Below are 112,276 nucleotides of genomic sequence, written 5' to 3' on the forward strand. Positions count from 1 at the left end.
GGACGATCCCGTCCCGTGTGCCCAGGACAAGGCTCTCCTCCCGCACACGGGTCATCAGGAAGATGTTGTAGTCCACGCCCAGCGCCACCAGGAAGATGAACCCGTACAGCGGCACCGCCGGATCCGCCCCCGGGAAGTCCAGCACGTAGTTGAACAGCAGCGCGGAGATGCCCAGCGTCGCACCGAAGGACAGCATGACGGTCAGGATCAGCAGGAACGGCGCCAGCACCGCCCGCTGCAGGAGCATCAGCAGGATGAAGATCACCACCAGCACCACCGGGATGATCAGGTTGCGGTCGTGCTCCGCGGCGTCGTTGGTGTCTACCGTCGTGGCCGTTGTGCCGCCCACCAGGACCTCCGGCTTATCCGCCAGTTTCTCCCGCAGTTCGCGGACCGTGTCCTCCGCTGCCGACGAGTCTGCGTTCTCCGTCAGGGTGGCCTGCAGCAGCACCTGAGCGTCCACGGTCTTGGGGGAAGCGTTCTCCGAACCGGGGATCGGGGGAACCTGCACTCCGGCGTCGGTGACGGGCAGGGAACCTGCCGGGGTGCCCTGCGCCACCACGGTGACGTCGGAGAACCCGCTGGTACCCAGCACCGTGTCCGCGACGGACTGCAGCTCCGCTTCAGGGGCCACGATCAGCACCGGGCTGCCGGACCCGGAGGGGAAATGCTCGCCCAGGGCCGCCTGGCCTTCCTTGGCTTCGGTCTGGCCCAGCACAAAATCACTCTGCGGCACGCCGGAAGCACGGAAGTCCACCACGGCCACCGCGGCGGCGGCCAGCACGACGGCGCAGATCAGCCAGGTGCGCCGGGAGTGGTTCCGCACGGTGCGGGCCACCGCGGGCCAAAAACCCCGCGCCTGGTGGTCGCGGTCCGGGTGCGGGGAGCCGAACGCCGGGCGGCGGGGCCAGAACGCGGAACGGCCAAAGACGAAGAGCAGCGACGGCAGCAGCGTCATGGCGGCCAGGTAGGAACAGACAATCCCCAGGGAGGCCACCGGTGCGAGGGCCTTGTTTGAGTTCAGGTCACTGAGCAGCAGGCACAGCAGCCCCGCCACCACGGTGCCGGCGGAGGCCGTCACGGGTTCCAGCGTCCCCCTCAGCGCAGCCCGCGTTGCCCCCCAGCGGTCCGCATGGTCCCGCAGCGCTTCGCGGTAACGGGAGACATAGAGCAGGGAGTAGTCCGTGGCTGCGCCGATGCCGAGGATGAACAGGATCCCCTGCACCTGCCCGTTCAGCGTTACTGCACCGGCTTTGGCCAGCCAGTACACGGCCAGGATCGCGGCGGAGAGAGCCAGTATGGAAGTCAGCAGCACCAGGATGGGCAGCAGCGGAGAACGGTAGACAATCACCAGGATCACCAGCACGGCGATCACGGCAACGATCAGCAGGGCCCCGTCAATGCCGCCGAACGCCTGGGAGATATCTGCCAGCTGTCCGGCCGGTCCGGTTACATACGCGCTGAGCCCGTCCGGCAGTCCGTCCTTCGCCACGGTGCTGAGGTTCTCCACGTTGTCGGCAGCGGCGTCGTCATCCGTCACCGGCACAAAGATCTCCGCAGCCTTTCCGTCTTCTGAGAACTGGGCCGGGGACACGCCGCCGCTGACCCCCGGGGCGTCCGCGAAGGCCTTCTCCCGGTCCTGGATGAAGGTGCGGTCCGCGTCCGTCAGCCCGGCATCGTTGACGTAAAGCACGACCGCGGGAATCGACTCGCTGTCCGTGAACTCGGACTGGAGTTCACTGACCTTCGTGGACGCGGAGCTGGCCGGGAGGTAGGAGGCCTGGTCATTCTGCTGGACTTCGCTGATCTTGCCGAAGTACGGTCCGCCGACCCCGCCCAGGCCGAACCAAACGACGATCAGCAGCACCGGGATCACGATCCGCAGCCAGGCCGGCGGCCCTGCATTGCGCCCGGTTTCCCGCGGCGGTCCGCTTCCGTCCGGAGGAGCAGGGGTTGCGCTGGCCGCGGAGGGCCTCGAAGGACCGGAGTCCGGGGGGATTGCTGTGCTCATGGGCCTCGTCGCATTCTCGCGAGAGCGCGGGCTGACCCTGACCGGCCTTCACCCCGCCCGTGGACGTGCACTGCCGCCTTCCATGAGAGCCCTCCGCGGCAGGCCGCGTCAACGGCGTCCGGGAAAGACCGGTCCGGCACGGCGCGAAATCCTGTAGGTTCACGTTCTGGGTTTGCCGGGGTGTTCGGTGGCAAGATTCATTTATGCAGCCCCAGTTGAGCGTCGTCACCCTAGGCGTGCGCGATGTCGAAGTGTCCCATGCCTTCTACCGCCGGCTGGGCTGGGAGCCGCTGCAGTATGTGCCCGGCGAAGTCGTGTTTTTCCAGGTAGGCCACGGCCTGCTGCTCTCGTTCTTCCGCAATGACCACCTCGCTGCCGAGTCCGGCGCCACCGGTGCAGCCAGTCTGGCCCCGTTTACCCTCGCCCACAACGTCGCCACCCCGCCGGAGGTCGATGCGATCCTCCACGACGCAGCTGCCGCCGGCGGTTCCATCGCCGCGCCGGGGATGCAGATGAGCTGGGGCGGATACTCCGGCTACTTCACCGATCCCGACGGGTTCCGCTGGGAGGTCTGCCATAATCCGGGCCTGCACGTGGCGGAAGACGGGACCGTGACCCTGGAGGTGCTGGATCCGGGAAACCCCGGCGGCGCTGCACCGGCCCCCGCCGCAGAAGAATCCCCGGCTCCGCTTGAGCAGCAGCCTGCAGGTTCCTAGGCAAATATTCCCTTTAGGCGAAACCGCACGGGTCAGAACAGCGCCGGCACTACCCCCGGCGCGGCTGTGCCGCCCGGCCCGGTTTCCGGGTCCAGCAGCCAGGGACCGTCGCAGCGGACATTGCCGACGGCTGGATTCGCCGGTTCAACCCTGAGTCCTTCAGCGGTTTTCCAGGCATTCCCGAGCACCCTGCCCAAAAGCGCCAGTGCCTCTGTGGCCCCCAGGTTCCCCGGTGCTAGCCACTGCTCCAGATCCGGTCCCGCCAGGGGAAGCGGCATCCGGTGGTGCAGCTCCGCCAGCGGGCGCAGTGCCGGCTCACTGGTCTCCGGATCCGGGGCGGCAAGCGTAATGACGGAGGCGGAGAGCAGCCAGCGGCCCGGCTCACCCGCCTGCACAGCCGGGTCCGCCCACCACTCGTAAAGTCCGGCAAACCAGCTGAGCTTTTTATCTGAGCGACTCACGAAGTACGGTTCGCGGGTATTTCCGGGACCGGTTTTCCATTCGTAGTACCCGTCCATGGGAACGGCGCAGCGACGGGCCAGGACGGCCTCACGGAACGTGGGCTTCTCCAGGAGTGTCTCGCTGCGGGCATTAAAGGCACGCACGCCGGACGCAATGTCCCTGGCCCAGGAAGGGACCAGTCCCCACCTGGCCACATGCACCTGCCGGACCGGTTTGCCGTCAATCAGCCGTTCCAGGGCCACCGGTACATCCGCGGCGGGAGCTATGTTCCAGGACTGCCTGAGATCCAGGTTCGCGTCCGCCTCCGCCTCCGCTTCGGCCACCAGGTCTCCTACTGCCCGCGCCATAACGTATCTGCCGCACATGCCATCAGTCTGCCTGACCAGTTGCCGGAGCGGTGAATCTCCGGACGGGCCCGGGGAATGAAACCGGCCCGGGACGGTGTTCTCCTGACAGCAGAAGCCCAAGCAACCCATGTGAAGGAACTCCCATGACCGCCACTGCCGAATCGTTTACTCCCGATGCCGGGACCATCACCATGTTCTCCACAAGCTGGTGCGGCTACTGCCGCCGGCTGAAGTCCCAGCTGGATTCTGCCGGAATCGGCTACACCGAGGTGAACATAGAGAACACTGAGGGCACCGCCGAGCTGGTGGAGTCCCTCAACGGCGGCAACCAGACCGTGCCCACCGTGATCTTCCCGGACGGTTCCACCGCCACCAATCCCTCGGCAGCCGAGGTGAAGGCCCGTCTGGGCCTCTGACCGGGAGTCCTGCGGGGCAGCGGCCGGCAGCGCAAAAGTGACTCCCGGCCTGCTGCTTCATAGGATGGAGGGGTGCCTCCGGTTTGCGGAGGTGCCCCTGAGAAATCTCCCGAGAGGCAGCCCTCCCCCATGGTTCACAAGGTCCAAGCTGTAGTAGTCAAGGAAAAGAATGCACCGGTGTCCCTGGAAACGATCCTGGTTCCGGATCCCGGGCCGGGCGAAGCCCTGGTAGACATCCTCACCTGCGGCGTCTGCCACACCGACCTGCACTACAAGCAGGGCGGGATCAGCGACGACTACCCGTTCCTGCTCGGCCACGAAGCAACCGGCGTGGTTTCCTCCGTCGGACCGGACGTCACTGAAGTAGCGCCCGGAGACCGCGTGATCCTGAACTGGCGTGCCGTGTGCGGCGAGTGCCGTGCCTGCCGCAAGGGCCAGCCGCAGTACTGCTTCAACACCCACAACGCCACCCAGAAGATGACGCTGGAAGACGGCACGGAGCTCTCCCCCGCACTGGGCATCGGCGCGTTCGCCGAGAAGACGCTCGTTGCCGCCGGGCAGTGCACCAAGGTAGACGACGACGTCGATCCCGCCGCGGTGGGCCTGCTCGGCTGCGGCGTAATGGCCGGCATCGGCGCCGCAATCAACACCGGCGAAGTCAAGCGCGGGGAATCCGTGGCCGTGATCGGCTGCGGCGGCGTGGGCATCGCTGCCATCGCCGGTGCCAAGCTGGCCGGTGCCACCACGATCATCGCGGTGGACATCGACCAGGCGAAGGTTGACCTGGCCCTGGCCAACGGCGCTACGCACGGCATCAACTCCCGCGAAGAGGATCCGGTGGAAGCCATCCGCGCGCTCACCGGGGGCAATGGCGCCGACGTCGTCATTGAAGCCGTGGGACGCCCGGAAACCTACAAGCAGGCCTTCTACGCCCGCGACCTCGCCGGCCGTGTGGTGCTGGTGGGCGTTCCGACGCCGGAGATGCAGATTGAGCTGCCGCTGGCTGATGTCTTTGGCCGCGGCGGGTCGCTGAAGTCCTCCTGGTACGGCGACTGCCTGCCCTCCCGCGACTTCCCGATGCTGGTGGAGCAGTACAAGCTCGGCCGGCTGGACCTGGATGCCTTCGTCTCCGAGCGGATCGGCCTGGGCGACATAGAGGAAGCCTTCACCAAGATGCATGACGGCAAGGTCCTGCGCTCGGTGGTGGAACTCTGATGGCAGCACGCATCGACAAGGTAGTCACCTCGGGAACGTTCAGCCTGGACGGCGGCACCTGGGACGTGGACAACAACGTGTGGATCGTCGGCGACGACGCGCAGGTCATCATCATTGACCCTGCCCACGACGTGGATGCCATTGAGGAAGCCGTAGGCGACCGCGAGGTCATGGGCATCCTTCTGACGCACGGCCACGACGACCATATCCGGGCCGTAACCGCTGCACAGGACCGTTTCAGTGCACCGGTATTCCTGCACGCTGCGGACCGGATGCTCTGGGACGCCGTCTTCCCCGATGAGGAACCGGATGACGTCATCGAGGACGGGGATACCTTCGAAATCGCAGGCGTGACGCTGGAAACCCTGCACACCCCGGGCCACTCCCCCGGATCGGTGTGCTTCTACGCTCCTGAGCTGGGAACGCTCTTCTCCGGGGACACCCTCTTCAGCGGCGGCCCCGGCGCCACGGGACGTTCCTACAGCGACTTCGGCACCATCATCGACTCCATCCGCGAACGGCTGCTCACGCTGCCGGCGGAGACGGTGGTGAACACCGGCCACGGGGATTCGACGTCGATCGGCGCTGAAGCTCCGCACCTCCAGGAGTGGATCGACCGGGGCCACTAAACCCGGCCCCCGCTGCACCACCCTCCTTCACCACCCACCTCATCGAGACAACAGAAACTGCCCGTTTCACGCCTGATTCGGGCAGTTTCTGCTATCTCGATGAGCTACGGAACAGCCGTTGCCTGGACCTGCCAGCCGTGGCGGCCGGGAACGGCTGTCCACGTGGCGGGTTCACCTGCCGGTGCCAGGACATCATTCAGCCACCAGGTCTCGGCCGGAGCCCAGCCGGCAAGCATCGTTTTCATCCCGGCAGCGTCCAGCACGCTGCCGGCTGTCAGCAGGTACCCGGCCACACTGAGGTGCACGCCGTCATAATCCCTTGCCACCGCCTGCCAGTCCGGGATTGCCCAGAGCCAGGTGTCGGCCTGCGGATCCCCGGAGCTAACCGCCCAGCTGCGTCCGCGTGAGCGCGTGACTTCCAGCGGATAGGCCGTGACCAGGTCCTGCCAGCTGCGCGGATCCCGAATCTCATAGATCCGGGCGCCTTTGGCCGCCTGCAGCGGGTAGGTCCGGGCCGTGGTCCATTCCAGCGGGTTCTCTACCATGACCAGTCCGGCCGGTCCGTTGCCGGGGATCGCCGGCGTAGTCGCCGGCACATCCGAGAGCGCCGGGATGGACCACCACCGGCCGGTCCAGTTGGCGACCAGGGGTGTATGGCCCTCCTCGGCAGCAATCGATTCACGCCAGCGCCGCAGTCCGGCAGCGCTGCCGGTCAGGATGGGAGGCCCGGTGCCGGGAACAGTGGTACTGGCAATCCACTGGACGTAGTACTGGGTAACTGCACCGGGGTCCCGCCACCATCCCGGGCCGGAACGTACAACGGCGACGGCCACCGGCAGGAGCAGGTCCCGGGGCACGGGCTCAGCCAGCAGGCGGGCGGTGTCCGACGGCGGCTGCCAGTAGGCGGCACCTTTCACGACGCGGTCCAGGCTTTGGAGCACCTGGGCCACCGTTACCTCGGGCCGGTGCGGCAGGGCTTCAAGCAGCTGCAGGACCCTGCTGGATTCCTGCGACATCCCCGGGGGCAGCATTGCGCTGCTCCCACAGGAGAACACCTGTCCTTCGGCAACCAGGGACCGGGCAAGGTCAAGGCAGAGTTCCCGTCCACGGGGCCCGGCCAGCAGCTGCTGGGCGGCCGGAAGATCTTCCATCCATCCAACGTACCAGCGGACCCGCTGCCCAGGGCCCGGGTCCTGCAGAGATAGCCCTAGCGCTTCCCCAGACGGGTGGCTGAGCGGATGACTGCCCGGTCACGGACGGCCACCATGGCCCGCCGCACCGATGCCAGGTCAACGGCGTCGAGCGGCACGGCAGCGAGGGCGCCGGGATGGCGCAGCCCGTACTGAAACCGTGCCCGTACCACCAGACGGGTCTGGTTGTGGCGCACCGGCTGCAGCAGCCACAGCCACGTGGAGCGTCCGTCGCCGCCGGCCCAGAGCATCCACTCACTGGGCTGGACCTCCTTGATCCGCAGCCGGTGTCCGGTCGCGGTGGTCAGCAGGTCGCCGATGTCCAGTTCGCGCAGCTGCGGCGCTGCCCGGTCGGCCTGTTGCTGGTCCGGCAGGCCAACCCGGTCAAAGACGTACCAGCCGGCGCGTCCGTGCCCGATCCGGTTCAGGAAGGACCACACATCTGCGGCCGGCGCAGGGATGAGGACGCTGCGTGTGACCTGCAGCGCCGGTCCGGTAAGGACGGCGTCACCGGGGAGCCGGTGCACCGGTCCGTTATCAAGCTGGCGGAGCAGGCGCACAAGCCGGAGATATACACCGGCTGCCGACCCGGCAGCGGCAGCAGCGGCAAGCGCACGGAGATAGGGCCTGCCCGCCGGACCAAAGGAACCGCGCCGTCCTGCCACGAAACGCGCTAGTCCTGTTCCAGGATCGAGAGAATGTTCCCGGACGGGTCCCGGAACCAGGCCATGGCCGTATCCCCGCGCCGGAAGATCCCGTCACCGCCGGCGTCATCCAGGGGCTCGAAGACCACTCCCCTGCCGCTGAGTTCGTGTACTGCTGCCTGGACGTCCCGGACCGGGAAATTCAGCACGGTGTACGCAGCGGGCGCGTGGTCTGCCTTCTCATAGACCAGCACATGGGTGTGCGGCGCGAGTTCGAGCCGCAGCTGTCCCGGGGCCTGTGTGCAGGGAAGCTGGAGGGTGGTGCCGTAGAACCGGCGGGCGGAAGCCACGTCATCCACCGCAAATCCGCTGAACGCATTGCCGTACTCAAACATGGGCACTCCTTCGCGTTGCCGTGCCCTCGATAATAGTCCCAGGGAAGGGCCTGCGGCACCGGTAGCGGGGTGCCGGAGGGCCCGGAAACCGAGCCTGGCGGTTCCGGTGCCGTGGCCTCAGAAACCGTCGGGCTTGGTAATCACTGTGTGCGTTGCATGGTCGTAGAGGAAAGTCACGGACCCGCCGGAGTGCTCCAGCCGGTAGTTCGCGCCGTCAAAGTGGGCGTTCTGTCCGTAGTTCTCAGCCCAGGTGCGGTTCAGCGCCGCCTTGTACTCGTAGTTCCCCGCCGGCAGGTCGACGGTGAGTTTCCAAAGTTCGTCGCTGCGGTCGAATCCCAGCTGAACGGTGTCCGCTGCAGGATCCCAGTCCGCACCGCCAAGCGCTGCGGCAAATGTACCGGCAACCGCGACGGCGTCGGGCTGGGGGAAGGACGGCCCGGCGTAGCGCTCCTCCGCGTGGGAGCCGTGGACCTGGGCTTCCGGTTCGGCCGCGGCACCGGATTCCACCAGCGCTGCTTCGAGCACGGCTTCACTCTGTGTTTCCGCACTGGTCAGCGCGGTGACCGAGTGCTTGCTCCCGCTCAGCGCTTCATTCAGGTGATGCACGTCAGGGAACTCGGTCAGTGCCGAGCGCCCCTCGGGGGTGATGCTCCAGCCTGCCCGCCCTTCCTTCAGGATCCAGCCGGCCTTGACAAGCTTGGTGCTGGCAGTGATCAGTGCCCGCTCTCCGCGGGCGACGCCGCTGGCCAGCAGTTCGGCCTCGGTGCCTTCCAGCGGCACCTGTTCCAGTGCCTGCCGCAGCACCTCGGCCCTGCCGGTCCCTGCACCGGCTGAGGGGTCCTGGGCTGCCAGGACTTCAAGGATGGCTTTGAGCCGGAGGGCAGTGTTTTCGAGGGTCTTCCTGGGCAATGTGCGGATCCTTTGCTTGAGGGTTCCAAGGCGAAGCCAAACGCCTGCTTCCGCTGCCCGAGCCTAACGGGATTGGGCTGTGGTTGGAAGGACCGTGCCCGGACCGTCGGCAACTATCTGCAGCAGCCGGGAGGGATCGCCGTGCTCCAGGGGCGCATACCTGCCGTAGGCCGCAAGCAGGGCATCTTCCGCCTCAGACACCCGAAGCCCGGGGCGCAGGTCCTCTGCCGCTCCGGCCGTGGAAGGGTCCCAGTCCAGCCACAGCGCCTTGTAGACCGCGGAGAGCACTTCCCGCAGCGGTGCGGAATCCTCGATGACCACAACTGACGAGAAGAGCCAGGCGCCGGAGACTACCCGCTGCGCTGTTCCCACGAGCTTGATCCGGGCACCGGTGCCGCCGTGCACGCTGTATTCACCCGGGCAGTACTCCCCCGGGATCTCCCCGACGCCTGCCGGAACTCCGGCGTCCTGCAGTGCGCCGGCCAGCAGCTCCGCGAAGCCGGCAAAGCGTGCCAGGGAATGGGCGACGGCGTTGGGCTCGGGTTCAATATGGTCCAGGATCAAACAGCCCCCGTGATAGGCAGCTGCCCGCCCTCCGGCTTTGCGGACCAGGGGTTCGAACCCTAAATCACGGCAGGCGGCTGCCGCGTCCGGGAAACCGGGAAGGCGCGCGTCGCGCTGTCCGAAGGCAACCGTGGGCTGCGGGCGGTAAACCCGCAGGCTGGGACCCAGCGTTCCGCGGCGCGCAGCGTCCAGCAGATCCAGGGCATGCTGCAGGTCCTCGGCGGCGCCGAAGGACTCCTGCTGGCGGTAGACCTGAAGGGCACGTGCAGCATCCACTGGATCAGTTCCTGCCCAGCGGGCGGACGGTGAGAATCTGCTCGCTGCGGCCAAACGGACCGGACTCGTCGTGGAGCACAGAAGAGGTGAGCCCGATTCCGTCCGTGCCAAAGCTCACCCGTGTGTCCAGGCCCAGCCAGCGTCCCTCGGGGCGGCGGTGGAGATGGATCTGCAGGTCCACGTTGGGGAACATCCAGCTGTCCCCGCCCGGGGGTACCCGGGCGGCAATTCCGTTGGCGGCGTCGACCAGGCCCAGCAGGCCCACTGTCGGGGACGTCGCGGCGCCGTCGAGCATTTCAAACGGCGAGCGCACCCACACCTGGCCGCGGCCGGGACGCAGGCCGGGAACCGCCCGGAATTCCAGGGTGTTGATGAAGTCACCGGGCCAGGCAGTCATACCGTCAAATCCCTCTGCGTCCTCCGGGCCCGGCATGCGCTCGTCCTCCACTGCAGCGACTTCACTGGTGTCCCCGGTGGCCAGCCGCCAGGCGGTGGCACGCACCGCCGTGCGGCCGGCTGCGGTGAGCTCGGCTTCGAGGAGTTCGATGGTGCGTCCGGCGCGGATGACCTTCGTGGTGACATCAAAGACTCCCTGCGGGATGACGCCCAGGATTTCATAGCTGACCCGGGCCAGCCGCATTCCGGGACGGGGTTCTGCCTCTTCCAGGCAGTGGACCAGCAGGCCGGCGACGGGCGCCATGTGCTGTTCGTCCTCGTTCCAGGCTCCCTGCGTATGGCGGGTTGATTCAAAAGTCCCCTCACCCAGTGAGCGGTAGTACGACTCGGCCACTTATCCTCCTGGCACGTCCCAACAATGCGGTCTCAGGCTATCCTGCTTTGCCGGCTCCGCGGGGTCCGTTTCCCCTTCCCCGGGCTGCTGCTGCGGTGTTGAATGGCCGGGGCAGCCGTGTGGCTGCAGCGGCTGCGTGCACCGGCCGCCTGGATTCACCCGCCCCACAGCGGACTCTCACAGAAGAAACCGAGGACAGCATGAAGTACACCCATCTGGGCCGCGCCGGCCTGCAGGTCTCCCGGCTTTGCCTGGGCACCATGAATTTCGGCCCCAAGACACCTGAAGGCGACGCCCACGCGATCATGGACTCTGCCCGGGAATCAGGCATCAACTTCTTCGACACGGCAAACGTGTACGGGTGGGAGAACAAAGGCCTGACCGAGGAGATCATTGGCCGGTGGTTCGCCCAGGGCGGCGGACGGCGCGAATCCACCGTGATTGCCACGAAGCTCTACGGTTCCATGGGGCCCGGACCCAACCAGACCTATCTCTCGGCGCTCAACATCCGCCAGGCACTCGATGCCAGCCTCAAACGGCTGCAGACGGATTATGTGGACCTTTACCAGTTCCACCACATTGACCGGAACACGCCGTGGGACGAGATCTGGCAGGCCATGGAAACTGCCGTAGCCCAGGGAAAAGTTATCTATAACGGGTCCAGCAACTTTGCCGGCTGGCACATTGCTGAAGCCCAGGAGAGCGCGCGGAGGCGGCAGTACGCCGGTCTCATCTCCGAACAGAGCATTTACAATCTGGTCAACCGCTCCGTGGAACTGGAAGTAATCCCTGCTGCACAAAAATACGGGCTGGGACTCATTCCGTGGTCCCCGCTCCAGGGCGGACTGCTGGGCGGCATCCTGAAAGCACAGGACGACGGCGGGCGCCGGGCGGAGGGACGGGTCCAGGATCTGCTCTCCAGGCACCGTGACCAGATCCAGGCGTATGAGGACCTGGCGGCGGAAATCGAGGTTGAACCGGGAATCCTTGCGCTGGCCTGGCTGCTGCACCAGCCAGCGGTGAGCGCACCGATAGTTGGCCCGAGGGTTCAGGGGCAGCTGGATGACGCGCTCGCGGCGCTCGAGGTTGAGCTCGACAAAGCCACGCTGGAGAAACTGGACGGCATATTCCCGGGCCACCGCCCGGCGCCGGAAGACTACGCCTGGTAACGGACTACCTGTCCTGGGCCGGTTCGATCAGCTGCGGGCCGTTGTTGCGCACGGAGTTGACCTCGCTGGAAACCACGCGGGGGCTCAGGACCGGCTCCGGGATGGAGTCCAGGAGGGAAGCAATGGCCTCGGCATCGGTCAGGCCCGGGTCCAGCCACTCTGAGTAAAGGTCCGGCGGAACCACCAGCGGCGTGCGGTCATGGATGTGCCCCAGTTCATCGGTGGCCTCGGTGGTGATGATGGTGACGCTCAGCAGCCACTTGTGCTCGTGGTCCTCCGGGAGGTTCGGGTCCGGCCAGAACTCATACAGCCCGGCGAAGGCGATGGGGTCCGGGACGGTTGGATGCAGGTAGGTGGGAATCTTTCCCTCCTCGGTTTTCTCCCACTCGTAGTAACCGTCTGCCGGAACCAGGGCCCGCCGCTTCACAGCTGCTTTCCGGAAGGCGGGCTTCTCCAGGATGGTCTCCCGGCGGGCATTGATCAGCCGCGCGCCGATCTTCGTGTCCTTGGCCCACACCGGCACGAGTCCCCACTTCGCTGTGGCCAGGCGCCGCACGCTCCCGTCGGGGCCTTTCCGTTCCGTGATGATGCGCACGTCATCGGTGGGAGCAACATTCCACGACGGTTCAACGTCCTCGCCCACCACCTGGTCCGCCGAGAAAGCAGAAACCAGGTCTGACGTCGCCCTGGCCATGACATATCGTCCGCACATGGACAGCATTGTGCCCTAAGCACGTCCGGGATCACAGTGTCGAAGGAGCCGGAACCCTTCCGATGGTCATTCGAACATATGTTCTACTTAAGTCATGGATCCTCAGGCGGCGGCGCGGCTGGCGGCCAGGTATGCCAGGCGCGCGGAACCCATCGGGTTAACCCCCGAAGAACTTGATTTTGACCACTTTCCGGCAACGACCTCCATGCCTGCCATTCCCATCTGGGCCTGGATCCGTTTCCCAGGCAGCGCCGAACACGTGGCGGCCGAGACCTGCACCTGGTCAGCGAAAGCAGTGCAGGTTCTATGGGAAGACGCAGGTATTCGCCGCTCAACCTGGGTCTGGGCATCCGCCGTTTCCCGGCGTTCGTCCGGCCGGACCCGCACCACCCTCGGCGAGAGGACACCCGCGCAGCGGAGTAAAAATGGAAGAACCAGCTAAGTCCGGTTTTCCAGCAGAAAGGTCCCGCGCACGTGAACGCACCGTGCACCTGCATCCGCTGTACCGATCCCGCAACCGGCCGGATCGGCGTCGCCGTCTATGACCCCTTTTGCCGCCAGCGCATGCACCGCATCAGCGGCTCCACCCTGCGCGAACCCAGTTACGGTTCCCAGCGTTAGCCCCGGCATCCGGGACCCGGCACAAGCAGCTCGAGCGCGTTCAGCCCTGGTTCATCGCCGCGATCTGCAGGAGGTTTCCGCAGGTGTCGGAGAAGACTGCGGTTGTCACCGGCCCCATCGACGCGGGCGGCTGGGAGAATTCGACGCCGAGCGCCAGCATCCGCTCATACTCCTTCTGGACATCGTCAACACCGAATGAGTTGTACGGAATCCCGTCACGCACCAGTGCTTCCTTGAAGGGCGCCACGGCAGGGTGAGAGCTGGGTTCCAGCAGCAGTTCGACGCCGCCTTCCTCGCCCGGATTTCCCACCGTCAGCCAGCGCGCGCCGCCCGCCGGCTGGTCCTGCCGTTTCTCGAACCCTAGAACCCGGGTATAAAAATCCAGGGCTTTCTCCTGGTCATCGACGAAGATACTCGCTGTCACAATCTTCATGGCTCTTGTCCTTCCGCTTCATTCTGTCCGGGTGGTTGCGGCGGCAGCCCATCGGCCAGTCCGGCAATCCAGCCGGCTACGCCTGACGTCAGTGGTTCCAGGCAAAGGTGGTGGCGACGGAAGCGCCCGTCTGCCTCCACCCTGATCAGCCCGGCTTCTTCCAGAACCGACAGATGCTTTGAAACTCCCTGCCGCGAAATGCCAACTGCGTGGTTCGTGATCAGGCGGACACACAACTCGTACAGTGTCTGGCCGCCCTGGGACGCGAGTTCATCGAGCAGGATTCGGCGGACCGGATCTGCCATTGCCCGAAAGACTGCGTCCATGCGGCCACAATAGGCAACCGACGGGTTGCATGGAAGGGTGCGGAGGAAAAACCCCGGCGATGCCTCAGCTAGGACTGGACATGGTTGCGGCGGTTGCGGTGCTCAAGCAGCAGCCGGGCTCCGTTGAGGATCAAAGTCTCCACCGGAACTTCCTGTTCCGCGGCCAGCTCTTCCAGCTCCCGGCCCAGCTTGGGCGGGATGTGCACCTCAACGTTCATGGTATCGCCGCAGCACGCTCCGTCCGAACTGCCCCGCTCCCCTGACCCCGTCCGGTCATTGCGCGCAGGCCCGGAAGCCGAACGGAAACCGGGCCATTAACCGGCCGGAGGCATTTCATCCGCGCTGCCCCAGAGGACCCGCGGGGCCTGGTAATCATTGTTGTCCACCACTATTTCCGCGGCAGAGCGCGGATCACAGGTCGAGAGGTAGATCTTCTGGCCCAGGACATACCGGCGGTTTGACCGCGCCTGCGGATCAGGATCGGAGCCGTCGCGCAGCGCCATCCGCCCGCAGGATGTCTCCAACGACACATCCAGGAAAACTGAGCAGTCCCACACTCCGGCCAGCTCCGGACGATGCAGGAAGAGCCCGTCCACCAGCACCGTAGCCAGTTCGGGGGCCGTAAACTTCGGACCTGCCAGCGGAAGGTCTGAGTCCAGGTCATGGCTGGAGCAGCTGTAGGCGCCCGTGCCGCCCGGATGCAGCGGTTCCACCACCAGCCGGAGGAAAGCTCCGTAGTCATAGGAGTCTTCCCAGAAACCGCGCGGCGAATCCCGCCCCTGCCGGTAGCGCTCGCGGCGAGGCAGGTGGAATCCGTCGATCGAAACGCGGACTACGGGGCCCTGGAGGCTGGCCGCGAGCGCATCGGCAAACGTGGTTTTGCCCGAGCCGTCAACGCCGTCGATCCCGACGAACACGCGCCTTCCGGCCGCCGCCGGACTGGGCAGCATGGCGGCCACCCTGCGCAATGTGTCGCCCGCCCCGGGCGCCGGTCCATTTTCGGCTTCCACAGCAGCGCACTCTACCCTCCCCGCGGACGCGGAGTGCTAGTCTTAGTCAATCGAAAGTATGTTCTAAAACCCGTGCGGAGGAGGCAGGCCAGTGCCCGTATTTTCGGGGAATGTTCCCGGCACTTCTTCCCGGTCCCAGGCCCAGTCGGACGCGGATGCCGCCTCCGGCTTTCCCAGCCCGTCCCGCGATTATTTCGACGGGCGGATCGACCTCAACCGGCACCTCATTAGGGACGTCACTTCCACCTACGTTGTTCGGGTCTCCGGGGACTCCATGTCCGGCACCGGAATCAGCGACGGAGACGAACTGATTGTGGACCGCTCCCTCACTCCACGTGACGGGTCAGTGGTTGTCGCCGTCCTCGACGGAGAGTTAACCGTGCGCCGGCTCCGGCTCACCGGCCGCGGAATCGTCCTGTCCGCTGAGAACCCCGGCTATGCGGACGTGAACGTTCCGGACCCGGCGGCGCTGACCATCTGGGGCGTCGTAACCCGCTGCCTCCACCATGTCTGAAGGTCCGGTGCCCCCGTCTGGTACCACCGCCGGGGCCCGCTCCCCCGCAGGAGGACTGCACCGGATCGCGCTGGTGGACGTCAACAGTTTCTATGTCTCCTGCGAGCGCGCTTTCGACCCGCGGCTGGAAGGCGTGCCCGTCGTCGTGCTTTCCAACAATGACGGTTGTGTGGTGGCGCGCTCTGATGAGGCGAAAGCCCTCGGCATCAAGACCGGGGAACCCTGGTTCAAGCTGGCTGAAGCCGCGCCGCACCTCGGCCTGATCCAGCGTTCAAGCAACTACGAACTCTATGGCGACCTGAGTTCCCGGGTCATGGAGCTGCTGGGCCGGTACGCCCTGTGGCAGGAGGTCTACTCCATTGACGAGTCGTTCCTGGGCCTGACCGGTACGGCACAGGAACTGGATACGCAGGGCACACGGATCCGCGCCGCAGTGGCCCGCCATACCGGGCTGCCGGTATGCGTGGGGATCGGCACCACCAAGACGCTGGCCAAGTTCGCCAACCGGATCGCCAAGCAGAACGGGCACCTGGGCGGGGTCTGCAACCTGGACACCATGGACCCCGGTGCCGTGGCGACGATTATGTCCCGGGTACCGGTCACCGGGCTCTGGGGCGTAGGAGCCAAACTGGGCAAGCGGCTCGAGGCCTTGGGTATCCGGACCGTCGCCGACCTCAAGGCAGCCGATCCTGCAGTAATTCGCAGCCGCTTCTCCGTGACCCTGCAGCGGACTGTCCTGGAACTCAACGGCACACCGTGCCTGCCGCTGGAAGAAGAACGTGCTGACCGGCAGCAGCTGATCTTCTCCCGCAGTTTCTCGGTGCCGGTAACGACGGCGGCCGAGATGAGGCAGGTGATGAGCATCTACGCCCAGCAGGCGGCTTCCCGCCTGCAGCGGGAACACCAGCAGGCACGCGTGCTCACCGCGTATGCCGGGACTTCGCACTTCAGCCACAAAGCGGCGTCGTTTCCTTCCATCACGGTCAAGCTCCAGAGCCCCACGTCCGATCCGGTGGTGCTGACCCGCGCTGCGGTGGGGGCGCTCGAAGACCAGATTGTGGAAGGCATCCCCTACACCAAGGCGGGGGTAATGCTCAGCGGCCTCTCCGACGCGGGGGCCCAGCCGGTCTTTGACGCCTTCGTCCCGGACCAGGAACACCGCAACCTCGGGGAGCTGCTGGGCAAAGTGGCTGACAAATACGGATCGGCCAGCATTGGGCTGGGCGTGGCCGGGATGCCCAGCGCCCGCCCTGAATGGACCATGTCCCGCAAGTTCTCCTCGCCGCGTTACACCACCGTTTGGGACGAGCTTCCGGTGGTAAAAGCGCGCTGAGTCCAGGAGCCGCCGGTTTGTCCACATGGGCAGTTCTCCCCATGGACACTCCTTGACCGCTGCCCTAGGTTTTCGCTTATGGGGGCAAACCAGTGGGACATCCAAGTGCAGGGAGTACTTTCCCTGCTGCACGACGCCGAAAACCTGATCCTGGAATGCGAACCGGCCAAAGACTCTGCGCTGGAAGCACTCAACGCCCTGGAAACGGCGCTGGCGGACTGCCCTGAACTCGCCGACGCCGTCGACCGGCTGCGCTTCGAGGTAATCGCCAATGACATGACGGACATCATGGTTCGCTGCAACAACGCCGTTGAAGGCACCCGGGAGAGTGTGCAGGCCTACGTAGACGGCGACCGGGAAATGGCAGACACGGCAGGCAAGGCCGCCTCACTGTCCTACCCGGGAGCATCCTGCTTCAGCGGCGGGACCCGGCGCTGGATGGTGCAGTAGATGGGATACCTCAACGTTGACCTCTCGGCTCTCGAGAAGCTGCCCCCGCCGGGAACCCTGCGGGTCCAAGCCTCGCTGCTGGCTGCGGCCGGAATGGGCTTCGCTGAATCCGTCAAGGATACGGCCGGGAAATGGCAGGCCCTCGAGGGACTCTACGAAACTCCCCACAAGCACCTAGTCCTCAATGCCCTCGCGGCACCGGCGCACCAGGCCACCGGGCTGGCCGAGAGCACGGACTCCGTCGCCGCGGCCATCCGGAGCTTCGGGGATGCAGTGGACACCATACGGGCCGCAACGAATTCGCTGCGCAGCGACATAGCGGCCGCGGACCGTCAGCTGGGCGCCATCTTGGAGGAGCCGGTGCCGGGGATCGGCGATGATTTCTCGAATTCCCTGATCCGCTACCAGTGGGATTTCGAGGACCGTGCAAGCAAGCTGGCCTCCGATTACCAAGAGGCACGGGACGTATGCCTGAAGGCCCTGTCTGCGGTGGGAAGAGCCAGCACGGACGTGAATTCCTACTATGGCTCGAACCGGCTCGACCTGCTCAGCCACGAAGCCGAGCGCCTGCACCGGCTGGCGCTGTCCCCGGATGCGGCGCCGGAGGACGTCCAGGCGTACTACAACCAGCTGGCCGGCATGGACGCCGGCCGGTACCGGGAGTTCGCCGCGGATTATCCGGAAGCGGCGGTTCTTCCGCCCCGGGTGGGTCTGGCCGCAGAGCACCAGGCCGCCTTCTGGCATTCCCTGAGTCCTGAGCAGCAGGCTGCGCTCGCAGAATCGCTGCCCGCCGTCGCAGGCAATACAGAGGGAGTGCCGTACGCCGTGCGGGCTGCAGCCAACGCTGCCGTCCTGGCACTGGTGATGAAACCCGCCTGGCGGGCGACCGAAGAGCAGCGGCGGTCATATGCGGCGATCGAAGAGTCCCTTGAGAAGACAGGCTCCAAGGCTGCGGACCGCAGCCTGATTTCCTTCGACCCGGCCGAGCCTCCCCTGGCCGCCGTCGCCATCGGAAATATGGATACGGCCACCAGCATCACCGCCAACATCTCCGGCATGGGCAGCTCCACCCAGGACATGGGGGGCGCCGTACGGGTAGCTGAAAACCTCTACAACGAACAGCGGCGGCTGGGAGCCGATCCCGCGGTCCTAGCCTGGATTGGCTATGACGCTCCGGACATGCCCCCGTCCACCGAAGTGCTGTTCTCCGACAAGGCGCGGACCGGCGGCGCGAAACTGGCCACCGTCATTGACGGCTTCTACTACACCCGGGGCGCGGAGAACCCTCCGTTCATCAGCGTGACCGCCCATTCCTACGGCACCACCACCGCTGCCTACGCTCTCAGCCAGACCGAAAACACCATCGATTCGCTGGTTTTCTATGGTTCGGCCGGTATTGATCCTGAGGCAGCAGAAAGCGCCGCTGACCTGAAGGTGCGCAGCGGCGAGGTCTACGCCACCCTGGGCCGCGCAGACAAGGTGGCTCCGGCCGGGCAACTCGGGTCCAACTTCGGCGACCCGCGGGTCACCCCCACATCAGAGACCTGGGGCGCAAAGGTGTTCAGTTCGGAGCCGGCCGTTGTTGACGGTAGGGAACTCCTCGGCAACGGAGGCCACGGCGGGGAAGGATCCACGGTCGGAGCAGGTATTACGGAGACCGAGAAAGGCCGGGGATACCTGGATCCGGACACGGCGAGCCTTCGCCACATTGCGGCGGCTTCTTCCGGCAGCGGGGAGCGCATCGGCCTGATCCCGGAAGCAGAAACCGATGCAGCCCTTGGCCGGCTCGCCGACCGGGGCAGCGCCGTCTATTACGCTCCGGGACGGGCCGTGGACTCCGTGCAGGACGGAGCAGCGGCGTTCGCCGACGCCGCCCAGGCGTCAGTGAACAGGGCCGCAGACACTGTCCAGGGGGGTCTGATGTTCGCCACGGACACGCTGCAGGAACAGCACCTGAGGGACGTCGGTCCCTTCCGGAACCCGCTGAACCCGCTGGTCGACGGTTTGCAGGGAATAGCCCTCGAGAAAACGGATGCGCTGCAGGAACAGTTCAATAACGCAATGGACGGGGCCCAGAGTACCGTTGACACAATTATCGATGCCCACCAGAAAGCAGCAGATGAATACTTCAAGAGGAAGTGGCGCGCGTTTGAGTTCGTGGCGGGGAAGCTCGTTGCGCTTCAGGGCTCTGACTAGTGCCGGGCTGCTTGCTGTCCTAACCCTGACTTCGTGCGCCCAAGGAGCTTCTGTGCCGGATAACTCTGCCGCCTCGCCCACCCAAAGTACCGGGAACCCTTCCTCAGCGTCCGGCCGTCCCGCTCCGGAGGTTTTCGCCGGGTTTATGGCCATGGCCAGCGGGGCCGTGGATGCCACGAAGACCGGCGGCTGGATTCATGAAGACGGATCCCCCTGGGATCCTGAGGCGCCTGACCTGGTTTTCTATCCGCATCGCTGCCCGGAATCCAAGGGAGGGCCGAACGCCCGCGACCTTCAGCTTGCGCTTGAGGGACCGGCACCTGCCGATCCCCGTGCAGCACGGGACCAGATGCGCGACTATCTTGAGGCCAGCGGATTCACCCTCACGTCAATGATTGATCCTTCGGAAGGTGCTGAATCCGATATGCCGTACAGTGTGGGAGCCAAGGGGCAGGAAGGCGAGCTAATCGTGTACTCGGCCAGCCCGGTGCTGGCATTCCTGACCCTCGAGAGCGAGTGTTCAGACCATCCCTCGCTCGAGCATGAGGTCAGCGCCGCGACGCGTTAGCAGCAGGGCATCGTTCCGCACTGAAGGCCGTGGAGTGCGCCGGCGCCCCGGGGTTCCTCACTCATCGCGGTCCGGCTGCGTGAGGCGCAGTTCCTCCACATCAAGCCGGGTTTCGAGCAGCCGGAGCACACGGTCATCAATGGTGCGTTCGTCGCGCAGCGCCAGGATCACCGTGCGCTTGCGGTCCAGGAGCGCCAGCCGCAGCTCGATCTCCTGCTGCCAGCGCTCCAGCGCCGGTGCCGGCTCGCCCGCTGACTGGACTTCGCCGTCGGCCCGCAGCACCTCCAGGTGATGCCGGTACTCATGGACCAGCCGTTCCACCACCCTGCCATCCGTTCCAAGTCGCGCTCCGAGTTCCGGCAGGGAAGACAGTCCGTCCTCGGCGGAGCGTATCTCCGCCAGGCGGCGCTCCTCCTCCAGCCGGTTGTCCTCCGGCAGCTTCGCCCAGCGGACGATTACCGGAAGCAGCGGCCCCTGGACGGTCAGCGTCACCAGTATCACCCCCGCCGTGACGAAGATGATCTGACCCCGGTCCGGGAAGGGCGTACCGGCCGCTGTCAGGGCCGGGACACCCAGCGCTGCTGCGAGGGACACCGCACCGCGGAAGCCTGCCATGCCGCTGAGGATGCGGGAGCGGTTGCTGACCCGGCGCAGCTTCTGTGACGGCCGCCGGTCGATCAGCCGGATCAGGTAGGTCGTGGAGAACAGGAAGGCGATGCGCACCAGCACCAGGACCACGGACACTGCGGCCACCGCCACCAGCCCGACGGTGATCTGCGGTCCGTCGAGCAACCGCACTGCAACGTGCAGTTCAACCCCAATCAGCACGAACAGGGCGGCATTGAGCATATACGTGGAGAAGGACCAGAAAGCCTGCGACTGGCGGCGGGCCAGTGCCGCCGTCACGCGCGGACCGGCCTGGCTCATGATCAGGCCCACGACGACGGCGAGCACACCCGATCCGCCGGTTTCTTCCGCGAGCAGGAAAGCCGCGAATGGCGTGATGAAGGTAAGGCTTTCAGCACGCAGCACGGTGACGTTCCGGTGGGGCAGGCTGCGGGCCAGCGCACCGCAGTGGCATCTGTTGGTGCCAGTGCGGCGCCGAGGACCCAGGCCGGGCCCCAGGGCATCCCCAGCGCGTGGGCCGTGAACGCAACAGCGGCAGCGGTGACAACAACCAGCCCCGTCCCAGTCAGGACGATTCCGCGCAGGTTGCTGCGGATTTCACGGAGGGACGTAGTGAGGCTTTCCCAGTAAAGCAGGGCCGGCAGGAAGAGCAGAAGGACCACCTCAGAGGGCAGTTCAACTTTTCGGAAGGCCGGTACGAATCCCAGAAGCACACCGCTGACCAGCAGCAGCAGCGGAGCAGCAATCCGCAGCCGCTCCGCACCCAGCGAGGCCGCCAGTATCGCCACGCCCAGGGCCACCACCAGTTCCAAACCAAGCACGGGCAACCTTCCGTCGGGCACCCTCCGGTCGGGCGGCCTACTTAAGTGTGCCGAGCCTGGCCAGCGCCGTCGAGGGTCGGGACGGGATGTCCGGCCTGCCGTTCCCTGCGCTGCAGCGGGCTCTCCGACGCTGCCTGTCTACCCGCCTGGCCCACGCAGCATGGACCACACCAGCGGACCGCCGTCGGGCATTTCAGACACCGCCCAGACACCGAACCCAAACCGGCGGTAGAACGCCACGTTGGATTCTGCGGACGTTTCCAGGGCAATGGCCCGGCCCGGGCCGGCTGACAGGATGGCCTCGATGAGCTGTGTGCCCAGCCCGCTTCCCTGTGCCGCCGGTGCGACGCCGATGGTCGCCAGTGTCCAGGCTCCTGCCGGCGCCTGGGGAAGCGGGTAGTGCAGGTTCCGGGCGGAATCTCCGTGCAGGGACGCCAGTTTGTCCTGCAGCCCTGCGGTCAGCGGCGCCGGATCCAGTGCGCTCAGGTGCGGCGGAAGCAGGACCGCGACGGCGGTCCTCACCTCGTCGGCCCATACCTCCCCGTGCGGCAGGCCGAGGTGTTCCAGGTAAAGGCGCTGGATGGCGCTGATCCGTGCTTCCCGGCGCTCGCTGTCCACTGTCCAGCGGGTCCAGGCGTAGTCCGCGAAGGCTTCCCCCAGGACTGCCGACAGGCGTGCAATGTCGGCGGGCGAAGCGTGTTCCAGCCGTGTGATCCCCATGTTGCGGTGCCCTTTCTGCCGGTCTGTTCCCGTGGCGGAACCAGTCTGCCGGAATCCCGGGCACGGCTCCCCCCCTCGTACGCGGCTCACCTACTGGGGGCGTTTCCAGAGCCGCCTCCACCAGGGGCGCGGCGGCTGTGGAGCGGGTTCCTCCGGCGTCTGGTCTGACCTGCGGTTCCGCCAGCGCTGGATCTCCGCGTCGACGTCGCGCAGTTTGGTGATCACCGGTGGCCCGCCCAGCAGCTGCCGTCGGGCTTCAATAATGCGCCGGTTGAAGTCCTCCACGGTCTCGCGGACCAGCGCTTCGGACGGTTTGCTGTCCAGGAGGGCGTCGAGCTGCTCATCCTCTACTCTCAGCAGCAGTGCCGGAGGCCCCAGGCCGCTGATGTTCTCCCGCTGCAGCAGCCCCTTCACCCACCAGTCGGGATCGTTGGCCTCGCCCAGATTGGGAATGGGCTTGCCGGCATACTTCAGGTTGTCGAACTCCCCGCGCATCATTGCATCCCGGATCAGATATTCAGCTTTATCTGCCGGATCAACCTGTTCCTTCCGCCGGCGCAGTTCGGCTTCCTCAGCAGACTCCTCCGGCTCGGCGTTCTCGAGAGTTCCGGCCGCGCGGAGCCTCGCCGCGCGTTCCATCCGACGCCGGTAAGCATCGGCACCGCGGTTCCCCATTGCTGCATTTCCTCCCGGCCCCGCCGGCTAGCGGTCGATCGTCTTCTCCAGTTCTTCAGGGTAACGGGCGCCTTCAATCGGAATGCGGGCGACGGCGTCGTCCAGGTTCGCGAGGTCCTCAGGTGTCAGGGTTACACCGGCAGCGCCGAGATTCTCCTCCAGCCGCTCCAGTTTCCGAGTTCCCGGGATGGGCACAATCCACGGCTTCTGTGCCAGCAGCCAGGCCAGGGCGATCTGGGCCGGCGTCGCGTCCTTGGTCCGGCCCAGCGTATCCAGGAGCTCGACCACTGCCTGGTTGGCTTTTCGTGCTTCCGGGGTGAAGCGTGGCAGCCGCCCGCGCATGTCTCCCGGGGCGAACTCTGTCCCGGCGGAGATTTTTCCGGTCAGGAAGCCCCGCCCCAGCGGGCTGAAGGGAACAAAACCGATACCCAGTTCTCCGCAGGCAGGCAGCACCTTCTTTTCGGGTTCGCGCCACCAGAGGGAGTATTCACTCTGCACAGCGGTTACCGGCTGGACGGCGTTGGCGGCGCGGATGGTTCCGGCCGAGGCCTCCGACAGGCCAAAATGCTTCACCTTGCCCTCGGTAATCAGGTCCCGAACCGTGCCTGCCACATCTTCAATGGGTACTTCGGGATCCACACGGTGCTGGTACAGCAGGTCTATATGTCCCGTTCCAAGCCGCCGCAGTGACCCGTCTACCGCTTCCCGGATGTGCTCCGGACGGCTGTCCAGTCCAATCTGGCGGCCGTCACGGTTGATTTTGAAGCCAAATTTGGTGGCGACAACCACCCTGTCCCGAAATGGCGCCACCGCTTCACCAACCAGCTCCTCATTGGTGAACGGTCCGTAGACTTCCGCAGTGTCAAAGAGCCGGATGCCCCGGTCAAAGGCGGTCCGGATCAGGCTGATGGCGTCTTCCCTGGTTCCCGCCGGCCCGTAACCCTGGCTGAACCCCATACAGCCAAGCCCCAGCTCGGACACCTTCAGGCCCGCCGTCCCCAACTCACGCGTCTTCATCCGTCTACTCCCCTCTTCAGTGCCGGCCCACAGGCACGACGCCGGGTGGCGGGCTGAGCTGCCGCCGCTTCAGTTTGCCTTCCACCCTGCGCCCGGTCGCCGGCGCCGTCAACAGGTGCCCGGGCGCTGCCGGAGGCTCAGTCCACCTGTTCCACCGTGCCGCCGGTGATTCGGACCAGCTCCGCCAAATCGGTGCGAAAGACCGTGTACGGGGTTCCGGCTGCGACCCACACATCCGAATAGGCACCAAGATCCCGGTCTACAACGGTTTCCACGGGTGCCGGGTGGCCGACGGGAGCCACTCCTCCAATCACCTGTCCGGTTGCCTGCCGGACCTCTTCCGGCGAAGCCCGCTTGATTTTCTGCTTGCCGAGCCGTCCGGCGAGCGCTGCCGTATCAACGCGGTGCGCGCCGCTGGTAATGACCAGCAGCGCCGCGCCGTCGGCCATAAACACCAGGCTGTTCCCAATCGCACCGACCTCGCAGCCAAGGGTCTGCGCTGCTTCGACGGCCGTACGCGCCGAGCCATCCGTCACGATGACCTGCGCCGCTGACCCCCGCTCTGCCAGTTCCTGCTGGACGCGGGCTGCCGCCGGTGCCAACTGTGTGTTCTCCATGCCCGCGACACTAACAAAGCCGCGCCCCGCGGTGTCGTCATATTGCGGCACGGACGCGGGGTTCAGCTCAGCCCAGCTCAGCTGCGCGCGATCGTGTCCGGATCCGGTCCGGAACGGATTCCTGTATCCAGGGCACTAATGTCCGAAAGCTCGGCGGCACTGAGGGAGAAGTCGAACAGGTCAATGTTTTCCGCGATCCGTTTGGGCGTCACCGATTTGGGAATCACGCAGATACCCAGCTGGATCTCCCACCGCAGAATCACCTGGGCAGGGGTCTTGTGATGCGCGGCAGCAATCGCGACGATTGCCGGGTCGTGAAGCGGATCCTTCGGTCCTGCTCCGGGACCATGGTCCCAGTACCGGGTGACGCCGCCAATGGGAGACCAGGCCTCGGTCAGGATGCCGTTCTGGAGGTTGAAGGCGCGCAGGGCGGGTTCGCTGAAATAGGGGTGCACCTGGATCTGGTTCACGGCAGGGACGACGTCGGTGCCCGCCATCAGTTCGCTTAACTCCCGGACGCTGAAGTTGCTGACGCCGATGGCCCTGACCCGCCCCTGCTCGTACAGGGTCTGCAGCGCCTGGTAGGAAGCAATCGTCGCCTCGAAGTCCGACGGCAGGGGCTGGTGCAGCAGGTACAGGTCCAGCACGTCCAGTCCCAGCCGGGCCATGCTGGCGTCGAAGGCCCGCAGTGCCGAGTCGTAGCCGTAGTCGTCAACCCAGAGTTTGGTGGTGATGAAGAGTTCTGCGCGGTCGACGCCGGACTGGGCCAGGGCCGCCCCCACTTCGGTTTCATTGCGGTAGGCCGCGGCCGTATCGATGAGCCGGTAGCCGTTGGCCAGCGCGGTCTCCACTGCAACGGTGGTTTGGGCAGGCGGGTTCCGGTACACCCCGAAGCCCACGGCATCCAGGACTACACCGTTGTTCAAGGTCAGCTTCGGCATAATGGCATTCATCGCAGCTCCTAGCGTGCAACAGCTCGTAGCTTCCAGAATCCCGCACTCTGCCTTCCGAGCACAGACTGCAGTGCCGCAGCGGGGACCTGCTGCCCCATGCAGGGCTAGCTGTGTGCTGCCCGGTGGCGGCGGACCGCTGCCCGGTTGCCGCACCGGACGGAGCAGAAACGCTGGCGGCCGTTGCGGGTGATGTCCACAACCACGTTCCGGCACGGATCACCCGGGGCAACACCTGCTTCACAGCGCCGCAGCCGGGTCATGCCGCGTGTGGTCAGGTGCAGCGCCGTCCCGACGCTGAAGACCGCCAGCAGGACTTCGGCCAGCGACTGTCCGCCGTCGCGGTAGTGCAGATGCCAGCCTTCCTGGTCATGGTCGGTCAGCCGCGGGTACGCCGCGGCGTCCTTCATCATCTCGTTCAGCAGTTCGGCCCGCCGGGCCGGGTCCGTCGCGTCGACTACCGCCAGCCACCGGTCAACCACCGTCCGCACCTCGGTATGGTCACCGGGCGCCTGGGGAAAGGCCATCGTCATGCCGTGCTCGCGGGCCCTGGCGACTATGCCGCCGCGTGAGTCCGGCCAGTCATTGGCCAGCGAGGCGGCAAACAGGACGGCGTACTCGCCGTAAGGGTTGAGATGCATAACGGCATTACAGCATGCTCGTGACATGAACACATATCCGAACCGGCAACTGATACAGGCACCGGCGCACTTCGGCTGCGAGCACGGGTGGGCAGTCACCTCCAGGCACCGGACCTCCCAAGGCCACGTGGTGTACGTGGAGTGTGTCCGTTGTCCGGCCAGGCGCGTGGAACTCGAGGAGGCCGGCACGCTGATGCCGGCACGTCCACTCAGCAGGGTTTATCCGGGCCCACCTTTATCTCCAGAACCTTCCCCATATCCCGCGTAGCGGCCGGACGCGCCTCCGAGCCGTTGCCGCCCGTCCCCGGCCGGAGAACACTGGGAAGGAACCCAACGGGAATGGAGCAGGCCATGTCAACGGATGTACTCGTAATAATCGGAACCGGGGGTATGGGGCTGGCAGTCCTGCGCCGGAGCGGGGCCGGACGAAAGGTCCTGCTCGCCGACTTCAACGAAACCCTGTTGGAACACGCGGTGGATACCGCGGTGTCGGAGGGATACGACGTCGCTTCGCAGGGAGTGGACGTCTCGTCACGGAATTCGGTTGCGGCGCTCGCGGCCACTGCCCGGGAGCTGGGCCGGGTCACCGGCGTCGTCCACACCGCAGGCCTCTCCCCTGCCCAGGCACCGGCAGAGGCGATCTGGAAGGTGGACCTCTACGGCGTTGCACTGGTGCTGGAAGAGTTCGAGAAGGTGATTGCTCCCGGAGGCTCCGGAGTGGTGGTCTCTTCCATGTCCGCCTACATGGCAGGGGGCAACATCCCGGCTGATGCGCTCGCCGAGCTGGCTGCCAAACCGGCGGACGATCTGCTGGGGCTGCCGTTTGTCACAGGAATCGACCATCCGGGTTTCGCCTACAGCGCTGCCAAGCGCGCGAACCAGGTCCGGGTCCAGGCGGCCAGCCTGCGCTGGGGTGCCCGGGGCGCCCGGGTGAACAGCATCAGCCCGGGGGTGATTTCGACGCCGATGGGCCAGCAGGAGCTCTCAAGCGAGTCGGGCGCGCAAATGCGGGCAATGATCGAGGGATCGGGAACCGGGCGGGTAGGCACTCCCGGGGATATCGCCAACGCGGCGGCGTTCCTGCTCAGCGCCGATGCATCCTTTGTGACCGGAGTGGATCTGCTGGTCGACGGAGGCGTGGTGGCGGCACTGGATACAGGGCAGCGGGCCAAGTCTGCCGGTTAAACCCCGGTTAAACCCCGGTTAAACACTGCATCGCCGAACCGGTGCCGTCGCTCTGGGCCGGCGGGCACTGTTGCGGGGTGGAACGCCGGAACGGCGGCAGTGAAAATCCGGCACTCGCAGGGCTCGCTTGGATCTTTTCGGGGCGTTTTGCCGGTTCCGTGTGTCCATGGCGTAGCAGGAATGGATCCCTCGTTCTATTCTCGAACTTTCCGCAAAGGCCAACGGTTGAGAGGAAGTTCAATGATGAATTCCGGCACTAATACCATGGTTGACCGTGCCGTTGCGGACCCATATCAAACCCGACGTATCGCGTGTGGTGACAGCCCTGACAGGGCAGTTCAACGTGATCAAGGATGAGGACAAATCAGAGGTACATCTCCGTGAAGGAACCATCGGCTACGCCGCCCACCACCTCATCCTCGAGGTAGGTGATGATTACCCTGCCGGGTGCGGCCAGCACATTGGACAGCGATTCGAGGTTCAGGTGAAAACCGTCCTGCAGCATGCCTGGGCGGAATTCGAGCACGACATCAGGTACAAATCCTCAGGCGACGTGAATCCTGCAATTAATCGTGCCTTTACGCTGGCGTCCGGGCTGATTGAATTGGCAGACGATCAGTTTGTGACGATTCATACCGAAATGAGCCGGGAGAGCCAGTCGACGGCCCCGGTGAACACCCTGGTGCATGGAACCGAAGAACTCACGGCGAAGGAACTCACCAGTATGCTCGTCGCCGAACTTCCTGAAAATCCCCGAAGCCGCCGTGAGCACTACCAGTGGCTGGTGGAGTTGATGGCCGCAGTGGGGATCACAACAGTGGATGAGGCAAACAGGCTGCTCACCGAAGCCGATTGGGACGCCCTCACAGAGCGAATGGGATACCGGTTCATTGCTGGTCACGTCCGTATCCTGGACGATCTGCTGCTCAGCAAATTCGGCCAGGACTATATAGACAAGACAGCTTCCCTCAGCGATGCGAGCCGCGAAGGAAAGCTGAAGTACCGGCTCAACAAGCTCTGTCCCGCAGACGGGTAGTTTCCAGGGCAAGGGAAAGACCAGTCCCGTGGGCTTGAGGCCCGGCACTGCCCGTGAGGCTCAGTAGGAGGGAGCCGGAGGAAACCCGGCGAATTCTTCCAGGGTTTGGCCGGTCTCGTGAAGCTCGGCAGCAAGTTCCGTACCAACGAAACGCAGGTGCCACGGCTCGTAGGCGAATCCGGTGATCGTAGTGGCACCGGCCGGATACCTGATCACAAAGCCGTACCTGTGGGCGTTGGCGGCAGCCCAGGCACCGGCCGGCGTAGTTTCAAAGCAGGGCTCCAGCGCACAGGATCCGTCCGCGTTGCCAATGTCTACGGCCAACCCGGTCTGGTGTTCACTGTGTCCGGACCGGGCCGAGATGCCGTCCGCAGTTGGGGCACCGTAGCTGGCGGAGTACGACTCATGGATGTGCGCCTGGTCCGCAGCGGTTCGGTAACCGCTGACAGCCGTTATCCCAACACCGGCAGCAGCGGCCTCAGCGCTAAGCTGACCGAAGGCGCCAGCTGCCTCGGGGCGCAAAAGCACACCGCCGGCGTCGTGCAGTTCCGCTGGAATATACGCAGGATCCGCCAGCGGCCGGGTTTTGTTGACGACGACGGCGAGGCTGTCCGGGGAATCAAAGTCCAGCCGCGCCGTTTGTGCGGATGCCTGCTGCGCCTGGGACTCGAACCAGGAGAGATATCCCAGCAGGCAAAGGCAGACACAGCCTATGAGGGCAATGTGTGTCTTGACGAGCTGGCGCGGCATTTGTTCCTCCCCTGCAACTTTCCCACAGTCCCGCAGCGCACAGCAGTACCGACGCGAAACGTGCAGTATGCAGGAGAGGCCGCCTACGAGTCCGTTCCGCCGATCTGCACCCAGACTCCGCCAAGCTCCTCGGCCAGGGACTGGACGTCGGCCGGGTCAGCCGCTTCTGGACGGGGCAGCTCGAAAGCGTGCCAGTTCTCTCCTTCAGCGAATCCGTCGGGGGAATTCTCCCCACCCTGCACTATTCGTTCGTGGACTTTCTCGCGGTCGGTCCAGCTTTGGTACAGCACTAGCTGAAGCGAGTCGGTGCACATCGCGTACTCAGGGGTATAGATGTCGAACGTGAACTCGACCGGTTCGGCGGTCGTCCCCTCCCCGCAGCCGAAGGCGGCGTCTGCGGCGTCGTACAGGTCCCCGATTGAGCTGAACTCCGACAGTTCAATGATGGCGGCAAAGTTCGTGACGCCTTCACTTTCGTCCGCCGGATCCCCGGAGTAACCGCAGGCCGCAGTCAGAGCGGCGGCTGCCGCAACTCCGGCGGCCAGCATTCGTCTTTGCCACTGCGTTCGCATGTGTCCCCCGTCGGAGGGCACTCATGTGCCCGTCCGCCCCATCCTTACATACCGCAGCGGTGCCGGCCCGGAGCGGTCGTCGGCAGTCCCTAAAGGACACCCGCCGTCGAGAGCGATGAGTACGGAATCTCCGCACCGAGAATCCGTTCTGCGGCACGGTGCCCCGAGCAGAGGGCAGCGTTCACGGTGGCAGGATCATCCTCCCAGGTCACTTCCCCGGCGAGATGCAGCACCCCGTCGATGGGCGTAGCAATCCGGCTGTGGTCCTCACCGGTGCATCCCTTCATCATGTACGCGTAGGCCCCGCCCGCCCAAACATCACCCTGCCAGTCGGTGATCCTCGCATGAACCGGATCGAGCGTCCGGGAACCGTAGATGTCCCGGAGCGATGCCATGACCGAGTCCACCACCCGTTCATCAGACCACTCCCGTATTTCCTGCGCGCACTCCCCTGCCGCGAAAGTCAGCAGCGTCGGCTCCCCGTGAAGGTCCGTGAGGTCATACCAGGAATGCCACCACTTCGCGGCTTCTCCCTGGCGGCGGATCGCATACACGTCTGCGTCCCAGAAGCGCTCGGGAAAGCGCAGGAAGACCTTTTCGAAGGCGTTCATCCGAAAACGGGAAATCGCGCCGGTGACCAGCTCTGGCAGCGGCGGATCAAACGTGATCAGGTCCGACTGCAGGACACCGATCGGGACCGTGACTACTGCCTGGGCCGCGGTGAATACGCCCTGATCCGTCTCCACGACGACGCCGCGCTCCACTCCGGCGGCCCCGATCCGGCGGACGCGGGTCACCGCGTGTTCAAGCCTCACATCGATCCCGGCTGCCAGTTTGGATGCCAGCTCGTCATAGCCCCGGGGAAAGACCACCTCATCCCCGCTGATCACTTCATCCTCGAGTCCGTGTGCGTCGAGCAGGCGGGAATCGGCACCGTACTGCTCCTCGCTGCGGTGGTCGAGGTACTCCACAACGCGTTCGGTGCGTTCGGCGTCCCAGCCTTCCGCTGCCGCCACCTCTCCGACCGCGGTCCGCGCCGCTTCCGCATAGCTGGCGCCTGGTGCCATGGCCTCGATGACCTTGACCAGCCGCACCTCTACCAGTGCGGCGTCGGCGACAAAGCGCTCCACAGCGCCGTCGGGCAGGCGTGTTCCATCCGGACAGTAGTAGGCGATGGGCCGCCCGCCGGCCTGGTAGCTTCCCACGGTGAACTCAACATCCGGCATGTCAAAGGAACGGGTAAGCGAGTGCAGCGGTCCGCCGTCGACGCCGTGGATCCAGGAGGCACCGAGGTCCGTGACCCGGCCGTCGAGGCGCTCGGTATGAAGGCGCCCGCCGATGCGGTCGCGTGCTTCCAGCACCACGACCCGCTGACCGTTGGCTGCCAGCGCCCGGGCGGCACTGAGGCCCGACACTCCTGCGCCCACCACAATGGTGTCGAAATCCTCCGTGAAGATATCCACTGTCCTAGCTCCCCTTTTCAGATCGCGGAAAACCTTTTCGATTCACAGTAATGGGACGCCCTTGAACCCCTTGTCTTACCGAGTAATCTCGGGAACATTCGTCTTCACACAGCACTTCCACCATGTCCATAAGGGCCTGGAAGCCAACGGAGGGAGCACATAGTCATGACCGACCTGCAGCACATTCGTGCGACGCTGGATCCATGGACTTACTGGTATCGCCTGCACTGACGATCCCCGCTGCCGAACTCGAGTGGCGGTTCTCCCGTTCGTCCGGCCCGGGCGGCCAGCACGTCAACACCACGGACAGCCGTGTAGCCCTGACCTGGAACGTTGCCGACTCGGCGGCTCTGTCCGAAGAGCAGCGGGCGAGACTCATGCACCGGTTGAAACACCGCCTGATTGCCGGAGCACTTGTTGTTACGGCTTCCGAACAGCGTTCCCAGCTGCGCAACCGGGAGACAGCCCTGGCCAAGCTCGCCGAGATGGTGGCCGACGGACTCGCACCCGGCCCTGCGACACGCCGCCGGACCAAACCCACCCGCGGTTCGAACTATCGGCGCCTTGATGCAAAAAAGCAGCGATCAGCAACAAAACAGCAGCGGCAGAAGCCCCCGAGGGACTAATGTCCTCTGGCCCACCGCAGGTTAAACAAGAGACGCCGCAGCAGGCTCCCAAGCCTGCTGCGGCGTCTCTTGAAAGAACGAGTCCGGGTACTAGAAGTCCCAGTCCTCGTCTTCGGTGTTCACGGCCTTGCCGATCACGTAGCTCGAGCCCGAGCCGGAGAAGAAGTCGTGGTTCTCATCCGCATTCGGGGACAGCGCCGAAAGGATAGCCGGGTTCACGTCCGTCAGGGTGGACGGGAACATGGCCTCGTAGCCCAGGTTCATCAGGGCCTTGTTGGCGTTGTAGTGCAGGAACTTCTTGACGTCCTCAGCCAGCCCGACGCCGTCGTACAGGTCGTGCGTGTACTGGACTTCGTTTTCGTACAGCTCGTACATGAGCTCGTACGTGTAGTCCTTCAGCTCCTGGCGGCGCTCCTCGGAAACAGTTTCCAGCCCGCGCTGGAACTTGTAGCCGATGTAGTAGCCGTGCACAGCCTCATCACGGATGATCAGGCGGATCAGGTCGGCCGTGTTTGTGAGCTTGGCCCGGGAAGACCAGTACATCGGCAGGTAGAAACCGGAGTAGAACAGGAAGGACTCCAGCAGGGTCGAGGCTACCTTGCGCTTCAGGGGATCATCGCCGCGGTAGTAGTCCGTGACGATGTGGGCTTTGCGCTGGAGGTTCTCGTTCTCCGTGGACCAGCGGAACGCCTCGTCAATCTCCTTGGTGGAAGCCAGGGTGGAGAAGATCGATGAGTAGCTCTTGGCGTGCACGGACTCCATGAACGCAATGTTCGTGTAGACCGCTTCCTCGTGCGGGGTGAGCGCATCGGGGATCAGGGAGACGGCACCAACGGTAGCCTGCACGGTGTCCAGCAGGGTCAGGCCCGTGAACACGCGCATGGTCAGCTGCTGCTCTTCGGGAGTCAGCGTGTTCCACGACTGGACGTCGTTGGACAGGGGCACCTTCTCAGGCAGCCAGAAGTTGTTCACCAGGCGGTTCCAGACTTCTACGTCCTTGTCGTCCTGGATGCGGTTCCAGTTGATCGCCTGCACTTGGTCGATCAGCTTAAGCTTCTCGGTCATTGTTTTCCTTGTCTTGAAGAAGTTGAAGATGGACGGCGGCTACAGCATGCAGCTGACGCAGCCCTCAACTTCGGTGCCTTCCAGGGCGAGCTGGCGCAGGCGGATGTAGTAGATGGTCTTGATGCCCTTGCGCCATGCGTAGATCTGCGCCTTGTTGATGTCACGCGTGGTGGCGGTGTCCTTGAAGAACAGCGTCAGGGACAGGCCCTGATCCACGTGCTGCGTGGCAGCGGCATAGGTGTCGATGATCTTCTCGTAGCCGATTTCGTACGCATCCTGGTAGTACTCCAGGTTGTCGTTGGTCAGGTACGGAGCCGGGTAGTAGACGCGCCCCAGCTTGCCTTCCTTGCGGATCTCAATCTTCGACGCCACCGGGTGAATGGAGGAGGTGGAGTTGTTGATGTAGGAGATCGAGCCGGTCGGCGGCACGGCCTGCAGGTTCTGGTTGTAGATGCCGTGTTCCATGACGGAGGCGCGCAGCGCAGCCCAGTCTGCCTGGGTGGGGATGTGCACGTTCTCGAACAGTTCCCGCACACGCTCGGTCTGCGGAACCCATTCGCCGTTCACGTACTTCTCGAAGAACTCGCCCGAGGCGTACTTGGACTTCTCGAAGCCGGCGAACGTACGGCCGGTTTCAATAGCCAGCAGGTTCGAGGCACGCACGGCGTGGTAAACGACCGTGTAGAAGTAGATGTTCGTGAAGTCGATGCCCTCAACGGATCCGTAGTGGACCCGCTCACGGGCCAGGTAACCGTGCAGGTTCATCTGGCCCAGGCCAATGGCGTGCGACTGGTCGTTGCCCTTGGCGATGGACGGAACCGAGCCGATGTGGCTCATGTCCGAGACAGCGGTCAGGGCGCGGATTGCGGTTTCGATGGTGCGGCCGAAGTCCGGGGAATCCATGGTCTTCGCAATGTTCAGCGAACCCAGGTTGCAGGAGATGTCCTTGCCGGTCTGGTCGTAGGAAAGGTCATCGTTGTACGTGGTGGGCTGGGAAACCTGGAGGATCTCCGAGCACAGGTTGGACATGATGATCTTGCCGTCGATCGGGTTTTCCCGGTTCACCGTGTCTTCGAACATGATGTACGGGTAGCCGGATTCGAACTGGATCTCGGCGAGGGTCTGGAAGAACTCGCGGGCCTTGATCTTGGTCTTCTTGATCCGGGAATCATCGACCATCTCGTAGTACTTCTCGGTGACCGAGACATCGGAGAACGGCATGCCGTAGACCTTTTCGACGTCGTACGGGGAGAAAAGGTACATGTCCTCATCCCGCTTGGCCAGCTCGAACGTGATGTCCGGGATGACGACGCCGAGGGAGAGGGTCTTGATACGGATCTTTTCGTCCGCGTTCTCGCGCTTGGTGTCCAGGAACCGGTTGATGTCCGGGTGGTGGGCGTGCAGGTACACGGCACCTGCGCCCTGGCGGGCACCGAGCTGGTTGGCGTAGGAGAAGGAATCTTCAAGAAGCTTCATCACGGGGATGACGCCGGAGGACTGGTTCTCGATCTGCTTGATCGGGGCACCGACCTCGCGGATGTTGGTCAGCGCGAAGGCGACGCCGCCGCCGCGCTTGGAGAGCTGCAGTGCGGAGTTGATGGAACGGCCGATCGACTCCATGTTGTCTTCGATGCGCAGCAGGAAGCAGGAGACCAGCTCGCCGCGCTGCTTCTTGCCGGCGTTCAGGAAGGTGGGGGTCGCCGGCTGGAAGCGGCCCTCGATGATTTCGTCCACCATCTGCTCTGCCAGCTGCTCGTTGCCGCGGGCCAGGTGCAGGGCAACCATGCACACACGGTCCTCGTAGCGCTCCAGGTAACGCTTGCCGTCGAAGGTCTTCAGCGTGTAGGAGGTGTAGAACTTGAAGGCGCCAAGGAAGGTCTCGAAGCGGAACTTCTTCTTGTACGCACGCTGGTACAGCTCACGGATGAAGTTCATGGAGTACTGGTCGAGGGTTTCCCGCTCGTAGTACTCGTTCTTGACCAGGTATTCCAGCTTCTCTTCCAGGTCGTGGAAGAACACGGTGTTGTTGTTAACGTGCTGAAGGAAGTACTGGCGTGCAGCCGCACGGTCGGCGTCGAACTGGATCTCACCGTTCTTGCCGTAGAGGTTCAGCATGGCGTTGAGCTCGTGATAGCCCAGGCCCTTGTAGGCTTCCGGCAGCTCCTTGGAGTCCGTCATGCCGGCTTCTGCGACTGATGTGTCCAAAACTCTTCCAATCCTTGGTTTACCTTGGCAACGTCCTCCGACGTGCCCATGAGTTCAAATCTGTAGAGAACGGGGACCTTGCATTTGACGGCAATAATGTCTGCCGCCAGGCAGTAGTTCTCCCCGAAGTTTGTATTGCCCGCTCCGATGACGCCGCGGATCAATGCCCGGTTGGCCTCAACGTTCAGGAACTTGATGACCTGCTTGGGTACTGCACCCTTCGCTGCCGCACCGGGCTGGGCCGCTGTCCCTCCGTAAGTCGGGAGCAGCAGCACGTAAGGCCGCTGCGCCAGGAGGGTGGGAGCGGAGGTCAGCAGGGGAATCCGGCTGGCCGGCCGTTCAAGTTTGTCAGCGAATTTTCCGGTGTATCCGGATGCGGAGGTGAAGTACACCAGGTCGTCATTCGTGACAGGGTTGCCGGGAGTCTGCAGTGCGCCGGTGCCTGTAGCGGCTCCGACTTCTGTAATCACGGATCCCAATGTCATGGCGTCCTGCTTCTTTGACAGCGGTTCTGGCTGTGTCTTCGTTTTACTGCGTCTTCTTTGCTGCGTTTGGTTCCGGTGGACGCACCTGCGTTTGGTGCGCCGTTCTGCTATGGGTCCCGGGTCCCGTTAAGAGAAGCGGCGGAACCGGATCTGTGGGTCCAGCAGGGAAGCCCGGCCGGCCCTTCCAGCTTTATTCAGGCTAGGCGACGGAGGTGACGCTGGCCTGTGCGAGTTCCTCGATCTTGTCCGGGCGGAAGCCGGACCAGGAGTCCTGCTCGGTGATGACTACGGGAGCCTGCATGTAGCCCAGCGCGCGGACCCGCTCAAGGGCCTCAGGGTCCTGGGACATGTCCACGCTCTGGTAGGCGATGCCCTTCTTGTCGAGCGCGCGGTAGGTGGCGTTGCACTGAACGCACGAAGGCTTGGTGTAAACCGTAACGGTCATGGTGGTCTCCCCTAGGTAATGCTGAAGTCTGTCCATTGATACTACATCCAGCCACTACATCTAGTGCGACACCGGATGCCCTACCCCAAGATGATGTATTACAAGTATGTCATTCGACACGTGCGTCGTCCACAGTTTCTGCACAGGCAGAGCCGTGAATTTTCGTGGATTTCCGCAGGGAAGAGCCCGGTTCTCCACAGCCTGTGGAGGCGGGATGCACAGCCTGTGGGGCTGGCTGAATGATCGCGTGTCGCACCCATTGGGCGTGTCGCGCGTAGTACCTGGCACCACTAGATATTGTGGTCGACGTCGATTCAGGGCACCAAGGATGGGAAAGGGGCGCCGCGATGGTCAATCCGATCCACCTCAAAACCCTGCTGGAAGTAATCCGCTGCGGCTCCTTTGCGGCGGCCGCCGTGCACCTGGGGTACACGGCCTCCGCCGTCTCACAGCAGATGTCCGCCCTTGAACGGGAAACCGGCACAACCCTCTTCGAGCGGTCGGCGCGTGCCGCCGTACCCACGGAAGCCGCCGTCGTGATGTCCCGCCATGCCGCCAAGGTACTAACGGACATGGATGCCCTGCTGGCAGCAGCGGCCCGCGCCGAGGCGGGCACCGGCCACGAGCTGCGGCTCGGCATCTTCCCCAGCCTTGCAACGTTCGCGCTGCCCCGGCTGGTGAACTCGCCGGACTGGAAAGACCTGGGCATCGACCTGAAGATTTTCGTGGCCGAACCCGGACAGACCATTCAGGGCCTGCGCGCCGGCGGGGAGCTCGACGTCGCGCTGGTGTTCCAGGTGGGGCAGGGAGGTCTGGCGTGGCCGGCCACGGTCAGCAGGCAGTGGCTCGGCGATGACAACTTCCGCGTCGTCCTGCCCGAGCGCTGGGGAATCCGCCCCGGCGCCAAAGTAAGCGCCGAACAGCTCTCGGACATGCCCTGGATCATGCACCACCCCGGCACACCGGACGCACTGGTGATTGAGCGGCTCTTCGCCAGCTGCAGCCTGCATCCGCGGGTCGCGGCCTACTGCGACGACTTCAACGCCAGCCTGGAGATGGCCTCGGCAGGCATTGGCGCCGCACTGGTCCCGGAACTGGCGATGCTGAACCACAGCCAGGGCGTCGTTGTACTGGACGTCCCTGAAATCCGGCTCGCCCGCAGTATCTTCGCCCTGCTGATCAACGAGCGGCAGGGCCCGCGGACGCGGGTCTTCCTGGACAGGCTGGCCGAGGTGCTGGAGGGCATCAGCATCTCCCCTGGTTCCTCCCGCCGCTGATCCACCGACGGGGCCATGTCTCTCCTTTGGGCAGCCTTGTCACTGTTGAGACCCGCAAGACCCTTCAGAGTGGCCCAGCCCGCAGAAATCGACGCCCCCGCCGGCCAGCAGGCATACTTGCGAGCATGGCTCTCCGAGGCAAGTCCCTGCCCAAACCGTCCATGGCGGCGGTCTCCAACCGGCTCACCGGCATGCTGCGCTACACCCGGTTCCAGCTGGCGGTGAAAGCGGCTGTAGCTGTCGGTATCGCCTGGACTCTCGCCCCGCTGGTGCCCGGGGTTGCCGCGGAGTACCCCTACTACGCTCCGCTGGGTGCCCTGGTCTGCATGTATCCCACGGTGGCTGGAACTGCGCGCGCCGGAATCCAGACCCTGATCGGTCTGGCCATCGGAATCGGGCTGGCGCTGATTGCGCTGCTCTTCGGCGGGCCAACCGTGTGGACGATTGCCCTGATCGTGGGGTTGGGCGTCCTGCTGGCAGGTATCCCCAATCTTGGTGCCGGCCGTGACTACCTCCCGGTGGCTGCACTGTTCGTGCTGGTCCTGGGCGGGGATGACGCTGACGGCTACTCCTACGGCTATGCCGTGCAGATGCTCGTCGGTGTGGTGGTGGGCCTGACGGTGAACGCTGTGCTCTATCCCCCGCTGCACCTGAACGGCGCCGTGGACGGGCTCGCCTCGCTGCGACTGTCCCTTGCCCGCCAGCTGAGAGAAATGGGAATGGCGGTTGGCGAATCCTGGCCGCCGGAGCACGAGGACTGGTCCAACCGGCGAACAGAGCTGATTTCCTTCAGCCGAGAGGTCCGGGAGGCAGTACAGCTGGCAGACTCCAGCCGGCACGGGAACCTGCGCCGCAGGCGGCACCAGCGTGATCTCAACGCAGATTTCCGGGCGCTCCGCGCCATGGAACGCGTCACCCTTTATGTGGAGGACATGACCGAGGTGCTGGCCACTGCCATCTGGACTTCTCCAGAGGAGACCCCCGTGCCCGGGACCGTGTCCGAGGCCCTGGAACGGGCCATGCTTGCTTCGGCCGAGGCAGTGGAAACCTGGGATGCGGACACTGAGGAATACGCCGAAGCGGTCCAGGCAGTGCAGGAACTGGTGACCACCATGAACGGGAACGCTTCCCCGGACACTCCGATGGATGCCACGGCTTCGCTCGCCATGAGCCTGCGGCGGATCATGCGCACCATCCGCACGGAAGAAGACCAGCCCTAGCGGACACCGCTATCCGGCGTCGGGCAGCAGACCCCTGTCCGTCAGCTGCCGTGCCATACCGGCGCCGTCGGGAGCATAGATCCAGGGAATATCCTGCGGTGTGGTTCCGCGCCCCGCGGACCGGCCGCCGGCCAGCACCGCCTCACTTGGGGAGAGTTCACGGATGGCCACAGCCCTGACATTCTGCGGGTGTTTGCGGCTGAAATCGGAGTAAATCGCTTCATCGTGCTGCCCGTTGTCCCCGATCAGCAGCCAGCTGATGTCCGGAAACTCCTTCGCCAGGCGTTCCAGCTGGGTGCGCTTGTGCTCGGGGCCGCTGCGGAACCAGCGGTCGCGGGTAGGGCCCCAGTCCGTGAGCAGCAGCGGACCAGCCGGATACAGGTTCCGGGTGATGAACCGGGTGAGCGTCGCGGCGACGTTCCACGCCCCCGTGGACAGGTAGAAGACCGGAGAGCCTTCGTTCTCCCGCACCAGGCGGTCCATCAGCACAGCCATGCCCGGGGTAGGTGTACGGGCATGCTCGTCGAGCACAAACGTATTCCAGGCGGCCAGCAGCGGACGCGGCAGGGCGGTAACCATGATGGTGTCGTCAATATCCGAAATGACGCCGGTTCGTGCTGCCGGATCCACGATGTAGACAGGTGACAGCACCGGCTCAGCGTCGGGTTCAGCTTCCGGAAGCAGGCTCACCGTCTGCCACCCCGGTGCCAGCGAAGCAGGAAGTACGACGTCGACGACTCCCCCGCGGTCCGCGGTCACCAGGTGTTTCTCGTCGCCGATCCGGACGCACACCACGGCATCATTGACCGGCGGGCTGATGAAGTTGCGCCATCCGCGCACACCGTCGCGCAGTGCCTGGACGGATCCGCTTGCGGGTGCTGACAGTTTTCCCGGCTTGGCCAGAACCACGCGGCCCAGGACACGGACCCAGGAATCGGATCCGTAGCCGGTAAACGGGAGAACTGTCTGCACTCCCCCGCGCTTGCTCGCAGCATTCATGCGGTACGTGTGGAACCGGTCCTCCAGCCGGGCGCCAATATGAATCGCCTGGTCCTTGGTCCGTTTCATTGCGGGCAGTCCGGGTACGGGTGTCGAAGGCATGCCCCCAGTCTCGCAGACACGGAGGAACTTGTGATCCACCCCTCTTTCCCGGCTGCCGGACGCAGCAGCAGACACGGCCGGCCCGGGCGGCAAAGGCGAAGGACGGCTCCCTGTCCAGGGAGCCGTCCTTCGATCGTGCTGCAGTCTTAGCTGTACTGGTCTACCTGTACTGAGCGCGGACGGGGCAATCGAACGGATCGCGGGCCGAGAGACCAACGCGGTTGAGGTAACGCACCACAATCGCGTAGGACTCGGTCAGGGAAGCCTCGGTGTACGGAATCTTGTGCTTGGCACAGTGTTCCTTGACGATTTCGCTGGCACGGGCCAGGTGGGGACGCGGCATGCTGGGGAACAGGTGGTGTTCAACCTGGTAGTTCAGGCCACCCATAAAGGTGTTCATGCCCCGGCCGCGGATGTTGCGCGAGGTCAGGACCTGGCGGCTGAGGAAATCAATCTTCGAGTCCCGTGGAATCAGCGGCATGCCCTTGTGGTTGGGTGCGAAGGAGGCACCCATGTACACACCAAAGACGCCGAGCTGGACGCCAAGGAACGCGAAAGCCATGCCAACTGGCAGGAAGAAGAACACCGCGGCCACGTAGAGACCCAGCCGGAGGAAGACCATGGTGATCTCCGTGTAGCGGCCCTTGACCTTGTTCTTGGAGAACAGGTGCTTGATGGACGTGGCATGCAGGTTGATGCCTTCGAGGAGCAGCAGGGGGAAGAACAGCCAGCCCTGGCGGCGGGTCAGCCATGCCATGAGGCCCTTGCGGGTCTCGGCCTGTTCAACCTGGAAAGAGATGGTATCCATCTCGATGTCCGGGTCTTTGCCCACAGTATTGGGGTTGGCGTGGTGCCTGCTGTGCTTGTTCATCCACCACTGGTAGCTAATGCCAACAACGGCGTTGGCGAGGAAACGGCCGGCCCGGTCATTCGCGGGACCGGATTCGAAAACCTGGCGGTGGGAAGCTTCGTGGGAAATAAAGGCAAGCTGCGTGAACAGGATGCCCAGTGCGGCGGCGATCAGGAGCTGGAACCAGCTCTCACCGATCAGGAAGAAGCCGGTGCCGGCAGCGATAAGGCCGGCACAGAGGAACACAAAGGTAGTGATGTAGAAAGCACGGCGCCGCTTGAGCAGCCCTTCGTCGCGGATGATCTTCAGCAGCGTTGAATAACTGCTGGTAACGGCATTCTCGCGGTTCCTGGTGGTACGTGGTTGTGCAGCAATGCTCATAAGCGCCTCTGGCTGGTCTATTCGACTTCCCAGCCGCGAAGGTAGAGCAAATGCTCAGTAGATGTGACAATCCTAACCCGATTTTCTGGCAATTCGCCGTGACCTTGCCGTAACAATGGGTTCTGCCCATCTCCGGACCGGTTCATCCGCCCCTGGTTGACCCGCTCTGCACCGCCAACGAGCATTGCACCAGGTACCGGTCCAATCCGCCGAGCAAACGGGAGCCGCAGTGATCAAAGTCCTGTCAATTGACGGCGGGGGCATCCGCGGGATCCTTCCCGCTACCTGGCTCATGAAGCTTGAGGAACTCACCGGCCGGCCCGCTGCCGAACTCTTCGATGTGGTGGTCGGGACTTCCACCGGCGGCATCCTGGCGCTCGGTCTGACGTGCCCTGCCGCCGGCGGAAAGGGCTACAGCGCAGAGGAGCTCCGAAACCTCTATGTGGACCACGGAGCGGAAATATTCTCCGGCTCGCCCTCAGCAGACGCCGGGTCCAGGGCAAGGTACTCCTCGGAGCCGCTGCGTGGATACCTTCAGCAGTACTTCGGCGAGCGGGCGCTCTCCGCGGCACTGAAACCGGTGGCGGTGGTTACCGTGGACCTGGCGCATTTCACCGGTCTGCTCTTCAGCGGCGGCGGCCTGGACCAGGATCCCCTTGGCGACGCCCCGATGGCACTTGCTGCCCTGGCGACGTCGTCCGCTCCCACGTATTTCGAGCCGGTTCCCTACACGGAACCGGACGGGACCCGGCGGACACTGGTGGACGGCGGACTGGCAGCCAACGATCCCGCTTTCGTCGGGTTGACCATTGCCCTGGTGCAGCAGCGGACCGTCAGGCCAGGGGAAGAGATCCTGCTGGTCTCATTGGGTACTGGTGAACAGTCCGGCGGAGGCTCGCTGGAGCCAAGCGCCGTGTCCCAGCTCGCCCATCCCGACCAGCTTGCCATTCTTGAACCGGTGATCGAATCGCTCTACGGCGCGCCGGGCAGGCTCGCCCGCCGGCTGCTCAGCCTTAGTCTGGGCGAGCGGTACCAGCGCCTGCAAACGGAACTGCTTCCCGGAGTGGACCACGCCCTGGACAACGCCACGCCGGCGAACATCGCCGGCCTGCTCCGGACTGCTGAAGCGTTCCTTGCAGCTGAGAGCGGCCGGCTGGAGGATCTGGCAGCCAAACTCACCAGTTGACATTGACGCAGCGTCAACCCGTAGCGTGAAAGACATGAGAAGCACTGAGTCCGGGGAACAGCACCGGGAATTCTCTGTCCAGGACGTTGCCCGGCTCGCCGGCGTCTCCAGCAGGACCCTGCGCCACTATGACGCAATCGGCCTGCTGAAGCCATCCCGCACCGGCGCCAACGGCTACCGCTATTACGGAAGCCGTTCCCTGGTTCGTCTGCAGCGCATCCTGCTCCTGCGGCAGCTGGGCCTGGGACTGCCGGAGATCGCGGAGGTCCTGGAACGCGGGGACAACCCGGCCGAAGCGCTGCGGACCCATTTGGTCTGGCTGGAAAAGGAACAGGACCGCCTGGGCCGGCAGCTCGCCTCGGTGCGGCGCACAATCACTGCTTTGGAGAAAGGGCAGGACATCATGGCTGAGAACACCTTCGACGGATTCGACCACACCCAATACCGGGAAGAGGTTGAGCAGAAGTGGGGCAAAGAGGCATACGCACGTTCAGATGAATGGTGGAAGGGCATGGACGACGGCGAGCGCGCTGCCTGGCAGGAGGAAACAGCCGAGCTGGGCCGGGCCTGGGCGGAAGCTGCAGCCCAGGGCACGGATCCCACCGGCCCCGCTGCCCAGGGGCTTGCTGCCCGGCACGTGGACTGGCTGCGGAGCGTGCCCGGCGCGCCAACCGGCCCGGAGAGCCTGCCAGGGTACGTGAAGAGCCTGGCCGAAATGTACGTGGCTGATCCGCGTTTCGCTGCCAACTACGGCGGGGCGGACGGTGCGGCCTTTGTACGTGAGGCACTGCTGGCCTATGCGGACGGAAAGCTGGCCGGCTAGTTCCCGCCCACGAAAGCCACACCCCGCTCTCCTCCGCCGGGTAACGGCTGCAGCCCGAGGTCTGTGGCTAGTATCCATGCATGAGGCATACCGACCGTTCCCGTGAAGAGTCCGGCAGTCCGGGAGATCGCGCTGTTGTCCTGGATCTTGGAGTGCCTGCCCGTGGCACGGCATGGCGGAGCCCCGGGGAGTACTGGGAAGGGCTGGGGCGCGCAGCCGCCCAGCTGCCGGCTCCCGCCGCGGTGCTGGACCTGGACGCGCTGCGGTGGAATACACAGGACATGGTGCGCAGGGCCGGGGGTGTTCCGCTGCGTGTCGCGAGCAAATCCATCCGGGTGCGGGCCGTACTGGAGGCTCTCCTGCGGGTTCCCGGCTTTGCCGGGGTCTTTGCGTTCACGCTTCCGGAGGCGCTTTGGCTCGCAGACCGCTGCAGCGACGTCATGGTGGGATACCCAAGTGTTGACCGGCGCGCCCTGGCGCGGCTGCTGAACGACGACGCCCTGGCCGCCAGGATCACCCTCATGATCGACGACGCGTCACAGCTGGACCTGATCGACTCGATTGTCCCGGCGGTCCGCCGTCTACCGTTGCGCGTCTGCCTGGACGCCGACGCTTCCTGGCAGGCGCCGCTGCTGGGATTCATCGGAACGCGCCGTTCTCCCCTGCACAGCCTCCAAGACGCACTCATGCTGGGCCGGCACATAGCTGCCCGTCCGGGATTCCGGCTGGTAGGCCTGATGATGTACGAAGGCCAGGTTGCCGGTGTTGGAGACAACGTTCCCGGCGCAGGGCCGATGAACCGGGTCATGCGCTGGGTACAGCGCCGCTCCATGGCCGAACTCACCGAACGCCGCGGTGCCATTGTGCATGGTCTGCGCGAAGCAACAGACCTGGAATTCGTCAATGGCGGCGGGACCGGTTCAATTGAGGCAACAGCAGCTGACCCCGCGGTCACCGAGATTACGGCAGGCTCCGGTTTGTTTGCCGGGCACCTCTTCGATAACTACCGGGCCTTCTCCCCCGCTCCGGCGGCTGCCGTCGCACTGGATGTTGTCCGCCGGCCGGCGCCTGGAATTGCAACTGCTCTGGGAGGGGGCTGGATTGCCTCCGGCCCGCCCGGGCATAGCCGGGAGCCGCAGGTGGCATGGCCGCCCGGGCTCCGCCTGCTGCCCAGGGAAGGGGCCGGTGAGGTCCAGACCCCGCTGGCGGGAGCAGCCGCAGCAGCACTGCGTCCCGGAGACAGAGTCTGGCTTCGCCATGCCAAGAGCGGGGAGCTCTCCGAGAGAGTCAACGAATTCCACGTGGTGAACGGCGGCGCTGTGACCGCCACGGTGCCGACCTACCGCGGTGAGGGAAAGGCATTCCTGTGAGGGCCCAGCCGGCACGCCAGGCGTCCATCGACCGGTACAGCTGGCAGAACTGGGCGCGGACAGTCCGCGTCCGTCCCTTTCAGGTCCACGCCCCGGCGTCCGTTGCCGACCTGCAGCGCGCTGTGGCCGACGCCGCTGCGGCGGGTCTGCGGGTCAAGGCCGTGGGTGCAGGGCACTCATTCACTGCCATAGCCGAAGCCCCGGAAGTGCTTTTGGACCTCAGCCGGCTGCAGGGCCTGCTGCGGGCGGATCCGGCCACGGGGCAGGCCACGTTTCTGGCCGGCACCCGCCTCCATGCGGTTCCCGGCCTGCTCGCGCCGTACGGGCTTGCGATGGCAAACCTGGGCGACATTGACCGCCAATCCATTGCCGGCGCCATCTCCACCGGCACCCACGGCACCGGTGCAGGCTACGGCGGCCTCTCGGCGCAGGTTGCCGGGCTGGTGCTTATCCAGCCCGACGGCGGCAGGCTCACGCTGGACAGCGGGGATCCGCTGCTTGCCGCTGCTGCCCTTGGACTGGGCGCACTCGGCGTCATCGCGGAGGTCACGCTCCAATGCGTACCGGCCTTCCTGCTGCGGGCCGAGGAACGTTCCGAACCGCTTGAAACCGTACTCGCGGATCTTGCTGACCGGGTAAAGGCTGCCGACCACTTTGAGTTCTATTGGTTTCCCCACACCGGGCGGGCAGCGACAAAGACCAACACCAGACTTCCGTGGACCTCGATTAGAGCACCGTTGCCGCCGCTGCGGCGATGGGTCGATGAGTCCCTGCTCTCCAACACGGTGTTCCGGGCAACCTGCGCGGCGGGTACTGTCATTCCGGCTCTGGTCCCGGCAGTGAACCGCGCCGCCGCAGCTGCCCTGGGCGGCCGCGAATACACGGATGAATCCCCGCGGGTCTTTGCCCAGCGGCGCACGGTGCGCTTCCGGGAAATGGAATATTCAGTACCCGCCGGCTCACTCGAGCGCGCTTTCGGCGCCCTGCAGGAGGTCTTGGCAGAAAACCCGGGCTGGCGTGTGTCTTTCCCCGTGGAAGTCCGCTGGGCACCGGCAGACGACCGTTGGCTCTCCACTGCCTACGGCCGTGACTGCGCCTACATAGCGGTCCACCGCTACTACCGCGAAGACCCGGCAGACTATTTCGCCGCCGTCGAGCAGGTGATGCTGGCGCACGGCGGGCGCCCCCACTGGGGCAAGGAACACAGTCTGGAGGCAGACACCCTGGCCGAACGTTATCCGCGTTTTGCCGATTTCCAGGCCGTGCGCAACCAACTGGACCCGGACCGGGTCTTTACCAACGCTTACCTGGACCGGGTGCTCGGAGCCTGAACCCTGAGCGGACGAGCACTGCAGTTCCTTAGTGCGGTGCCGGTGATTCCGCGGGCGCCCCGGCTGCATCCAGTGCGGGACGGCGGACCAGGAAGGACACTGCAAGCGCGCCCAGGGATACTACCGCTCCCCAGAAGAAGGCCGTGTGCACTCCCGCCGCAGCCGCAGGCACCGCCGCCGCACCTTCACTGAGCGCCGAAGCAGTTCCAGTGGTCATGAGCGTGATGAACACTGCCGTTCCGGCAGCTCCGGCGAGCTGCTGCAGGGTGTTGAGGATCGCACTTCCGTGGGAGTACAGGGAACGGTGCAGGGATCCAAGGGAAGAGGTGAACAGCGGCGTGAAGATGAAGCCGAGTCCGGCATTGAGCAGGCAGTGCAGGGCAATCACGAGGGCCACCGGTGTGTCCTGGTCCAGCAGGGTCATGCCCCACAGGGCCGTGCTGAGCACCAGTGCGCCTGGAACCACCAGGGGACGCGGGCCCACACGGTCATAGAGTCTGCCCACGATCGGGGAGAGAATGGCCATCACGACGCCGCCGGGCAGCAGCAGCAGCCCCGTATTCAGCGCGCTGAGGCCCAGCACGTTCTGCAGGTACAGCGGCAGCACAATGAGGCAGCCGAACAGTGCCATCATGCTGATCAGCACCATGATGATCGCTACGACAAAGGGCCTGCTGGCAAAGGTCCGCAGATCCATCAGCGCCCGGTCGGTTCGCTGCAGGAACAGCTGCCGGGCCACAAACGCCGCCAGGGCTGCTGCACCAACGGCCAGCGGGATCCATACCGGCATGGGCGCCTCGCCTGCGGCGGCCTCGCCAATGCTGCTGAGTCCGAAGATCAGGCCGCCGAAAGCAAGCGTGGACAGCAGGATGGAAAGGATGTCGAAGGGCGTCCGCCGGGTCTCAGTGAGGTTCTGCACCTTCAGCGCTCCCAGAACCAGCGCGAGCAGTGCGATGGGCAGGACCAGCCAGAACATCCACCGCCAGTCCAGCACGCTGAGGATCAGCCCGGACACGGTGGGCCCAATCGCCGGCGCCACGGCAATGACAATCGAGATGGTGCCCATGATGCTTCCGCGCCGGTGTGCCGGGACCGTGTTCAGCACCGTGGTCATCAGCAGCGGAATCATGATCGCCGTTCCGCTGGCCTGGATGATGCGGCCGGCAAGAAGAGTCTCAAAGCCGGGGGCGAGTGCAGCGACGAGCGTGCCGGTGCTGAACAGGGACATGGCGGCGAGGAACAGTGCGCGCATGCTGAACCGCTGGAGCAGGAAGCCGGTGGCCGGAATGACCACGGCCATCGTAAGCATAAAGCCGGTAGTGAGCCACTGGGCGGTGGCTGCGCTGATGTCCAGGTCCGCCATCAGGCGCGGCAGGGCCACACTCATGATGGTCTCGTTCAGGATCACCACGAAGGAAGAGACCAGCAAAAGCCCGATCACTGTCTTGGTCCGTGCATCCAGGCGGTCCGGGGCGGGTCTGTCCGCCGCCGGCGTGAGCGGCGTCGGGACAGGGCGGGCTTCAGTACTCAAGGTGGGGAATTCCTCTTCAAGGGTCGTCGTCGCTGGCGGGCGCTGCCCGGGGCAGCGTCAGGAAGGTGGAGCGCAGAAGCCGGCAGTCGCCGGACCGTTCTGGTCGATGCTCCTCATCGGTAACGCCCGTACCACAGTGTTTCATTCCTGACCCACCCCGTACCTGCAAATGCGGGTTTGTGCGGGTCGGCGCAGGTGGGAGCTGCATTAGCCATAGGATGCTCAGAAACCGACCAAGGAGAAGCTGTGTCCACTGCGCCTGCCCATCACCGGGTTTCGATCCTTCCACGCGACTGGTGGTGGGGTTTCGTCCCGTTTACTGCGCTGTCCGTGGTGCACGTGGCAGCGCGGGCGGTGGAGGCAGACTGGCTTGCCGCGCCCACGAAGCTGACGCTCATGCCGCTGCTGGCGGTGGCTGCCCTCTGGGGAATGCGGAAACTCCGGTTCGGTGCCCCCGCAGCACTGATCCTGGCGGCACTCTTCTTCTCCTGGATCGGCGACGGCGCTGCGACGTTCCTGCCGCAGCTGCCGGAGCTGCCGGTGATGCTGGGAAGCTTCGGCATTGCACATCTGTGCTACATCCGGCTGTTCTGGAAATACGCCGCGCTGGGCCGTTTCCCGCGCTGGGCGCTCGTCTTCCCGGTCTGGTGGGTACTTATGCTGGTGCTCCTGTGGCCTGCGCTGGGCAGCCTGGCAATCGCCGTCGCGCTGTACGGCCTGGTCCTCGGCGGGACCGCCGCCACCGCGGCACGCTGCAACCCGGTGATCGCTGCCGGAGGTGTCTTGTTCCTGGCTTCGGACACCATCCTGGCGTTCCGTATTTTCATGCCCGAATCGATGCCGGATATCACCAGCGCCCTGGTTATGCTGACCTACTGCGCCGGACAGGGGCTGATCATCGCCGGATATTTGCGCGGGAGCGTCCCGGGGAAGCCCGTTTCCAGGGGCTAGTTCTCCAGCAGGGCGCGGAACGTCCCGGAGCCGAGCACCGACGCTCCGGCCCGCAGGCAGCGGTTGGTGAGTTCCTGGTCGCTGGTCGCGACCGTTACCCGGCGGCCCCGGCCCAGGAGCTCCTGCGCTTCGGCCAGGACGGCGTCGTCGCCCGAACCGTCGGCACGGATGATCCGCAGCGAAGCCGGATGCTCCCCCGGATCAGCCGAACGTGCCTGGCCTTCCAGGACCGCGGCAATCTCCGGATACCAGCAGTCCGCAGGCAAGCCCAGGACCCCGGCGGGAACCCCGGTAAGGCTGAGCCGTCCCATGGCAGCGAGCAGGCGGCCGGCAGCACCGGCCCGGTCTTTCCACCAGCCGTCGGGGACGACTCCCAGGACATTGGCGGTATCAACCACCAGCGCAGGGCGCGTATCCAGCAGCGGCCGCAGGCGCTGCCAGGCATCCGCAAACGCCGGGTGCAGCGGCAGCCGTTCCACCTCAGCCGGCGCCACCCAGGCGAGTTCGTTGCTTTCCTCGTCGCTGATCACGGGGGTGAAGGGTGCCGTGACATCTGCGATGACCGTCGCGTAAGACCAGATCTCCAGGTCAAGGATGCTTATAAACCGTGGCCGGACTGACTTCGGCGGGACGCCTGCTTCCTCAGCAGATTCGCGGAGCGCTGCACTCATGGCCGACTCACCCTCGTGGCGGGCCCCGCCCGGCAGGGCCCAGGTGCCCCCGTGGTGGCTCCACGAAACGCGGTGCTGGAGCAGGATCCCGCGCCCTGGATCATAGGCGAGCAGGCCTGCGGCGCCGAAACGGCCCCAGTACCGCTGGCCGTCCGGTGCAACCACCCAGGCGTCACCGGGATCGCGCGGCCCATGCGGGCGTCGTGGCTCTCCGGGAGCCGGCGGTTCAATCCTCACGTCCCCTACCATGCCATATCCACTCGCAGGCCCCGGGAACCAGTGCCGTCCCGGCGCCTGGCTGCAGCCGCCGGGCTAGACTGCGCGGAAGCGGCTTTGCCCTCCAAACCGGGTGCCCGCAGGAAAGGAGGCAGCGATGACGTCCAGAATCGTAGTGTTTGGTGCTACCGGGTATACCGGCAGACTCGTCGTCGAGTCCCTGCTGGCAAAAGGCCAGCGCCCCCTGCTTGCCGGCCGCAGCCACACCGGCCTGCAGGCCCTGGCTGACCCGCACGGCCTCCCGTTCCAGACTGCCGACGTCACGGACCCGGACACCGTACGGGCGCTGGTGGACCCCGGCGACGTGCTGGTGTCCACGGTGGGTCCGTTCAGCCGCTTTGGCCATGCCGCGGCCGCAGCTGCCGCTGAGGTTGGGGCGCACTACCTGGATTCCACGGGTGAAGTCGACTTTGTCCAGGAGGTGCGCCGGCGTTATTCGGCACAGGCTGCCGGCAATGGTGCCACCATGGTCCCCGCCTTCGGATACGACTACGTTCCCGGCACCCTGGCGGGGGCCGTCGCTGCCGAGCGTGCCGGTACTGCGGCCGGGAGGCTGAGCATCGGCTATTTCACGGTTGGTTCCCTGCGCCGGGGCATTAGCGGCGGAACGCGGGCGACGCTCGCTGAAGGCCTGGCACTGCCGGCGGCTGTCTGGCGCGCCGGTTCCCTCCAGTACACAAGGATGGCCAGCCGGACACATGCCTTCCGTATCCACGGCCGGGTGAGGCGGGCCTTCCTCGCAACCGGCACCGAAGTGCTGTTCCTGCCCGAGGCCTTCGCGGATCTTGGGGCCGTCGAGGTATATAACGGCTGGTTCCCCGCCCTGAGCCGCATTGCCGGTCCCCTCACCTGGGTGACCCAGAAGCTGGAACGTGTGCCTGCTGGAAAGAGAATGCTCGCCGCTGCTGCCAAACAGGCAGGCGGCTCAGGCGGCGGACCGGACGCGCAGGAACGTTCCAAATCCCTGAGCCACGCGGTAGCAGAGCTCGACGGACAGGACGGCAGGCCTGCCGTTGAGGTTCATGTCCAGGGGCCGAACGTCTATACGCTGACCGGTGAACTGCTGGCAGAGGGGGCAATGGCGCTGCAGCAGGGGAAGGCAGTCGGCAGCGGTGTCCTGGGCCCGGTCCAGGCCTTCGGGCTCGAAGGCCTCACGACTCTCTGTGCCTCAGCCGGACTCACGCTGGCCAGCGACTAGAGGTGGCCATTAACAAGAAATACCCCGGTCTGCAGACCGGGGTATTTCTGGAATTGGTGGAGCTGAGGGGACTCGAACCCCTGACCCCCTGCATGCCATGCAGGTGCGCTACCAGCTGCGCCACAGCCCCAATTCAGTTTGATTTCCACCGGGGAACAAAATCCCGGCCCTGGACACCGGCTGCCCGGTAAAGTCCATCGGTGGAGCTGAGGGGACTCGAACCCCTGACCCCCTGCATGCCATGCAGGTGCGCTACCAGCTGCGCCACAGCCCCGAATTGCCCGCAATAAAGTACATCACAGGAAGTAAATCGGATGTGTTCTTCGTTCCGGTTTTTCCCTCCGGGGCGAAGCAACTCCTCTACTTTAGTACAGATGCCGCACAGTGCAAAATCAAACTACAGCAGTGGAATTCAGGCGGTGCGGAGCAGTTCCAGGGCGCTGCCCCGCACCTCAGGAGCTAGTCCTGCCCGGCTGCAGCTTCCCCTTCGGGGAGCTGGAGATCCACCGCGGGGCAGTCCTTCCAGAGCCGTTCCAGGGCGTAGAAGACACGGTCTTCCTCGTGCTGGACGTGCACCACAACGTTCGCGTAGTCCAGCAGCACCCAGCGGCCTTCGCTGCGGCCTTCCCGGCGGACCGGCTTCAGCCCTTCCTTGGCCAGTTCTTCCTCCACGCCGTCCACAATGGCGTTGACCTGGCGTTCGTTGGAGGCAGACGCGATGAGGAAAACGTCCGTGATCGCCAGCCGCTCGCTCACGTCGATGGCGACGATGTCATCCGCCAGCTTGGCCGACGCCGCTTTGGCAGCGGTCCGGGCGATATTCATGGATGATTCGGTGGCGCTCACATGTCTCCTTGTTTGGTATCAGCTGCCAAGGCCGCCGACGATCATTAATACTCCGAGGGTGAGGGCCAGAAGGCCCACGCCCACAATTCCCAAGGATACAAACCGTATCCGCCGGGTGCGGCCGAGGCCTGCAGTCATAACATCCAGGGGATCCAGTCCGAAGGCGCTGCGCGCGCCCACCGGCTTGGCCCCCTGATCCGCTTCAAGCGGTGCGTTTACCAGGGCATCAGCCCTGGCCAGAATCTTTGAGTGGCGCACTTCAGCGGCCGCGGCGGGTGCCTTCTCCGGTGTCCATCCGGGGCGACGATCAGCCCCGGACTGGCGGACCGAGGGCATCCGTCCCGTTGCAGGTGCCTTGCGGGCAGCCGGGTTCGACGACGTTACCACCGGCACGTGGGAAGTGGGCGGGGGCTTCATGACCGGGCGGTCGAGCCCGGGTACTTCCACGAACTCCAGCGGCGTGACCATCGCCAGGTTGTGGGCGGCGGTGGGATCCGACTGAGTGGACGACCTGCGCTGTTCGTTCTCCTGTGCCAGGCGCTGGATGTTCTGGGTGCGCCGGTTGAGCACTGCAGCGCGCTCGGCCAGCGCCCGCTGCTGCGCCAGCAGCTCCAGATCCACGGCGTTTGGGTCAGTCTGCTGAAGCGCCTCCATGGCGGCCACCTGGTTGCGTGCCTGGTGTTTCAGAGCTTCACGGGCTGCCAGGGCCTGTTCAACCGTCATGTTCGCTACATCGGCGTTCGGCTCAGCCGGCGCCTGCTTAGCTGCATCCGGCGAAGGTGCGGATGCTGTCTGCTTCTGCACCCCTGGATCCTGAGCCACGGGCTTGTTCCCGGATGCAGGCTTCTCCTGGATGGAGGGAGCGTGCCCGGGTGCAGGTGTAACAGGACTGACGACCTGTCCCGCTGCTGCCCGTGCCTGCCCCGGAGCTGCTTCCGGGCCTGCCTCTTCGGCCGCCCTGCGGCGGCGTTCGCGGCGGGTAGCCGGAGCTGCGGGGACCGGAGGGGCCGACTGCGCGGGAGCCGCAGCAGTGCTCCGCACGTTGGCCGCGTGCGCACCGCCGTGAACCGCATCCGCCGCTTCCGGCGCTGCCGCCGCTGCGGGACTGGCAGGTGCAGTGTCGCGCTGCTGCGCAGCCTGCTGTGCGGCCTGCTGCGCGAGCCGAAGCTGCCGCCGGGTAGGCGGATTGGCATCCGAAGTTTCGCGGCGGGGCTGGTTGTCGGTCAGCGCCTTGTAGGCCCTGAGCGCCTCGCGGTCCCTGGCCCGCTGCTGGGACTCCCGTTCCTGCGCTCCGGCAGCTGCCCCTGATTCAGCCGCACGGCGGCTGCGTCGGGGTGCGTCTGCGGACTCTGGACCGTTCGTCATTTCCTACCCATCCGGTGTTGATCGCTCAGGCTACTGGCTCAGTAGTGGCGGGTCTCGCCTGCTGCTGAACCGGGGTGTACAGATTGTGCTTGGCGATGTACTGCACCACGCCGTCCGGCACCAGGTACCAGACCGGCTCCGATGCCGCGACGCGCGCGCGGCAATCCGTTGAAGAGATGGCCATCGCCGGGACCTCCAGGAGACTGACGTCATCCCTGCCCATGTTCTGCAGTTCGTGGCCGGGCCTGGTCACTCCGACGAAGTGCGCCAGTGACCACAGCTCCTGGACGTCCTTCCAGGAAAGGATCTGCGCCATCGCGTCCGCGCCCGTAATGAAGAACAATTCAGCATCCGGACGCGCACTGCGAAGGTCGCGGAGCGTATCGATCGTATACGTCGGGCCGGGCCGGTCGATGTCCACGCGGCTGACCTTGAAGCGTGGATTCGAAGCCGTGGCGATTACCGTCATCAAATAACGGTGCTCCGCCGGAGTAACCTCCTGGGCGGACTTGTGCCACGGTTCACCGGTGGGCACAAAGACCACTTCGTCGAGGTCGAAAACAGAGGCCACTTCGCTTGCGGCCACGAGGTGGCCGTGGTGGATGGGATCAAACGTCCCGCCCATCACGCCCAGCCGGTAGGGACGGCTGGTTTCAGCCGTGTCCTTCTGTGCACTATTCATGGTCCCAACCGGTCCGCCCGCAGGGCTGTCCTATTCGGGGATGCCCTGGCCGTGGTCGTGCTTGTTCGGGAACTGACGCTGCGGATCCACGTGCTCCGGCACGGCCTCGTGGCGGTGGCCAAGGCTGGTGAAAGCCATGGTGGCGAACATAAGCACCATGAAAATTCCGAAGATGACCCCGCCGTATACGAACGGTGACGTTCCTGCGTGTTCTTCGGCAACTTCGGCCGCCATCAGCGCAGCACTTGAAAGCTGGATCAGCATGAATCTCCCTAAATCAACCGCCGGGCATCCCGGCAGAGCATCGTTTCTAGATCAATGGTACGCGTCCGCGGCGAGAACGCCGCAGTCCGCATCCGGTCCGGGCTCCTAGCCGCGTACCTGGCCGTCGCCCTGGATGATCCACTTGGTGGTGGTCAGTTCCTTGAGACCCATGGGCCCGCGGGCATGCATCTTCTGGGTGGAGATGCCAACTTCCGCGCCAAGGCCCAGTTCGCCGCCGTCGGTGAAGCGGGTGGAAGCGTTGACGATCACCGCGGCGGAATCGATCTCGGCGATGAAACGCTCGGCATTGGCCAGGTCATTGGTAATGATGGCTTCGGTGTGCCCGGTGGACCAGGTCCGGATGTGCTCAAGGGCTTCATCCATGGAGTCGACCATGGCAACCGCCAGGTCAAGGTCCATGTACTCACGTCCCCAGTCTTCTTCCGTGGCCTCGCTGGCAGTGGTGCCTTCGGGCAGGATCGAGCGGATCCGGTCGTCAGCGTGCAGCCGGACACCGGCAGACGCCAGCACAGCCAGCACTTCCCGGGCGGCAGCGGAGTTGCTGTGCACCAGGAGGGTTTCCACGGTGTTGCAGACGCTGGGCCTCTGGGTCTTTGCGTTGAGGAGGATGTCCACTGCCATTTCTTCCGGGGCGGATTCATCCAGGTAGATGTGGACGTTGCCTTCACCCGTTTCGATCACGGGAACAGCGGCGTTGGTGACCACGTTCTGGATCAGTTCCCGGCCGCCGCGCGGAATCAGGACGTCCACCCGTCCGCGCGCCTTCATCAGGAAGTTCGCGCCGGGGCGTCCGTACTGATCGATCGTCTGCACTGCGTCCGAGGGCAGTCCCACGGTATCGAGTGCATCGCGGATGAGGTTGACCAGCACGGTGTTGGTCTCCGCAGCGGCACTGCCGCCGCGCAGGATCACTGCGTTGCCGCTCTTCAGCGCCAGCCCTGCGATGTCCAGCGTGACATTCGGCCGGGCCTCGTAAATCGCCCCGACAACACCCAGGGGCACATGGACCTGGCGCATCCGCAGGCCGTTGGGCAGGGTCTGGCCCCGCGCCACCGATCCCACGGGATCAGGCAGGCCGGCCAGGTTCCGCAGGGCGGCTGCCAGGCCGTCAATGCGTTCGACGGTGAGGGTCAGCCGGTCCAGGAGTGCTTCGGAGGTGCCGTTCTCCCGGCCGCGTTCCACGTCCCTGGCATTGGCAGCCAGAACGACGTCGCGGCGCGCCACTACATCCTGGGCAATCTGCTCGAGTGCCAGATCCTTCCAGGCGCGGTTAGCCCGGGCCATGCGGCGCGAGGCGGCACGTGCCCGGTCCGCGATCCGGTGGACTCCGGCTTCCACTTCCTCCGGCGAGGGCGCGGCGGAAGCAGTGCGGTTCTCGGGCACGGAAGAGGTGTCTTGGACGGTCATGATCCCAGTGTAGCGGCGGTGCCGTCGGCCTGCGGGGTCCGTGACGCGGCTGCCTGGACCGCCGAGGACCCGTGCGGCTGGAGGATCACCAGGTCATTAACGTGCACGACGGAACGCTCGTAGCCCCTGCCCAGTTCCTTCGCCAGTTCCCGGGTTGAACGGCCAAGCATCCGCGGGAGCTCGTCCGAGGCGTAGTTCGTCAGGCCATGGGCCAGCACCCGTCCCGAGGTATCGCGCAGTGCCACCGGGTCGCCGGGTTCGAAATGGCCCTCGACGGCGACGATTCCGGCGGGCAGGAGCGAACGGCGCCGCTCCCCCACAGCCCGGGCAGCGCCGTCGTCCAGCACCAGTGTTCCCTGGATGCGGGCCAGGTGGGCCAGCCACAGAAGGCGGATGGGCTGGCGGACACCGCGTGTGGTGAACCAGGTGCCAACATCTTCCCCGGCCAGCGCCGCTGCGGCGTTGTCGGTGGACGTAACCAGCGCCGGAATCCCGGACTGTGCCGCGATGGTGGCGGCTTCGACCTTTGTGACCATGCCGCCGGTTCCCACGCCGGCTTTGCCGACCTTGCCGATCCGGACGTCTTCGAGGTCTTTCAGGCCTGTGACCTCCGGAATGCGGCGGGCGCCTGCGGACGGCGGGCCGTCGTAGAGCGCGTCGACGTCGGAGAGCAGGATCAGGGCATCGGCCTTCACCAGGTGGGCTACCAGGGCAGCCAGGCGGTCGTTGTCGCCGAAGCGGATCTCGTGGCTCGCCACGGTGTCGTTCTCATTGACGATAGGCACGACGCCGAAGTTCAGCAGCCGCTCCAGCGCCCGGTGGGCGTTGGCGTGATGGGTGCGCCGCATGAGGTCTTCGATGGTGAGCAGCACCTGGCTCACGGTGACGCCATGGCGCCCAAACGCTTCGGTGTAACGCGCCATCAGCAGGCCCTGGCCGACGCTTGCTGCAGCCTGCTGGGTGGAGAGCTGGGACGGGCGCTTGGACAGGCCCAGCGGGGCCAGGCCTGCCGAAATCGCACCGGAGGACACCAGGATGATCTCAGTGCCCTGCCCCCGCCGGGCCGCGAGGACGTCCGCAAGGGACGTCAGCGCTTCGTCGGAAATACCGCCGGCGACCGAGGTCAGGGAGGACGAACCTACCTTGACGACGATCCGGCGGGCACGGGCGAGCCCTGCCCTTGATTTGAGCGGGCGCCTGGGTGTGGCAATGGTCTTTGCTTCAGCTGTTTCTTCAGTCATGACCGAACCAGCCTATGCCCAAGCCCGCCCGGGCTCCGTGTCTGTGAAGCGATTAGTCGTCATCGCCTGCCGTGGGACGGGAGTGCTTGTAGTTCACCGACTCGGTCCAGATTCCAGCCTTGCGCTCGGCTTCCAGCTCGGCACGGGCTGCCGCGCGGGCATCCTTGCGCTGCTGGTGGTCCTCGCGCTTTTCATTGCGGGTGGGGCGGGAGAAATCTTCGATGCGGATGTCCGAGCCGCGCGGGGATGCAGCCAGGAGCTCGGCCCCGCCGATCATGGTCGGCTCCCAGTCGAAGACGACGCCGTCGCCCTCGCCGATGACCACAGCATCGCCGGGCTTGGCGCCTGCCTTGAAGAGCTGGTCTTCGATGCCCAGCTTCGCCAGGCGGTCGGCGAGGTAACCCACAGCTTCGTCGTTGGTGAAGTCGGTCTGCTGGACCCAGCGGACCGGCTTTTCGCCCAGGACGCGGAACAGCGGCTCCAGGTTCCGCTCTTCGCGCCGGATGGTGAATCCGCCCTTGGCGTTGACGGAACGCGGGCGGACAACGGGCGCTGCGATGCGCGGCGGAGCCGTCTCAACGGTCTTGCGGGCCTCGGCAACGATGGCAGCCATCGCGAAGCCAAGTTCGCGCAGGCCTTCGTGGCTGGCAGCGGAGACTTCGAACACGCGGTAGCCGCGCTTTTCGAGTTCAGGGCGGACAAACTCGGCCATGTCCCGTCCATCGGGGACATCCACCTTGTTCAGCGCCACCAGACGGGGACGCTGGTTCAGGGGAACGACGTCGCCGTCTGCCCCTGCGTAGCTCATGTCGACTTCGTACTTCTCGAGTTCGGCCTCGATGACGTCCAGGTCGCTGAGCGGATCACGGTCAGCTTCGAGGGCCGCGCAGTCCAGCACATGGACCAGCGCAGCGCAGCGCTCTACGTGGCGCAGGAAGTGGTGTCCGAGGCCCTTGCCTTCCGAGGCGCCTTCAATCAGGCCCGGAACGTCGGCAACGGTGAAACGGACGTCGCCGGCCTGGACCACGCCCAGGTTCGGGATGAGGGTGGTGAACGGGTAGTCCGCAATCTTGGGCCGTGCAGCGGACATCGCTGCGATGAGCGAGGACTTGCCCGCGGACGGGAAACCAACCAGGGCAATGTCGGCGATCGACTTGAGTTCCAGGACGATGTCCCGTTCATCACCCGGGGTACCAAGCAGGGCAAAGCCGGGGGCCTTGCGCTTCTGTGAGGAAAGCGAGGAGTTGCCCAGGCCGCCCTGGCCGCCGGCAGCTGCGATGTACTCGGCACCCATGCCCACCAGGTCGGCGAGGACCTTGCCATCCTTGGACTTAACGACGGTGCCTTCGGGAACCGAGAGCACCAGGGTCTCCCCCGTCTTGCCGGCCCGCCAGTCACCCATGCCAGGTCCGCCGTTGCCGGCGTGGCGGTGCGGTGCGTGGTGGTAGTCCAGCAGCGTGGTGGTCTGGCCGTCAACGCGCAGGATGACGTCGCCGCCGTCGCCGCCGTTTCCGCCGTCGGGCCCGCCCAGAGGCTTGAACTTCTCTCGCTTTACGGACACGCAACCATGGCCGCCGGCACCGCCTGAAACATGCAGTACAACACGGTCTACAAAGCTGGCCATGGTTCTCCTTGTTGAAAATTTTTGGATCAAGCCAAGTCTACTCGGCTTAAAAAAGAAGTGGGGCGGGCCATCTGGCCCGCCCCACCGGAAAAGCTATGTGCCGAAATTACTCGGCTGCTGCGACGATGTTCACGACGCGGCGGCCACGACGGCTGCCGAACTCAACAGCGCCTGCCTCCAGGGCGAACAGCGTGTCGTCTCCACCGCGGCCAACGCCTGCGCCGGGGTGGAAGTGGGTGCCACGCTGGCGAACGATGATCTCGCCGGCCTTGACGACCTGGCCGCCGAAGCGCTTCACGCCCAGGAACTGAGCGTTGGAGTCGCGGCCGTTGCGAGTAGAGCTCGCACCTTTCTTATGTGCCATTTTCTAATCCTGCCTTTGCTATGACTGACTTTGATGCCTAGGTGCGGGCACAACTCCCGCGATCCGGAACCACGTGGTCCCGGACGTTAGGAATCAGGAGTTGATGGAGGTGACCTTGACCTTGGTCAGCGAGGAGCGGTAGCCCTGACGCTTCTTGTAACCGGTCTTGTTCTTGAACTTCTGGATAACAATCTTCGGACCCCGGAAGTTTTCGATAACTTCTGCCGTAACCGTAACCTTGGCCAGGTCCTTGGCGGCAGAGGTGACCTTGTCGCCATCAACCAAAAGCAGGGCAGGCAGCTCAAAAGTGCTACCGGCTCCACCGGGGACGCGGTCCAGGGTTACGAGGTCTCCGACGGAAACCTTTTCTTGGCGGCCGCCAGCGCGGACAATCGCGTACACCACTTGGGAACTCACTTCTCTCGACGTTTAATACTTGGATGCGCACTTCCCCGGACCTTCAAATGTGTCCGGTTTGCGCCATGCAGTCACGCCCTGTACCGAATAACGGCTTAGAAGGCGTTCGCACCGAAGTTCAAGGCTACGCTAAGGGACCTATATGCCGCAAATGCACGGCTGACCCCGGCGTGCCATCCTCCGGCTGTACTGGGGACGTCACTGCGCTTACTACCATTCTATAGCACTGGCGGACCGGCCCCAACCGCAGAGGATCAGCACACAGCACAGCTCCCGCCCGGAGTCCGGACGGGAGCTGTGCTGTGTGCTGCTGAGGGACGCTTAGAGGTCCGAGGCGGGAACCCCAACCCCAAGGATTACCGGTGCGGCAGCCTCCGCCCGCGGAGCAGCCGGCGCGGCGGCGACCGCAGTTGTGCTGCTGCCCTGGGCGCCGGAGGCATCCCGTTCCTGAATGATCTGTGCGTCAGCAGATCCCTGCGGGCTGCGTGCTGCACGGCGGCGGCGAGGGCGGCGGGCAGGCTCAGCAGCTTCCGGAGCCGCTTCACGCACGGGCTCACCGGTTCCCCGGCCGTTGCCCTTTTCCGTGCCGGCCGAAGCCTGCTCATCCTTCGCCGGCTGCGGTTCCCGGCCGGAGACCGGAGAAACCTCATTGAATGCCTCGGTAAGGCTTTCCAGCGTCAGCTGGACGTCCTGGCGTACCGGCCGGCGCCGTTCCCTGCGGGGAACCACCACAGTTTCTCCCTGGATCCGCAGGATAGCCCCGGCTTCTGCCGGAACGTCGTCGTGCGGTTCCTTGATCAGCGGCTTCTCACCGGGCTCCGCGGCCTCGGAAGCTGCATCCGTCCGGGGGGCATCCTCGTTGGCGGGAGCCTCGGTACCGGCGTCGTGCGCCGCTGCCGTGGCGGCAGCGATCGTAGCCAGGGCAGCGCGGGCCGCCTCGGCCTTTGCGGCGCGCTCGGCGTCGTCGGTCTGCGGTTCTTCCACCTTGGGCTGCTCAACCGGCGCAGCGGGCTGCTGCTGGTTCTGGTTCTGTCCGCCCCGGCTGCGGCGCTTGCGCTCTCCGCGGGTCTGCTTTTCCTGCTTCAGGTGCGCGGAGTGGTTGTCCTCGGACACTGCGTGGCTGGTGTGGCTGGTGCTGCGCCGGTGTTCCACGGGGATGTCGTGCGTGATGACACCGCGGCCTGCGCAGTGCTGGCATTCTTCGCCGAAGACTTCCAGCAGGCCGGTACCCATCCGCTTGCGCGTCATCTGGACCAGGCCAAGGGAAGTTACCTCAGCGACCTGGTGCTTGGTGCGGTCGCGTCCCAGGCACTCAACCAGGCGGCGGAGCACAAGGTCGCGGTTGGCTTCCAGGACCATGTCGATGAAGTCAATGACGATGATGCCGCCAATGTCCCGCAGCCGCAGCTGGCGGACAACTTCCTCCGCCGCTTCCAGGTTGTTCTTGGTGACTGTCTCTTCGAGGTTGCCGCCGCTGCCGGTGAACTTGCCGGTGTTGACGTCCACTACGGTCATGGCTTCGGTGCGGTCGATTACCAGCGACCCGCCCGAAGGCAGGAACACCTTGCGGTCCAGGGCCTTCGCGATCTGCTCATCGATGCGGCTGGCCGCGAAGATGTCCTCGTCCTTGGTCCACTTCTCCAGCCGTCCCACCAGATCCGGGGCTACGTAGGTCACGTAGGCCTCGATGGTGTCCCAGGCTTCCTCACCGGAAACGATCAGCTTGGAGAAGTCCTCGTTGAAGACGTCACGGACAACCTTGATGGTCAGGTCCGGTTCACCGTAGAGCAGCTCCGGGGGAAGGGTCTTGGTGGACTTTGCCTTCGCCTCGATGTTCTCCCACTGTGCACGCAGGCGGTTGATGTCATTCATCAGCTCCTCTTCGGAAGCCCCTTCGGCCGCCGTGCGGACAATGACGCCGGCGTTCTGCGGAAGGTGGTCCTTGAGGATCTTCTTGAGCCGGTTGCGCTCGACGTCGGGCAGCTTGCGGGAGATGCCGGTCATGGAGCCGCCCGGGACGTATACCAGGTAGCGGCCGGGCAGGGAGATCTGGCTGGTCAGGCGGGCACCCTTGTGGCCCACCGGGTCCTTGGTGACCTGGACCAGGACGGAATCCCCGGACTTCAGTGCAAGTTCAATGCGGCGCGGCTGGCCGTCCAGGCCTGCGGCATCCCAGTTGACCTCACCGGCATAGAGCACGGCGTTGCGGCCGCGGCCAATGTCGACGAAGGCAGCTTCCATGCTGGGCAGCACGTTCTGGACCTTGCCGACGTAGACGTTGCCGATCAGGGAATCCTGCTGCGTGTTGGAAACGAAGTGCTCAGCCAGGACGCCGTCTTCGAGGACGCCAATCTGGATCCTGTCGTCGCGCTGGCGGACGATCATCTGCCGGTCCACGGATTCGCGGCGCGCCAGGAACTCAGCCTCGGTGATGACGTGGCGGCGGCGGCCGGACTCACGGGATTCGCGCCGGCGCTGCTTCTTGGCTTCCAGGCGGGTGGAACCCTTTACGGACGTGACGCGGTCGCTCACCGGAGCGTCCGCGTGGGCCCGGGGCGCACGCACGCGGGTCACCGTGTTGGGCGGATCGTCGTCGGATCCTCCGGTCAGTTCCAGGTCCGCGTCACCGCGGCGGCGGCGACGGCGGCGCCGTGAGGTGACGCCCTCGGCGTTTTCCTCGGCGGGAGCTGCATCGCTGCCGTCAGCGCCTTCGCTGTCGGTACCTGCCTCGCCCTCAGTGCGTGACCGGCCCCGGCTGCGGCGGCGGCTGCGGCGTGAACGGTTGGACTCCCGGGATTCTTCATCGGATTCGTCCTCGTCGCTGCCCTCGGCTGAGGCAGCGGCAGCGGCCAGGGCCTGGACCGCGGTGAGGTCGGGAGCGTGGAAAAGGACGGAAGTCGGTGATTCCGGGATGGCGAAGGGATCAAGGACCGCAGCGGCAGCCGCAGGCTTGCTCTCTTCTTCCTTGGCGCCCTTGGCCTTCGGCGCTTCTTCAGCCGGCGTTACGGCATCAGCAGGAGCTGCGTCGGCGGGAGCTTCGACCTGTTCCTTGTCTCCGGGGGCCTCGTCTGCAGGAACCTTGTCCGAGGGAGCCGCGGCCTCGGCGGCAGGACCTGCCTTGGCGGTTGCGCGGCGCCTGGTACGTGTCCGGGGTGCCGGTGCCGTTTCGACGGGCGCTTCGGGCTCCCCGGCACCGCTGACAGCCTGTTCTGCATCATCGGGAACTGCCTCGGCGGCTTTCTTGGCCGGGGCACGGCGACGGCGAACGGTCTTGGCGGGTGCTTCGGCGGCGGGTGCGGGGGCTTCGGTATCTGCGGTGGCCGGCTCTTCGCCAGCACCCGGGGCGGCGGGGGTTTCCTCTGCCGCCGCAGCCGGCTTGCGGCGCGGGGCTCGGGTCCGCTTTGGCTTCGCGGCGGGCTCGGCCTCGTCCACGGCAGGCGCCGCAGAGGCCTGCTCGGCGGGGGATTCAGTCAGTGCGGGTTCCTCCCGCTCCGCTGCCGGCGCAGCGGCCGTCTTGCGGCGTGCCCGCGGGGCTCGCTTAGCCGGTGTTTTGACAGCTTCGTCAGCCGGCGAATCCGTTTCCGTCATCGGGGGAACGGCCGGGGCCGTCTCAGCGGGTTCAACTGCTTCTTCTGTTGTGCGGTCAATATTCATATAAAGCTATGCTCCGGCCCCCGCGGCACTGGCCACATTCCAATGCCCGGAGGGCAATGTATCGGCTGTGCGGGGGCATCAAAGCCAGCGCCAGCCGGAAGTCGTCTAAATGTCATCCGAGGTCGCACCATCGTGAGGGCGCGGCATCACTCGCAAGACCAGCGGCGCTTTTCCTGCTACCTGCTCGGAACGGCTAGGCGTTTGGGCTGGGTAGGGCTGTTCGGCGGATTCCCCTGCCCCATCCGGATTGATGGGCATTCTTGCCTTGGGAAGCATCGCCGACAGCACCGGAAGCCTGTCGCTGGACCGATAACGGAATGTGGTTCCGCTATCAGCCACAGCCATTATCTCACACGGAGGTCAAATAGGCTCTAGCAACCACATAGAATCGGACCACCGACACCCGGCTAAAGGAGCAGCACGTGCCTTCCCGTTCCATCAGCACCACCCCCGCCGCGGCCCCGGACGGGAGCGCCGGCGAAGCCGGGATCGTCCGCTCCGTGCAGCAAAAACCGTTCGCGTGGCTGGTCCTCATCACCTCGGTTATCGGCTGGCTGGGTTCCGGAATCCTGGTTATCGAGCGCCTCCGCGTCTACGCGGATTCCACCTACATTACGAGCTGCGACATCAGCCCCTGGGTCTCCTGCGGAACGGTCTTCCAGACCTGGCAGGCAGCACTGTTCGGCTTCCCGAACCCGCTGATCGGCATAGTGGCATTCGCGGTGATGATCACGGTCGCCATGTCGATGCTGGCAGGCGGCCGGTTTGCCCGCTGGTACTGGGCTGCCGTCCAGGCCGGCGTGACGCTCGGCATGGTCTTCGTCGTGTGGCTCTGGAGCCAGGCCCTCTTCGACATCTATGTCCTGTGCATCTACTGCATTGTTGTCTGGACCGCCATGATTCCGCTGTTCGTCTTCACTACTGTCCGCAACCTCGCCCATGGCGTAATTCCGGCACCGGCCGCGCTGGTTCGTTTTGTGTCGGAATGGGCCTGGGTCATCACCGCACTGCTGTGGGTGGCAACAGCTGCCTCAATCTTCTTCCGCTTTATGAACTCGTTCCTGGGCAGCTGATCCACTGGCAGGGCACTGCCGGTCCCGGCGGGACCGGCAGTGCCGCACCGGGCTCCTAGCCGAGCGGGAAGGCCCATCCGAGTACAGCGGGCTCGCGCTGGCCGTCCCACACTCCCACGAGCGACGGCGGCGGTGCAGCCCGCCCGCCCAGGTCAAGAAGCCGGACCAGGGAGAGCTCCCAGTGCTCTTTCTGCATTCTGGTCACGGTCCACCCCGCAGGTTCCCGCTCCGGTGCCTCCACCAGTTCCTCGCCGTCGGGCATGCCGCTGGTTTCAAGCGTCATGGTCTGCGGGAGTTCGCGGCGGACGCCGTTTTCCTCGGTGTAAAGCGAAGCCTGGCCAACTCCGTCGATCACTGCCGCGGCGAAGGCGTCCACATATACCGGGTCCCCGCACGCGTCGTACACCCAGCGCCGGCCCAGCACCGAGTGCTCCATTGTTCCCACCAAAAAAGCTTCGGCGCCCTGCAGCGGTCCTGGCCGATAGGTCAGCGGAACCTGGACGGTCTGCGTGCCGGCACGCACAATGTGCGTCTCCATGCCCACCTCGCCCTTCGGGTCATCGAAGCGGTAGGCGGCAAGGGGCTCGGCCTGGATCCCGGATCCGGCCTCCTCCGGCGGGAACCACGGCGCCGTGGGGAGCCAGCCGGAGATCAATTCCATTTTCGTAGGGTGCAGGTCAGCCTGGTAGATGATTGCCATGCGCCCCAGCCTAGCCATGGCTGCCCTGAATATGCAGCAGGCCGGCACCCCGTAACGGGGAGCCGGCCTGCTGCCAGTCAATCCGGAAAAGCTGTTACTTGCCGAACCAGATGCCGATCTCGCGTTCAGCGGACTCAACAGAATCCGAGCCGTGGACCAGGTTCTGCTGCACTTTGGTTCCCCAGTCCCGGCCAAAGTCGCCGCGGATTGTTCCCGGCGCAGCCGTGGTCGGTTCGGTGGTGCCCGCCAGTGAACGGAAGCCTTCGATGACGCGCTGGCCTTCGAAGACAGCCGCCACGATCGGACCGCTGAGCATGAATTCGACCAGCGGCTCGTAGAACGGCTTGCCAACGTGCTCGGCGTAGTGCTCCTCGAGCAGTTCCCGGGTAGCGTCCATCTTCTTGAGTTCGACCATGGTGTAACCCTTGGCTTCAATGCGGGCCAGAATGGCGCCGGTCAGGTTCCGCTTGACGCCGTCGGGCTTGATCAGGACGAGTGTGCGCTCGGTGCTCACGCTTGGTATCTCCTTGGAGGTTGGGGTAGCTGGTTCTAAGCCTAACTGCTGGCTTCGCCGGTTTCCGCCGATTGGGTGGCTTCCCACTGCGCCTGTTCCGCATCCCGCTGCCGGTTTTCCCGGTCAAGGCGGGCGCCGGCACGCAGCGCATACCACCAGGTCCCCGCGAAGAGAGCACCTACCAGGAACATCATGGGTTCCAGGAAACCCGTGGCGATGATGCACAGCTGCAGGATCCAGCCGATCCAGGGACCTGCGGGCTTGGAGAGGAACGCGCAGGCGACGATCAGCGCGACCGCGAGAAGAATTCCCCCGGCAAGGATCACGAGCGGTTCCACCCGGTCCCGCTGCAGTCCAAAAATGGCCAGGGTTCCGAACAGCACCACGAACGCTTCCAGGCTCAGGACAGTGGATGCAAACATCACCCGGATGGAGCGGCGCTTTTTGGGCATGCCCGGGCGCCATTCGCGCTGGGCCTTGGTCATACGTGCCATGTGCTTACTTTCCGAGAAGGGTGCGCGCTTCCGCGACCACCGTGATGGAACCGATGACGAGCACTCCCCCGGCGAGGTCGTTGTTTTCCTCCGCCTTGGCCACAGCCCACTCGATCGCATTGTCCAGGCCCTGTTCAACCTGGATGTCCTCGTCGGCAAATCCGGCGTCCACGGCGTCCTGAACAAGTTCATCCGCCGGGATGGCCCGCGGCGAGCTGGACTGGGTGAGGCAGATGCCGGTGACGATGTCCCCGAGTACCTCATGCAGTTCGGCAAGGATCCCGACGGCGTCCTTTTCTGCCAGGATGCCCACCACCAGTACCAGCGAAGACAGGTTGAAGGACTCAAGCACTGCCTGGGCACTCACCTTGGCGCCGGCCGGGTTGTGCGCAGCATCCACAATGATCGTCGGTGCGGTGCGGACAACCTCCAGCCGGCCGGGAGATGTCACGGTCTGGAAACCGGTGCGCAGCAGTTCGACGTCGAGTTCCTTGTTCCCGCCGCCAATGAACGCCTCCAGCGCGGCGACGGCAACTGCGGCGTTCTGCGCCTGGTGCTCGCCATGCAGCGGCACCAGCAGGTCCTCGTAGCGTCCGGCCAGCCCGTTGACTGTCACCATCTGGCCGCCAACGGCCATGGTGCGGGACTCAACGCCGAACTCGATTCCTTCGAACCGGAACGGGACTCCTGCCTCAGTGGCCTTCTCCAGCAGGACCTGCGCAGCTTCAACCGGCTGGGCGGCACTGACCAGGAAGCCGTTTTCCTTGATGATCCCGGCCTTCTCCAGGGCGATGTCCGCGACGTCGTCACCGAGCAGCTCGGTGTGGTCCAGCGAAATAGGGGTCACCACGGAAACGGCGCCGTCGCCCACGTTCGTGGCATCGGTGATGCCGCCCAGGCCAACCTCGATCACGGCCACGTCCACCGGTTCGTCCGCGAAGACCGCGAACGCCAGGATCGTGACGCACTCGAAATAGGTGAGCCGGGGTTCCCCCGCGGCGTCCAGTTCGGCGTCGACCATCTGCAGGTATGGATGGATCTCGTCCCAGATCCGGACGAAGGTCTCATCCGCCACCGGTTCACCGTCGATGCTGATGCGCTCGGTGACCTTGGTCAGGTGCGGGCTGGTGTAGCGGCCGGTGCGCAGCCCGTAGGCGCGCAGGCCGCCCTCGATCAGCCGCGCCGTCGAGGTCTTGCCGTTGGTCCCCGTGATGTGGATGATCGGGAACGCCTTGTTCGGCTCGCCCAGGATTTCCATGGCCCGGAAAAGCGGAGCCATGCGCGGCTCCATCTTGTTTTCCGGGGCGCGGCTGAGCAGCTCAGCGTAGACGCTTTCCACGGAGAAACCGTCAATGGAGCCTGACGGGGTGTCTTCAGTGCTCATCAGATCTTCTCCACGGTCACGATGTACTTGTCTGTGTCCTTGTCGTTCTCCCTGACCGTCAGGTCGCCAACAACAATCAGCTCCTCCGTAAGGGTTTCGGCCTTGATCAGGCTGACGTTGGCTTCCAGCGCGGCCGCGTCGGCCTCCGTCGTGGAGACGGTCGTGCGGATCCGGTCGCTGATGTGCAGGTCTGCGTCGCGGCGGGCCTGCTGGATGGCGCGGATGGCGTCACGTGCGGTGCCTTCAGCAGCCAGTTCCGGGGTGACCTCAGTGTCCAGGACCAGGAAGCCCCCTCCGGGCAGCACTGCCACTGCCTTGGAGGACTCGCCCTCTCCGGACTCCACCACGGTTTCCAGCGTGTACTCGTGCTCCTGGAGCTCCAGTCCCCCGGCGGTCACGGTACCGTCTTCCGCGACGGACCAGTCCCCTGACTTCGAGGCCTTGATCGCGGTCTGGACGTTCTTGCCCAGGCGCGGACCCGCGGCGCGGGCGTTGACCACAAGCTTCTGCGTGATGCCGAACTCCGCGGGATCCGCTGCGCCTGCATCCACCAGGCGGACGGACTTGAGGTTCAGTTCATCGGCGATGATGGCCGCGAACTGTCCTTCGAGCGCTTCTGCGTCCGGTGCCACCACGGTCATGCCCGCGAGCGGCAGCCGCACACGGAGGTTGGCAGCCTTGCGCAGCGAGGAACCGACGGAGGCGATCTTGCGGGTCAGGTCCATGCGGGCCACCAGATCCGGATCCCGCGGGAAGGCACCGGCTTCGGGCCAGTCCGTCAGGTGCACGGAGCGCCCGCCGGTCAGGCCGCGCCAGATCTCCTCGGAGACCAGGGGAAGCAGCGGTGCTGCCACCCTGCAGAGCGCTTCGAGGCAGGTGTAGAGCACATCGAAAGCCTGGGTGTCTTCGTCGAAGAACCGGGTGCGGCTGCGGCGGACGTACCAGTTGGTGAGCGTGTCCATGTAGGCACGCAGCATTTCGCAGGCGACGGACACGTCATAGGTGTCCAGCGCCGTCGTCATGTTCCGGATGAGGTCGCCGGTGGCGGCCAGCATGTACGTGTCCAGGGGCTCGGTGGACTCGTGGCGCAGTGTTGCCTCGTAGCCGGCCCCGTTGTTCGCGGCGTTGGTGTAGAGCGTGAAGAAGTGCCATACGTTCCAGAGCGGCAGGATCACCTGCCGGACGCCGTCGCGGATGCCCTGTTCGGTGACAACCAGGTTGCCGCCGCGCAGGATCGGGGAAGCCATCAGGAACCAGCGCATGGCGTCGGAACCGTCGCGGTCCAGGACCTCGGAAACGTCCGGGTAGTTCCGCAGGGACTTGGACATCTTCTGCCCGTCCGAGCCAAGCACGATGCCGTGGCTGATGACGTTGCGGAATGCCGGGCGGTCAAAGAGAGCCGTGGCCAGGATGTGCAGCGTGTAGAACCAGCCGCGGGTCTGGCCGATGTACTCCACAATGAAGTCGCCCGGGTTGTGGTGCTCGAACCAGTCGGCGTTCTCATGCGGGTAGTGCACCTGGGCGTACGGCATCGAACCGGAGTCGAACCATACGTCCAGCACGTCCTCGACCCGGCGCATGGTGGACTTGCCGGTGGGATCGTCCGGGTTGGGGCGCGTCAGTTCATCGATGAACGGACGGTGCAGGTCCGGCTGGCCTTCCTTGTTCAGCGGCAGGCGGCCGAAGTCGGCTTCCATCTCCGCGAGGGAACCGTAGACGTCGGTGCGCGGGTAGTTGGGGTCGTCCGAAACCCACACCGGGATGGGGCTGCCCCAGTACCGGTTGCGACTGATCGACCAGTCGCGGGCATTTTCGAGCCACTTGCCGAACTGCCCGTCCTTGACGTTCTCCGGGATCCAGTTGATCTCCTGGTTCAGCTCGATCATGCGGTCCTTGATCTTGGTGACCTCCACGAACCAGGAGGACACTGCCTTGTAGATCAGCGGGTTCCGGCAGCGCCAGCAGTGCGGGTAGCTGTGCTCGTAGCTGGCCTGGCGCAGCAGGCGGCCTTCGGACTTGAGCTCGCGGGTGATCGGCTTGTTCGCCTCGAAGACCTGCAGGCCGGCGATTTCGGACAGCGGCCCTTCGCCGAACATGGGCAGGAACTTGCCGCCTTCATCGACGGAGAGGATCACGGGGATGCCGTTGGCTTCGCAGACCTTCTGGTCATCTTCACCGTAGGCCGGAGCCTGGTGGACAATGCCGGTGCCGTCGGTCGTGGTGACGTAGTCGGCCACAACGAACTTCCAGGCGTTGGACGTGCCCCACTTTTCGGCGTCGGCGTAGTAGTCCCAGAGCGGCGTGTAGCGCAGGCCTTCGAGTTCCTTGCCCGTGTGCACGGAGGTAACGGCGGCACGGGCCGCATCGGCGTCGTCGTACCCAAGATCCTTGGCGTAGGAAGCGACCAGGTCCTCGGCCAGGAGGAAGCGGCCTTCACCGGCCGTCCCCTGATCGAGCATGGTGCCGTTGGGGCCGGCGGGCACGACGGCGTAACGAACGTCCGGCCCGACGGCGAGGGCCAGGTTGGTGGGCAGCGTCCACGGCGTGGTGGTCCAGGCGATGGCGTTGACGCCCTCGAGCTCGGCGGAGAGCACGTTGTCCCCGGCGATAATCGGGAACGTCACGGTGACGGTCTGGTCCTGGCGCATCTTGTAGACGTCGTCGTCCATGCGCAGCTCGTGGTTGGACAGCGGAGTCTCGTCCTTCCAGCAGTACGGGAGCACCCGGAAACCGCTGTAGGTCAGGCCCTTTTCATGCAGGGTCTTGAAGGCCCAGATGACCGACTCCATGTACTCAACGTTGAGCGTCTTGTAGTCGTTCTCGAAGTCCACCCAGCGTGCCTGGCGGGTGACGTAGTCCTGCCATTCACCGGCGTACTTCATGACCGAGGCGCGGCAGGCATCGTTGAACTTGTCGATGCCCATCTTCTCGATCTGGACCTTGTCACTCATGCCGAGCTGCTTCATGGCTTCCAGTTCAGCGGGCAGCCCGTGGGTGTCCCAGCCGAAGCGGCGCTCAACGCGGTGTCCGCGCTGGGTCTGGTAGCGGGCCACCAGGTCCTTCACGTAACCGGTGAGCAGGTGGCCATAGTGCGGCAGGCCGTTGGCGAAGGGAGGGCCGTCGTAGAAGACAAACTCGTTGGAGCCATCTTCGCCGGCGGGCCGGGCGTCGATGGAGGCCTGGAAGGTGCCGTCCTCATCCCAGTACTTCAGGACCCGTTCTTCGATCTCGGGGAACCTGGGTGAGGAGGCTGCTGCTTCGGCGGAATCGCCCGTGGAGGCCTTGGGGTAGATCTGTGGCATGTTCGTCATCCTGGTAGCGGCAAATGAATCTGGCTGTGAAACAGGATGCGAGGGCGAACTTCTCTTCCCGGCGCGAACGCCGGGGATAAGCCGCGGTACCACCTCGCTTGCCGCCGTCGTACGCCCGATCCTGCTGGGTGCGCGCCGGCTGCCGCTCGTTGACTGCTGTGACGGGCTTACCCGTCCGGTTCTACTGGGCGCATTCAGTTCTGCTTCAGTTATGCGCCGTTCTTCCGGAAGCTCACCGGTGATGGCCGGGTCAAAGCTGCTTGGCCCAGTTTAGGCCACGGCCGGGGCTGATGTCGAAGCCCCGGCCGGCCAGTGCCTAGCGGCGGATTACTTTGTGCTGCGCGGCCTGCGCCACCGGGCGGATGACCACCTGGTCAAGGTTGACGTGGTGCGGGGCATTCAGTGCATAGGCCATGACGTCTGCAACGTCCTCTGCCGTGAGGGGCTTTTCGACGCCGGCGTAGATCTTCTCTGCCGCTGCTGCGTCCCCGAGCCGGTTCAGGGAGAACTCCTCGGTCTTCACCATGCCGGGCAGGATTTCGATGACCCGCACGTTGTGTTCGGCTTCCTCAAGCCGCAGCGCCTGGGTCATAGCTTCCTCGCCGGCCTTGGCTGCGCAGTAGCCGGCTCCTCCTTCATAAGCTGCGAGCGCGGCGGTGGAGGTCAGCATGAGGATGGAGCCGTGCCCGTTTTCCCGCAGTGCCGGCAGGAAGGCCTGCGTTACGTTGAGCGCGCCAAGCACGTTGACGTTGTACATGTTTACCCAGTCCTCGGGCTTGCCTGCCGCTACCGTGTCCATACCGAAAGCGCCGCCGGCGTTGTTCACGATGGCGTCCACTCCCCCGCCCGCCAGTACCTCGCGGGCCATGGCATCGACGGAGCTGCGGTCTGTGACATCGCAGGCAACGATCCGGGCGCCGGTTTCCTCTGCCAGTTCCTGCAGACGTTCCCGGCGGCGGGCGACGGCGATGACGTCCCAACCTGTCTTCCGCAGGGCACGGACTGCTGCCGCACCGATTCCCGAGCTTGCTCCGGTTACAACCACGCGCTTGTTCGTCATGGGAGCAACCCTAGCGAACTTGTGTTGCCTGCGGCCCGGTGCGGGTCGTGCTGTGTCGCGGGGGGGTGCCGCCCTGGGGCTCTGGGCGGTCGGCTGGGGGCGGCGCAGTTTCCCACCCGCCGTTACCTGTGTGGTTGCCGAGGTACCACCAGTGGCCGTGCGCAACGATGGCTGGGATTCTAAGCGTCGGCCCGCGCTTCAGGCTCGGGCCAGGGCGGCACGGACTAACCGGATGAAGTCCTCAGGGCTTCGCAGGATCATCTCGGCAGTGATACGCAGGGTTATGAATCCACCAGCCGTGGCCCGGTTCCATCTGGCCCGGTCGTTCCGGTACTCAGTTCGGTCGCTGTGGAACTCGTACCCGTCCAGTTCAATAATGAGCCGGTCCCCAACCAGGAAATCCACCCGACCCACACCTTCCACCATCACCTCCCTCCGGACCGAAAACCCCGCCGCGCAAAGGTGGTACCGGGCGCAGACCTCCAGGGGAGAAGCCGTTTTCCGACTGATTCCTTCCAGAACGGCACGAACACGCCAGTCCTGCGGCCGGCCGAAAGCACGGATGAGTACAGCTTTTGAGACGGCACTGCTGACCACTGCCGATTCAGCAATCACCAGGGCGTCCAAAGGTGGAAGACACCGAAAGGCGTCCAGGACGATGGCCGGCGGTGAGCACATCAGCCTGGACGCCGATCTCTTGCCCCGATGGAGCCTGATTCCGGGAACATCCACTGACTTGTCAGCTCGCAGATGCAGGACCTCGGGAGCATTCAAGACCCACCAGCCGTGAAGCCGGGCAGCGGAGACACATGTAAGGGAGGCGCCCAGTGAAGCCGCCGCAACCAGCTCATCCGGAGCATCTTCCAGCCGGTAGTACCCGCGACCGGTACGCTGCAGGACGCCGCTGCGCTGTGCAGCGGCAACCTTGGCACGCCCAAACCCGTTCGCTGCGAGCGCCCCTGCGCTAAGGACCCCGAAGTGCGCCCGGCACACTGCTTCTATCGGTTGCATCGTTTTTACCGTCTGCACGGCTACCACGGTCTTCACGATGCAAGCCTGTAGTGATACCCCACAACGAGTGCGGTCTGCCGCCCAATCTGTGGACCCTCAAGACATCTGTGTCCGCGGCTCGGGGCGGTGCAGGGACTGACGACGCCGGCATGGGGCTCCCAGCGCACAGCTTCCCATCCCTCGTTACCCCTGCATACCAGCGGGGCCCCGCCTGCCCCACCCATAACGAGGACTGGGAACCTACGCTCAGTCGGCCACGGTCAAGCCGAACGCGGCTGGGACCGGGCCACGGTCAAGCCGCAGGCGGCCCGGTCCGGACCGGAGGTGTCGGTCCGGAAGGAGGGCTATGCGAAGCTGGAAGCATGCCGCGCACCGACAGAATCCCCGCCTGGGTCCGCCGCACGGGCATTGAAGTGGCCGGCTGGACCCTGATTGCGCTCGGAGCTGTCGCCCTGGTGCTTCCCGGTCCGGGCCTGCTCATGCTGGTCGCCGGCCTGGCAATCCTGTCCCTTCGCTACCACTGGGCCAGCCGCTGGCTGCATCCCGTGAAAGTCCAGGCCTTCCGCGCGGCCGAACAGGGGGTGCAGTCCTGGGGCCGGATTGCCGTTGCCCTGACCAGTGCCCTGACGCTAATCGCTGCCGGTATCACCTGGGGACTGTGGCGCAGGGTGCCCTCGTGGTGGCCGCTGGAGGACACGTGGTGGCTTCCGGGCGGCTGGACCACGGGAACGGCACTTATTCTCTCCGGCTGCATTGCCATCGCCCTGGTGGTGTACAGCTACGTGAAGTTCCGGCCCAGCAAGTAGTCCCGCAGCACCACCGCCTCGTTCTCCTGCTCGTTCCGCGTGCCGTACAGCAGCACCGTGTCCGGCCGGGAAGCGCAGGCGGCCGCGAAGTCAGCTACGGCGTCGTTATCCTCCAGCTCCTGCGTGTAGCGCTCCACGAAGCCCGGCCACCTCTCCGGCTGGTGCCCAAACCACTCCCGCAGCTCTGTACTGGGTGCTCCTTCCTTGAACCACTCGTCCAGGTCAGCCCGCGCCTTGGAGACCCCGCGCGGCCAGAGCCGGTCCACCAGCACCCGGAAACCGCCGTCGGGCTCTGCATAAATGCGCCGCACGCGCACCTGGGACGGATCCATTTCAGCCATGTACCGGATGCTAGGCTGCTGCAGCTGCCCCCGGAAGGGGCCTGCGGCAACGGGAGTTCGCAGACCACGACACAGATGACGAGGGCACCGGCACCCGTGGGAGAATGGCACCATGGCTGACAATATCCCGGGCACAGACACGCCCGCTGCGACCGTTTCCGTTCCTGACAAACCCGCCCTGGAAGGGCTGGAAGAGACCCTTAGCCGCCGCTGGCGCGAAGAGGGCACGTACGCCTTTGATCCCGACACGGTCCGGGATGAGGTCTACTCGATTGACACTCCCCCGCCGACTGCTTCAGGTTCCCTGCACGTAGGACACATGTTCTCCTACACGCAGACTGATGTCCTGGCCCGCTACCAGCGGATGAAGGGCAAGAACGTCTTCTACCCGATGGGCTGGGACGACAACGGCCTTCCCACCGAACGCCGGGTGCAGAACTACTACGGCGTACGCTGCGATCCGACCAGGCCGTACGATCCCGATTACCGTCCGCCGGCAACGGCCCCAAAGAACCAGCGCGACTTCGACGTCATCTCCCGCCGCAACTTCATCGAACTCTGCGAAGAGCTGGCTGTGGAGGACGAAAAGGTCTTCGAGAACCTCTTCAGCACCCTTGGCCTGTCCGTCGACTGGACCCGAACTTACCGGACCATTGACGACCACTCCCGCGCCGTCAGCCAGCGAGCCTTCCTGGAGAACCTGAAGGCCGGCGACGCCTACATGGCCGAAGCCCCCACCCTCTGGGATGTCACCTTCCGCACCGCTGTAGCCCAGGCCGAGCTTGAGGACCGCGAGCAGCCCGGCGCGTACCACCGGGTCAGCTTCCACGCCCCGGACGGCGAAAAGATCTACATCGAGACCACCCGCCCGGAACTGCTCCCCGCCTGCGTGGCGCTGGTGGCACACCCCGACGACGAGCGCTACCAGCGTCTGTTCGGCACCACGGTGAAGTCCCCGCTTTTCGACGTTGAGGTTGAAGTCAAGGCGCACCCGCTGGCCAAGCCGGACAAGGGCTCGGGCATTGCGATGATCTGTACCTTCGGCGACCTCACTGACGTCACCTGGTGGCGTGAACTGAACCTGCCCACCCGCGCCGTGATCGGCCGCGACGGCCGCATCCTTGCGGACACCCCGGAATGGATTCAGACTGACGCGGCCCGGGAAAACTACGCCGCCGTTGCCGGCAAGACAGTCTTCAGCGCCAAGGAAGCCGTCGTGGAGATGCTCCGCGAAAGCGGCGACCTGGACGGCGAACCGAAGAAGATCACCCACCCGGTGAACTTCTTCGAAAAGGGTGACAAGCCCCTTGAGGTTGTCACCAGCCGCCAGTGGTACATCCGCAACGGCGGACGCGACGCGGACCGCCGCGAGGCCCTGATCGCCCGCGGCAAGGAAATCGACTTCCACCCGGCGTTCATGCGCTCCCGCTACGAGAACTGGATCGAAGGCCTGAACGGTGACTGGCTGGTGTCCCGCCAGCGCTTCTTCGGTGTGCCGGTTCCGGTCTGGTACCCGCTGGATAACTCCGGCAACCCGGACTACGACAACCCGATCCTGCCTGCCTTCGAGGCACTCCCGGCTGATCCGGCTGCCGACCCGGCGCCGGGCTACGAGGAGTCGCAGCGCAACGAGCCCGGCGGCTTCATCGGCGACGCCGATGTGCTGGACACGTGGGCAACCTCGTCGCTCACCCCGCAGATCGTGGGCGGCTGGGGCGTGGACGAGGACCTGTTCTCCAAGGTCTTCCCGTTCGACCTGCGCCCGCAGGGCCACGACATCATCCGTACCTGGCTGTTCTCCTCCGTGGTCCGCGCCGACGCGCTGCAGCACGCTGCCCCGTGGAAGCACGCCGCCATCTCCGGCTGGATCCTGGACCCGGACCGCAAGAAGATGTCCAAGTCCAAGGGCAACGTGGTGGTCCCCACCGATGTGCTCAATGAATACGGGTCCGACGCCGTCCGCTACTGGGCTGCCTCGGCCCGCCTTGGCGCGGATACCGCTTACGAGATCGCACAGATGAAGATCGGCCGCCGGCTGGCCATCAAGCTTCTGAACGCCTCAAAGTTCGTGCTGAACCTCGGAGCCACAGAGGCGAATGTGGTCAAGAATGATGCCTCGGCTATCACCAACCCGCTGGACCAGTCCCTGCTGGTGCAGCTGGTGGACGTGGTGAACAACGCGACCAAGGCGTTCGACAGCTACGACTACGCCCGGGCGCTGCAGATCACCGAGTCCTTCTTCTGGTCCTTCACGGACGATTACGTGGAACTGATCAAGGATCGCGCCTACGGTGCCGCAGGCGACGCGGAGCAGGCTTCCGTGCTGGCCACCCTGGCGACCACGCTGGACTCGCTCCTGCGTCTGTTCGCCCCGTTCCTGCCCTTCGCCACCGAAGAGGTCTGGAGCTGGTGGCGCGCCGGATCCGTCCACCGCGCGTCCTGGCCCACCGTCGATGGCTTGGCCGCAGGCGTCTCGGGTGCCGATGCGGCGATCCTGGGAACCGTTGCCCAGGCACTGGGCGGCATCCGCAAGGCCAAGTCCGAAGCCAAGGTCAAGCAGCGCACCGAGGTCCTCAACGCCACGGTAACCGCCCCGGCTGCATTGGTTGAGCGGCTGCGTGCCGGCCTGCCCGATCTGCTGGCAGCGGGCAACGTCCGGAACCTTGAGCTGAAAGCCGCCGACGGCGAGCTGACGGTAAGCGACGTCGAACTGGCGCCCGCAGAGTAGGCAGCAAAAACACAAAGTGCCCGGCCGGATCATTCCGGCCGGGCACTTTATGTTTAGCGGCTCTTAGTCGAACTGCGGGTTCTCGGTGCGGCTGCGCTTGATTTCGAAGAAGTGCGGGTTCGAGGCCAGCGCGAGTGCGCCGTCGAACATCTTTCCTGCCTCTTCCCCGCGCGGGATGCGGGTCAGGACGGGACCGAAGAAGGCGGTGCCGTTGAAAGCGACCACGGGCGTGCCGACGTCGTCGCCCACCTTGTCGATGGCTTCCTGGTGCGAGGCACGCAGCTGGGTGTCGAACTTGTCGGTAGCGGCAACGTCGGCCAGTTCAGCCGGCAGTCCAACTTCGGCCAGAGCCTCTGCGATTACTGCGTCGTAATCCTTCATGCCCTGCACGTGGATGCGGGTGCCCATGGCGTCGTAGAGCTTCTTGATGTTCTCCTGGCCGTGCAGTTCTGCTGCGGCGATGATGACGCGGACCGGACCCCAGGCCTTGTCGATGCGGGCGCGGTAGTCCTCGGGAAGGTCCCGTCCTTCATTGAGGACTGCCAGGGACATCACATGCCACTGGGTCCGGACGTTGCGTACCTGCTCGACTTCGCCCATCCAGCGCGAGGTCACCCACGCGAAAGGGCAGGTGGGATCGAACCAGAAATCGGCAGTTGCGGGGTTCTCGGGCACAGAATACTCCTCGTTCAAAAGACAGGCGCGGACGGAATTCCCGTCCCGCCTCGGGCAGCGCGGAATCAGGCGGACTTATTCCGCCGCTTCGCGATGACGTCGTGGGAAATGAGCGTCGGTTCGGCCTTCTCCGTCACGGCTTCCCGGGTGATTACCACGCGGGCGATGTCCTCGCGGCTGGGAAGATCGAACATGACCGGCAGCAGCACTTCCTCCAGGATGGCACGCAGTCCGCGTGCGCCTGTGCCCCGGCCCAGAGCCTGATCCGCGATCGCGTCCAGCGCCTCGGGTTCAAAGACCAGTTCGACGCCGTCAAGCTGGAACATCTTCTGGAACTGCTTGACCAGCGCGTTCTTCGGCTCCGTGAGGATCTGGATCAGCGCTGAGCGGTCAAGGTTGGAAACCGTGGTGATGACCGGCAGACGGCCGATGAATTCAGGGATCAGACCGAACTTCAGCAGGTCCTCGGGCATAACGTCCGCGTAGGAATCCGTGTCCTTGTTCGTTTCGTTCAGCGGCGCACCGAAACCTATGCCCTTGCGCCCCGAGCGGGAACCGATGATCTCTTCCAGGCCGGCGAACGCACCGGCAACGATGAACAGCACGTTCGTGGTGTCGATCTGGATGAATTCCTGGTGCGGGTGCTTGCGGCCGCCCTGCGGCGGAACGGAAGCTACCGTTCCTTCCAGGATCTTCAGCAGCGCCTGCTGTACACCCTCGCCCGAAACGTCGCGGGTGATGGAGGGGTTCTCGCTCTTGCGGGAGATCTTGTCGATCTCGTCGATGTAGATGATGCCCTGCTCGGCCTTCTTGACGTCATAGTCAGCAGCCTGGATGAGCTTGAGGAGGATGTTCTCAACGTCCTCGCCCACGTAGCCGGCCTCGGTCAGCGCGGTGGCATCGGCGACGGCGAAGGGCACGTTGAGCCGGCGGGCAAGGGTCTGCGCCAGGTAGGTCTTGCCGCAGCCGGTGGGGCCGATCAGCAGGATGTTGGACTTGCCAATCTCGACGTCCTCGGTGCCTACAGCGTCCGTCAGGTTCCCGGTGCCGCGGGAGGCATGGCCGGCCTGGATGCGCTTGTAGTGGTTGTAGACGGCCACTGCGAGGGAACGCTTGGCCGGTTCCTGGCCAATAACGTATTCCTGCAGGGAGTCGAAGATCTCGCGGGGCTTGGGGAGGACGAAGGAATCGCCTTCGCTGGTCTCCGAAAGTTCCTCTTCGATGATCTCGTTGCAGAGTTCGATGCACTCGTCGCAGATGTAGACGCCGGGGCCGGCGATAAGCTTGCGCACCTGCTTCTGGCTCTTTCCACAGAAAGAGCACTTAAGCAGATCTGTGCTCTCACCAATGCGAGCCATAATTCAGTCCCCTTTAGATGGTCCCCGGCGGCGGTAGCCGTGCCGAGGAAAAAACGTGCCGGAAGGAAAACCATGCCAGTCAACCATGTTCCACTCTAGGACACTTGGTTGGGGTAATCAGCAATTCCGAAGCCGTGGTGCGCCCTTTTTACGAGCCTCAGGCCATCCGGCGCGTTTGGTGAAACAGCAGCCGTCCCTGCCCGAGGACGGGCAGGGACGGCGCAGTGGTGGTTCTAGCTCTTGTTGATGGCCGGGGTCTTGATCTTGCGGGAATCAAGAACCTGGTCGATCAGGCCGTATTCGAGTGCGCCGGCGGCGGTCAGGATCTTGTCCCGCTCGATGTCCCGGTTGACTTCCTCGGACGTCTTGTTCGAGTGCAGGGCCAGGGTGTCCTCCAGCCAGGTACGCATCCGCATGACCTCAGCTGCCTGAATTTCCAGGTCAGAGGCCTGTCCGCGCTCTCCGCCGCCAAGCGCAGGCTGGTGGATCAGCACGCGGGCGTTCGGCAGGGCCAGCCTCTTGCCGGGGGTACCGGCAGCCAGCAGCACGGCCGCAGCACTGGCTGCCTGGCCGAGGCAGACGGTCTGGATCTCGGGGCGGATGTACTGCATGGTGTCGTAAATGGCCGTCATAGCCGTGAACGAGCCGCCGGGAGAGTTGATGTACAGCGTGATGTCACGGTCCGGGTCAGTGGACTCAAGGACCAGCAGCTGGGCCATGACGTCATCTGCCGAAGCATCGTCCACCTGCACGCCGAGGAAGATGATGCGGTCCTCGAAGAGCTTGGTGTACGGGTCCTGGCGCTTGAAGCCGTAAGGCGTGCGCTCTTCGAACTGCGGCAGTACGTAACGGCTGGTCGGCATCTGCGGTGCCGCGCTGCCCGGTGTTCCAAAATTGTGGTTCATTGCTTTTACTCCTGAAGTCTGTGGTGCGCTGGCCGGTTGGCGGCTTGGTTAGCCCTGCTCGCCGTCCTGGTCCTGGTTGGTTCCGCCGCCGCCGGTGACGCCGCCGGCGTGGGCAGAGATCTTGTCGAAGAACCCGTAGGCCAGGCCTTCTTCTGCGGTGAACCACTTGTCGCGGTCGTTGTCCTTCAGGATCTGCTCAACAGTCTGCCCGGTCTGCTCAGCGGTGAGCTCGGCCATGACCTGCTTCATGTGCAGGATCAGTTCGGCCTGGATCCGGATGTCCGAAGCCGTGCCGCCGATGCCGCCGGAAGGCTGGTGCATCAGGATACGTGCGTGCGGGGTGGCGTAGCGCTTGCCTTTTGTTCCCGAGGACAGCAGGAACTGCCCCATGGAAGCCGCGAGGCCGGTAGCAACGGTGACGACGTCGTTCGGGATGAACTGCATGGTGTCGTAGATCGCCATGCCGGCCGTTACGGAACCGCCGGGAGAGTTGATGTAAAGGAAGATGTCCTTTTCCGGATCCTCAGCCGAGAGGAGCAGGAGCTGGGAGCAGATCGCGTTGGCGTTGTCGTCCCGGACTTCCGAGCCGAGCCAGATGATCCGTTCCTTCAGCAGCCGGTTGTAGATGTAGTCATCCCGGCTGGCCGGGTCCACAGTAGCCATAGTGGGTGTGCTGGGTGCATTTGCCATACTGAGTGACCTCTCGCTCTGGCGGAAATTCCGGGCCGGGCACATTTTGATGCACCGTGTCTGGCTACCGCCGTTTATCTCTTCTTGGACACTAACCGTTCCCGCTGCCCTTTTGCTCCCGTTACGCGCGCTGTTCGCTGACGGCGCACGGTGGGAGACGGCAGGCCAGCACCTGCAACACCCCTTGTCTCGCCTGCGGCTTAAACGCAGGAAGCACCGCAGCATGGCGCTGCGGTGCTTCCTGCATACGGACCGGAGGTGACCGGTCCGGTAAGGACTAAGCCTTCTCTTCGCCTGCTTCTTCGGCAGCCTCGGTCTCAGCGGCTGCTTCTTCACCCTCGGGGCGGACAAAAGCGGTCAGGTCAACTTCGGCACCGGCAGTGTCGGTGACCTTGGCCAGTTCCAGGACCTTGGCAAGGGCCTTGCGGCGGCGGACTTCGCCAACCATCATCGGAACCTGGCCACCCTGGTCAATCAGCTGGGCGAACTGGTTCGGGTCCATGCCGTACTGGCCGGCCATGGAGACGATGTAGTCGATGAGTTCGTTCTGGTTGACACCGACTTCTTCCTTGTCCGCGACAGCGTCCAGGATGATTTCGTTCTTGAACGCCTGTGCGGTGTTCTCACGGATTTCTGCACGGTGCTCTTCGGTGTCGTGGTCTTCACCGGCGGCGTGCGCAGAGTCGGAGTTGAAGTGCTGGTCCAGCTGCTCTTCAATGACGGATTCCGGAACCGGAACCTCGATCATTTCGAGGAGCTTCTCGAGCACCTTGTCGCGGGCCTCGACACCCTGCTCCATGACCTTGGCTTCAGCGGCGCGCTTGGCCAGGTCTTCGCGCAGTTCAGCGATGGTGTCGAATTCGCTGGCCAGCTGGGCGAAGTCATCGTTGGCCTCGGGCAGCTCGCGCTCCTTGACGGCCTTCACGGTGACGGTCACCTCGGCGTCGGCACCTGCGTGCTCACCGCCGGCCAGCTTCGTGGTGAATGTGGCGGACTCGTCCACGGACAGACCGGTGACGGCCTCGTCCATGCCTTCGAGCATGGTGCCGGCGCCAACCTGGTAGGAAAGATCGGAAGCGGAGTCGACCTCTTCGCCGTCAACCTTGGCAACAAGGTCCATGGTCAGGAAGTCGTTTTCGGCGGCGGGGCGGTCAACGCTCTTCAGCGTGCCGAAGCGGCCGCGAAGCTCGTCCATTGCCTTCTCGACGTCGGCGTCGCCTGCTTCTGCGGGCTCAACGGTGACCTCGATGCCGGCGTAGTCCGGGAGTTCGATCTCGGGACGGATGTCCAGTTCGACGTTGAAGACCAGCTGGCCTTCGTCGGACGTGGGATCGGGAACTTCGCTGATCTCGACCTCGGGACGGCTCAGCGGACGGATGCCGGTTTCCTGCACTGCGGCCTGGTAGAAGCCGTTCAGGCCTTCGTTGATGGCGGTTTCCAGGACGTAGCCGCGGCCAACGCGCTGATCGATGAGCTTGTTGGGGACCTTGCCCTTGCGGAAGCCCGGGACCTGCACCTGGGTGGCGATGGTCTTGTAGGCCTCGTCGATGCTCGGCTTCAATTCCTCAAGCGGAACTTCTACGTTGAGCTTTACCCGCGTGGGTGTGAGGTTTTCTACAGCGCTCTTCACAGCGTTAGTTCTCCTGAGGGTTCTTGGGTTGGTCTGCACCGTCGTTTATACAGAGTCGGGGTGACAGGATTTGAACCTGCGACTTCCTGCTCCCAAAGCAGGCGCTCTTCCAAGCTGAGCTACACCCCGTCAGTGCACCTGACAGCCTACCGGCATTGACTGGCACATGCACAATTCCGGGACGCACCGACCCTGCCTGAGGACGGGAAGCCGCCGATTGTTCATCCGCCGAATTACCGTGCTAAGGTAAATCCTGCCTTACGGCGCCGGGGATGTAGCTCAATGGTAGAGCCTCAGTCTTCCAAACTGATTACGCGGGTTCGATTCCCGTCATCCCCTCGGACAAATAAACCCAAAAAGGCCCCTGGTTTCCAGGGGCCTTTTTGTTGTGCTCTGCAGTTTGCCTGCTACTCAGCCTGGCAGGAAGGACACCAGTAGAGTTTCCGGGCAGCAAGTTCCGTCAGAGCCACGGCGGTGCCGCAGATCCTGCAGGGCAGTCCCTGCCGCCGATAGACGTAATGCGCCTCGGATACGGGCACCGGAAGGCGGGGGTCTTCCCTGTGTTCCGGCCTGGTGGTGATTATCCGTCCCTCTGCGACGCCGTCCGTCATGACGGACACTACGTCCTCCCAGAGCGCCCGGGCCTGTTCCGGACGGATCTGTGTACCCGTATGCCAGGGTGAAATCCGCTGGCGGAAAAGCACTTCGGCACGGTAAACGTTCCCGACGCCCGCCAGCACCTCCTGGTTCATCAGCAGCGCAGCCACCGGTGACCGCCGGCGGAGCAGCCTGCTCTGAAATTCCAATGCACCGTCCTCCGCTGGATCCAGCGGGTCAGGCCCAAGCTTGGCCAGCACGGCACGGCGTTCGGGATCGGTAATGACGTCACAGGCAGTCGGGCCGCGCAGGTCTGCCCATCCGTGGTCCGAGACCAGCCGCACCCTGACCGCCCCCTTTGGCGGCGGCGGGCCCGCGTACGGGGAGGCATCGCCGTCGTCCGCCGTCTCCTGCTCCCCCACCCGGCGCGGCGCGCCGATACTGGAGGCGCCACGGAAGGTCTCGTCCCCGCCGAAATCGAAGGCACCGTAAAGGCCCAGGTGGATCCGCAGGAACAGGTCATTCCCGAACTCCAGGAAGAGTTGCTTCCCGTGCGCCTGGGCCCCGGTCAGGACCTGTCCGTCGAGCTTCGCAGCGCCGGCGGCAAACCTGCCCTGCGGGCTGGAGACCGCCAGTCGCCGGCCGGCAAACACGGAGCTGAACTGCCGGGCCAGCCGGTGGATTGAGTGGCCTTCGGGCATTAGCGGGCCGCGATGGCGCCGTTTGCCTCGTACTCGGCGATCTGTGCAATGCGGCGGACGTGGCGTTCCGCTCCACTGAAGGGTTCGGCGAGGAAGGCATCGATAATCTCGGTCGCCTCAGCCAGGGTGTGCTGGCGGCCGCCGACGGCGACGACGTTGGCGTCGTTGTGCTGGCGCGCCAGGCGGGCCGTGTCCAGGTTCCATGCCAGGGCAGCCCGGATTCCGCGGACCTTGTTCGCGGCGATCTGCTCTCCGTTCCCGGAACCGCCGAGGACTATGCCGAGCGCATCCAGGCCGGCTTCCTGGTCTGCTGCTACCGCCTTGGCTGCGTCAATGCAGAACCCGGGGTAGTCGTCTTCGGCGTCATATTCCTGCGGCCCGTGGTCCACCACTTCGTATCCTGAAGCCGTGAGGTGTTCCTGCAGGTGGGAGCTGAGTTCCAGCCCGGCATGGTCTGTTGCAATGTGGACGCGCATGATTTCCGTTCATTGATGATGGGTGGCGGAACTGCCAGACACCAGCTTAACTTTTGCGGGATTCGGTCCCAAATAGATAACACTGAGCTCATGTGTGCCGATAGCAGCACAGGCAAGTGGTTTCGCTGGGAACGGGTCTCGTCCGTCGGCAAGTCCGGCATTGGAGTGTTCCCGGCGGAACCACCTCCATGTGCCGCCGCAACGCTATGCAAGGATTCACCATTGAAAACCGGAAAACTCGCTCTTCTTGCAACCTTGACGGCGGCGCTTGCCTTCGGAGGCCTCCCGGCCGCAAACGCCGTGGCGACGGCGCCTGCGCCACCAACGGAAATTCAGGACCCCGCGGTTCCTTCGACAAGTGGTGAGGCAACCCCGGACGGGACGGCGTTGCCTACCCAGGACGCTACGGAGCCGGCCCTGCCTGAGGCCACTGATCCGGCACACGTACAGGCTCCCAGCGAAGTGGCTTCCCCCGCCCCGGAACCCGTCCCTGCAGCGGAAATGGCTGAACAGGCCGAGACCGCCGAGACAGAAGATGACGGCTATGTGTATGTTCCCGTGGGCGAAGGGCATGTTGTTCCGGGACCTGACACCCCGCTGGTCACGGAAAAAGACGGCAGCATCCGCTCGGCGGTCGAGTCCGAGCACGAACACGTCGAGCCCATGCTGGCACGTGGCGGTGCCGCAAGCATGCTCGCGGCACCGGCAAGGGCCGGGAACATCAAGGTGACGCTGGTGCGGGCGACTGTAAACGGCAACGGGAACTTGGTGAACCTGCCTGCGGCACGGAACTCCATTACCAGCGCCAACAACTACTGGCGCTCCATGTCCAACGGGCGCCTGTCCATGTCCATCGCTTCAGAGCGCGTCCACTACAGTTCCACCGCGAACGCCAGTGACGACTACGCGACGATGATGAACAAGATTGCCAAGGAACTGAAATGGGTCGACAAGCCCTACACCGCCCTCGTGGTCTTTGTGCCGACGGCAGACCTTCGGTCGGGCGGCTATGGCGGCATCCTGGGCGGTGGCTGGACCGTGGGCGGAACCGCCGGCCGTATCCTCATGCCTGCACCCTCATCATTCACCAACAACGTCGTCACCCACGAAGTCGGGCACGTCCTCGGGCTCCTGCACGCCAACAGCCTCCAATGCACAAACGGACGCCAGGACGTGGGAAGCGGAAACGGCGGCCGCTGGGCGGACGGCGCGTGCACCAGCCGCGAGTACGGGGACACAACGGATCTGATGGGATCCGCCCAGTACAACCAGCCGGTAATCAACTCCTATTTCTGGGACGCCGGCAACTTTGGCCGCGGAAATGAAATCACGGACGGCGGGCGGGCGGGAACCCCGCGGACTTATACCCTGCGCCCCTGGGGCGGCACTGCCGCGAACAGGGCCGTGAAGTTCACGGATCCGCGGTCCGGCGACACCTACTACATAGAACTGCGCCAGCCCGCAGGATACGACCAGTACCTCCAGTCGGGACCGTCAGGAAACCGCGGGGTGAAGATTGTCAGGGCGGACAAGGCCAACTCGTGGGCGGTGAACTCCCTCATCATTCCGCCCTCCACCCGGCCATTCGCCGGCTATTACAACGGCAGGCATGCCTGGCAGGCCGGCCAAACGTTCACTACCCATGCGGGCACTACGGTCAGGATTAATTCGGTTTCCGCAGCCTCCGCATCCGTGACCGTTACCGGTCCCGTTACGTACGACCACAGCCTCCGCACCGTTTCTCCCGGGGACTTCAACGGCGATGGATCAGCCGACCTGGTCAGTCGCCGGACCGACGGAACGCTCTGGCTCTCCCCTGGAAACGGCAAGGGTTCGTTCAGCTCTCCGCGGCGGATCGGCTCCGGCTGGGAGATCTTCAACCTGATCATCGGACCAGGGGATTACGACGGCGACGGGCGCAATGACCTGGTGGCCCGGCACGTCGACGGCAGCCTCTGGCTGTACTCCGGAACCGGTGTGGTGGGCGGCAGCAATGAGGGCTACCGGCCAGGACGGAAAATTGGTGCGTGGGGGTGGGATGACTTCCAGCGGATCATAGCCGTCTCCAATGTCAACGGCGGCGGGCCTGATCTTCTGGCGGTCCGGCCGAATGGGCAGGCTTTCCTCTACTCGGGCACCGGCCGGGGCGAACACGGACCGTCTTCGGCTGCGGGCACCGGCTGGAATCAGTACAACCTGCTGGTTGGCACAGGCGACTTCGACGGAGACGGACGCCCCGACGTTATCGGCCGCACTTCCGACGGGAGCATCGTCCTGCGGCCCGGCCGCGGGAACGGGAGTTTCGCGGCCGGTTCCGTCATCGGCACGGGCTGGAATGTCTACTCGGAAATCCTCAGCGGTTTCGATTTCGACCGAAACGGGCGTCCGGACCTGATTGGACGCTCCCCCAATACGTCCCTGGTCTTCTACTCCGGGACCCAAAAGATCACTCAGGGCTACGCTGCGGCCGTCAGCACCAGCACCCCCGGCCTGGGCCAGGCCGTGAAGACCCTTAGCGTTTCGGATTTCAACGGAGACCGCCGGCCCGACCTGCTCAGCATTCGGCGTGACGGCACCCTCTGGCTGCATCCGGGCCAGGGAAAGGGAGCCCACGGCTCGCCGCAGCGGATCGGCAGCGGCTGGAATATCTATCGTGAAGTAACGAGCCCCGGCGACTTTAACGGGGACGGACTCGCCGACCTGATCGCGGTCACACACGACGGCACGCTCTGGTTCTATGCGGGCACCGGCAAGGTCGACAGCAGGAACGAGGGGTACAAGCCTGCTTTCAGGATCGGGACAGGCTGGGGAATCTTCAATCAGGTGCTGGGCAGTCCGGACCTCAACGGTGACCGACGCCCTGACCTTCTCGCCCGCCACCGCGACGGTTCGCTCTGGCTGTACCGGGGCACCGGCCGGGTCGGCGGCGGGGCAGAAGGCTACTCACCGGGACTTCGGATAGGCAACTATGGCTGGGAGAACCTGGTTCTCACCGCGGCAGGAACCTACGACCAGGACGGCACCAACGACGTCCTGGCCCGCACGCCGGACGGTGCTCTGCTGCTTTACCGCGGACAGGGAAACGGTACTTTCCGCAGCGCCCAGAACGTGGGCACGGGCTGGAACATCTTTAGGGAACTGCTCGGAACGCCGGACACCACGGGTGACCGCATTCCGGACCTGCTAGGCATAACTCCGGCCGGAGCCACCAGGCACTACGCAGGGGACGGTATGCGAAACGAGGGATACCAGCAGGGCCGAAGCGCAGGCAAAACCGGCTAGACAAGCGGCACTTCCTTTTCCGTTCCCACTTGGCAGAACCGCCCTCAGTAAGAGATTGTTGCAATTGTTACTTTTGACGCCGGGGCTGACTCACTGACAGCCCCGGCGATATCTCTCCACTTCGAAAGGCTCTTCCTTGCCAGGTATGAATCTCACCCGTGCTGAAGCGCGTGAACGGGCGGAACTGATTAATGTCGAGTCCTACGACATCAATCTGGACCTGACCCGCGGCGACGAGGTCTTTGGCAGCACCACGGTGGTGCGCTTCGGCGCACAGTCCGGAGCCTCCACCTTTATCGATGCCGTAACTTCCAAGGTCCACCGAATCACGCTCAACGGCGTGGCCCTGGATCCGCAGGAAGTCTCCGACGGCGTGCGCATCCAGCTCCCCAACCTTGCCGCGAGCAACGAACTGGTGGTTGAAGCCGACGCCTTCTACATGAACACCGGCGAAGGCCTGCACCGTTTCGTGGACCCGGTGGACAACGAGGTCTACCTCTACTCACAGTTCGAGGTACCGGACTCCCGCCGCATGTTCGCTGTGTTTGAGCAGCCGGACCTCAAGGCAACCTTCCGGTTCACGGTGACAGCCCCGGAGCACTGGGACGTCATCTCCAACTCCCCCACCCCGGAACCGGTCCAGGCCAGTGCCGAGGACTCCGGCAGCCCCAGTGCCACCTGGTCCTTCGAGCCGACGCCGCGGATCTCGTCCTACATCACGGCCCTGGTCGCCGGCCCGTACCAGTCCGTCCGTTCCGAGCTGACCAGTTCCGACGGCCGCACCATTCCGCTGGCCGTCTTCGCCCGCAAGTCCCTGATGGAATACCTCGACGCCGAGAACATCTTCGAGCTCACCCGGCAGGGCTTCGAGTTCTACGAGTCCCAGTTCGGCACCCCGTACCCGTTCGAGAAGTACGACCAGCTCTTCGTCCCCGAGTTCAACGCCGGCGCCATGGAGAACGCCGGCGCCGTGACCTTCCTGGAAAGCTACGTCTTCCGCGGCCGGGTCCCCGACGCAACCGTCGAGCGGCGTGCCATCACCGTCCTGCACGAGCTGGCCCACATGTGGTTCGGCGACCTGGTCACCATGCGCTGGTGGAACGACCTGTGGCTGAACGAGTCCTTCGCGGAGTTCATGTCCGCCCTGGCCGCAGCAGAGGCCACCGAGTTCAAGCAGGCGTGGACAACCTTCGCTTCCATGGAAAAGGCCTGGGCCTACCGCCAGGACCAGCTTCCGACGACACACCCCATCGTCGCCGAGATCCGTGACCTCGAAGACGTACAGGTCAACTTCGACGGCATCACCTACGCCAAGGGCGCCTCCGTCCTCAAGCAGCTGGTGGCGTGGGTTGGCCAGGACAAGTTCATGCAGGGCGTCCGCGAGTACTTCGGCAAGCACTCCTGGGGCAACACTGAGCTCTCCGACCTGCTTTCGGAACTTGAAACCGCCAGCGGCCGGGACCTCAGCGACTGGTCCGCCAAGTGGCTTGAAACAGCAGGCGTCAACACCCTGCGGCCGGTCATTGAGACGGACGACGACGGCGTCATCACTTCCTTCGCTGTCGCGCAGTCTGCGATCTCTGAGTATCCGACGCTTCGTCCGCACCGGCTGGCCGTTGGTTTCTACAACACTGCCGAGGACGGCAAGCTGCGCCGCACCCACCGCGTTGAACTGGACGTCGACGGTGAACTCACCGAGGTTCCGGATCTGGCCGGCCTTCAGCGCCCGGACCTGATCCTGCTTAATGACGACGACCTTGCCTATGCCAAGATCCGCCTCGATGACGCTTCCTGGCGCCTCGCCACCCGGCGCCTGCGGGACATCGCCGAGTCGCTGCCGCGCACCCTCGTGTGGGCTTCGGCCTGGGACGCCACGCGCGACGGCGAGATCCCGGCACGGAACTACGTGGAACTGGTCCTGCAGAACATCGCCTCCGAATCGGACTCCTCAGTGGTTCAGGTCCTGCTGCGCCAGCTGGCAACGACGCTGACCTTCTACGTAGCACCGCAGGACCGTGAGCCCATGACCGCCGCTGCAGCCGACAGCCTCTGGGACCTGGCCCGCGGTGCAGCACCCGGCTCTGACTCGCAGCTGCAGTTCGTCAAGGCCTTCGCTTCCCATGCCCAGACCCCGGAGCAGCTGGACGAGGTAGCTGCCCTGCTCTCCGGCGACCTGGTCCTGGACGGCCTGGAGGTTGGCTCGGACCTGCGCTGGGAACTGCTCACCGCACTCGTTGCCGGGGGCCGGATGGGCGAGGCGGAAATCGCCGCCGAGCTGGAACGGGACGCTACGGCAACCGGCCAGCTGGCCGCAGCCGGTGCCCGTGCAGCCCTGCCCTCAGCAGAAGCCAAGGCCGCCGCCTGGGAAGCCATCGTGGTTCGCTCGGATCTGCCCAACGCCGCCCAGCGGGCAGCCATCGGCGGCTTCAGCCGGGTCCACGACACCGGTCTCCTGGAACCGTACGCCGAACGCTACTTCGACTCGCTGCGCGACGTGTGGGCCACCCGCACCCACGAAATCGCACAGCAGATCGTCGTCGGCCTCTACCCGGCACGACTGACGACCCAGGAGACCGTCGACCGGACAGACGCCTTCCTGGACTCGCTCGGGGATGAAGCACCGGCCCTGCGCCGCCTGCTGCTCGAAAACCGCGACGGCGTGGTCCGTGCCCTCAAGGCACAGGCCGCCGACCACTAGCGCAGCCAGCCGCCGTCGTGCGGGATCCCGTCCGATCCGCCGGACCGGGGTCCCGCACGGTAGCTTAAAGCTGTGAACCTCTCAGAACACCGCTACGGCGTCAGCCTTGAATGGACCGGGAACCGAGGCACCGGGACGCAGACGTACCGCGGCTACGGCCGTGACCATGTGCTCCGCTCCCCCGGCCTGCCGGATCTGCCCGGCACGGCCGATCCCACGTTCCATGGCGACCGGGACCGCTGGAATCCGGAACAGCTCCTGCTCTCCGCCCTCACCCAATGCCATATGCTGTCCTACCTTCATGTGGCAGTGAAGAACGGCATCAGCGTCATCTCCTATGAAGACAACGCCGAGGGCACGCTGAGGCTCAACCGTGACGGCAGCGGCGAGTTCACCTCAGTCCTGCTCCGTCCCAGGGTCCGCATCGGCACCGGTGACCCCGCTCTGGCTTCCTCAATGCATGATGAAGCACACCGGCTATGCTTCATCGCCCGCAGCGTGAACTTCCCGGTGGAACACGCGGCCCTCACGCTGGTCTGAGGCCCCTTCCACAGATCCTGCGGAGGTTCCTCCCGCAGTACCCTTGGAGTATCCCTCCCCGATTTCGAAGGACGGCCAGCACCTGTGCAGCTTCCGGCAACAACTGACACTCCCCCCATTGAGATGAGCTTCGACTTCAGCGGACTTCTCGATGGTGGGATCATCATCCTGGCCGCCCTGATTGTCTGGCTCATCGCCCGCTTCCTGATTTCCAAGGTGGTGGCGCGCGCCCAGAAGGGCTCTGCGCTGCTGCGTACCCAGCGGCTCCGCTGGGCCCAGCCGGTAATGCGGAATCTGGACAACAAGCGCCGCGTCCAGCGGGCAGACACGATTGGTGCCCTGCTGCGCAGCTCCGTCACCGTCGCCATCTGGACGGTCGCGGTCATCATGGTCCTGGATGCTCTGGGCACCAACATTGCCCCGCTGTTGGCCAGCGTGGGCATTGTCGGCATTGCCCTTGGTTTCGGTGCCCGGGAAGTCATCCGGGATGCCCTTGCCGGATTGTTCATCACCATGGAAGACCAGTACGGCATCGGGGACGTAATCGAGGTCGGTGACACCACCGGGACGGTTCAGTCGGTGGGCATCCGCATCACCCGTCTGGTGGATGAGCGCGGTGTTATCTGGTACATCCGCAACGGAGAGTTCGCCAAAGTGGGCAACCGTTCCCAGGGGGAATTTGTCCCGCCCGCCAATGAACCCGGGGCCGCAGCCGGTTCCGCAGCATTACAGGAAGAAGAACGTAAATGACTGAACAGCCCCGTCCCGCTTCGCTGCCGCTGACGGCGTCGAATCCCGGTACCGGCTTCACCGCGCCCGCCTACAACTTCTATGAGGCAGTCGGCGGCCACGACGCCTTCGTGAAGCTCGTTGACGTCTTTTACGACGGCGTTGCCGAGGATCCGCTGATGCGGCCGATGTATCCCGAGGAGGACCTTGGGCCTGCGAAGGAACGGCTCCTGATGTTCCTCGAACAGTACTGGGGCGGGCCAAAGACCTATGGCGAGCTGAGCGGCCATCCCCGTCTGCGGATGCGCCACATGCCCTTCCAGGTTACCCCCGCAGCCCGCGACGCCTGGCTGCGCCACATGCGCACCGCCGTCGACTCCCTGGACCTGGCGCCCCTGCATGAAGCCACGCTCTGGGACTATCTGGAGCGCGCAGCCCATTCAATGGTCAACTCCGCCTAGAACAGGACGGAAGGCGGGCGCACCAGTACATGGCCCGTGCTGGTGCTAAGCCGCAGCCACCGTCCGTTACTGAACAGCGACGCCGTTCCGGACTTTGGCAGGAAACCCAGTGTGAGCGCCGCGAAGGCTGCCCCTGCCGGAAGCTCTGCTGCCAGTCCGGCGATCGGCTCGCTCCAGATCGGCACGCGCACATTGTTGACCATCGCCGCTCCCGGGTTTCCCGGGATCCGGGCAGCAACATCCTTGATGCCCCGATGGGCTGCCTGCTCCAGCAGGGAAACTTCCACCTCTGCTTCATGCTGCCACCCCGCACGCGGAGCAGCGATTCCAGCCCAGCTCTCCGAAACCGTCATGGGCGGAACTGGAAGCTCTGTGTCTCCGGAGTCCAGCCGCGCCAGCCGGTCGGCCACGGCCGAGAGCTGGACCGTGGTGTCGAGCTCAGCAGGAACCCCCAGCGGCATTGCACGCATCCCGATCACCGTGGGCATGGCCTCACCCAGAACCCTCGGCCTCAGTACACACACATAGGCCGCCAGCACTTCCCCGACCGCCTGCAGGCGCACCGCTCCGTCGTCGGCGCTGCGGGCCCGGGACACGAAGTTCCTGAGGTCGGCTGTGACCTGCGGGTCTGCCAGCCGAAGACTCTGCGCCTGCGTCACTTTGCTGCTCCGGCAGCTTCCCGGCGGAAGGGAACCCGTCCGCCTGCCCAGCTGCCGAGGATGGCGCGCTGCCGATCGGTCAGCTGCTCCGGACGGCCGGATTCACGCCCCACCATCACCATCGCAGCTTCTGCCACGGCGTATACCGTTCCCGCATCCTCGTCCATGATGCGGAAACCGTATGAGAAGCTCGACCCGCCGAGTGCACTTACCCAGATTTCAATCCAGACCGGGTCCTGGTGGTAGGTAAGCGGCGTCAGATACTCGATCTCCTGCCGGGCGACCACGGTGCTTCCCGCCTGCCTCGTCACCGAGCGGAACGTCTCTGCCTCAGCGGCGGGCTCCTGGCTGCCGGCCGGCTCCAGCGGCAGCAGTGAGAGCCTTACGCGGGCTTCCTCCAGGAACTGCACGTAGCGGACGTTGTTGACGTGGCCGTTTGAATCCTCGTCGCCGAAGCGCAGCTGGATGGGAAAGCGATGGATAGGCATGCTGTCCATCTTCTCAGGAGTCTGCCGCGGCGTCGAAAACGCGTCCGGCGGAGAACAGCCGGCGCAGCGGCCCCACTGCTTCCTGCCGGCGGCCGGTGGAGCCGGACGGTGTCCCGGCCAGCACAAATGTTGGGTGTTACCTGCGGATACGTCTAATCTCGAAACAGGCCCTCCGTGACGTATTCTGCGGCGGGCTTGATGAACACCGCCCGCTAGGAGACACACCCACATGGCACCAGCCGAAGACTTTGATCCGACCGCAGCACTGATCGACCTCCTGGATCTCAGCGATGCCGGCGGGGCGAAGACCGACGAGGATATTTTCGTCGGCGGGTCGCAGCACGAGCCGCGCAAGCGTGTCTTCGGCGGGCAGGTACTCGGCCAGTCGCTGGTGGCGGCGGCGCGCACAGTGCCCGGGGACCGGCATATGCACTCAATGCACGGGTACTTCCTGCGTCCCGGAGACACTGAAGTGCCGATTACTTTCGGCGTGGAGCGGCTGCGCGACGGCCGCTCGTTTTCCGCGCGCCGCACGCACGCCTATCAAAACGGTGTGCCGATCCTGTCCCTGATTGCGTCTTTCCAAATTCCCGATGAAGGTCTGGACCACCAGGAGCCAATGCCCGAAGGCATCCCGGATCCTGAGTCGCTTCCCACCACCGCCGATCTTTTGGCTCAGTTCAACCACCCCGTAGCCAAGGCCTGGTCTTATTACCGGCCCATGGATATCCGGCATGTGTCCCAGCCTGTTTACTTCGAAGCTGATCCGGAACGGACGGCACGCAATGCCGTTTGGATGAAGACATTCGGGCCCATGCCGGATGACCAGAACCTGCACCGGGCTGCTTTGGCCTATGCCACTGACTACACCATCCTGGAACCGGTGCTGCGGCGGCACGGCATCTCCTGGGCGTCCCGGGGAATGTCCGTGGCAAGCCTGGACCATGCCATGTGGTGGCACCGGCCGCTGCGCGTGGACGAATGGCTTCTCTACGTGCAGGAATCCCCGAGTGCCTCGGGAGCCCGGGGCCTCTCCACCGGACGGATCTTCAACCGCGATGGCCAGCTGGTGGCAACCATCGCGCAGGAAGGCATGCTGCGCCTGCCGGATTATCCTGCCTCGCAGTAGTTTCCCTGGCCGGACATACAAAAGCGCCCTGCCGGCTGGCAGGGCGCTTTTGTATTTGTTCGAATCGCGGTGACTAGTCGCGCGTCAGCCGGCGGTGCGTAACGCGGTGCGGCTTGGCAGCGTCCGGGCCGAGCCGTTCAATCTTGTTCTGCTCGTAGGACTCGAAGTTGCCCTCGAACCAGTACCAGTCAGCGGGGTTCTCGTCAGTGCCTTCCCACGCCAGGATGTGCGTGGCAACGCGGTCCAGGAACCAGCGGTCGTGGGAGACCACAACGGCACAGCCGGGGAACTCGAGCAGGGCGTTCTCCAGGCTGGAGAGCGTTTCGACGTCAAGGTCGTTAGTCGGCTCATCGAGCAGCAGCAGGTTTCCGCCCTGCTTAAGGGTCATCGCCAGGTTCAGCCGGTTGCGCTCACCGCCGGAAAGCACACCCGCCTTCTTCTGCTGGTCCGGTCCCTTGAATCCGAACGCGGACACGTAGGCGCGGGAAGGCATTTCAACCTGCCCCACCTGGATGAAGTCGTGTCCTTCGGATACGACCTCCCACAGCGTCTTGTTGGGATCGATGCCGCCACGGGACTGGTCAACGTAGGAGATCTTGACGGACTCGCCGATCTTCAGGTCGCCGCCGTCCAACGGTTCAAGTCCAACGATGGTCTTGAACAGTGTGGACTTGCCGACGCCGTTCGGCCCGATGACGCCGACGATGCCGTTGCGGGGCAGCGAGAAGGACAGCCCGTCGATCAGCTTGCGGTCACCGAAGCCCTTCTGCAGGTCCTTGGCTTCCAAAACCAGGGAACCAAGGCGCGGTCCCGGCGGAATCTGGATTTCTTCGAAGTCAAGCTTCCGTGTGCGCTCGGCTTCGGCTGCCATTTCCTCGTAGCGGGCCAGACGTGCCTTCGACTTGGTCTGGCGGCCCTTGGCGTTGGAACGGACCCAGTCCAGTTCGTCTGCCAGGCGCTTGGCCAGCTTCTGGTCCTTTTTGCCCTGGACTTCAAGGCGGGCACGCTTCTTCTCGAGGTAGGTCGAGTAGTTGCCTTCGTACGGGTAGAGGTGTCCGCGGTCGACCTCTGCGATCCACTCGGCAACGTGGTCGAGGAAGTAGCGGTCGTGGGTCACGGCCAGGACAGCGCCATGGTACGAGGAGAGGTGCTGTTCCAGCCACAGGACGCTCTCGGCGTCGAGGTGGTTAGTGGGCTCATCGAGCAGCAGGAGATCCGGCTTCTGCAGCAGGAGCTTGCAGAGCGCGACACGGCGCCGCTCACCACCGGAGAGTACGGTGACATCCGAGTCCGGCGGCGGGCACCGCAGTGCGTCCATCGCCTGTTCGAGCTGGGAATCAATGTCCCATGCATCAGCGGCGTCGATGGCTTCCTGCAGCTTGCCCATCTCTTCGAGCAGCGAGTCGAAGTCAGCGTCCGGCTGGGCCATCTCTTCGGAGATCTCGTTAAAGCGCTGGATCTTCGAGTAGATTTCCCCGACGCCTTCCTGGACGTTGCCCAGGACAGTCTTCTCTTCGTTCAGGGGCGGTTCCTGCAGGAGGATACCCACGGTGTAGCCGGGGCTGAGCCTGGCTTCGCCGTTGGACGGGGTGTCCAGGCCCGCCATGATCTTCAGGATGGTGGACTTACCCGCACCGTTCGGCCCAACCACGCCGATCTTGGCGCCGGGATAGAAGGACATACTTACGTCGTCGAGGATAACCTTGTCGCCAACGGCCTTTCGGGCCTTGGTCATTGTGTAGATAAATTCCGCCATGCTCTCAGGCTAGTGGGTTGAAGCCACTAAGTGCCATTTTGCGGCACTCGCGCCAGAGGCCATTCGCCCCGGGGAGGGAGCGTTCTAGCGGTCATCTCCCAGAAGGCAGTCACCGTTGGACAACACCGGAATGGTGGTGATGCTCAGGCTCCCGCCGCGGATCTCGCCGACGATGCAGTCGCTGCCTTCCGGCGCGGCAGAGACGATCGAGTCCACACCTAGGCCAGTCGGCGTGCCGTCCTGGGAAACCTCCACCGCATCCGGGCTGAAACCGGCACTGACATAGGCCTCCCGCACCGCTTCACGCGACGGGGAAGGACTGGCGGCCAGCAGCTCGGTCAGTGCGGCTTCAACCGCCTGGACTTGCGCCGACAGCTCAGGGGCGGCTTCGGCGGGAGCAGGACTGCCCTCCGTGGCTGCTGACGAGGATTCTGATGCGGACGGAACCGCCGGCTGCGGGGCAGGACTGCAGCCGGAGAGTGCCAGCGCCAGAACGGCCGGGACGGCAGCCGCGGCGCCAATCCGGAAACGGAACCTGTTGACCTGCTTGGCTGCCTTCACCCTGACATTCTGCCACGCAGCTGCCCAGTCAGTAGGCGGCGGGCTCGGGTTCGGCGTCGTGAGGCAGGCTCTGCGTCTCAAACCCCGCCAGGTTATCCAGGCCGCCCGTAGAGTCCGTTTCCCCGCCGGAGCCGAGCAGTTCCCCCGTTACCGGATCAACGTCCCCCTCAAATGCGTTGCCGCCCTGCGTCTCCCCGTCCTCCCCTGCAGCCGCAGTGCGCAGGGACGCCTTCTCGCCGATGTTCCGCCGGAAGTTGGCGGTGCCCCACATGAGGTCGTGCCCCACGGCGTCGGCATCGATATCCACCGAGGTCCCGCTGCGGCCGCCGTCGGTTGCCCACTGCCGCACGCGCAGCCTGCCGGTTACGATCACCCGGTCTCCCTTGTGGATGCTCACCCCGGCGTTTGTGGCGAGCTGGCGGAACATCGAGACCGAGTACCAGTTCGTATGGCCGTCCACCCACAACCCGGAATCACGGTCGAACCGCCGTTCGGTGGTGCACATCCTGAATCCGGCGATGGCCAGTCCGCTGTCCGCCGTTGTCGTCCGGACCTCCGTCGCAACGTAGCCCCGGAGGGTAATGGTGTCAGTCATCAATCTGCCCTTCTCCTGCGGTTCAGTGCCGGCGGTTGGCCGGTCCAGCCAGTCTGGCCGGTATCGCGTATGCGAAAACCGCGCCGGTCAGCCATGTGGATGATTCGAAGTCATCGGTTGGCATACGCGGGGGTGTGGAGGGGAAGTGCCTGCGGAAGGATCGGAAGCGGAAAAGGGTGAAACCTCCAGCGCACTGCAGGGCTCTGGAGGCTTCAGGGATGGTGCCCCCGGCGCGACTCGAACGCGCAACCTACGGATTAGAAGGCCGTTGCTCTATCCATTGAGCTACGGGGGCAGACCAAACGATGATACTACGCACCCGGACAGGTCCCCGGCAGCGAAACGGCTGGCAGCGTGCCAAACGGAGGCACGCGCGGGCGTGGAAAAGTTTTCGAAAAACTTTTCATACTTCTGCATCCAAACCCGCCGGCCCACCGGTAAAGGAGGTGTAGGCCACAAAGGAGCCGGGCAACACGGCCGGCAAAACACATTAGGAGAAGCCATGCGCAGGACCACCACAATTTTTGCAGCAGCCGGCCTGGCAGCCGCAGCAGGCCTGGCAGCCGCACCCGCAGCCTCGGCAGCAGATGAGGCCCAGCTCTCAGTTTTCCACGCCGTCCCGGACACCACCGTGGATGTCTACGTCAATGGTGAGCTGACCCTTGATGACTTCACGCCCGGCAGTATGGCCGGGCCGCTGTCCCTGCCCGCAGGCAGCTACGAACTCGCCATTACCGCTCCGGATGCAGCTGACGCTTCCGCTCCGATCATCGGTCCGGTAACCGCAGACCTCACCGCCGGCGGCAACTTCACGGCGGTGGCAAACCTTGCCGAGGACGGCACCCCGACCGCCAACCTCTACACCAATGACATGTCCACCATCGAGGCCGGGAAGGCACACCTCACGGTTCGCCACGTGGCCGCCGCTCCCGCTGTAGATGTGCTCGCCAACGGCACACCGGTGATCACGAACCTGGCGAATCCCGATGAGAAGACACTTCCCGTGGACGCCGGAACCATCTCGGCCTCCGTGGCGGCAGCAGGCACGACTGAGCCTGTCATTGGCCCGGCCGATCTGACCCTGCCTGAAGGTGTCCACACCATCGTCTACGCATGGGGCTCCCTGGAAGACGGCAACCTCGCCCTCGCAACCCAGACCGTCGAAGGCATGGAAAGCGCGCCCAACGCAGTGCCGGGTGCCCTGCCCGCAGCCCAGGACAACTCCGGCGTCATGCTTGCCGCCGCCGGTGGCCTGACGCTGATGGCACTGGCCGGCACCGCTGTGGTGGCCCGCCGCCGCAGCACCGTGGACGCAACCTCCGCGGAGTAGTCCGCGGGCGTGCAGCGCCCTCCAATCCGAAGGTGCAGTGCAGCCGGCGTGACGGCTGCACTGCACCTTCTCCCATATCACGAAGTTCCCCGATAACCACCCTGAAAGGCTCCTTACATGCACCACCCCGGAAGCTCCCGCCGATACCTCGCTGCAGCCTGGCTGACCGCCGGAGCTCTGGCGCTGGGAGCGTGCGCCGGCGGGCCTGCAGCACAGGAACCGGCAGCCAGCTCCGCTTCGCCGCAGACTCAGCAGTCCGCGCCATCATCCCCCACTGCGTCATCTCCCGCAGCAGGCATTCCAATCCGGCAGGCTTCCCCCGAAGCGGAGGAAGCCATCCCCGCCCCGGTCCGGGTCCAGGTGGAAGGTACGGGTATTGACCTGGAGGTAGTGCCGGTCGGAGTGGAGGACAACGGCGCAATGACCATTCCCGACAACCACGTCCAGGCCGGGTGGTACCGCTACGGACCGGCACCAGGTGCCGACGCCGGGTCTTCGGTCCTGGCCGCACATGTGGACTCACAAACGGAGGTGCTGCCCATCGCCGGCCTGAAGGACGTGGCACCAGGAACCAAAGTCACTGTGACCAGGGAAGACGGCTCCACCGTCGTGTACCGGACACAGCAGGTAGAGAACATCGCCAAGCGATCCCTTGACGGACACCGCCTCTTCGACCGGACGGGGGATCATCTGCTGAAGCTGGTCACCTGCGGCGGCCAGTGGCTCGACACGGAGAACGACTATGAAGATAACGTTGTGCTCACGGCAACACCGGTATCATAGGGAAAATCCGCACGCGGGCTACCCCCCCCGCGCCGCACGTCAGCAGGCCAACGGCAGGAGTACTCCCCCGATGTCATCCGGTGCCCCCGAGCGGGACGACGGCCTCGACCAGGCTTTCGCCGCAGGTGAGGAGGCAGCCCTTGCCGAGGCATACCGCCGCTTCGCTCCGCTGGTCCGGACGATGTCGCTGCGGCGCCTCATAGATCCCGGGGCTGCAGACGACGCCGTGCAGGAAGTTTTTATCCGTGCCTGGCGGTACCGCGAGACCTATTCGCCGGAGCGTTCAACCCTCGCTGCATGGCTGGTGGGCATCGCTCGGAACGTTGCTTCAACAATGACCTCGTCCCGGATCCGTGAGGAAGACGTCCTCGAAGGCGCCGCCGCACGAAGCGAGCGGGACGAAACACGGGGACCTGACCAGGAAGGCGTGGCAGACAAAGTGGTTCTGGATGCGGAGCTCACCCGCCTGGGCGAACCTCAGCATTCGATTCTCCGCCTGGCCTTCCATGAGGACATGACCCACCAGCAGATATCGGAACAGCTGAGCCTGCCGCTGGGAACGGTCAAGAGCCACATCCGCCGGGGACTTATTCAACTGAGGCAAAGATTGGAGGTAAGCGATGCAGCACCTGCACGATGATGCATTGGCTCTCCTGGCCCTCGGTGAGGAACCTGCCGCCGAAGAATCGGCGCACCTTGAGTCATGTGAACAGTGCCGCAGTGAAATCAGTGCCTATGGCCGGGTTGTACGGGCCGGCCGCAGCAGCGCTCCGGAGGGGTCAGTTCCTCCCCCCGCGGTCTGGGCCGGGATCCATCAAGCACTCAACCTTGACCCTGCGCTGCGCCGCGATCCGCTGGAAAACGAACGGGGACAGGAACCGGCTGCGGGCGCGGGTCCGAGGGCCTCTTCCACTGATACGTCGCAGCCCGTTTCCCTCGCAGATGAACGGCGCCGCCGCCGCAGCGGAGCAAAATGGCTCGCCGCGGCAGCCGCAGCAGCCGTTGTCGCGGGAGCAGCGACCTGGGGTGTTGTGCGCAATTTGGAGCCCGCACCGGAGGTCATTGCTTCGGTTCCGCTGGCTCCCCTGCCCTCCTACAGCGACGAGGGTACCGCCACCGTGGACCTCCTGCCCGACGGCGAACGCGAACTCGTCATCACCTCCAGCAGTGCCGATGCAGAGGGCTACCGGGAAGTCTGGCTGATCTCACCGGATATCACGTCCATGGTGAGCCTCGGCGAGATGGACGGCACCGAGGCGCGCCTGAGAATCCCGGACGGGTTAGACCTCAGCGCTTACCCAATCGTGGATATTTCCGACGAACCACACGACGGCAACCCCGAGCACTCAGGAAATTCGATCCTGAGGGGTCAGCTGGACCTTTGACCTGGGCTGTCAGCTTCTGGGACAGGATCACGTCCGGATTCAGCCGCACCGGTGGCCTGGATGCAGACCCCTGGCTGCTGGTGGCTGTTACGGCTGCCGCGGTGCTGCTGGCGGTGCCCCGGCAAACATGGCGGTGGTTTGGACTTTTCGTCACGTTTGTCCACGAACTCGGACATGCCTTCGCCGCACTGCTGGTCGGCCATCGAATTTCAGGCATTGAACTGCGGTTCGACCACTCGGGGCAGATGAAAAGCCTCGGGCGTGGCGGGTTCGGCGCCCTCTGGGCCGGGTTCTGGGGCTATCCCGTTCCGGCCCTGACTGGCTTGGTGCTTATTTGGGCAGCCCAGACCGGCTGGGCGTCTGCCGCCCTCTCAGGGGGTGTACTTGTCCTGGCGGCAGCGCTGGTGTTCATCCGGAATCTACAGGGGGCGGCGATAGCAGGCGGCTGCGCAGTAACAGCGGTGCTGCTGCTCTGGTTTGTTCCGGCCACCTTTGCGGCCTCCGTCGTTGCTTCCCTTGGAATCGCCCTGCTGGTCGGTGCTGTCCGGGACTGGCTCAACGTGGTCACCGTCCACACCCGGCGCCGCAGATCGCTGCAGTCTTCGGATGCCTGGATCCTGGCCCAGCGCTCGGGCGTGCCGTCTGTCGTGTGGCTCGGGCTGTTCGCCGGGGTGATAGGTGCATGCACTGCCACTGCGTTCCGGCTGCTCGCTCCGGCATTTTCCCTGCCGGGCTGGCTGGCAGGCTAGCGGGAGCCGGCTTCCTGTCCGCCGACAGGCTGCTCCGTCCCGGAACCATCCTGTTCCGCCGTATTCTGTGGGAAGGACACCCGCAGCTCAACGCGGTGCTGCCCGTCTTCGGTCTGGGAGAAGATCGCCGCGCCGGAGATTCCCGTGAGTCCTCCGGTTCCCGAGCCCGGAATGATGTGGCCGGACGATGCCGTAGCCTCCCCTTCCGCGAGGCCCCAGTGCTGTATCACCATGGTCCCCTCACGTCCTTCAACGCTGCCTGCGAAGACCTCGCTGCCGACGTAGCCGGCCCCTGTTGCGTTGCCGGCCAGGAGGAGGTCGGAAATGCTCGTGCCCGTGACGGGACCTTCGAAGACCTTGACCGCACGAACGGTGGAGAGCTCGCTGTTGGTCCCCTCCACTACATAAGGGGTCGGCTCCCAGGAGGAAACTTCAAAATCGGCAGTGATCGAGTGCTCTGTTCCGTCGGCCATGCCACCAGTATTCCGTGTTCGGCCTCCGATTGCATGCCGGAGTTGCGCCACAGGTACCCTTATCGCTGGGGTGCGGCGGCCTGCGCATCCAGAATCCGCTGTTAAGGAGTACCACCTCGCATGTCGTCCTCACCGGTTGCTGCCGAGCCCCGCTACATGCAAACAAAGGCTCTGTGGCTGGCCTTCGCCGGCGTTCACCTGCTTTTTTTCGGACTCCTCTCACCCCTGATTTTCACCGGCGAGGTTCTCAGCGATATCCAGTTCTACCGTCAGTGGGCCTTCGAAGGAATCCGGGACGGAGCGTGGCAGGGCATCAGCAGTGACTGGGTCTACCCGATCGGCGCGCTGGTGCCCATGCTGCTGGCATCCGCATTCGGCTACGGCGCCTACCAGTTCGCCTGGTTCCTGATCTTCACGGCTTTGAATGCTGCAGGCTTTGCCGTCCTGACGGCCCCGCGAACCCGCCAGCGCTGCGTCGCCGCCTACTGGTGGCTCGGCATCACCGCCCTGCTCGGGCCGGTCGCCGTCGGCCGCATTGACGGACTCACCGTCCCGCTGGTGATCATGGGTCTGCTCCTGCTTGCATCCCGCCCGGTGGTTGCTTCCCTGCTGCTCTCCGCTGCCACGTGGATGAAGGTTTGGCCGGCAGCAGTAATCCTTGCGGTCCTCGCAGTTTCAAAGCGCCGCCTGACCATGCTCATCACCGGTGCGGCACTTTCCGCAGTTATTGCCGCAGTCGTGACCGCCGCCGGAGGCCTTCGGCACCTGCTGAGCTTCGTCGGAGCGCAGGGAGACCGAGGCATGCAGCTGGAAGCCCCGTTCACCACTCCCGGCCTGTGGCAGGCAATCCTGGGACGTTCAGATGCGCACATCTTTGAAGACACCGTGATTAATACGCGCGAGGTCCGCGGTGCCCTGGGCGAGCCGGTGGCGGCCCTCATGACGCCGCTCCTTGCACTGGCCGCCGTCGCCGTCGTGGCCCTGCTGATTTGGGCCTTGCGCCGGGGCGCGGACACCGGTGCCCTGCTGGCCACCGGCTCCCTGGCCCTCGTTGCAGCCTTCATCGTGTTCAACAAGGTCGGCTCGCCGCAGTTTATGCTCTGGCTTGGCGCTGTGGTTGCCGTTGGCATTGCCTGGGAAGGGCGCGCCTGGCGGCTGCCCGCGGCCATGATGATAGCCGTGGCGGCCCTCACGACCCTGGTCTACCCAATGTTCTACGAGGCCCTTTATGACGACCTGAACATCGGGGTCGCACTGCTGCTGACCGTGCGCAACCTGCTGCTCATGGCCCTCTTCGTCTGGGCCGTCGGCAAGATCGTGGGTCTGGCCCGGGCAGGTGCCCTCAGCGAATCCGCAGTTCGCCCGGGACAGGTTCCGTAAGCTTCTTGCGGAAGAGCACCTTGGTCTTGGGGTCAAGGAAAATCAGGTAGAGGGCGAACGCGACGGCGGTAACCGCGGCAATCTGCCGCGCTGCACTGAGGCTGAACTCGAAGTACGGCCAGATGTCCAGCTGGTCGCTGATCGCGTAAACCATAAAGAAGGACACGAACAGGTACAGCGTCTTGACCTGCCAGTCGTTGCGGATGCCGGTGACTGCGAAGAGCGGGATCAGCCACACCACGTACCAGGACTGGATCATGGGCGCCAGCATGACGATCGCGGCGAAGGCCAGTGCCAGCCGGCGAACCAGCCGGGAGTAGTCCCCCACGAACATCAGCCAGGCAACGACTGCGAGGGACGCCAGCCGCCCAATAGTGTGCACGAAGTCCGCGAAGGACCAGCCGGGCAACCCCAGCGAATTTCCCAGGGTCGCCACGATAAGTCCAAGGAAGCCAACCGGGGCGTACCAGATCCACACGCTTCCCGGAGTGCTCAGAGCGCCGACCCAGCCAAATCCGAGTCCGTTGACGACGCCAAGAATGGCGAGGAACCCGAGGGATATCCCTGCCGTGAGGAACCAGAACAGGAACTTGCGCGGCCAGGAAGCACCCTTGCCTGCCCACATAAGACCGATGAACGGCAGGAAGATCAGCGTGATGGGCTTGATGCCCACGGACAGCGTGACCAGCAGGATTCCCAGTACACCGCGCTTGGTTGCAGCATAGTAGAGTCCCGCGAGGGCCAGCCCGATCATCAGCGCGTCGTTGTGGATGCTGGCAATGAAGTTGGTCAGGAAGAGCGGGTTGGCTGCAGTGAGCCAGAGCGCCCGGTTGGGATTGATCCCGTGAAGTTCGGCCAGCTTGGGCACGTAGTAAACGCACATTGCCACGCCGATCAGCGCGATCAGCCGGAACAGCAGGATTGAAAACTCGGTCTGGCCGCCCGTAATCCGAACCACGATCTCTTCGAGCCAGAGGAAGATCGGGCCGTAGGGCGTGGGGCTTTGTGCCCAAAGATCATCAGCACCCAGCTGCAGGTAGTTTGAAATCTGGGAATAGCCGTCCTTGTACGGGTTCAGCCCGCTCACCATGACCAGGCCCTGCGCAATGTAAGCGAAGACATCTCGGCTGAAGAGCGGAAGGGTCAGGCACATAGGTCCGCCCCAGGCCAGGATCGCCTTGAGCACATACGGCCTGGAATGCGGCCCCCAGTCCCCGATCCGCTGACCGAAGCGCAGCCAGGAGCGCACAAGGAGCATCCCGCCCAGGGCGAGCAGCAGAACTGAAATGACCGCACCCGCGGGTTCAAAACGCAGCCACATGATGAATTCGACACGGCGGAGTTCGAAAGAGGAAAGAGAGAGCCATCCCACGCCGAGCGAACCGGCCAGCATCATCACCGAACCGATGAAACCCTGGATGATCGCGACGTTCGGATGGTCGGTTTTCGTGCTCTCCGATTCGGGAGACGAAGGCTCGGTCGCAGGGACCTGGGCGGTCATCGTGGGTCGTTCCAATCTTTGGTTCGTGCGGCGGTCCCAACGAACCGGCGCCGGGCACATAGGCATGCGCCCGGATGAGCGCGCGCAATGCCTGCACCCGCAATCGAAATCCGCGCGCAGCTCTCCGGCGGCGGATCCACAACGGCGGCTTCGTCAGTAGGCCAAATATTAGCATCGAGACATGGACACGCTCCGGGACGCCGCGGCGTGCTGCACCGGCACTGCGTTGCGGCTCACATAGACTGGTCCGGTTGGGTCGGACAAGGCAAGGCGGTATGGGCTGTGGGGCGCCACCGGGCAGAACCAGAAGTCAGGCGGCGCGAAGAACGCGCCGCGAAGCAGGCAGGACGTGCGCAGCGCAATCCGGAGCTGCTGGGCTGGGGTGTTTTCCTGACCGGCATCACCGCGCTTTGCCTCCTCTGGGCCGGGATACCCGTTTCATTTACAGCCGGTACCTCCGGACTCCTCCTGACGGCCTTTGTCAGCGCCTGGTATGCCTCCCGCAGTGCAGCGCCGGAAGCAGCGGCCGCCTCCCCGGCTCCGTCCTCGGAGCCCGCGGCAGAAGCGGGCGGCACACACCGCCTCCTTCCGGATCCTCAGCCGGACGCGAAACAACATGCCGAAGTCCCGCCCATTCCGCTGGCACCAGACGCCGCACAGGAATTCCTTACCGGACGCCGGACTGAGTCCGCTGTCCCCGCAAGCCGCTGGACCCGCACTTTTGGCCCGCCTGAAACCGGTTCGCTCCCGGTGCAGCCATACGTTCCTGCCCTCCGTGCATCGGTTCAGACTGCAAATCCGGATCGCCAGGACCGCCGCCAGCGCAGCCACTCCAAGCTCTGAACCGGCGGCGCCCGACCGGTGAGGGGTACATTTGTCTCGTGCCAATAACTAACGAACGCATTGTCTGGATCGACTGCGAAATGACCGGGCTGGATATCAGCGCTGATGCCCTCATTGAGGTCGCAGTGCTGGTGACAGACTCCGAATTGAACATCCTCGGTGACGGCGTCGACGTCGTCATCAAGCCGGAAGACGCCGCACTGGAACAGATGGGCGACTTCGTCCGCCAGATGCACACCACTTCGAAGCTCCTTGATGAACTGCCCGGCGGCATGACGCTGGCAGAAGCCGAAGCAGAGGTGATCGAGTACATCACCAAGTGGGTTCCCGAACCGAAGAAGGCCCAGCTGGCCGGCAATTCAGTGGGGACAGACCGGATGTTCCTGGCTCGCGACATGCCTGAAGTCATTGACTACCTGCACTACCGGATCATCGACGTATCAACCATCAAGGAACTCGCACGGCGCTGGTACCCCCGTGCGTACTTCCAGGCACCGGCCAAGAACGGCGGCCACCGTGCGCTGGGTGATATCCAGGACTCAATCAACGAGCTGCGCTACTACCGTGCCGCCATCTTTGTACCCGCCCCCGGACCCGATTCTGCCGAGGCAAAAAAGATCGCAGCCCGGATCAGCAGCCCAGCCTCGGACAGTTAGCTGCATCACATTTGGGGGCCTAAGGCACCAGAGTGTCAGAAGCACTCCAAAAACCGTGTAAGCTTGTATCCGCTGCCTCAGATAAATGAGTTCGCGAAGACCACTCGCCTGGACTTCGCAAACAAATAATCTGAGTGCACATGGTGGGTATAGCTCAGTTGGCAGAGCGCCTGGTTGTGGTCCAGGAGGTCGCGGGTTCAACCCCCGTTACTCACCCGGAAGAGGCTGGTTAACAGCTTCAAGGAAGGCCGCCTCGGATTTGTCCGGGGCGGCCTTTTACGTGTCCCCGCGAAACGCCGGCAGGAAAGAACCTAGGCAAGAACAAGGAGGCGGCGCGTTGGAACGCACGCTTTTCGAAGAAGACCACGAACTGTTCCGCGACCTGGCACGCGAGTTCAACAGCCGTGAAGTTGCTCCGGGGTACCCTACCTGGGAAACCGAGCACATGATGCCGCGCCGTCTCTGGAAGGCCGCCGGAGAACAAGGGCTGCTGGGCCTGGCCGTCCCCGAAGAGTTCGGTGGTGCAGGCATGCCCGACTACCGGTACCGCGTTGTCCTGGACGAGGAGTTCGCCCGCGCAAACCACCTTGCAGTGGGGCTCGCGTTCCATCTCCATGACGATATGGTCCTCCCCCACCTGCTCGCCTACGGGTCAGCTGAGCTAAAGGAACGCTGGCTGCCGCAGATGGTCAGCGGGGACAAAGTAACCTCCGTGGCCTGGACTGAGCCCGGGGCCGGCAGCGACCTGCGCGGCATCCGTACCAGGGCGGTCCGCAGCCCTGACGGGAACTGGATCCTTAACGGCCAGAAGACATTCATCGGCAACGGCATCAGCGGCGACGCAGCACTGGTACTTGCACGGACCGACGGCGGCACCGGACGAGGCGGACCAAAGTCCTTCAGCATGTTCATGGTGGAGAAAACCGCGGGCTACACCACCGGCCGCCAGCTGGACAAAATGGGACTCAAAGCCTCGGACACCGCCGAACTGTACTTCGACGATGTGCTGGTGCCGGAGGTGAATCTCGTGGGCGAGGAGGGCCGTGGGCTCGAATATGCCGCCGGACAACTGCCACAGGGCCGCCTGGCTATTGCCGTTGCGTCCTCTGCTGTGGCACGGACCGTCTATGAGGCCACCGCAGCCTATACAGCAGAGCGTGGCGCATTCGGAGCGAGGATCAGCGACTTCCAGAACACGCGTTTCGCACTGGCGGACATCCTCACGGAAGTTGAAGTCACCGAATCCTACGTTGATTCTGCGGTGCAGGCCTTCAACTCCGGGGCACTGGACGCGGTCTCCGCCGCCAAGGTGAAACTTTGGGCGAGCGAACGGGCCAAGTCAGTAACCGACCGGTGCCTGCAGCTGCACGGCGGCTACGGTTACATCATGGAGTACCCCGTGGCACAGGCATTCCTGGCTGCCCGTCTGCTGACCATCTTTGGCGGGACCTCTGAAATCATGCGTGAAGTAATAGGCCGCAGCATTACCCGGCCCGCCACCCAGGAAGGAAAGCAGAACCCATGACCGTCCGCCCAATCGTTATATACGGTGAGCCCGTACTGCACCGCCGTGCCGCTGAGGTAACCGCATTCGACGGTTCGCTGCGCACCCTGGTGGCAGATATGTACGAAACGATGGACGTCGCCAACGGAGTGGGGCTTGCCGCTCCCCAGGTTGGTGTGGGCCTGCGCATCTTTACCTTCGACTTTGCCAACGACGACGACGCGCCGGACCGCGGCGTCGTCGTCAATCCTGTACTGCTGACCACCAAGGTTCCCGGGTCTGCGCCGGATCCGGATGAAGACACCGAGGGCTGCCTTTCCGTTCCCGGCGAGAACTTCCCGCTGACCCGCGCGGACTGGGCACGGGTATCCGGTTTCGACGAGAACGGTGTTCCGGTGCAGTTCGAGGCAACCGGCTGGTTTGCCCGCGTGCTCCAGCACGAATACGACCATTTGGACGGGAAACTCTACGTGGACCGGCTGAACGACCGGTGGGGCCGCAAGGCACGCAAAACACTCAAGTCCAACGGCTGGAACGTTCCGGGACTGAGCTGGATGCCGGGTGTGGACCCGGATCCGTTCGGCCACTAGGAACGCCGGTCCAAAAAAAGTGCCCCGCCCGGGTTTCCGGGGCGGGGCACTTTTTCGCTGCTGCCGGCTGGCTAGAGGCTGGCGACCAGTTCTTCAGCGCGCGGGAAGGCGGGCGGATTCACGTGCGCCATTTCTTCCAGCACCCGGATGACCTGGCAGCTGTAGCCGTACTCGTTGTCGTACCAGACGTAGAGAATGGCGTTCCTGCCGTTGGAAATCGTTGCCAGGCCGTCAACAATGCCGGCGCGCTTGGAGCCGACGAAGTCCGTGGAAACAACTTCCGGAGAATCGATGTAGTCGATCTGCTTGTGCAGCTCGGAGTTCAGCGAGGTCTCGCGGAGGAAGGTGTTCAGCTCTTCCTTGGTGGTCTCAGTTTCAAGGTTCACGTTCAGGATGGCCATTGAAACATCGGGGGTGGGAACACGGATCGCGTTGCCGCTGAGCTTTCCGGCCAGTTCGGGAAGTGCCTTGGCAACGGCCTTTGCAGCACCGGTCTCGGTGATGACCATGTTCAGCGCAGCGGAGCGCCCGCGGCGGTCGCCCTTGTGGAAGTTGTCGATCAGGTTCTGGTCGTTGGTGAAGGAGTGGACGGTCTCCACGTGTCCGTTCACAATGCCGAACTTGTCATTGAGGACCTTCAGCACCGGCGTGATGGCATTCGTGGTGCAGGACGCTGCCGAGAGGATCTTGTCCTCATCCGTGATGGCCTGGTGGTTGATGCCGTGCACGATGTTCTTCAGGTCGCCCTTGCCCGGAGCAGTCAGCAGGACGCGCGAAGCGCCCTTCGCCTGCAGGTGCTGGGCCAGCCCGTCCTCATCGCGCCAGCGGCCGGTGTTATCCACGACGATCGCGTCATGGATGCCGTAAGCCGTGTAGTCGACGGTGCTCGGATCGTTGGAGTAGATCACCTGGATCAGCGTGCCGTTGGCGAGGATGGTGTTGTTCTCCTCATCCACGGTGATGGTGCCGGGGAACGCACCGTGGACGGAGTCGCGCCGCAGCAGGCTCGCCCGCTTCACGAGGTCGTTTTCTGCACCCTTGCGGACCACGATGGCCCGAAGCCGCAGTCCGTGGCCGCCGCCTTCGTGGTCAATGAGGATACGCGCCAGGAGGCGGCCGATCCGGCCGAAACCGTACAGGACCACATCCGTGCTGGTGCGCTCGTCTGCACCGTGCTTGCCGGCGACGTCGGCCAGTTCGGCACGCAGGAAGTCCACCAGGGGTGCGCCGTTGCCTTCACGCTGGTACTTGGCGTTCATGCGGGCCACGTCTACGGACGCTGCACCAAGTTCGAGTTCGGTAAGGGCCTGGAGAATCGGCAGGGTCTCGGCGACCGGGAGCTCAACGTCGTCAATCTGCCGGGCGAAACGGTGCGCCTTCAAGATGTCGATGACGGAGCGGTTGACCAGCGGACGGCCGTGAACCGAGGTGACCACACTGTTCTCCCGGTAGAGCCGGCCAATGAGCGGGATCATGGCTTCTGCCATCGCTTCCCTGTCCATCCACGCATCCAGGCAGGTATCGGACTTCTGGCTCACAGATCTTCACATCCTTTGTCTCAGCCGGCACTGCTTTGTGACCGGTTGGTAAGTCCCCCGGCGCCAGCCGGAGCAAGCCCGCAGAGGGGCTGGGTCTTGTGATCCGCGCAGACGGTACGCCGACGGACCACTTACAAGTGTATTAGGCCACAAAGACAGCTTCGCACGGGGCTGGGAGATGTTCGTCACAGCCCGCCGGCGGGTTTCGGCCGTGCCGGCTAAGCCACGCGCTCAGGCTCGGGTGCGGCAGGTTCGAGGTCTTCCAGGTGCTGTACGCCTTTGAGCGGACCCATCGACGCCACCACCGGCGCCAGGACTGCGATGGCAATCCCGAGGATTATCCCGCCTCGAACGCCAACCGTGGTGGCCAGTACACCGGCTACCAGGGACGCAACAGCCAGCATTCCCCAGCTGACCATGCGGGTCGCAGAGCCCAGGCGCCCCATCATCTCCGGCGGACAGACCCGCTGGCGGAAACTGGTGGAGACGACGATGTTCATGGAAATGGCCAGTCCCGTCAGGAACATACCGAAGAAACCGGGCAGCATCCCCCACCCGGGAGTCATCAGCAGAAGTGTGCAGTACCCCAGTGCAGCCGGGAACATTGAATACCGCCACACGACTCCGGACCCGAACCGGTCGGCGAGGCGCTTGACGGTGAGCCCGCCCACGGTGCCCCCTACTGCGGTGGCCGCCATCAGGAAACCCAGCCAGGTGCCGTTTTCGCCAAGCGTCCGTACCACCAGGAGAACAATCAGGGACACAACGATGTTGCCGCCGAGATTCCAGAGCGCAGCCACCAGGAGCAGGACACGCAGCGGCGTGGTGCTTAGTGTGTAGCGGAGCCCTGAATTCATTTCCCGCCAGATGTGGTGCTTTTCGCTGCTCACCGGGAGTGTCTCCTGGACCTTCAAACCCAGGATGGCAACAAATGAGGCGATTGAGGCGACAACCTGCACGAGCAGCGAGTTGGAAGCACCAACTGCCTGCGTCATCCAGCCGCCCAGTCCCCGGCCAACTGCGTCTGCCGATGCGCCGGATCCGGTCATCAGACCATTGCCTTCGACCAGTTCATCCTTGGAGACGGCCCGTGGAATCAGTGCTGCTTCCGCGAGCGTGAAGTAGACCGCAGCGAGTCCTGCGAGGAATGAGACCACAAAAAGCTGCGCCGTGGTCAGGACACCGAGCCAATACGCCACTGGAAGGGTTGCCAGCAGCACGACCCGGGCCACCAGCGAAACCAGAATGACGGGTCGGCGCCTGCGGCGGTCCACTACGACGCCGACCGGCAGCCCGAACAGAAGCCAGGGGAGAAAAACCATTCCAGAGAGGGCAGCAACGGCGAAGTCGCTCGCACCGAGCTCAACAGCTGCAATGACCGGCAGCACCACTGCCGTCACCGAGCCACCCAGGATGCCCATGGTCGACGATACCCAAAGCGCCCGGAAGTTGGCGTTGCGCAGCACGAGGTGCCTGCGGGGTGCGGAGAGCATGACCATCGACACAGAATAGCCGAGGTTCATGCAGACACATGACGCACCGTACCGGTAAAACTAAGTCACCCTAAATTCCCTCAGAACGTTTAGGTGTGCTTGTATCTGCCGACTCGGGTGTACATAATGCACGGTCGGTTTCCGGCATGGTGACCATACGGGTGAAGTGGGACGGGCTGGCCGATAAGCCGGGTTTTGTACCTGCGCTCCGTTGCCGGAACAGCAGGTGGCAATCATCCATCTGGGGGAACCGTTGCCGGGTCCCTCTAGCGGCCTACCCGGATGCTCGGGCGGGCAGCCCTCAAACGCATCCTGTATGGCCTTGCTCCGGGTGGGGTTTACCTAGCTGCCCCGGTCACCCGGGGCACTGGTGGTCTCTTACACCACCGTTTCACCCTTACCCACACGAGTGCGGGCGGTCTTTTCTCTGTGGCACTGGCCTGCGGGTTTCCCCGAGTGGGCGTTACCCACCACCCTGCCCTTCGGAGCCCGGACTTTCCTCGGCAGGTCCGGTCCGAAAACCGTCCTGACGCGATTGCCTGGCCAACCCGTCCCGCGGTCAATCCTACCTGCCGCCGGACCTTAGGATTAATTGGTGCTGATCCTCCTGCCGCCCTCCGAGGGCAAAACACGCCCCCAGTCCGGTCCCGCCCTGAATCCGGACCTGCTGCGTTTTCCCGAACTGGCCGCTGCCCGCAAGGAAGTGCTCTCGGCCCTGATGGACGCGAGTGCCGCACAGGACGCACACACGGTGCTGGGCGTAGGCGCGTCCCTGGCTTCCGAAGTCCAGCGGAACACTGTCCTGGAAAGCGAGCCCTGCGCTCCGGCCCATCAGGTCTACTCCGGCGTCCTGTATGACGCGCTTGGCTACGATTCGCTGACGCCCGGCCAGCAGGCCGCCGCGGATGAAGCAGTCGTTGTCATTTCGGCCCTCTGGGGGGCAATCGGCTTCGGAGATGCCATCCCGGCCTACCGGTTGTCGATGGGTACCAAGCTCCCGGGCATAGGCCGCCTGGCTGCGTTCTGGAAAGCAGCCCTCACGGAACCGTTGAACAGGCACGCCGAAGAACAGCTTGTTGTTGACTGCCGCTCCAGCACCTATGCCGCAGCGTGGCAGCCGGCGCCGGAGCGGACCGCTGCAGTGAACGTCTTCCAGGTACGGAACGGCCAGCGCAAGGTGGTCTCCCACTTTGCCAAGCGCACGCGCGGGGAACTTGCCCGGCACCTGCTTGCCCGGGATTCAAAGGCGCCGGCAACCGCGGAGGAACTGCTGGCCGCCGCGGCGGAAAAGTGGGAAGCTGAGCTCCTCGCGCCCGCGGGGCGCAAGCCGTACCAGCTGAACCTGATCCTGCCCGGGGAGCATTAGGCAGGAGAGCAGTTCCTAGCTGCGGTCGGCCACCAGCTCCACTTCGAAACCGTCCGCGTTCTCAAGGTACGCCGCGTAGTGCCCGGCTCCCCCTGCGTGCGGGTGCTTGTCCGCGAACAGCAGGGACCATCCGTGGCTCGCTGCGCGGCGTGCCAGCAGGTCGACGTCGGCAGGAGAACCGGCGCCGAAAGCCAGATGGTTCATGCCCGGCCGGGTCCGTTCGTGGCGCTCCCCTGCGACGTCGGTGCCGGCTTCGATGACAATGTAGCCTGCGGCGCCCATCCAGCTGGCTCCGGAGGACCAGGAGTCCCTGCGGACATACCCCAGCCGTTCAAGGAGCCAGCCAAGGCTCGCTTCGGCCCGGGGGAAGTCCGGCACCCAAATCTCCAGGTGGTGCAGCCGACCGGTGGGAACAGGATCAGCGGGTGCAGCCGCGGCGGCCTTTCCGTTTTCCTCTGTATCAGTGCCGGAAGCACCAGGCAGGGCCCGGCCCTTCCACGGCACGCCGGCAATTCCGGCATCCATGGCTTCATTGGAGAGACGGTCTGCATCCTTGTTGATTTCCCGCGGAATCCACTGGTACTTCACGCGCCGCGGGTTGACCACTGACCGGGCCTTCGCCGCGAGCCGCTGCATGTCCTCGTGCTTGATCTTCCAGCGGCCGCTCATCTGCTCAACAACGAGCTTGGAGTCCATCTTCGCCAGGATCCACGCGTCAGGGTCAATCTCATGTGCCAGTTCCAGCGCAGCAATAAGCCCGGAGTACTCGGCCACGTTGTTGGAGACGATGCCCAGGTACTCCGCCTTTTCCACCAGGATGGCATTGGTCTCCGGATCCCGGACCAACGCGCCGTAGCCGGCGTGGCCGGGATTACCGCGGGACCCGCCGTCGGCTTCAACTATCAGGACGCGCCGGGAAGGCGCGGGTGAGGCATGGACTTCAGAGTCCGAGGGGTCGAACAGGGTCACCGCTTAGCTGCCCCATTCCGAGGAACGGACCAGGATGCACCCGGAGTCCGGGCAGAACACAATGTCGTCGTCCGCGGCCTTCCGGATATCCGCAAGGTCACCGGGGCTCAGCTGCATGCCTGAACCCTCGGATGTTCCGTGGAAGAGACGGGCAGCACCAATACCGTGGCGCGCCAGGGTCCGTTCGTAGACAGCCAGCAGGTCTGGAGCGAAACGGCCTGCGAGTTCGGTGCGCTGCCGCATGGTTTCGGCGCGTTCGGCTTCGATTTCGGCCAGCTCGGCGTCACGCTTGGCTTCCAGCTCAGCCATTTCGGTCTCAGCGGATGCTGCTTCTGCCCGGCGCTCGGCTTCGACTCCGCGAACAGATTCAAGCCGCTCCATGACTTCGAGCTCGGTGTCTTCAAGGTCGGACCGTCGGCGGGTAAGTGACTCAATTTCGCTCTGCAGGGCCGTCAGTTCCTTGGACCCGCCGGCTCCGCTGTCCAAATGCTTCCGGTCCCGCTCCAGGCGGGACGTG

General features: G+C 64.7%; 110 protein-coding genes, 6 tRNA genes and 1 other RNA gene (2 of these 117 only partly in view). 44 read left to right on the forward strand and 73 right to left on the reverse strand.

What is annotated here, in order from left to right; translation table 11 throughout:
- A protein-coding gene (locus tag FYJ28_RS12605) for an MMPL family transporter (protein WP_154579530.1) crosses the window boundary here: on the reverse strand, positions 1-2,011 show its 5' portion. 260 nt of this gene lie to the left of the window's left edge; 2,011 of the gene's 2,271 nt are visible here — the first part of the coding sequence; its start codon is at positions 2,009-2,011; its stop codon lies off the left edge, out of view.
- A gap of 203 nt (positions 2,012-2,214) precedes the next feature.
- Here FYJ28_RS12605 and FYJ28_RS12610 point away from each other — a divergent pair, with 203 nt between their 5' ends.
- Positions 2,215-2,727, forward strand: a complete 513-nt coding sequence (locus FYJ28_RS12610) for a VOC family protein (protein WP_082413506.1) — start codon at positions 2,215-2,217, stop codon at positions 2,725-2,727.
- A 32-nt stretch (positions 2,728-2,759) separates the two neighbouring features.
- Here FYJ28_RS12610 and FYJ28_RS12615 read toward each other — a convergent pair whose 3' ends face one another.
- Positions 2,760-3,554 (reverse strand): SOS response-associated peptidase, encoded by a 795-nt coding sequence (locus FYJ28_RS12615; protein WP_154579531.1) that lies wholly within the window; start codon positions 3,552-3,554, stop codon positions 2,760-2,762.
- A gap of 125 nt (positions 3,555-3,679) precedes the next feature.
- On the opposite strand from FYJ28_RS12615, the gene FYJ28_RS12620 reads away from it, so the two are divergent.
- From FYJ28_RS12620 to FYJ28_RS12630, 3 genes are all read left to right on the forward strand, one after another.
- On the forward strand, positions 3,680-3,952 hold the full coding sequence (locus FYJ28_RS12620) for a mycoredoxin (protein ID WP_055240928.1): 273 nt from the start codon (positions 3,680-3,682) through the stop codon (positions 3,950-3,952).
- A 129-nt stretch (positions 3,953-4,081) separates the two neighbouring features.
- On the forward strand, positions 4,082-5,167 hold the full coding sequence (locus tag FYJ28_RS12625) for an S-(hydroxymethyl)mycothiol dehydrogenase (RefSeq protein ID WP_154579532.1): 1,086 nt from the start codon (positions 4,082-4,084) through the stop codon (positions 5,165-5,167).
- The gene (locus FYJ28_RS12630) at positions 5,167-5,796 is read left to right on the forward strand and encodes an MBL fold metallo-hydrolase (protein WP_055240926.1); all 630 of its coding nucleotides are present in this window, start codon (positions 5,167-5,169) and stop codon (positions 5,794-5,796) included. The genes FYJ28_RS12625 and FYJ28_RS12630 overlap by 1 nt, the downstream gene beginning before the upstream one ends.
- A gap of 104 nt (positions 5,797-5,900) precedes the next feature.
- Here FYJ28_RS12630 and FYJ28_RS12635 read toward each other — a convergent pair whose 3' ends face one another.
- From FYJ28_RS12635 to FYJ28_RS12660, 6 genes are all read right to left on the reverse strand, one after another.
- Positions 5,901-6,947 carry a hypothetical protein gene (locus FYJ28_RS12635; RefSeq protein ID WP_154579533.1) on the reverse strand — a complete coding sequence of 349 codons (1,047 nt, stop codon included), beginning with the start codon at positions 6,945-6,947 and terminating at the stop codon, positions 5,901-5,903.
- Between the two features lie 56 nt (positions 6,948-7,003).
- On the reverse strand, positions 7,004-7,651 hold the full coding sequence (locus FYJ28_RS12640; RefSeq protein ID WP_055240923.1) for a hypothetical protein: 648 nt from the start codon (positions 7,649-7,651) through the stop codon (positions 7,004-7,006).
- A gap of 8 nt (positions 7,652-7,659) precedes the next feature.
- Entirely contained in the window at positions 7,660-8,025 is a 366-nt protein-coding gene (locus tag FYJ28_RS12645) for a VOC family protein (RefSeq protein WP_055240922.1), read from the reverse strand.
- Between the two features lie 117 nt (positions 8,026-8,142).
- Positions 8,143-8,934, reverse strand: coding sequence for a pullulanase X25 domain-containing protein (locus FYJ28_RS12650; RefSeq protein WP_055240921.1), 792 nt, complete (start codon positions 8,932-8,934; stop codon positions 8,143-8,145).
- A gap of 63 nt (positions 8,935-8,997) precedes the next feature.
- Positions 8,998-9,774, reverse strand: coding sequence for a lipoate--protein ligase family protein (locus tag FYJ28_RS12655; RefSeq protein WP_326831692.1), 777 nt, complete (start codon positions 9,772-9,774; stop codon positions 8,998-9,000).
- A 4-nt stretch (positions 9,775-9,778) separates the two neighbouring features.
- Positions 9,779-10,564 carry a thioesterase family protein gene (locus FYJ28_RS12660; RefSeq protein WP_055240919.1) on the reverse strand — a complete coding sequence of 262 codons (786 nt, stop codon included), beginning with the start codon at positions 10,562-10,564 and terminating at the stop codon, positions 9,779-9,781.
- A gap of 200 nt (positions 10,565-10,764) precedes the next feature.
- On the opposite strand from FYJ28_RS12660, the gene FYJ28_RS12665 reads away from it, so the two are divergent.
- Positions 10,765-11,733 carry an aldo/keto reductase gene (locus FYJ28_RS12665; protein WP_055240918.1) on the forward strand — a complete coding sequence of 323 codons (969 nt, stop codon included), beginning with the start codon at positions 10,765-10,767 and terminating at the stop codon, positions 11,731-11,733.
- Between the two features lie 4 nt (positions 11,734-11,737).
- On the opposite strand, the gene FYJ28_RS12670 is transcribed toward FYJ28_RS12665, so the two are convergent.
- The gene (locus FYJ28_RS12670) at positions 11,738-12,445 is read right to left on the reverse strand and encodes an SOS response-associated peptidase (protein WP_154579534.1); all 708 of its coding nucleotides are present in this window, start codon (positions 12,443-12,445) and stop codon (positions 11,738-11,740) included.
- Positions 12,446-12,919: 474 nt separating this feature from the next.
- On the opposite strand from FYJ28_RS12670, the gene FYJ28_RS12675 reads away from it, so the two are divergent.
- Positions 12,920-13,066, forward strand: coding sequence for a hypothetical protein (locus tag FYJ28_RS12675; RefSeq protein ID WP_154579535.1), 147 nt, complete (start codon positions 12,920-12,922; stop codon positions 13,064-13,066).
- A gap of 40 nt (positions 13,067-13,106) precedes the next feature.
- On the opposite strand, the gene FYJ28_RS12680 is transcribed toward FYJ28_RS12675, so the two are convergent.
- The 4 genes from FYJ28_RS12680 to FYJ28_RS12695 form a co-directional block, all read right to left on the reverse strand.
- Entirely contained in the window at positions 13,107-13,499 is a 393-nt protein-coding gene (locus FYJ28_RS12680; RefSeq protein ID WP_055240916.1) for a VOC family protein, read from the reverse strand.
- Complete coding sequence (locus FYJ28_RS12685; protein ID WP_055240915.1) at positions 13,496-13,825, reverse strand: ArsR/SmtB family transcription factor; 330 nt, start codon at positions 13,823-13,825, stop codon at positions 13,496-13,498. Before FYJ28_RS12685 ends, FYJ28_RS12680 begins: the two co-directional genes overlap by 4 nt.
- A gap of 68 nt (positions 13,826-13,893) precedes the next feature.
- Complete coding sequence (locus FYJ28_RS12690; RefSeq protein ID WP_154579536.1) at positions 13,894-14,043, reverse strand: hypothetical protein; 150 nt, start codon at positions 14,041-14,043, stop codon at positions 13,894-13,896.
- Between the two features lie 96 nt (positions 14,044-14,139).
- Positions 14,140-14,835, reverse strand: coding sequence for a uridine kinase (locus FYJ28_RS12695; RefSeq protein WP_326831693.1), 696 nt, complete (start codon positions 14,833-14,835; stop codon positions 14,140-14,142).
- Between the two features lie 91 nt (positions 14,836-14,926).
- On the opposite strand from FYJ28_RS12695, the gene FYJ28_RS12700 reads away from it, so the two are divergent.
- The 5 genes from FYJ28_RS12700 (at position 14,927) to FYJ28_RS12720 (ending at position 19,896) form a co-directional block, all read left to right on the forward strand.
- Positions 14,927-15,349, forward strand: a complete 423-nt coding sequence (locus FYJ28_RS12700; protein WP_326831694.1) for a LexA family protein — start codon at positions 14,927-14,929, stop codon at positions 15,347-15,349.
- 7 nt (positions 15,350-15,356) lie between these two features.
- Positions 15,357-16,682, forward strand: coding sequence for a Y-family DNA polymerase (locus tag FYJ28_RS12705; RefSeq protein ID WP_326831695.1), 1,326 nt, complete (start codon positions 15,357-15,359; stop codon positions 16,680-16,682).
- Positions 16,683-16,760: 78 nt separating this feature from the next.
- Positions 16,761-17,132 carry a DUF6507 family protein gene (locus FYJ28_RS12710; RefSeq protein WP_154579537.1) on the forward strand — a complete coding sequence of 124 codons (372 nt, stop codon included), beginning with the start codon at positions 16,761-16,763 and terminating at the stop codon, positions 17,130-17,132.
- The gene (locus tag FYJ28_RS12715; protein WP_154579538.1) at positions 17,133-19,328 is read left to right on the forward strand and encodes an alpha/beta hydrolase; all 2,196 of its coding nucleotides are present in this window, start codon (positions 17,133-17,135) and stop codon (positions 19,326-19,328) included.
- Between the two features lie 52 nt (positions 19,329-19,380).
- Entirely contained in the window at positions 19,381-19,896 is a 516-nt protein-coding gene (locus FYJ28_RS12720; RefSeq protein ID WP_154579539.1) for a hypothetical protein, read from the forward strand.
- 57 nt (positions 19,897-19,953) lie between these two features.
- On the opposite strand, the gene FYJ28_RS12725 is transcribed toward FYJ28_RS12720, so the two are convergent.
- The 8 genes from FYJ28_RS12725 to FYJ28_RS12755 form a co-directional block, all read right to left on the reverse strand.
- The gene (locus tag FYJ28_RS12725) at positions 19,954-20,928 is read right to left on the reverse strand and encodes a cation:proton antiporter domain-containing protein (protein WP_326831696.1); all 975 of its coding nucleotides are present in this window, start codon (positions 20,926-20,928) and stop codon (positions 19,954-19,956) included.
- Positions 20,826-21,344, reverse strand: coding sequence for a cation:proton antiporter domain-containing protein (locus FYJ28_RS17400; protein ID WP_326831697.1), 519 nt, complete (start codon positions 21,342-21,344; stop codon positions 20,826-20,828). Before FYJ28_RS17400 ends, FYJ28_RS12725 begins: the two co-directional genes overlap by 103 nt.
- Positions 21,345-21,482: 138 nt before the next feature.
- Positions 21,483-22,064 (reverse strand): GNAT family N-acetyltransferase, encoded by a 582-nt coding sequence (locus FYJ28_RS12730; protein ID WP_154579540.1) that lies wholly within the window; start codon positions 22,062-22,064, stop codon positions 21,483-21,485.
- A gap of 90 nt (positions 22,065-22,154) precedes the next feature.
- A complete protein-coding gene (locus FYJ28_RS12735) occupies positions 22,155-22,739 on the reverse strand; it encodes a J-domain-containing protein (RefSeq protein WP_154579541.1) in 585 nt (194 codons plus the stop codon).
- A gap of 27 nt (positions 22,740-22,766) precedes the next feature.
- Complete coding sequence (locus FYJ28_RS12740) at positions 22,767-23,756, reverse strand: aldo/keto reductase (RefSeq protein ID WP_154579542.1); 990 nt, start codon at positions 23,754-23,756, stop codon at positions 22,767-22,769.
- A 137-nt stretch (positions 23,757-23,893) separates the two neighbouring features.
- Positions 23,894-24,373 carry a YbaK/EbsC family protein gene (locus tag FYJ28_RS12745; RefSeq protein ID WP_154579543.1) on the reverse strand — a complete coding sequence of 160 codons (480 nt, stop codon included), beginning with the start codon at positions 24,371-24,373 and terminating at the stop codon, positions 23,894-23,896.
- 77 nt (positions 24,374-24,450) lie between these two features.
- Positions 24,451-25,326 carry an aldo/keto reductase gene (locus tag FYJ28_RS12750; RefSeq protein ID WP_055240905.1) on the reverse strand — a complete coding sequence of 292 codons (876 nt, stop codon included), beginning with the start codon at positions 25,324-25,326 and terminating at the stop codon, positions 24,451-24,453.
- Between the two features lie 104 nt (positions 25,327-25,430).
- A complete protein-coding gene (locus FYJ28_RS12755) occupies positions 25,431-25,964 on the reverse strand; it encodes a CGNR zinc finger domain-containing protein (RefSeq protein WP_055240904.1) in 534 nt (177 codons plus the stop codon).
- A 351-nt stretch (positions 25,965-26,315) separates the two neighbouring features.
- Here FYJ28_RS12755 and FYJ28_RS12760 point away from each other — a divergent pair, with 351 nt between their 5' ends.
- Positions 26,316-27,149: an SDR family oxidoreductase gene (locus tag FYJ28_RS12760; RefSeq protein WP_055242184.1), complete on the forward strand. Its 834-nt coding sequence runs from the start codon at positions 26,316-26,318 to the stop codon at positions 27,147-27,149.
- Between the two features lie 274 nt (positions 27,150-27,423).
- Positions 27,424-28,185, forward strand: a complete 762-nt coding sequence (locus tag FYJ28_RS12765) for a GTP pyrophosphokinase (RefSeq protein ID WP_195840669.1) — start codon at positions 27,424-27,426, stop codon at positions 28,183-28,185.
- Positions 28,186-28,245: 60 nt separating this feature from the next.
- Here the strand turns inward: FYJ28_RS12765 and FYJ28_RS12770 are convergent, their stop codons facing one another.
- From FYJ28_RS12770 to FYJ28_RS12780, 3 genes are all read right to left on the reverse strand, one after another.
- Positions 28,246-28,935 carry a M15 family metallopeptidase gene (locus tag FYJ28_RS12770; RefSeq protein WP_154579545.1) on the reverse strand — a complete coding sequence of 230 codons (690 nt, stop codon included), beginning with the start codon at positions 28,933-28,935 and terminating at the stop codon, positions 28,246-28,248.
- Positions 28,936-29,018: 83 nt separating this feature from the next.
- Entirely contained in the window at positions 29,019-29,507 is a 489-nt protein-coding gene (locus FYJ28_RS12775) for a hypothetical protein (RefSeq protein WP_195840670.1), read from the reverse strand.
- Between the two features lie 89 nt (positions 29,508-29,596).
- Complete coding sequence (locus FYJ28_RS12780) at positions 29,597-30,970, reverse strand: flavin monoamine oxidase family protein (protein ID WP_326831698.1); 1,374 nt, start codon at positions 30,968-30,970, stop codon at positions 29,597-29,599.
- Positions 30,971-31,173: 203 nt separating this feature from the next.
- On the opposite strand from FYJ28_RS12780, the gene arfB reads away from it, so the two are divergent.
- Positions 31,174-31,596 (forward strand): alternative ribosome rescue aminoacyl-tRNA hydrolase ArfB, encoded by a 423-nt coding sequence (arfB, locus tag FYJ28_RS12785; protein WP_055240900.1) that lies wholly within the window; start codon positions 31,174-31,176, stop codon positions 31,594-31,596.
- Between the two features lie 90 nt (positions 31,597-31,686).
- On the opposite strand, the gene nrdF is transcribed toward arfB, so the two are convergent.
- The 4 genes from nrdF to nrdH all read right to left on the reverse strand — a co-directional run bounded on the left by nrdF (position 31,687) and on the right by nrdH (position 35,796).
- On the reverse strand, positions 31,687-32,661 hold the full coding sequence (gene nrdF / locus FYJ28_RS12790; protein ID WP_055240899.1) for a class 1b ribonucleoside-diphosphate reductase subunit beta: 975 nt from the start codon (positions 32,659-32,661) through the stop codon (positions 31,687-31,689).
- Positions 32,662-32,700: 39 nt separating this feature from the next.
- The gene (gene nrdE, locus FYJ28_RS12795; protein ID WP_195840679.1) at positions 32,701-34,839 is read right to left on the reverse strand and encodes a class 1b ribonucleoside-diphosphate reductase subunit alpha; all 2,139 of its coding nucleotides are present in this window, start codon (positions 34,837-34,839) and stop codon (positions 32,701-32,703) included.
- Positions 34,836-35,351, reverse strand: coding sequence for a class Ib ribonucleoside-diphosphate reductase assembly flavoprotein NrdI (nrdI, locus tag FYJ28_RS12800; RefSeq protein WP_154579548.1), 516 nt, complete (start codon positions 35,349-35,351; stop codon positions 34,836-34,838). Before nrdI ends, nrdE begins: the two co-directional genes overlap by 4 nt.
- 199 nt (positions 35,352-35,550) lie before the next feature.
- Positions 35,551-35,796, reverse strand: a complete 246-nt coding sequence (nrdH, locus tag FYJ28_RS12805) for a glutaredoxin-like protein NrdH (RefSeq protein ID WP_055240898.1) — start codon at positions 35,794-35,796, stop codon at positions 35,551-35,553.
- Between the two features lie 347 nt (positions 35,797-36,143).
- Between nrdH and FYJ28_RS12810 the strand changes: the two genes are divergently transcribed.
- Together FYJ28_RS12810 and FYJ28_RS12815 are read left to right on the forward strand one after the other, a co-directional pair.
- Complete coding sequence (locus FYJ28_RS12810; RefSeq protein ID WP_055240897.1) at positions 36,144-37,073, forward strand: LysR family transcriptional regulator; 930 nt, start codon at positions 36,144-36,146, stop codon at positions 37,071-37,073.
- A 125-nt stretch (positions 37,074-37,198) separates the two neighbouring features.
- A complete protein-coding gene (locus FYJ28_RS12815) occupies positions 37,199-38,293 on the forward strand; it encodes an FUSC family protein (protein ID WP_154579549.1) in 1,095 nt (364 codons plus the stop codon).
- Between the two features lie 9 nt (positions 38,294-38,302).
- Here FYJ28_RS12815 and FYJ28_RS12820 read toward each other — a convergent pair whose 3' ends face one another.
- Positions 38,303-39,394, reverse strand: coding sequence for an App1 family protein (locus tag FYJ28_RS12820; RefSeq protein WP_154579550.1), 1,092 nt, complete (start codon positions 39,392-39,394; stop codon positions 38,303-38,305).
- A gap of 160 nt (positions 39,395-39,554) precedes the next feature.
- Entirely contained in the window at positions 39,555-40,625 is a 1,071-nt protein-coding gene (locus FYJ28_RS12825; RefSeq protein WP_154579551.1) for a fatty acid desaturase family protein, read from the reverse strand.
- A gap of 229 nt (positions 40,626-40,854) precedes the next feature.
- On the opposite strand from FYJ28_RS12825, the gene FYJ28_RS12830 reads away from it, so the two are divergent.
- From FYJ28_RS12830 to FYJ28_RS12845, 4 genes are all read left to right on the forward strand, one after another.
- The gene (locus FYJ28_RS12830; protein WP_195840671.1) at positions 40,855-41,811 is read left to right on the forward strand and encodes a patatin-like phospholipase family protein; all 957 of its coding nucleotides are present in this window, start codon (positions 40,855-40,857) and stop codon (positions 41,809-41,811) included.
- A 34-nt stretch (positions 41,812-41,845) separates the two neighbouring features.
- On the forward strand, positions 41,846-42,634 hold the full coding sequence (locus tag FYJ28_RS12835) for a MerR family transcriptional regulator (RefSeq protein WP_154579553.1): 789 nt from the start codon (positions 41,846-41,848) through the stop codon (positions 42,632-42,634).
- A gap of 80 nt (positions 42,635-42,714) precedes the next feature.
- Positions 42,715-44,004, forward strand: a complete 1,290-nt coding sequence (locus FYJ28_RS12840) for an amino acid deaminase/aldolase (RefSeq protein ID WP_154579554.1) — start codon at positions 42,715-42,717, stop codon at positions 44,002-44,004.
- A complete protein-coding gene (locus tag FYJ28_RS12845; RefSeq protein ID WP_326831699.1) occupies positions 44,001-45,335 on the forward strand; it encodes a D-arabinono-1,4-lactone oxidase in 1,335 nt (444 codons plus the stop codon). The genes FYJ28_RS12840 and FYJ28_RS12845 overlap by 4 nt, the downstream gene beginning before the upstream one ends.
- 28 nt (positions 45,336-45,363) lie before the next feature.
- Here the strand turns inward: FYJ28_RS12845 and FYJ28_RS12850 are convergent, their stop codons facing one another.
- Positions 45,364-46,866 (reverse strand): MDR family MFS transporter, encoded by a 1,503-nt coding sequence (locus FYJ28_RS12850; RefSeq protein WP_195840672.1) that lies wholly within the window; start codon positions 46,864-46,866, stop codon positions 45,364-45,366.
- Between the two features lie 246 nt (positions 46,867-47,112).
- Between FYJ28_RS12850 and FYJ28_RS12855 the strand changes: the two genes are divergently transcribed.
- Entirely contained in the window at positions 47,113-47,817 is a 705-nt protein-coding gene (locus FYJ28_RS12855; protein WP_235472065.1) for a lysoplasmalogenase, read from the forward strand.
- Here the strand turns inward: FYJ28_RS12855 and FYJ28_RS12860 are convergent.
- On the reverse strand, positions 47,814-48,725 hold the full coding sequence (locus FYJ28_RS12860; RefSeq protein ID WP_055242169.1) for an NUDIX domain-containing protein: 912 nt from the start codon (positions 48,723-48,725) through the stop codon (positions 47,814-47,816). The genes FYJ28_RS12855 and FYJ28_RS12860 overlap by 4 nt on opposite strands.
- A gap of 136 nt (positions 48,726-48,861) precedes the next feature.
- Between FYJ28_RS12860 and FYJ28_RS12865 the strand changes: the two genes are divergently transcribed.
- On the forward strand, positions 48,862-49,962 hold the full coding sequence (locus FYJ28_RS12865) for a saccharopine dehydrogenase family protein (RefSeq protein ID WP_154579556.1): 1,101 nt from the start codon (positions 48,862-48,864) through the stop codon (positions 49,960-49,962).
- A 54-nt stretch (positions 49,963-50,016) separates the two neighbouring features.
- On the opposite strand, the gene FYJ28_RS12870 is transcribed toward FYJ28_RS12865, so the two are convergent.
- The 12 genes from FYJ28_RS12870 to FYJ28_RS12925 form a co-directional block, all read right to left on the reverse strand.
- A tRNA-Ala gene (locus FYJ28_RS12870) sits at positions 50,017-50,092 on the reverse strand.
- Positions 50,093-50,163: 71 nt separating this feature from the next.
- Positions 50,164-50,236, reverse strand: a tRNA-Ala gene (locus tag FYJ28_RS12875).
- Positions 50,237-50,421: 185 nt separating this feature from the next.
- The gene (gene rsfS / locus FYJ28_RS12880) at positions 50,422-50,808 is read right to left on the reverse strand and encodes a ribosome silencing factor (protein ID WP_055240890.1); all 387 of its coding nucleotides are present in this window, start codon (positions 50,806-50,808) and stop codon (positions 50,422-50,424) included.
- A gap of 18 nt (positions 50,809-50,826) precedes the next feature.
- Entirely contained in the window at positions 50,827-52,173 is a 1,347-nt protein-coding gene (locus tag FYJ28_RS12885; protein WP_055240889.1) for a hypothetical protein, read from the reverse strand.
- A gap of 25 nt (positions 52,174-52,198) precedes the next feature.
- Positions 52,199-52,855: a nicotinate-nucleotide adenylyltransferase gene (nadD, locus tag FYJ28_RS12890; protein ID WP_082413499.1), complete on the reverse strand. Its 657-nt coding sequence runs from the start codon at positions 52,853-52,855 to the stop codon at positions 52,199-52,201.
- Between the two features lie 30 nt (positions 52,856-52,885).
- The gene (locus FYJ28_RS12895; RefSeq protein WP_055240888.1) at positions 52,886-53,119 is read right to left on the reverse strand and encodes a hypothetical protein; all 234 of its coding nucleotides are present in this window, start codon (positions 53,117-53,119) and stop codon (positions 52,886-52,888) included.
- A gap of 105 nt (positions 53,120-53,224) precedes the next feature.
- On the reverse strand, positions 53,225-54,547 hold the full coding sequence (locus FYJ28_RS12900) for a glutamate-5-semialdehyde dehydrogenase (protein WP_154579557.1): 1,323 nt from the start codon (positions 54,545-54,547) through the stop codon (positions 53,225-53,227).
- Positions 54,544-55,788 carry a glutamate 5-kinase gene (gene proB / locus FYJ28_RS12905; protein WP_055240886.1) on the reverse strand — a complete coding sequence of 415 codons (1,245 nt, stop codon included), beginning with the start codon at positions 55,786-55,788 and terminating at the stop codon, positions 54,544-54,546. The genes FYJ28_RS12900 and proB overlap by 4 nt, the downstream gene beginning before the upstream one ends.
- 52 nt (positions 55,789-55,840) lie before the next feature.
- Positions 55,841-57,412, reverse strand: a complete 1,572-nt coding sequence (obgE, locus tag FYJ28_RS12910; protein ID WP_055240885.1) for a GTPase ObgE — start codon at positions 57,410-57,412, stop codon at positions 55,841-55,843.
- 106 nt (positions 57,413-57,518) lie between these two features.
- Complete coding sequence (gene rpmA, locus FYJ28_RS12915; protein ID WP_055240884.1) at positions 57,519-57,776, reverse strand: 50S ribosomal protein L27; 258 nt, start codon at positions 57,774-57,776, stop codon at positions 57,519-57,521.
- A 93-nt stretch (positions 57,777-57,869) separates the two neighbouring features.
- Positions 57,870-58,181 (reverse strand): 50S ribosomal protein L21, encoded by a 312-nt coding sequence (gene rplU / locus FYJ28_RS12920; RefSeq protein WP_055240883.1) that lies wholly within the window; start codon positions 58,179-58,181, stop codon positions 57,870-57,872.
- A 333-nt stretch (positions 58,182-58,514) separates the two neighbouring features.
- Entirely contained in the window at positions 58,515-61,847 is a 3,333-nt protein-coding gene (locus tag FYJ28_RS12925) for an Rne/Rng family ribonuclease (RefSeq protein WP_154579558.1), read from the reverse strand.
- 422 nt (positions 61,848-62,269) lie between these two features.
- Here FYJ28_RS12925 and FYJ28_RS12930 point away from each other — a divergent pair, with 422 nt between their 5' ends.
- Positions 62,270-62,920 (forward strand): vitamin K epoxide reductase family protein, encoded by a 651-nt coding sequence (locus FYJ28_RS12930; RefSeq protein WP_055240882.1) that lies wholly within the window; start codon positions 62,270-62,272, stop codon positions 62,918-62,920.
- A 55-nt stretch (positions 62,921-62,975) separates the two neighbouring features.
- On the opposite strand, the gene FYJ28_RS12935 is transcribed toward FYJ28_RS12930, so the two are convergent.
- From FYJ28_RS12935 to FYJ28_RS17635, 7 genes are all read right to left on the reverse strand, one after another.
- Positions 62,976-63,620 (reverse strand): CG0192-related protein, encoded by a 645-nt coding sequence (locus FYJ28_RS12935; RefSeq protein WP_055240881.1) that lies wholly within the window; start codon positions 63,618-63,620, stop codon positions 62,976-62,978.
- 94 nt (positions 63,621-63,714) lie between these two features.
- A complete protein-coding gene (ndk, locus tag FYJ28_RS12940) occupies positions 63,715-64,134 on the reverse strand; it encodes a nucleoside-diphosphate kinase (protein ID WP_326831700.1) in 420 nt (139 codons plus the stop codon).
- Positions 64,135-64,175: 41 nt separating this feature from the next.
- Positions 64,176-64,628, reverse strand: coding sequence for a DUF4233 domain-containing protein (locus tag FYJ28_RS12945; protein WP_154579559.1), 453 nt, complete (start codon positions 64,626-64,628; stop codon positions 64,176-64,178).
- 4 nt (positions 64,629-64,632) lie between these two features.
- On the reverse strand, positions 64,633-66,012 hold the full coding sequence (locus FYJ28_RS12950) for a bifunctional folylpolyglutamate synthase/dihydrofolate synthase (protein ID WP_154579560.1): 1,380 nt from the start codon (positions 66,010-66,012) through the stop codon (positions 64,633-64,635).
- Positions 66,012-69,314, reverse strand: coding sequence for an isoleucine--tRNA ligase (ileS, locus tag FYJ28_RS12955; protein WP_229780447.1), 3,303 nt, complete (start codon positions 69,312-69,314; stop codon positions 66,012-66,014). The genes FYJ28_RS12950 and ileS overlap by 1 nt, the downstream gene beginning before the upstream one ends.
- Positions 69,315-69,639: 325 nt before the next feature.
- Positions 69,640-70,383, reverse strand: a complete 744-nt coding sequence (locus tag FYJ28_RS12960) for an SDR family oxidoreductase (RefSeq protein ID WP_154579562.1) — start codon at positions 70,381-70,383, stop codon at positions 69,640-69,642.
- A gap of 198 nt (positions 70,384-70,581) precedes the next feature.
- On the reverse strand, positions 70,582-71,430 hold the full coding sequence (locus FYJ28_RS17635; protein WP_154579563.1) for a DUF559 domain-containing protein: 849 nt from the start codon (positions 71,428-71,430) through the stop codon (positions 70,582-70,584).
- Positions 71,431-71,756: 326 nt separating this feature from the next.
- Here FYJ28_RS17635 and FYJ28_RS12970 point away from each other — a divergent pair, with 326 nt between their 5' ends.
- Positions 71,757-72,200: a PGPGW domain-containing protein gene (locus tag FYJ28_RS12970; RefSeq protein ID WP_055240874.1), complete on the forward strand. Its 444-nt coding sequence runs from the start codon at positions 71,757-71,759 to the stop codon at positions 72,198-72,200.
- Here the strand turns inward: FYJ28_RS12970 and FYJ28_RS12975 are convergent.
- Positions 72,173-72,541 carry a DUF488 domain-containing protein gene (locus tag FYJ28_RS12975; protein ID WP_229780448.1) on the reverse strand — a complete coding sequence of 123 codons (369 nt, stop codon included), beginning with the start codon at positions 72,539-72,541 and terminating at the stop codon, positions 72,173-72,175. The two genes, FYJ28_RS12970 and FYJ28_RS12975, sit on opposite strands and share 28 nt — an antisense overlap.
- A gap of 112 nt (positions 72,542-72,653) precedes the next feature.
- On the opposite strand from FYJ28_RS12975, the gene valS reads away from it, so the two are divergent.
- Entirely contained in the window at positions 72,654-75,269 is a 2,616-nt protein-coding gene (gene valS, locus FYJ28_RS12980) for a valine--tRNA ligase (protein ID WP_154579564.1), read from the forward strand.
- A gap of 63 nt (positions 75,270-75,332) precedes the next feature.
- Here the strand turns inward: valS and FYJ28_RS12985 are convergent, their stop codons facing one another.
- The 6 genes from FYJ28_RS12985 to FYJ28_RS13010 form a co-directional block, all read right to left on the reverse strand.
- Positions 75,333-75,944 (reverse strand): mycothiol-dependent nitroreductase Rv2466c family protein, encoded by a 612-nt coding sequence (locus FYJ28_RS12985; protein WP_326831701.1) that lies wholly within the window; start codon positions 75,942-75,944, stop codon positions 75,333-75,335.
- Between the two features lie 65 nt (positions 75,945-76,009).
- On the reverse strand, positions 76,010-77,302 hold the full coding sequence (gene clpX, locus FYJ28_RS12990; RefSeq protein WP_154579566.1) for an ATP-dependent Clp protease ATP-binding subunit ClpX: 1,293 nt from the start codon (positions 77,300-77,302) through the stop codon (positions 76,010-76,012).
- A gap of 233 nt (positions 77,303-77,535) precedes the next feature.
- Positions 77,536-78,207: an ATP-dependent Clp protease proteolytic subunit gene (locus tag FYJ28_RS12995; RefSeq protein WP_055240870.1), complete on the reverse strand. Its 672-nt coding sequence runs from the start codon at positions 78,205-78,207 to the stop codon at positions 77,536-77,538.
- A gap of 48 nt (positions 78,208-78,255) precedes the next feature.
- Positions 78,256-78,870 carry an ATP-dependent Clp protease proteolytic subunit gene (locus FYJ28_RS13000; RefSeq protein ID WP_055240869.1) on the reverse strand — a complete coding sequence of 205 codons (615 nt, stop codon included), beginning with the start codon at positions 78,868-78,870 and terminating at the stop codon, positions 78,256-78,258.
- 304 nt (positions 78,871-79,174) lie between these two features.
- Positions 79,175-80,527, reverse strand: a complete 1,353-nt coding sequence (gene tig / locus FYJ28_RS13005) for a trigger factor (protein ID WP_326831702.1) — start codon at positions 80,525-80,527, stop codon at positions 79,175-79,177.
- Positions 80,528-80,582: 55 nt separating this feature from the next.
- Positions 80,583-80,656 (reverse strand) — tRNA-Pro (locus FYJ28_RS13010).
- A gap of 139 nt (positions 80,657-80,795) precedes the next feature.
- On the opposite strand from FYJ28_RS13010, the gene FYJ28_RS13015 reads away from it, so the two are divergent.
- A tRNA-Gly gene (locus tag FYJ28_RS13015) sits at positions 80,796-80,866 on the forward strand.
- 68 nt (positions 80,867-80,934) lie between these two features.
- On the opposite strand, the gene FYJ28_RS13020 is transcribed toward FYJ28_RS13015, so the two are convergent.
- Both FYJ28_RS13020 and FYJ28_RS13025 read right to left on the reverse strand, forming a co-directional pair.
- Positions 80,935-81,825: an Fpg/Nei family DNA glycosylase gene (locus FYJ28_RS13020; protein ID WP_154579567.1), complete on the reverse strand. Its 891-nt coding sequence runs from the start codon at positions 81,823-81,825 to the stop codon at positions 80,935-80,937.
- Complete coding sequence (locus FYJ28_RS13025; protein ID WP_154579568.1) at positions 81,825-82,301, reverse strand: ribose-5-phosphate isomerase; 477 nt, start codon at positions 82,299-82,301, stop codon at positions 81,825-81,827. Before FYJ28_RS13025 ends, FYJ28_RS13020 begins: the two co-directional genes overlap by 1 nt.
- Before the next feature lie 387 nt (positions 82,302-82,688).
- On the opposite strand from FYJ28_RS13025, the gene FYJ28_RS13030 reads away from it, so the two are divergent.
- The 5 genes from FYJ28_RS13030 (at position 82,689) to FYJ28_RS13050 (ending at position 90,011) form a co-directional block, all read left to right on the forward strand.
- Positions 82,689-85,583 carry an FG-GAP repeat domain-containing protein gene (locus FYJ28_RS13030; RefSeq protein ID WP_195840673.1) on the forward strand — a complete coding sequence of 965 codons (2,895 nt, stop codon included), beginning with the start codon at positions 82,689-82,691 and terminating at the stop codon, positions 85,581-85,583.
- Positions 85,584-85,728: 145 nt separating this feature from the next.
- The gene (gene pepN / locus FYJ28_RS13035; protein WP_154579570.1) at positions 85,729-88,281 is read left to right on the forward strand and encodes an aminopeptidase N; all 2,553 of its coding nucleotides are present in this window, start codon (positions 85,729-85,731) and stop codon (positions 88,279-88,281) included.
- Between the two features lie 72 nt (positions 88,282-88,353).
- Positions 88,354-88,821, forward strand: coding sequence for an OsmC family protein (locus FYJ28_RS13040; protein WP_326831703.1), 468 nt, complete (start codon positions 88,354-88,356; stop codon positions 88,819-88,821).
- Between the two features lie 84 nt (positions 88,822-88,905).
- Positions 88,906-89,571, forward strand: coding sequence for a mechanosensitive ion channel family protein (locus FYJ28_RS13045; protein ID WP_326831704.1), 666 nt, complete (start codon positions 88,906-88,908; stop codon positions 89,569-89,571).
- Entirely contained in the window at positions 89,568-90,011 is a 444-nt protein-coding gene (locus FYJ28_RS13050) for a globin (protein WP_154579572.1), read from the forward strand. The genes FYJ28_RS13045 and FYJ28_RS13050 overlap by 4 nt, the downstream gene beginning before the upstream one ends.
- On the opposite strand, the gene FYJ28_RS13055 is transcribed toward FYJ28_RS13050, so the two are convergent.
- Both FYJ28_RS13055 and FYJ28_RS13060 read right to left on the reverse strand, forming a co-directional pair.
- The gene (locus FYJ28_RS13055; protein ID WP_326831705.1) at positions 90,008-90,670 is read right to left on the reverse strand and encodes a hypothetical protein; all 663 of its coding nucleotides are present in this window, start codon (positions 90,668-90,670) and stop codon (positions 90,008-90,010) included. The genes FYJ28_RS13050 and FYJ28_RS13055 overlap by 4 nt on opposite strands.
- Positions 90,667-91,158 (reverse strand): acyl-CoA thioesterase, encoded by a 492-nt coding sequence (locus tag FYJ28_RS13060; protein WP_154579573.1) that lies wholly within the window; start codon positions 91,156-91,158, stop codon positions 90,667-90,669. The genes FYJ28_RS13055 and FYJ28_RS13060 overlap by 4 nt, the downstream gene beginning before the upstream one ends.
- Before the next feature lie 229 nt (positions 91,159-91,387).
- Between FYJ28_RS13060 and FYJ28_RS13065 the strand changes: the two genes are divergently transcribed.
- The gene (locus FYJ28_RS13065) at positions 91,388-92,287 is read left to right on the forward strand and encodes an acyl-CoA thioesterase (RefSeq protein ID WP_055240860.1); all 900 of its coding nucleotides are present in this window, start codon (positions 91,388-91,390) and stop codon (positions 92,285-92,287) included.
- 73 nt (positions 92,288-92,360) lie between these two features.
- On the opposite strand, the gene ettA is transcribed toward FYJ28_RS13065, so the two are convergent.
- The 4 genes from ettA to FYJ28_RS13085 all read right to left on the reverse strand — a co-directional run bounded on the left by ettA (position 92,361) and on the right by FYJ28_RS13085 (position 95,494).
- A complete protein-coding gene (gene ettA / locus FYJ28_RS13070) occupies positions 92,361-94,043 on the reverse strand; it encodes an energy-dependent translational throttle protein EttA (RefSeq protein ID WP_055240859.1) in 1,683 nt (560 codons plus the stop codon).
- An 84-nt stretch (positions 94,044-94,127) separates the two neighbouring features.
- Positions 94,128-94,604, reverse strand: coding sequence for a DUF6993 domain-containing protein (locus FYJ28_RS13075; RefSeq protein WP_055240858.1), 477 nt, complete (start codon positions 94,602-94,604; stop codon positions 94,128-94,130).
- A 28-nt stretch (positions 94,605-94,632) separates the two neighbouring features.
- A complete protein-coding gene (locus FYJ28_RS13080) occupies positions 94,633-95,199 on the reverse strand; it encodes a single-stranded DNA-binding protein (protein WP_055240857.1) in 567 nt (188 codons plus the stop codon).
- 219 nt (positions 95,200-95,418) lie between these two features.
- Positions 95,419-95,494: transfer RNA gene (locus FYJ28_RS13085), tRNA-Arg, on the reverse strand.
- Between the two features lie 207 nt (positions 95,495-95,701).
- Here FYJ28_RS13085 and FYJ28_RS13090 point away from each other — a divergent pair.
- The 5 genes from FYJ28_RS13090 to FYJ28_RS13110 all read left to right on the forward strand — a co-directional run bounded on the left by FYJ28_RS13090 (position 95,702) and on the right by FYJ28_RS13110 (position 99,446).
- On the forward strand, positions 95,702-96,529 hold the full coding sequence (locus FYJ28_RS13090; RefSeq protein WP_055240856.1) for a DUF4397 domain-containing protein: 828 nt from the start codon (positions 95,702-95,704) through the stop codon (positions 96,527-96,529).
- Positions 96,530-96,646: 117 nt separating this feature from the next.
- Positions 96,647-97,312, forward strand: a complete 666-nt coding sequence (locus FYJ28_RS13095; RefSeq protein ID WP_154579574.1) for a class F sortase — start codon at positions 96,647-96,649, stop codon at positions 97,310-97,312.
- Positions 97,313-97,382: 70 nt separating this feature from the next.
- Positions 97,383-97,952, forward strand: coding sequence for an RNA polymerase sigma factor (locus FYJ28_RS13100; RefSeq protein ID WP_055240855.1), 570 nt, complete (start codon positions 97,383-97,385; stop codon positions 97,950-97,952).
- Entirely contained in the window at positions 97,933-98,697 is a 765-nt protein-coding gene (locus tag FYJ28_RS13105) for an anti-sigma factor (RefSeq protein WP_154579575.1), read from the forward strand. The genes FYJ28_RS13100 and FYJ28_RS13105 overlap by 20 nt, the downstream gene beginning before the upstream one ends.
- Positions 98,694-99,446: a M50 family metallopeptidase gene (locus FYJ28_RS13110; RefSeq protein ID WP_154579576.1), complete on the forward strand. Its 753-nt coding sequence runs from the start codon at positions 98,694-98,696 to the stop codon at positions 99,444-99,446. The genes FYJ28_RS13105 and FYJ28_RS13110 overlap by 4 nt, the downstream gene beginning before the upstream one ends.
- Here the strand turns inward: FYJ28_RS13110 and FYJ28_RS13115 are convergent.
- Positions 99,443-99,919, reverse strand: coding sequence for a DUF3224 domain-containing protein (locus tag FYJ28_RS13115; protein WP_154579577.1), 477 nt, complete (start codon positions 99,917-99,919; stop codon positions 99,443-99,445). The genes FYJ28_RS13110 and FYJ28_RS13115 overlap by 4 nt on opposite strands.
- Positions 99,920-100,039: 120 nt before the next feature.
- Between FYJ28_RS13115 and FYJ28_RS13120 the strand changes: the two genes are divergently transcribed.
- Positions 100,040-101,299 carry a glycosyltransferase 87 family protein gene (locus FYJ28_RS13120; protein WP_055240852.1) on the forward strand — a complete coding sequence of 420 codons (1,260 nt, stop codon included), beginning with the start codon at positions 100,040-100,042 and terminating at the stop codon, positions 101,297-101,299.
- On the opposite strand, the gene mptB is transcribed toward FYJ28_RS13120, so the two are convergent.
- Positions 101,262-102,800: a polyprenol phosphomannose-dependent alpha 1,6 mannosyltransferase MptB gene (mptB, locus tag FYJ28_RS13125; protein WP_154579578.1), complete on the reverse strand. Its 1,539-nt coding sequence runs from the start codon at positions 102,798-102,800 to the stop codon at positions 101,262-101,264. The two genes, FYJ28_RS13120 and mptB, sit on opposite strands and share 38 nt — an antisense overlap.
- Before the next feature lie 282 nt (positions 102,801-103,082).
- Between mptB and FYJ28_RS13130 the strand changes: the two genes are divergently transcribed.
- The 5 genes from FYJ28_RS13130 to FYJ28_RS13150 all read left to right on the forward strand — a co-directional run bounded on the left by FYJ28_RS13130 (position 103,083) and on the right by FYJ28_RS13150 (position 106,393).
- The gene (locus FYJ28_RS13130; protein ID WP_154579579.1) at positions 103,083-103,643 is read left to right on the forward strand and encodes a hypothetical protein; all 561 of its coding nucleotides are present in this window, start codon (positions 103,083-103,085) and stop codon (positions 103,641-103,643) included.
- Between the two features lie 38 nt (positions 103,644-103,681).
- The gene (gene orn, locus FYJ28_RS13135) at positions 103,682-104,299 is read left to right on the forward strand and encodes an oligoribonuclease (RefSeq protein ID WP_082413496.1); all 618 of its coding nucleotides are present in this window, start codon (positions 103,682-103,684) and stop codon (positions 104,297-104,299) included.
- Between the two features lie 143 nt (positions 104,300-104,442).
- Positions 104,443-104,515 (forward strand) — tRNA-His (locus FYJ28_RS13140).
- 121 nt (positions 104,516-104,636) lie between these two features.
- Positions 104,637-105,824: an acyl-CoA dehydrogenase family protein gene (locus FYJ28_RS13145; protein WP_195840674.1), complete on the forward strand. Its 1,188-nt coding sequence runs from the start codon at positions 104,637-104,639 to the stop codon at positions 105,822-105,824.
- On the forward strand, positions 105,821-106,393 hold the full coding sequence (locus tag FYJ28_RS13150) for a peptide deformylase (RefSeq protein ID WP_154579581.1): 573 nt from the start codon (positions 105,821-105,823) through the stop codon (positions 106,391-106,393). The genes FYJ28_RS13145 and FYJ28_RS13150 overlap by 4 nt, the downstream gene beginning before the upstream one ends.
- Before the next feature lie 71 nt (positions 106,394-106,464).
- Here the strand turns inward: FYJ28_RS13150 and FYJ28_RS13155 are convergent, their stop codons facing one another.
- The 3 genes from FYJ28_RS13155 to rnpB all read right to left on the reverse strand — a co-directional run bounded on the left by FYJ28_RS13155 (position 106,465) and on the right by rnpB (position 109,975).
- Positions 106,465-107,931, reverse strand: a complete 1,467-nt coding sequence (locus FYJ28_RS13155) for a glyceraldehyde-3-phosphate dehydrogenase (protein ID WP_326831706.1) — start codon at positions 107,929-107,931, stop codon at positions 106,465-106,467.
- Positions 107,932-108,149: 218 nt separating this feature from the next.
- Positions 108,150-109,454, reverse strand: a complete 1,305-nt coding sequence (locus FYJ28_RS13160) for an MFS transporter (protein ID WP_154579582.1) — start codon at positions 109,452-109,454, stop codon at positions 108,150-108,152.
- 138 nt (positions 109,455-109,592) lie between these two features.
- Positions 109,593-109,975: RNase P RNA component class A (rnpB, locus tag FYJ28_RS13165), an RNA gene on the reverse strand.
- A gap of 44 nt (positions 109,976-110,019) precedes the next feature.
- Between rnpB and FYJ28_RS13170 the strand changes: the two genes are divergently transcribed.
- Positions 110,020-110,790 carry a YaaA family protein gene (locus FYJ28_RS13170; protein WP_326831707.1) on the forward strand — a complete coding sequence of 257 codons (771 nt, stop codon included), beginning with the start codon at positions 110,020-110,022 and terminating at the stop codon, positions 110,788-110,790.
- Between the two features lie 15 nt (positions 110,791-110,805).
- Here the strand turns inward: FYJ28_RS13170 and FYJ28_RS13175 are convergent, their stop codons facing one another.
- Both FYJ28_RS13175 and FYJ28_RS13180 read right to left on the reverse strand, forming a co-directional pair.
- Positions 110,806-111,759 carry a reverse transcriptase-like protein gene (locus tag FYJ28_RS13175; protein ID WP_326831708.1) on the reverse strand — a complete coding sequence of 318 codons (954 nt, stop codon included), beginning with the start codon at positions 111,757-111,759 and terminating at the stop codon, positions 110,806-110,808.
- 3 nt (positions 111,760-111,762) lie between these two features.
- Positions 111,763-112,276: the 3' portion of a zinc ribbon domain-containing protein gene (locus tag FYJ28_RS13180; protein WP_055240844.1), read on the reverse strand. The gene runs 227 nt beyond the window's last position; the window shows 514 of its 741 coding nt (coding positions 228-741); its start codon lies beyond the right edge, outside the window; it ends in the stop codon at positions 111,763-111,765.

Origin of the sequence: Arthrobacter sp. BL-252-APC-1A (assembly GCF_009696625.1) — a bacterium.
In the GTDB taxonomy this organism is placed as follows: domain Bacteria; phylum Actinomycetota; class Actinomycetes; order Actinomycetales; family Micrococcaceae; genus Arthrobacter_B.

Bases quoted from the DNA above. Each gene is read 5' to 3' on its own strand.
- FYJ28_RS13020 (WP_154579567.1), bottom strand. From the start codon at position 81,825: ATGCCCGAAGGCCACTCAATCCACCGGCTGGCCCGGCAGTTCAGCTCC.
- FYJ28_RS13065 (WP_055240860.1), top strand. From the start codon at position 91,388: ATGGCACCAGCCGAAGACTTTGATCCGACCGCAGCACTGATCGACCTC.
- FYJ28_RS12750 (WP_055240905.1), bottom strand. From the start codon at position 25,326: ATGAATGCCATTATGCCGAAGCTGACCTTGAACAACGGTGTAGTCCTG.
- FYJ28_RS13090 (WP_055240856.1), top strand. From the start codon at position 95,702: ATGCGCAGGACCACCACAATTTTTGCAGCAGCCGGCCTGGCAGCCGCA.
- pepN (WP_154579570.1), top strand. From the start codon at position 85,729: ATGAATCTCACCCGTGCTGAAGCGCGTGAACGGGCGGAACTGATTAAT.
- nrdF (WP_055240899.1), bottom strand. From the start codon at position 32,661: ATGACCGAGAAGCTTAAGCTGATCGACCAAGTGCAGGCGATCAACTGG.
- FYJ28_RS13100 (WP_055240855.1), top strand. From the start codon at position 97,383: ATGTCATCCGGTGCCCCCGAGCGGGACGACGGCCTCGACCAGGCTTTC.
- FYJ28_RS12670 (WP_154579534.1), bottom strand. From the start codon at position 12,445: ATGTGCGGACGATATGTCATGGCCAGGGCGACGTCAGACCTGGTTTCT.
- obgE (WP_055240885.1), bottom strand. From the start codon at position 57,412: ATGGCCAGCTTTGTAGACCGTGTTGTACTGCATGTTTCAGGCGGTGCC.
- FYJ28_RS12835 (WP_154579553.1), top strand. From the start codon at position 41,846: ATGAGAAGCACTGAGTCCGGGGAACAGCACCGGGAATTCTCTGTCCAG.
- FYJ28_RS12735 (WP_154579541.1), bottom strand. From the start codon at position 22,739: ATGGGGAACCGCGGTGCCGATGCTTACCGGCGTCGGATGGAACGCGCG.
- FYJ28_RS12645 (WP_055240922.1), bottom strand. From the start codon at position 8,025: ATGTTTGAGTACGGCAATGCGTTCAGCGGATTTGCGGTGGATGACGTG.
- FYJ28_RS12900 (WP_154579557.1), bottom strand. From the start codon at position 54,547: ATGACCGTCCAAGACACCTCTTCCGTGCCCGAGAACCGCACTGCTTCC.
- FYJ28_RS12740 (WP_154579542.1), bottom strand. From the start codon at position 23,756: ATGAAGACGCGTGAGTTGGGGACGGCGGGCCTGAAGGTGTCCGAGCTG.
- FYJ28_RS12935 (WP_055240881.1), bottom strand. From the start codon at position 63,620: ATGGCAATCATCTACCAGGCTGACCTGCACCCTACGAAAATGGAATTG.
- arfB (WP_055240900.1), top strand. From the start codon at position 31,174: ATGGACTTACTGGTATCGCCTGCACTGACGATCCCCGCTGCCGAACTC.
- ettA (WP_055240859.1), bottom strand. From the start codon at position 94,043: ATGGCGGAATTTATCTACACAATGACCAAGGCCCGAAAGGCCGTTGGC.
- FYJ28_RS12710 (WP_154579537.1), top strand. From the start codon at position 16,761: ATGGGGGCAAACCAGTGGGACATCCAAGTGCAGGGAGTACTTTCCCTG.
- FYJ28_RS12975 (WP_229780448.1), bottom strand. From the start codon at position 72,541: ATGGCTGAAATGGATCCGTCCCAGGTGCGCGTGCGGCGCATTTATGCA.
- proB (WP_055240886.1), bottom strand. From the start codon at position 55,788: ATGACTGAAGAAACAGCTGAAGCAAAGACCATTGCCACACCCAGGCGC.
- FYJ28_RS12630 (WP_055240926.1), top strand. From the start codon at position 5,167: ATGGCAGCACGCATCGACAAGGTAGTCACCTCGGGAACGTTCAGCCTG.
- FYJ28_RS13095 (WP_154579574.1), top strand. From the start codon at position 96,647: ATGCACCACCCCGGAAGCTCCCGCCGATACCTCGCTGCAGCCTGGCTG.
- FYJ28_RS12760 (WP_055242184.1), top strand. From the start codon at position 26,316: ATGTCAACGGATGTACTCGTAATAATCGGAACCGGGGGTATGGGGCTG.
- FYJ28_RS12775 (WP_195840670.1), bottom strand. From the start codon at position 29,507: ATGCGAACGCAGTGGCAAAGACGAATGCTGGCCGCCGGAGTTGCGGCA.
- nrdE (WP_195840679.1), bottom strand. From the start codon at position 34,839: ATGACGGACTCCAAGGAGCTGCCGGAAGCCTACAAGGGCCTGGGCTAT.
- FYJ28_RS13150 (WP_154579581.1), top strand. From the start codon at position 105,821: ATGACCGTCCGCCCAATCGTTATATACGGTGAGCCCGTACTGCACCGC.
- ileS (WP_229780447.1), bottom strand. From the start codon at position 69,314: ATGCCACAGATCTACCCCAAGGCCTCCACGGGCGATTCCGCCGAAGCA.
- FYJ28_RS12995 (WP_055240870.1), bottom strand. From the start codon at position 78,207: ATGAACCACAATTTTGGAACACCGGGCAGCGCGGCACCGCAGATGCCG.
- clpX (WP_154579566.1), bottom strand. From the start codon at position 77,302: ATGGCTCGCATTGGTGAGAGCACAGATCTGCTTAAGTGCTCTTTCTGT.
- FYJ28_RS12745 (WP_154579543.1), bottom strand. From the start codon at position 24,373: ATGGAGAACACACAGTTGGCACCGGCGGCAGCCCGCGTCCAGCAGGAA.
- FYJ28_RS13080 (WP_055240857.1), bottom strand. From the start codon at position 95,199: ATGACTGACACCATTACCCTCCGGGGCTACGTTGCGACGGAGGTCCGG.
- FYJ28_RS13160 (WP_154579582.1), bottom strand. From the start codon at position 109,454: ATGAACCTCGGCTATTCTGTGTCGATGGTCATGCTCTCCGCACCCCGC.
- FYJ28_RS12885 (WP_055240889.1), bottom strand. From the start codon at position 52,173: ATGACGAACGGTCCAGAGTCCGCAGACGCACCCCGACGCAGCCGCCGT.
- FYJ28_RS12945 (WP_154579559.1), bottom strand. From the start codon at position 64,628: ATGGCACGTATGACCAAGGCCCAGCGCGAATGGCGCCCGGGCATGCCC.
- FYJ28_RS12685 (WP_055240915.1), bottom strand. From the start codon at position 13,825: ATGGACGCAGTCTTTCGGGCAATGGCAGATCCGGTCCGCCGAATCCTG.
- FYJ28_RS12865 (WP_154579556.1), top strand. From the start codon at position 48,862: ATGACGTCCAGAATCGTAGTGTTTGGTGCTACCGGGTATACCGGCAGA.
- FYJ28_RS13105 (WP_154579575.1), top strand. From the start codon at position 97,933: ATGCAGCACCTGCACGATGATGCATTGGCTCTCCTGGCCCTCGGTGAG.
- nrdI (WP_154579548.1), bottom strand. From the start codon at position 35,351: ATGACATTGGGATCCGTGATTACAGAAGTCGGAGCCGCTACAGGCACC.
- FYJ28_RS12820 (WP_154579550.1), bottom strand. From the start codon at position 39,394: ATGCCTTCGACACCCGTACCCGGACTGCCCGCAATGAAACGGACCAAG.
- FYJ28_RS12635 (WP_154579533.1), bottom strand. From the start codon at position 6,947: ATGGAAGATCTTCCGGCCGCCCAGCAGCTGCTGGCCGGGCCCCGTGGA.
- FYJ28_RS12840 (WP_154579554.1), top strand. From the start codon at position 42,715: ATGAGGCATACCGACCGTTCCCGTGAAGAGTCCGGCAGTCCGGGAGAT.
- FYJ28_RS12680 (WP_055240916.1), bottom strand. From the start codon at position 13,499: ATGAAGATTGTGACAGCGAGTATCTTCGTCGATGACCAGGAGAAAGCC.
- FYJ28_RS12970 (WP_055240874.1), top strand. From the start codon at position 71,757: ATGCCGCGCACCGACAGAATCCCCGCCTGGGTCCGCCGCACGGGCATT.
- FYJ28_RS12825 (WP_154579551.1), bottom strand. From the start codon at position 40,625: ATGAGCATTGCTGCACAACCACGTACCACCAGGAACCGCGAGAATGCC.
- nrdH (WP_055240898.1), bottom strand. From the start codon at position 35,796: ATGACCGTTACGGTTTACACCAAGCCTTCGTGCGTTCAGTGCAACGCC.
- FYJ28_RS12770 (WP_154579545.1), bottom strand. From the start codon at position 28,935: ATGCCGCGCCAGCTCGTCAAGACACACATTGCCCTCATAGGCTGTGTC.
- FYJ28_RS13120 (WP_055240852.1), top strand. From the start codon at position 100,040: ATGTCGTCCTCACCGGTTGCTGCCGAGCCCCGCTACATGCAAACAAAG.
- FYJ28_RS12665 (WP_055240918.1), top strand. From the start codon at position 10,765: ATGAAGTACACCCATCTGGGCCGCGCCGGCCTGCAGGTCTCCCGGCTT.
- FYJ28_RS12715 (WP_154579538.1), top strand. From the start codon at position 17,133: ATGGGATACCTCAACGTTGACCTCTCGGCTCTCGAGAAGCTGCCCCCG.
- rpmA (WP_055240884.1), bottom strand. From the start codon at position 57,776: ATGGCACATAAGAAAGGTGCGAGCTCTACTCGCAACGGCCGCGACTCC.
- FYJ28_RS12895 (WP_055240888.1), bottom strand. From the start codon at position 53,119: ATGCTGATCCAGCTTTCAAGTGCTGCGCTGATGGCGGCCGAAGTTGCC.
- FYJ28_RS12960 (WP_154579562.1), bottom strand. From the start codon at position 70,383: ATGACGAACAAGCGCGTGGTTGTAACCGGAGCAAGCTCGGGAATCGGT.
- valS (WP_154579564.1), top strand. From the start codon at position 72,654: ATGGCTGACAATATCCCGGGCACAGACACGCCCGCTGCGACCGTTTCC.
- FYJ28_RS12620 (WP_055240928.1), top strand. From the start codon at position 3,680: ATGACCGCCACTGCCGAATCGTTTACTCCCGATGCCGGGACCATCACC.
- mptB (WP_154579578.1), bottom strand. From the start codon at position 102,800: ATGACCGCCCAGGTCCCTGCGACCGAGCCTTCGTCTCCCGAATCGGAG.
- FYJ28_RS13050 (WP_154579572.1), top strand. From the start codon at position 89,568: ATGACTGAACAGCCCCGTCCCGCTTCGCTGCCGCTGACGGCGTCGAAT.
- FYJ28_RS12810 (WP_055240897.1), top strand. From the start codon at position 36,144: ATGGTCAATCCGATCCACCTCAAAACCCTGCTGGAAGTAATCCGCTGC.
- FYJ28_RS13000 (WP_055240869.1), bottom strand. From the start codon at position 78,870: ATGGCTACTGTGGACCCGGCCAGCCGGGATGACTACATCTACAACCGG.
- FYJ28_RS12925 (WP_154579558.1), bottom strand. From the start codon at position 61,847: ATGAATATTGACCGCACAACAGAAGAAGCAGTTGAACCCGCTGAGACG.
- FYJ28_RS13115 (WP_154579577.1), bottom strand. From the start codon at position 99,919: ATGGCCGACGGAACAGAGCACTCGATCACTGCCGATTTTGAAGTTTCC.
- FYJ28_RS12625 (WP_154579532.1), top strand. From the start codon at position 4,082: ATGGTTCACAAGGTCCAAGCTGTAGTAGTCAAGGAAAAGAATGCACCG.
- FYJ28_RS12615 (WP_154579531.1), bottom strand. From the start codon at position 3,554: ATGTGCGGCAGATACGTTATGGCGCGGGCAGTAGGAGACCTGGTGGCC.
- FYJ28_RS12950 (WP_154579560.1), bottom strand. From the start codon at position 66,012: ATGAGCACTGAAGACACCCCGTCAGGCTCCATTGACGGTTTCTCCGTG.
- FYJ28_RS12610 (WP_082413506.1), top strand. From the start codon at position 2,215: ATGCAGCCCCAGTTGAGCGTCGTCACCCTAGGCGTGCGCGATGTCGAA.
- FYJ28_RS12755 (WP_055240904.1), bottom strand. From the start codon at position 25,964: ATGCATCTCAACCCTTACGGCGAGTACGCCGTCCTGTTTGCCGCCTCG.
- FYJ28_RS12815 (WP_154579549.1), top strand. From the start codon at position 37,199: ATGGCTCTCCGAGGCAAGTCCCTGCCCAAACCGTCCATGGCGGCGGTC.
- FYJ28_RS12730 (WP_154579540.1), bottom strand. From the start codon at position 22,064: ATGGGGATCACACGGCTGGAACACGCTTCGCCCGCCGACATTGCACGC.
- FYJ28_RS12690 (WP_154579536.1), bottom strand. From the start codon at position 14,043: ATGAACGTTGAGGTGCACATCCCGCCCAAGCTGGGCCGGGAGCTGGAA.
- FYJ28_RS13025 (WP_154579568.1), bottom strand. From the start codon at position 82,301: ATGCGCGTCCACATTGCAACAGACCATGCCGGGCTGGAACTCAGCTCC.
- FYJ28_RS13060 (WP_154579573.1), bottom strand. From the start codon at position 91,158: ATGCCTATCCATCGCTTTCCCATCCAGCTGCGCTTCGGCGACGAGGAT.
- nadD (WP_082413499.1), bottom strand. From the start codon at position 52,855: ATGAATAGTGCACAGAAGGACACGGCTGAAACCAGCCGTCCCTACCGG.